The sequence below is a fragment of the Rhodococcus yunnanensis NBRC 103083 genome, from assembly GCF_001895005.1.
In the GTDB taxonomy this organism is placed as follows: domain Bacteria; phylum Actinomycetota; class Actinomycetes; order Mycobacteriales; family Mycobacteriaceae; genus Rhodococcoides; species Rhodococcoides yunnanense.
This window is the reverse complement of sequence record NZ_BCXH01000015.1, coordinates 57,672-172,665: the sequence shown is the minus strand read 5'-3', so window position 1 is coordinate 172,665 and position 114,994 is coordinate 57,672. Positions and strand designations below refer to the sequence as shown.

Genomic DNA, 114,994 nt, shown 5'->3' with positions numbered 1-114,994 from the left:
CGCTGCGCCTGAAGCTCCAACAAGAATACGAAGACACCCTCGTCAACCCCTACATCGCCGCCGAACGCGGATACCTCGACGCCGTCATCCCACCGAGCCACACCCGCGGACAGATCGTCGCCGCCCTACGCCTCCTCGAACGCAAACAGGTCACCCTCCCGCCCAAGAAGCACGGAAACATACCGCTATGAGCGGCGAAGCGAATCATGATGCTATGAGCGGCGAAGCGAATCAGGCTGCTGCCGTGCAGTTTCGGGGAAACCCGTCCGAATCCGAGGTCGCTGCCATTGTCGCGGTGCTCGCGGCTGCCAGTGCTGCGGTGCCCCATGCCTCCCATCCGCCGATGTCCACTCTCGGCGGATGGGGTTCACCTGCAGACCTTCATCGCTACGGACTCGGCAGCGCCCCTGCCGTGTTCGTCAATGCCCGCTACAGCCGATAGAGAAAGAATTTCCGCATGAGTGTCAATGGTGTTGCACAGAAGAAGATTTCGAAGGTCCTGGTCGCCAATCGCGGCGAGATCGCAGTCCGGGTGATACGAGCGGCAGCAGACGCCGGCCTGACCTCGGTCGCCGTCTACGCCGAACCCGACTTGGGCGCCCCCTTCGTACGCCTCGCCGACGAAGCCTTCGCCCTCGGCGGACAAACCTCCGCCGAATCGTATTTGGTCATCGACAAGATCATCGACGCCGCAAAAAAAACCGGCGCCGACGCCATCCACCCCGGCTACGGATTCCTCTCCGAAAACGCCGACTTCGCCCAAGCCGTGATCGACGCGAACCTGATCTGGATCGGACCTTCCCCGCAGTCCATCCGCGACCTCGGCGACAAAGTCACCGCCCGCCACATCGCCGCCCGCGCCAAAGCACCCTCGGTCCCCGGCACCGCAGAACCCGTCAAAGACGCCAACGAAATCCTGGCGTTCGCCGACGAACACGGCCTCCCCATCGCCATCAAAGCCGCCTTCGGCGGCGGCGGACGCGGCATGAAAGTCGCCCGCACCCGCGAAGAAATCCCCGAACTCTTCGACTCCGCCACCCGCGAAGCCGTCTCCGCATTCGGACGCGGCGAATGCTTCGTCGAACGCTACCTCGACAAACCCCGCCACGTCGAAGCCCAGGTCATCGCCGACCAACACGGCAACGTCATCGTCGCAGGCACCCGCGACTGCTCCCTGCAACGCCGCTTCCAGAAACTCGTCGAAGAAGCACCAGCCCCGTTCCTCACCGAAGCCCAACGCAAAGAAATCCACTCGAGCGCCAAAGCCATCTGCAAAGAAGCCGGCTACTACGGCGCAGGCACCGTCGAATACCTCGTCGGACAAGACGGCCTCGTCAGCTTCTTGGAGGTCAACACCCGACTGCAGGTCGAGCACCCCGTCACCGAAGAAACCTCCGGCATCGACCTCGTACTGCAGCAATTCCGCATCGCCAACGGCGAAGAACTCTCCATCACCGAAGACCCCGAACCCCGCGGACACTCCTTCGAATTCCGCATCAACGGCGAAGACGCAGGCCGCGGATTCCTCCCCGCCCCCGGACCGGTCACCACCTTCATCGCCCCCTCCGGCCCCGGAGTCCGCGTCGACTCCGGCGTCGAATCCGGCAGCGTGATCGGTGGCCAGTTCGACTCCATGCTCGCCAAACTCATCGTCACCGGCGCCACCCGCGACGAAGCATTGGCTCGTTCGCGTCGCGCACTCGCCGAATTCACGGTCGAAGGCCTCGCCACCGTCATCCCGTTCCACTCCGCCGTCGTCTCCGATCCCGCGTTCATCGGCGACGGAGAATCCTTCGACGTCCACACCCGCTGGATCGAAACCGAATGGGACAACCAGGTACCCCCCTTCACCGCAGGCGAGCCCCTGGACGAGGACGAAGCACTACCCCGCCAGTCCGTGGTCGTCGAGGTCGGTGGCCGCCGCGTCGAGGTCTCCCTCCCCGGCCAGTTCACCCTCGGCGGCGGCAACGGCGCTGCCTCTGATGGTGCTGTACGGCGTAAGCCCAAGCCACGTAAACGCGGCGGCGCCGCAAACGGAGCCGCATCCGGTGACGCCGTCACCGCACCCATGCAAGGCACCGTCGTCAAAGTCGCCGTCGAAGAAGGCCAAGACGTCGAAGAAGGCGACCTCATCGCCGTCCTCGAAGCCATGAAAATGGAAAACCCCGTCAACGCCCACAAAGCAGGCAAAGTCACCGGCCTCACCGTCACCCCCGGATCCGCCATCACACAGGGCACCGTCCTCGCCGAACTGAAGTGAGGTCGCGACCATGACAGCGGCGCGTGAGTGGCCGGAGGAAAGTTCCGCGGCCACCGAGTCGTCCGACTCGATGGAGGCTGTCGTGGCGCTGCTGCGGCTCGCCGATACCGTTCGAGCGGGATTGGAAGAATCACTCGATGGGCTCGGGTTGAGCTGGGCGCGTTACGAGGTTCTCGAAGTGCTGAGTGAACACAGCACGATGACCTACGGCCAGCTCGGACGTCACCTGGTTCGGCACAGGACAAGCATCGGGGTGACGGTGTGCGCCATGGAGAAGTCGGGTCTCGTTGTGCGCACACCGAATCCGCGGAAGCCGCAACAGTACGTGGTGACCTTGACCGCGCCCGGATCCACGATTCTCGAACGGGCACAACGAATGCTGTCGCGTGACGCTGCGCGTCGAATCGAAGCAGGCGCAATTCTCGACGCACTCGATGTTGTCCGACACCACATTCTCGCCACCCCAACCACGCCGCATCTTCGATCGGCAACACTTTCGACACCAAGGGAAATCCACCATGACTGACACCGTATTGGTCGCAGGGGCACGCACCCCGATCGGCAAACTGGCCGGAGCACTCGCATCGCTCAGCGCCACCGACCTCGGCGCGCACGCAGTCCGCGGTGCACTCGCCAAAGCAGGCGTCGACGCCTCCGCCGTCGATGCCGTCATTCTGGGCAACGTCGTCCAGGCAGGCGTCGGCCCCAACCCCGCACGCCAAGCCGCAGCCGCAGCGGGAATCCCGCTGACCACACCGGCTATCACCATCAACAACCTGTGCCTGTCCGGCCTGCAAGCCATCATCGACGCAGACCGTCTCATCAGATCCGGTGACGCCGACATCGTCGTCGCAGGCGGTATGGAATCGATGACCAACGCCCCGTATCTCGCACGCGGCGCCCGCACCGGATTCCGTTACGGCAGTGCAGCCCTCGATGATGCTCTCGACCGGGACGCCCTCATCTGCGCATTCGACGACGTCTCCATGGGCGAGGCCACCGACCGCTACGTCCAGGCCACCGACCTCGACCGCGCGGGCCAGGACGCGTTCGCCGCCCGTTCGCACGAACTTGCCTCCGCAGCAACCGAAGACCAGACCTTCGCCGACGAGATCGTGCCCGTCGAGATCAAGAGCCGCCGCGGCACCACCACCGTCACCGACGACGAAGGTATCCGCGCCGGTACCACCGCCGAGAGTCTCGGCAAGCTCCGTCCCGCATTCCTGGCCGACGGCACCATCACCGCAGGTTCGGCATCGCAGCTCTCCGACGGCGCCGCCGCGGTGGTCTTGATGAGCAAGACCAAGGCTCAGGAACTGGGCCTGGAGTGGCTCGCTGAACTCGGCGCCTCCGCGTTCGTCGCCGGACCCGACACCTCACTGCTGCATCAGCCCGCCAACGCCATCACCAAGGCACTCGAGAAGGACGGCGAGCTGAAAGTCGGCGACCTCGATCTCGTCGAGATCAACGAAGCCTTCGCCGGAGTCGCCCTCGCCTCGGTCGGCCAACTCGGCATCGACCCCGAGAAGGTCAACATCCACGGCGGAGCCATCGCGCTCGGCCACCCCGTCGGAATGTCCGGCGCGCGTCTCGCTCTGTCCCTGGCACTGTCGCTGAAGCGTCGCGGCGGCGGAGTTGGCGCAGCGGCACTGTGCGGCGGCGGCGGGCAGGGCAACGCCCTGATCATCCGCAACTGAGTGAACTGACGCCCGGATGCGTCGACGCCGACCTGAGTTCCGGATCGTCGTCGATGCACCGGGCGGACGGCGTGGGGGTCGCCGCCCGTCTCAGGCGCGGACCACTGATCGATGCAAGCCCCCACTTGCGCAGTGCGGCAATGGGAGTCGGATCGAGCGCTGTACGGTCAGGACATCCTCTCGATGATCATCGCCATTCCCTGACCTCCGCCCACACACATCGTCTCCAAGCCGATTTCCTTGTCGTATGTCTGCAGGTTGTTGATGAGAGACGCGGTTATTCGAGCACCAGTCATTCCGAATGGGTGCCCGAGGGCAATGGCCCCACCCGAGACGTTCAGCCTGTCTTCGTCGATACCGAGTTCTCGCGCCGACCCCACCACCTGCACGGCGAACGCTTCGTTGATCTCGAACAGGTCGACATCGGAGACGGTCTTTCCTGCCAGAGCCAGCGCTTTGCGGGATGCTTCCACCGGTCCGAGACCCATTATTTCTGGTGACAGACCTGACACACCGGTCGATACAATGCGCGCAAGGGGGGTCAGTCCGAGTTCTTTCGCCTTGATATCGGACACGATGATCAGAGCGGCGGCACCGTCGTTGAGTGGGCATGAATTGCCCGCTGTCACCGAACCTTCGGGCCTGAATACAGGCCGCAGTTCTCGTACCTTGTCGTATGTAGTGCCGAATCGCGGTCCATCGTCATCGGAAACAACTGATCCATCCGGCAGGGTGATCGATGAAATTTCTCGGGCGAAGTGACCCGCTTTCGTCGCATATTCTGCACGGTTCTGTGAGCGGACGGCCCATCGGTCCTGTTCTTCACGGCTTATTCCTGTGAGTTGCGCGACGTTCTCAGCCGTCTGCCCCATGCTGATGTAGGTATCGGGAATCAGTCCGTCCACGCGCGGATCGGTCCAATGCAGAGCTCCCTCGGCGATCTGACGAGTGCGGCGCTCTGCATCCGAATACAATGGATTGCGGGTGTCTGGGATCGAGTCCGAATTTCCCTTGAAGAAGCGCGATACAGTCTCGACACCCGCAGAGACGAATGCGTGCCCCTCTCCGGATCGTATGGCATGGAACGCCATACGAGTTGTCTGCAGCGATGACGAGCAATACCGCGTGACGGTGGTGCCGGGTAGTGCGTCGTAACCGAGCGCTATGGCAACGTTGCGGGCCATGTTGTATCCCTGCTCGCCTCCAGGAAGTCCGCAACCGAGAAGCAGATCGTCGAGATCGACGGGATCGAGTTCCGGTATTTTGTCCAGTGCTGCACGGATCATCTGAGCCGTTATGTCGTCCGGCCGCGCTGATGCGAGCGAACCTTTCACGGCCCTTCCGATTGGTGACCTGACGGCCGAGACGATGACGGCTTCCGGCATGTGACTTCCTTGAAAGTGAGTTGATCGAACAATGTACCGACTACGCAGGGCATCCGATCGAGATCGAGATCGCGTTCCGGCGAGCACGCACCCCTGCCGTCACGACGCGAATTGCATCCAAGCAGGTGTGCGCTTCTCGCGAAATGCGGCGATCCCTTCCTGACCCTCGCCGCTCGCGAAAAAGCTGGTGGACAGCGTTTGAAGTTCGTTGAGGAGCTCGATCCGAATCGGGCCACCGTAGCGTCGACGAAGCTTTTTGGTCTCGGTCGACGCGTTGGGGCCGGCTTCCTTGAGCAGACCGACAATCCGATCGACTTCGTTGTCCAGTTCCGAGGCGGCCACCACTGCATTCAACAGGCCTGTCTCCGCAGCCCGAATCGCGGAGAACGTCTCACCGGTCAAGAAATATTGATGTGCAACAACGGTTCCCATCCGCTCGAACACCGGCAACGAGATCACTGCCGGAACGACGCCGATCTTTACCTCGGTGAACGCAAAGGTCGCGTCGGTCAGGCCGATTGCGATGTCACAGGCGGCCAGCAGGCCTATACCTCCGGCTCGCGCCGGACCTGCAACACGGGCGACGACAGGGCATGTGTGCCGGTCGATCGCGACCATGATGTCGATCAGGCCAACCTGGTTCGGTACGTGTTCCTCGGTCTGCTCTTTGAGGTCGGCCCCGGCACAGAACACTGGATCGACCCCGGTCAGCACTACGACCGAGACGTCATCACGCCCCGAAGTAACCCTCAAGGCATCCGCTAGCTGCACGAGCAGTGCCCGCGACAGTGCATTTCGGTTGTGCGGCGAATTGAGGGTGATAGTGGCGACGCGATCACCGATGTCGACGTCCACTATTCTCTTGATTGGTTCCATCAGGAGATCACGGCCAGTTCCTGTCCAGTGACAACTGCGTCGCCCGCTGCGACTGCGATCGACTCGACGGTGCCATCGACGGGTGACTCGATCGGAATCTCCATCTTCATCGACTCGAGCACCATCAGAACGTCGCCCTCACGAACAATGTCGCCGACTGCGACACTGACCTGCCACACACCTGCGGCCATATCCGATTCGATTGATCTGGTCATTTCGTATTGCCTTTCAGCACTTGTCACCGCTTGATTCGGTCACAGATATTGGTGTCGTAGCCGCCTGCATCGAACTCATCGGAGTCGACCAGTGCAGCGAGAAAGGGAAGGTTGGTGATCAGGCCGGATACCTCGAAGTCGGCGAGAGCGGCCTGTGCACGAGCGACGGCCGAAGTGCGGTCGTCTGCATAGACGCACAGCTTCGCGATCAACGGGTCGAAGAATCTGGTGATCACATCACCCTGGTCGTAGCCGCGGTCGACACGGATTCCGTTGCCCGTCGGTTCCCGATAGTGCTCGAGTGGCCCTGGGCTCGGCAGAAATCGGACGGGATCCTCTGCGTACAAACGCATTTCGATCGCATGACCGCGAACTTCGACCGGATCGACCAGCACGATCTCCCCTACCGCTGACCGCAGCTGCATCTCGACCAGGTCGACTCCAGTCACCAGTTCGGTGACTGGATGCTCCACCTGAATCCTCGTGTTCATTTCGAGGAAGAAGAACTCGTCTCCGGAGACGAGGAATTCGACAGTCCCCGCGTTCTGGTATGCCACCGCACTTCCTGCGTTCCGTGCGGCGGTGCGCAACGCAGCTATCAGGTCCTCGGACAGTCCCACTGCGGGACTCTCCTCGACGATCTTCTGATGCCTGCGCTGCACTGAGCAGTCTCGAAGGCCCAGGTCGACGACGCGGCCATCGGCGGTGCCGAAGATCTGAACCTCGATATGCCGGGCCGACACGAGGAACCGTTCGAGGAAGGTCGTCGAATCGCCGAAGAATCGGCCTCCGGCCGATCGAACCTGCTCGAGAACCTGCAGGAGGCGCGATTCATCGTCTACACGTTGCATGCCGATCCCGCCGCCACCTGCAGCGGCCTTGACCAGGAGCGGATATCCCACTCGGCGTCCCGCGTCGAGTACGTCCTCGTCCGAGGCGTCCTCCAGACGAGCGCCCGGCACGACCGGTACACCTGCCTGTTCCATCAGATCGCGAGCGTTCACCTTACTGCTCATCATTCGAATGGTCTCGGCTGTCGGGCCTACCCACGTGAGACCTAGCTCGTGTACCCGGTCGGCAAGCGCAGAGCTTTCGGAGAGAAAACCGTATCCCGGGTGGACGGCCTCGCACCCTGTGGCAACAGCAGCTGACGTGATTGCCTCGACATCGAGGTAGGCACCGACCGGCCGATCACTCTCGATCAGCACAGCCTCATCGGCTTCCCGGACATGCCGCGATTCGGCGTCGGACTCGGAATGCACAACCACGGTTCGAATGCCCATCGATTTCGCCGTCTTGATCACGCGGCAGGCGATCTCGCCACGATTTGCGATCAGTAGGCTCTTCATTTTCGCAGTCCTTTCACATCTGTCATTGCTGGCTCAGCGCTGTCCTCGGTAAGACCCATGTACGCCTTGGTAAATGCATCGTCGTCACGAGCGTCGTCGGCAGTCCCGCGCCAGACAACTTTCCCTCCCTCGATCACGTTCACCCGCCCCGCAATCCCCAGAGCCGCCCGCACATTCTGTTCGACCAAGAGGACCCCGACATTCAGCTCCGCGTTGATGCGAGCTACCGCGCGCATGATCTCGGTGACGAGAACTGGCGCGATGCCCTGAGACAACTCGTCCGCGAGCAGAAGTTTCGGTGTATTCGACAACGCCATCGAGATAGCGAGCATCTGGCGCTGGCCACCGCTGAGGAGGCCACCAGGCACTTTCCATTTCTCCTCGAGTATCGGAAAGACGTCGAGCGCGAACTCGATCATCTTGCTTTGATCTTTCTTGCTCCCGGGCGCGACCTCGAGGTTCTCCTCTACGGTCAGGTTCCGAAATATCTTGTCGTCCTCCGGGATCAAGGCCACGCCTCGTCGAGCGATGGAAAAAGGTTGTTCCCCTGTGATGTCGCTTCCGAACAGCGTGATGTTCCCGGCCGACACCGTGCCTGCCTCAGATTTGAGGAATCCACCGATGGCACGCAGCGTCGTCGACTTTCCCGCACCGTTCGGCCCGACGAGCGCGACGATCTCGCCTTCGTCCACCTGAAATGTCACGTCGTCGACACCGACTGCGGTTCGGTTGTACACAACGGCCAGGCCTTGGCAATCCAACATCACTTCCTTCATGCTTCTCCTTCGATCGATACACGTTTCGCCGCGAGCCGTCGGATACCACCCGATACCCTTCCGACCAGCCCTCGAAGACCACTGGGCTCGAGGAGTAGGAACGCGATGATCGCCAACCCATACAGGCCCTTCTGCACGTCGAAGAGGTGTTCGTGCACGAGCCTCACGCCAGGCACTTCGGTCGACATCGATCCGATGATGTCTTGGACCAGATACGGGAGCGCGATCACGAAGATCGCGCCGAGCAGGCTGCCCAACGGACTGCCCATTCCACCGATGATGATCATCGCCACGTAACTGATGGCAAGCGCGAGAGTGAAGGTGTCCACCTCGACGCCGTACAGGTAGTAGCCGAATACCGCGCCTTGCAGTCCGATGAACATCGAGCTGACTCCGAACGCCACGAATTTGTAGCGACTCACATTGACGCCGAGGGCTTCCGCTGCCTGCTCGCGGTGATGGATACCGAGCCATGCGCGACCGAACTTGCTGCGGAGCAGATTTCGATATCCCAGCAGGGCAAGAATGGCGAGAACTCCGGTGAAATAGATCCAGTTGTTCCCGCTGTCGAGCTTGAATCCGAACAGGCTGGGACGGGGCATTTGGAACCCGGCTTCGCCGACAGTTGCGAGCTGAAATTTCCGCGCCGCGAACTGGACGATGAATTGAAGTGCAAGTGTCGCCATGACCAGGTACAGCCCGGACATACGCAGCGCGGGTACCGCTACCAGCAGGCCGACGATGCCTGTCACCGCTGCCGCGACGATGATCGTCACGATGAATGGAATCCCCGGGTTCGCATACGTCATGCCTGCCGCCGTGTATGCGCCGACAGCCATGAGCGCGGCATTACCGAGCGACATCTGACCGGCTGTTCCGGTGACCATGTTCAGCGCGACCGAACCTATCACTGCAATGAACACCAGCACTGCAACGTCGGTCCATCGAGCTCCGAGGATTCCAGGTAGGACCGCAAGCATCAGAATCCATGCAGCCACCCAGATCAGCGAGTGCGACGCAACGAACCTGCCGAGCTGCGTGAGCATCGACACGGGCGGGCTTTCCGTTCCCGGACTGTCAGTCTCCGGCCGCACTGCTGTTCTATCGATCACGATGTCTCCTGAGGTATCCGTGTCGCCTGTTCAGATGGGTGAAATCGCATGGACCCGAGGAGGGTTGATTTCGATTCGGCGCAGCGGCGCGTCGCGAAGCACGGCCAGCAAGTTCGCGCGGGTCTCGGATGGCTCGATCACATTGTCGATTCCGTACCCACCTGCGCCGTACACGCCACCGAGCTGGCTCTTGAAGCCCGCGATCAACTCGGCACGCCGAGCGTCGGGGTCGTCAGCAGAGTTGAAGTCCTTCTTGAACATCACGTCGACGGCACCCTCGACACTCATTGCTGAGATCTCCGCAGATGGCCATGCGACGGCAAGGTCGGCGTCGAAGCTGCGGCCACCACACATTGCGACGTATGCAAGACCGTAGCCTTTACGCAGGACGATGCTGCAGCGCGGAACTGTAGCTTGTCCGAGTTCGAACACAAGTCTGCCGCTCCTTCGAGCCAGACCGGTCGCCTCGGCTGGTGAACCCACCAGGAAGCCCGGGACGTCGATGAGATATACGAGAGCGATGCCGAATGCATCGCACAGGGAAACGAAGTGGGCGCCCTTTTCGCACGCAGCGCTATCGAGCGCACCGGCCATCACCTTCGGCTGATTCGCAATAATGCCCACCGGCCGCCCGCCGATTCGCGCCAGCGCCGTCACGAGATTGCGCGCATACCCCGGTTTGATCGCGAAATACTCTTGGTCGTCGACGATCGCAGCAATAACCTTGTGAACGTCATACGCTTTGCGTGTGCTGATGGGAACGATGTCCGTCATGTCGACCGGTTCGTCAGCTTCCGTCTCGTTGTGCGTACGGTTCTGAGGCTCCGCTTGGGCGTTCGTGGGAAGGAAAGCCAGATACTCCTTCATGGCATTGACCGCTTCTTCGTCCGAGTCCACCGCAAGGTCGGCGATGCCGTTCTTGTCGGCCTGCACCGCTGCGCCACCGAGCTTTTCGGCATCGGTGATCTCCCCGGTGGCCGCCGCGACGAGTGCCGGACCGGCGATGCCCATCTGCGATGTCCCGCGGCGCATGACGACGAAGTCAGCCATGGCGGAATAGTTCGACGCTCCCGCGAATCCAGGCCCCAGCACCGCCGCAGTGATCGGTACCCATCCGGACAGCTTGGTGAAGATCCTGAACAGCGGTGCACCGATGGCGAAATGTCGAGCGTCCAGCCCCTCTTGAATCCGGTGTCCGCCTCCCTCGAGGAGCATGACCAGTGGAATCCCGAGGGTCAGCGATCGCTCCACGAGCTTATCGATTTTCAGCGATCCCACGGTTCCGATGCTTCCGCCGAGCACTGTGAAATCCATGGACATGACGTGTACCGGTCGGCCGTCGACGAGGCAGCGTCCGGTGATGACTGCGTCTGCAGGCACAGGACGGTCTCCCGTGTGGTGCACGGTTTCCGGGCTCGGGGTGACGAGCGCGCCGCTCTCCATGAAGGAGCCCTCGTCGGCCAGGACGGCGATTCGCTCACGGGCGGTGAGCATGTCGCGGCCTCGCTGCTTCTGCACCGCCTCAGGTCGTGCCGAGTCGAGTACCGCCGCCTGGGCGGTACGCGCTCCCGCGATCACCTCGGTCCAGTCGTTTGCAGTCACTGCGTCTCCTCAATGTCGGCAGAGCCGATGTCGTTGTTCTTCGAGTCGTCGGCGCCCAGATACGCGTCCACAACGACTTTGAGGGCCAGGACTTCTCGGGGCGGCCCTTCTGCGATTACGGCTCCTGCGTCGAGCACCACGATTCGATCACACACCGCTCCGACCAGCTGCATATCGTGCTCGACGAGCACCTGAGTCAGCCCCTGTTCCTTCTTGAGCGACAGCAGCGTCGCAACCATCGCATGCTTGTCGCGGGAGCTCATGCCCGAAGCCGGCTCGTCGAGGAGCAGAAGAGTTGGTTCCAGCGCGAGTGCTCGCGCGATTTCCACCAATTTCTTCTCGGCGAACGACATGCTGCTTACCAGTTCATTGTCTCGTCCACCGAGTCCGACCATCTCCAACAACTCGGCTGCCATCCGGCGGCCTGCGCGTTCTTCTGTCACCGCCCGTCCCACGTGCAGGATCGACTCGATGAGGGTGGCTTTGCTGTGCCTGTGCCTGCCGAGGAGCACATTGTCCGCGAGTGTGGAATCGTCGACGAGCTCGACATTTTGAAAGGTCCGCGCCACGCCGCGATTGGCGACCTTCCATGGTGCTCTGCCAGTAAGGGGCTGTCCCTGAAACATCACGTGTCCGGACTGCGCCCTGTACAGACCGCTGATGACATTGAGGAGACTGCTCTTACCTGCGCCGTTCGGACCGACGAGTCCGATGATCTGTCCGTTCGGGACGCCGAAATTCACCTCTCGCAACACCTGCGTTCCACCGAACGAGAGGTTGATCCCCTGTACTTCGAGCATGGACCCAGTTTCAGCAGTCATGATTCTCCGTGATTCTTAGCGGTTCTTGTTCGGGCTCACTCTGCGTTCAGCCATGTGTCGTCGAGGGGCAACGGAAGGTTCTTCGACGGATCCCACCTGTAGACCTTCCCCTCGGCAACGAACCGGTGGTTGCCGTCTTGACCGAATGCGCCCGACAGGCCATCGGTGTCCAACGCCGTGGTGTCCTGCAGTGCATTTCGGAATCCATCGCGGTCGCACTCTTCGCCACACACCGTGAGTGCATTCTTGATCAGTAGTCCATCGACGTATCCCTGCGTCGTGTACTCGCTGGTCTCCAGTTCGTCTTTCCATTGACCGGCCGCTTCGATCGCGTCGCGCATGGCCTTCACGGCGGGAACGTCTGTTTCGTAGGGCATCGTGAACGAACGCATAGCGGAGAAATCCTGGCCCATCTTGGCAATCGCCTCGAAATTGGAAACGTCGCCGGACTGCTTCTGCGAGATCACTGGGACAGGTCGCGGGAGTCCCTGCGCTTGAAATGCAGTGATTGCCTGGACGATGTTGACGACATAGGTCACCACCGCGTCCGGCTTGGCGGAGGCAATGCTGCGTGCCTGCGTCGTGACGTCGGTGGCTGTCTGCTCCGCTGATTCGGATGCCACCACAGTCCAGCCGCGTTCGTTTGCTCCTTCGACGATCGCTGCACGGTACGGTTCGGCAGATGCAGTCTCGATCGTGTACACCGCAATCTTCGGGTTCGTTATCCCGCGATCCTTGAACAGCTTTGCAGCATAGTCGAGTTGAAGCGCAGCCCACGTCGGCGTCGGAACCTCGTCGGAGAACACATATGACGGCGGTTCGGGGGTCATCACGGCAGGGACGTCGGTCAGTGTGACGGTGGGAATCTTGGTCGACTCGGCCTGTGGTGCGACCGCTGCGATTATATTGCTCAAGTTGTTGCCGAAGTTGGCGATTACATCAGCGCTGTCGAGCTCACGAAAGTTCGTGATAGCACGCTGCAGATCGCTCGCGTTGTCCCGCTCGATCAACTCGATCTGGCGCCCATTGACTCCACCGGCCTTGTTGGTCTGATCGATGCTCGACCGGAGTCCTGCGATCCATGTCTGTGACTGCCGTGAATACGGTCCGGATAGATCGGTCATGACACCGATCTGGTAGCCATCGCCTGATCCATCCGAGCTGCACGCGACCAGCGATGAGACAGCCGCCAATGCTGCCAGTGAGGCAATGGTCTTACGAGTAGGAATTCTCATTTTCTTCCTTGCTTTGAGAGGGAATTATCCGAGAGTCTGGAAAAGCTGAATTTCGGTTGTCCGCTCAGCTAGACACGTACGGCACTCTTGCGGCCGAACAGTCCGGTCGGCTTGATCCACAGGACGCAGATCAGCAATACGTAGGCGGTGACTTCGGATGCCTGGCCGCCGAAGAAGTAGACGCCGAGCGTCTGGCTCAATGCGACGATGATCGAACCTGCGACCAGACCGCGAATGCTGTCCAGGCCGCCTACGAGTGCGGGAGCGAGGCCGCGCAGGCCGAGTTCTACGAGGCTCGTGGATGCAGCGGAGGTGTATGCGAATCCGATCCCGCCGACAGTGGCGCCGATCAGAGAGATGGCCCAGCCCAGTGCGATCAGCCGATTGATTCGCACACCGCGTTGGCTGGCAAGGAGCGGTGACTCGCTCGATGCCCTCATCTGCGTTCCGACTTTCGTGAACTTCAGGAGGATTACGATCGCGGCCAAGATGGTGGCTGCCAGCACGACCACCGCGATCTCGAGACGGCTGATCGACGCAACGTCACCGAATCGATAACGCACATCGGTGAACGGTGCCGTCAGGTTGCGACTCGCCGGGCCCCACACGACGCCGATGACTGCGTCCAAGAGGATCGACAGACCAAAAGTCAACATGATCGGCGCGTGAATGGGCAGGCCTACCACTCTCTTGACCAGACCCATGTACGTTGCGGCTCCGACCATCGACATCACCACAAGAGTGACGAGGAAGGCGACTACCAACGGCAATCCTGCTTGATCGAGCGCGTAGTAGACGAACACGCCGATGACGAGGAATTGACCGACCGCGAAGTTGAGAATTCCGCTCGCTTTGAAAACCATCACCCAGGCGAGTCCCAATAAGGCGTAAATTGCACTGATACGCGCGGTATCAATGATGAGTGACATCATATTCATGGCTTTACCTCTTACATATTTCGCTGGCTGCGACGCGGTTCTGAATTCGGGGCTTGAAGGCCGTTCTTGGTAACGCGGTAACCCGCGTGCTCGCGGTCCCACGTCTCACCCGTGACGCCGGCAGCTCGCAGCTCGGCTTTCCTGATCTTCTGGGTTGGCGTGGTCGGCAACGATTGTGCGATCTCGATGTACCGGGGAACCATGAAGTACGGGAGCCGCGGAACGAGGAACTCGAGGAGCTCCTCGGGCCCGAGCTCCTCCCCGTCGATCGGGACCACTACCGCCTTGACGTCGTCTTCGGTATGCGCGCTGGCGACGGCCACGACAGCACAGGCCATGACCGAAGGATGCGCCGCGATCTCGCGCTCTACCTCGAACGACGAGATGTTCTCTCCTCGCACTCGGAGCGCATCGCTCCGACGATCCACGAAGTGGTGGCAACCATTCTGGTCCTTGATCATCGCGTCGCCGGTGTGAAACCAGAGACCACGCCACGCCTCGATCGTGCTGTCCGGTAGCCCGTGGTATCCGGACATCATCGCCCACGGGTCGTGTGGGCGCAGAACGAGTTCTCCCACAGTTCCACTTGGGACTTCGAAGTCGTGTTCGTCGACCAGTCGCGCGGCGAAATCCGGTCGCACCCAGCCCGTCCCACCTGGAATTGCTGATCCGTATGGCATCGAGATCGTCGAAGAGAGCTCGGTCATCCCGTATGCGGTACCGATTCGCACTCCGTAACGCTGAGCGAACTTCTCGTGATTGTGAAGCACCGGAACCATGTTGACGTTTCGGAGAGCATGGCCGCGGTCGGTTTCCCGCGCAGGTTGCGCGAACAGGAAACTCGCCATGGCGCCGAGCAAGAGAGTTTGGGTGCAACCGAAACGATATACATCGTCCCAGAATCCGGACGCGGAGAACCGTGGCACGATAACGCTTGTGCCGCCGTTGATGAGAGCCATGTAGACGCCTGCCCACTGTCCGCCGACGTGGAACAGTGGGAGGTTGCACATGACGACCTCCCCTGGCTCGATCCAGTGCAGGGCGCAGTAGCTGTATGCCAGGCCGTGCGAGGCGAGCACCCCTTTCGACTTCCCGGTCGTTCCCGAGGTGTACATGATCGCCATCAGATCCCATGGCTTGGAGTCAGCCGCCTCCAGCACCGGATCAGCCAACCTGAGATCACCGAATTCTGTAGCTGTCCAATGCATTTCCACGAGCGTGCTGTCAGCGCCTCGAACGATGACGCGATGTAGATGGTCGATCTCACCCCGAATATCCGACAACTGCTCGAGGTAGGAATCTTCGATCACGATGACAGCGGCACCCGAGTCGTTCACTATGTGCGACAGCAACGACCCACGGTAGGCGGTGTTGACCGGTACCTCGACGGCACCGATTGTCGTGAGGCCCAACCACGTCGTGATGTAGTCGACATGATTGTCGAGCATCAGAAGGACGGTGTCGCCGGCTTTCACGCCCAGCGCAGCGAAACCGCCTCCCACTCGACGAATCCGCTCGTCCAGTTGACGGTAGGTCAGATCCTGTTCGTAATCACGAACTGCAAGCTGATCTGGGCGCTCGGCAAGTTGACGCCTCAGCACCGTCGAAATCGATCGATGTTCGACCGGATCCAATGTCGTAACCGTGTTGCTGTAGACCACCTGGCGCCTCTCCATCAGAACCCACAACCCTGTGTGTCGAGGGCCACACATAACATGACATACGAATCGACTTCTGGCAAGAGCGGCAAAAGGATTACGCCTCTACGACCATCAAAATCGGTCGGTAGCAGAGAGGACAAGCTCCTCACTGACGCCGTGAGCTGCATATTCTGCGCCGAACTCAGTCGGCTACCACTGCCGCGTTCCGATCGGGCGACCTGGTCGACAAGATGACATTGAAGTCAATTATGTCCACTGGGATGGGCAGATAGGGGCCGAATTTCGGCACCGCAAACCGGGCCTTGGCGCGCAACGACGGCGCCTCACATGCGCAAGTACCGACGGCCCAGCCTCTGCTGAGGCAAGGGGCGTCAGTCGAATCAGTCTCTGGTGTTGGAGCGCTCGGGCGGCTGATCGACGAACGACACCGAGTCGTCGGACGTTTCCGGGCTCAGTGGTACGGGGGTGTTCCGTTGCACCGCCATCTCGATACCGATGCCCCGGGCCCACAGGGTCGTCAATGTGTCCAGGGCCGTGGCTTTGTCGTACCGCTCGCCGAACAGGAACCATTGTCGAGCGAAGAACTCGATCATGCCGCCGAGCGCGCTCGCTGCGATTTTCGAATCGAGGTCAGCCGCAGCCACTCCCTCTTCTTTCCACCGGTCGATACCTGCTTCTATCCGCCGGAGGAACGGAGAGCGGACCTCCAGGCGAAGCTCGCGCAGATACTCGTTTCGCGGCGATATCTGCTCGATTTCGTGCATCAACCGGGCACTACGCTGGTATGCATCGAGGTAACGGGCAGTCGCATCACGAATGCGCTCCACTGGAGTCGCGTCCCGACTCAAACCGGACCGGGCGGCGTTGAAGACTTCGCTGGTGACCGTGCTGACGACTTCGCGAAAGATCTCTTCTTTCGAGTCGAAATAAGTGTAGAAGGTCCCGTACGACATCCCAGCTCGAGCGGGGATGTCGGCGATCCTCGCTTCGTGAAAGTTCTGCTCTTCGAATACCTCGCGGGCGGCACGGATCAGCGCGTTGCGGGAGCTCCTTCCCCGTGCAGTCTGCGGCTGCCTGTTTGCGCTCCGCGTCGGTTCTGTGAAGGAGTCCACCGTCCTACCAATCCATCCATGTCGGGCCACGAGAGCCATCACTCACCACAGGGTACGGGTGCCGCCGTTCTCAGCCTTTCGTGAACTGTTCCGGCACCCAGATCAAGCGCGCACGAATGAACTCGCCTAAACCTTTGGCCTGAGAGTCGAGCGCAAGATTCGACGCTACACCGTGACCCAGCCACCCCTTGACGACGAAGTTGAGCGAGCGCAGTTTCGGAAGTACGACTCGTTCGATGTCGTACTTCCGATCACCAGGCAACAATTCGGACATGAGTTCTGTGGAGATACGTGAATGCAACCACTCCCACTCCTGATCGGTGCGGGCCCACAATCCGACGTTCGCGTTCCCGCCTTTGTCCCCGGACCGGGCTCCATAGACAGAGCCCAGCGAGACTCGGCTGAGTTTCCCGTCGAGCTCGACCGGCGGGGCCCCGGTATCGGGTGCGACACCGACTCGGTGATCGAATCCGCGCGGTGTCGCTGGTATCACGACCGCTGTCCCGTCGACCGTTGCCTTGGACACGACCCGATCCGCTTGAACGAGCCCGGGCACGAACCGCGCGAACGACGATGCCGGACGAGGCGGGTTGATGGTGTAGAAACCGGGATAGCTCGCCAGGCCGGTACCGGTAACCGCCGATGAGAACGCGCGCCCGACGACCTTCTCGTCCTGACCGCTGACCGCGATGCGCAGTAATGTCGTGGCAGCCCCGACTGTCGCCGGATCGTCCACCGCGTGACCGATGAGTTCCACGGAGACGTCGTCGAAGACCTCCTGCCCACCGGGAATCGCATCCCAGATCGCGGCCTCGGCCATTGCTGCTTTGCCCTGTGCGTCCAACCCTGTCAGGACCAGAGTCATATCGTTGCGCCATCCGCCGGGCTCGCCCATGGAGACTTTCAGCGTATCCGGCGGCCTCACACCACGCACTCCGGCTACGTTCACACGGTCCGGACCGACCTGCTGCAGCTCCACGGTGTCGAGGAGTACCGAGACGTCGGGATTGTGATAGACGTCGGATTGAATCTCGTACAGGAGCTGAGCGGTGACCGTATCGGTCGACACCACACCGCCCGTTCCCTGCACCTTCGTGATGGTCGACGACCCGTCGGCCTCCAACTCGGCGACCGGAAATCCCAGTCGCGGATCTGGTCCGAGTTCGTCGTAGAAGGCGTAGTTTCCACCGGTCGCCTGGGCGCCGCACTCGATAATGTGCCCGGCGATCACTGCGCCGGCGAGTTCGTTCCACTGGTCGGTGGCCCAGCCGAAACCCCACGCGCCCGCACCGGTGACCAGCGCCGCGTCGGTCACTCGGCCTGTGACGACGATGTCGGCCCCAGCGTTCAACGAGGCGGTGATCCCCCACCCGCCGAGGTAGGCATTCGCAACGACGGGCTCGAAGGTCTCATCGAACGGCCGCCCGTCGAACCGAGTCAGCGATCCATCGGCGACAAGCTCGTCGACACGCCCGACGATGTTGTCGCCCGAGACAGAGCCGACACTGACCGAGAGTCCCAGCCTGTCCGCGATCCTCTGCACGGCCTCTGCGCAACCGTCGGGGTTGATTCCTCCTGCGTTGGATACGATTTTTATCCCGCGATCGATGCACGTCCCCAGAACCTCTTCGACCTGGATCAGGAAGGTCGAGGCGAATCCCTTCAATGGATCACGCGCATGTTGCTTCTGCAGGATGAGCATGGTGAGCTCGGCGAGCCAATCGCCGGTCAAGACATCCAGGTCCGGATACTCGACGACTTCGCGAGCAGCTGAGATGCGATCTCCGAAGAAGCCCGAGCAGTTGGCCACGATCAATTTGTCACGTGTCATTTCTCGTCATCCATTTCCACGAGTGTCTGATCATGTTCGACGACCTCGCCGACCTTGACGTGCAGCGCCGTGACGACTCCGCTTTCCACTGCCCGAACCGAGTGCTCCATTTTCATCGCCTCGATGACCACCAAGACCTCGCCTGCCTCGACCTGATCGCCAACCGCACGTTCGATCGAGATCACAGTGCCCGGGAGTGGCGACGCCAGCCTGCCCTGGATCGCTTCGGACTCTCCGACCAACGGGTCGAGCTCCGACACCACCGTCTGACCACCGATCGACGCGGCGACGATACTCGAGTCGGTGAATCGCACTGCGACGCGGTGACGGATACCGCCGATGACGAGGTCGACATGGTTTGTGTCCACAGTCAACGACTCGACCTCGAAGACTGCGTCGTCGAGCTCGACCGTCCACTGCCTGCCGGTTCGGTCGCTGCGGTACCCGACCGACATCGCCTCGTCGTCAGCCATGACTTCGACGTTCGTCAGAGCGCTGCGGACGTTTCGCCACCCGAACGGCGCGAAGCCCTGCAGCGGCTCGGCACGACGTCGCAGGACCACATCCGACAGGACTGCGGCAATGACGTTGACTGCGCGCACCTTCGCGCACGGACGGGTGATCGCGAGATCAGGATTGTCATCGAGGAACCGCGTCGGCACGCAGCCGTCTGCGAAAGATACGTTGCTCAGAACGGCCAGCAACATATCGCGGTTGGTTTTCACTCCGCCGATCACCATTCCGCGAAGGGCCCGAATCATCTGCAGACGCGCCTCGTCACGATTACGACCGGTCGTGACGATCTTGGCAATCATGGGGTCGTACTTCGGGCTCACTCGGCTCCCCGAGCTGACGCCTACCTCCCAGCGCGCGAGGCCTGCATCCCACTCGAATACATCGACCACGCCCGGCGATGGAAGGAATCCGGCGGCCGGGTCCTCAGCGTATAGACGAACCTCGAACGAGTGGCCCGTGATCGCGACGTCGTCCTGCACGATCGGCAGCCGCGCACCGTCGGCTACGGCGATCTGAAGATCCACCAGATCCACTCCCGTAACTTGCTCGGTGACGGGATGCTCGACCTGCAGGCGGGTATTCATCTCGAGGAAGGCATATTCATCGCCGAACACCATGAACTCGACAGTGCCCGCGCCGGTGTATTCGATGCTTCGAGCAAGCTCGACCGACGCGGTGCACATCTTCGCCGCAAGCTCCTCGGACAAACCGGGTGCCGGCGCTTCTTCGATGATCTTCTGGTGTCGACGTTGCACCGAACAGTCTCGCGTGCCGAGATGGATGACGTTCCCGTGAGTGTCTGCCATGACTTGCACTTCGACGTGTCGTGCTGTCTCCAGATATCGTTCGATGAACAGCGTCGGATCGCCGAACGATGCCTGTGCCTCCCGTTGCGCGGCTACCAGAACCTTCGCCAGGTCCTTGACATCGTCGACTCGGTGCATCCCCTTGCCGCCGCCCCCCGCGGAAGGCTTGACCAGCAGTGGCGGAGTCAATGTCCGGGTAGCTTGTAGAGCTGCCGCCTCTACGTCGTCCGTCAGTTCGATGCTCTCCAACACCGCGACACCCGCCTGAACCGCAATGCGCTTGGCCTGTACTTTCGGCCCCATCGCGTCGATCGCGGCAGGCGACGGACCGATCCAGATCAGTCCGGAGTCGATGACTGCTCGTGCGAATGTCGCGTTCTCGGCGACAAATCCGAACCCCGGATGCACTGCATCGCAGCGGGTCTCCTGTGCAGCCCGAATCAGGAGCGCGATGTCGAGGTAGGGGCGCGCCTTCTCGTCGTCACCGAGGTAATAGGCGACGTCTGCATCGCTCAGATAATGGGCATCGGCATCACTCGCGGCGTACACCGCTACGGTCTCGGCACCGCGTCTACGAGCAGATCTCGCGATTCGACTCACGATCTCACCACGGTTTGCTGCGAGGATTCTTGTAATTGTCACCTGATCACATCCTGAAGTTTGCGAAGCCTCGGGCACCGCTCGAAGGGCGTCCCATAGCGGCGGAGAGAGCGAGACCAAGGACTACTCGCGTGTCTCGCGGATCGATGATCCCGTCGTCCCATACCTGCCCAGTGGAATAGAGCGCTGTCGACTCACGGTCGATCTGATCTTCGATCGTCTGCCGTCGCGCAGCGTCGTCGTCAAGGTCGAACGTACGACCCGCGGCTTCCGCCGCATTCTTTCGAATGATCGACATAACGCCGGCAAGCTGCTTTCCACCCATCACCGCGATTCTGTGCGACGGCCACGTGAACACGAATCGCGGATCGTACGCGCGACCCGACATCGCGTAGTTTCCCGCGCCGTAGCTCGACCCGACCATCAATACCAGGTGCGGCACAACGGAGTTCGAGACCGCGTTGATCAGCTTTGCGCCGTCCTTGATGATTCCGCCTTGCTCATACCGAGTGCCGACCATGAAGCCGGTTATATTGTGGATGAAAAGTAACGGGGTACCGGTCTGGTTGCAGAGCTGAATGAATTGCGAGCCTTTCTGTGCCTCCTCGGAGAACAAGATGCCGTTGTTGCCGAGGACGCCAATACTCTGACCGTGAAGCGTCGCCCACCCGCATACCAAATTTGCGCCATAGATCGGTTTGAATTCCGCCAGATCGGACCCGTCGACGGTTCGCGCGATGATCTCGCGGATGTCATACGGCTGACGTGGGTCTGCCGATGGGATGCCGAGCAACTCGTCGACGGGGTACACCGGCTCGCTGCCTCCGGTCAGAGTCGACGGAGGTCGTACCCCGCGAAGATGCGCCATGATCTCTCGACCGATCCGGAGTGCATCTCGTTCATCAGCCGCGAGATAGTCCGCAAGACCGGATACCCGCGCATGCATCTCCGCGCCGCCAAGTTCTTCGACGTCCGCATCCTCGTTCGTCGCCATCTTCACCAACGGCGGCCCACCGAGAAAGACCTGAGCCTGTTCCTTGACCAGGACCGTGTAGTCCGACATTCCCGGCATGTATGCACCGCCGGCCGTGGACGAGCCGAAGACGAGCGAGATGGTAGGAATACCTGCCTTCGACAGCCGTGAGATGTCCTTGAAAGAGCTTCCACCAGTAACGAATATCTTCGACTGATTCGGCAGGTCGGCTCCGCCGGACTCCACGAGTGTGATCAAAGGCAGCCGATTGACCGTGGCCACCTCGAGTGCACGGTTGATCTTGCGGACTGTCGACGGCGACTGCGCGCCACCCCGGACAGTTGCATCGTTGGCGATGATCACGCACTCGACGCCGGAGACGACACCGACCGCGGTAACGACACCGCCGCCGATGGGATCGTCCGTTTCCGCCCCGGCGAGGGGGGACAGCTCGAGAAGCGCGCTGTCCCGGTCGATCAGGAGTTCGACCCTCTCCCGAACCAGCAGTTTTCCTCGCGCTCGATGTCGCTCGACATACCGTTCACCACCACCGGCCACCACCTTGGCGGTGTGACCCTCGATAGATTCAAGCGCCGTAAGCATTGCCTTGCGATTGCGCTCGAATTCATCCGAACGTACATCAAGCCGCGATACCAGTTGTGACATCCAACGACCCCTCCATTAACACCGAATACGGCGCATCGAATCATCATGAATTGACGGAAATATCGTGCTTGCTGATCCGTGGGCCGGTACCACTCGTCGGTAACCGGCGAGCGTGTCTGCTCGACCGGTGTCGACCGGACCGCCGATGACCGGAGGCGAAGGCCGCCTCGGTACAGTGCACAACCTACACTTGACACCATAGTCATTTCAATGGCTTCACAAATTCGCTCATGGTTTCGTCGGTCATCGCACAGAGCTCCTTCACGAGTACCCGAAGACCCGCCTCTAGATCTCTGGCCAGAATCTATCTATGACCTGCAGAAAGCCTGTTCGCTCGGACCATGCATCAGACGAGGGGCTGCGCAGTCAGCACCTCGAGCGAGGAGGTTGCAACCCACGGTGAGGCCTGCAGCCGCCTCCCAATTTTTGAAAATCATGTTGACATCCAAGTCAACTATGCGAGCATGGACCACGGATGCCGCGTCCTCGGTGCTTCACGACACGTGCATTCACGCTCGTGTCTGATGCCAGGTGCGCACGCGTAACGCACCGGGACCAGCCCGCCGTTTCAGTCCGCTCGAAAGGATCTTGGCCGACAGTGAACGATGACAATTTCGCGTGCTTCGAGACGGCGATAGAACTCCGCTTTCGTGACCTGGATCAGAATGGCCATATCAGCCATATCGCATACGTCGAGATTGCAGAATTCGCACGTGTCCGACACATGGAGTCGGCCGATATCAGCCCAGCTCGTCTGGTTGCACTGGACCGAGCAGTGATAATTCTCGATGTGCACATCAAGTACCTCAACGAGGTACTTTCCACCGCAAAGTCGGTGGTTGCGACGAGTTCGTTCGTCGCGACCACAGGCAAAACATTACGACACGAACAGTGGATCAGATCTGCCGAGGGAGTCGACAACTGCCATCTCGATTTCACCGTCGGACTGCTCGATCTCGAAACTCGCCGACTCCGTCCCAACCCGCTCGATGAACTCACATCCATTGCGGCAAAAGACAAGCCGACGACCAAAGCGCACTAGTCGACTTCAGGAGTGATCTCAGAAATGACGGAACAAAACACCACCAGTTTTACGCGAGTAGATGAAGACATCACTGGCGCAGTCGCAGTCGGACGAGTAATCGCGGGTTTGGACCAGGCGACTGTCTACGGAATGCCGGGCGGCTACACAGTTCACATTTTCGATGCTTTGCGTGATTTGAAAGCCGATGTGAATGTTCATCTCGTTCGACAAGAAAGTGTCGGTTCGGTCATGGCTGAAGCGAGCGGGCGTCTCACCGGCGTGCCGTCGGTAGTCATGGGCCAAGGTCAGTGGATTCTGGGGAATGCCGGAATCGGCATCATGGAGGCTCACCTCGGGGCGTCGCCGATGTTGGTGCTTCTCGATGCGACGGATGGTGGTCCGTCGTCGCATCTCGGGCCGTACCAGGCGAGTCTCGGTGGCTATGGCGCCGTCGATCTCCCTGCAGCGATGCGCGCAATTACCAAGGAGACGTTCGTCGCGAACGACGCCACCCAGGCGCTCCAGATGACGCAGTTGGCGATCAAGCACGCGACGTCCGGTGAGCCCGGCCCCGTCGCCGTCATCTTCCGCCGAGATTCACTGTTCGGACGAGTCCAGGTCGAGTCGCAGCCCCCGTCGTACCTCCATGGCTCGTACGGGACGCCTCGGTCCGATGTCGTGTCACCGTCGCAGATAGAGGCGGCAGTCAAGACACTCGGATCAGCACGGAAACCGATAGTCCTGGCAGGTAATGGTGTTCGTCTCGGCCATGCGGAGGCAGCGCTCCTGTCGTTCGCACGCACCCTCGACATTCCAGTCGTGACGACTCCGGCAGGCAAGGGGACATTCCCCGAGGATCACGCTCTCGCGCTCGGTGTCATCGGTTCGTTCGGACACAATCACGCCAATCGATCGCTCGGCGAGAGCGATGTGATCGTGGCAGTCGGAACGAAGCTCGGCGCAACTGATCTCGCTGACTTCCACCCCGACCTCATCTCGGCTACCCGTCAACGCTTGATCCACATCGATGTGGAGCCCAGGAACATCGGATGGACTGTGCCGGCAACCAATGCCATCGTCGGCGACGCAGAATTGAGCCTGGTGACGCTCGGTGCTCAGGCTGCGGGATTCAGCGGTGGCGGCCGCACACGCGTCGAGGAGGCACGCGCCCGCAATCGGAGTTCTCGAGCCGAATCGGCGACCGGTGACTTCAGCGCTCGCGACGCGGTTCTCATCATGAACGAGCTTCTGCCCGCCAAGACCGTCGTGACCTGCGACGCGGGTGAGAACAGGTTGTTCGTATTGAGCGACTACGTCGTGAAGGAAGGCGGGACCGTACTTCAACCTAACGGTGGTGGTGGCATGGGATACGCGATTCCATCCGCGACGGCCGCGGCGATGGTGCGGCCCGACTCGCTTGCAGTCGCCACGTGTGGAGACGGCGGGTTCGGCATGTCGTTCCATGCCCTCCTTACTGCAGTCGAACTCGGTGTCGACATGATCGTCGTGGTCTTCGACAACCGCATCCTCGGATGGGTTTACCACGGTCAGCGTGGCCGGGTGATCGCTTCCGAGTTCCCCTCGACCGACTATTCAGCGATAGCGGCCGCAGCAGGATGCACGACCTACTCGGCAAGAACCCCAGCCGAGTTTCATACCGCTCTCACCGAGGCGCTGGCTATCACAGGCGTACGTGTCATTGTTTCTTCGGTATCGAACGAGGACCGATACCAGGACGTGATGGCAGATCTTCACACCGTCGACGGTTACTCGGTGCCGCAGCAATGAACACCGAGGAAACGCTGAGCGGAAAGACCGCGTTGGTCACAGGTGCGGCTCGCGGCATCGGCCGGGCTTGCGCACTTCGATTGGCACAGGCGGGTGCAGACGTCGCGGTTCTCGATATCGATCTGACGTCGTACAACGAGTTCGAAGCCGAATCCGCGTCGATGACGTCGGACTCGACCGTCGGTGAGATTCGTGCGCTCGGTCGACGTTCCGTAGGTGTCCAAGTCGACCTCACATCTGCCGAAAGCACGAGGAAGGCCGTCGAGGCTGTTGCGGGCGAGCTGGGACCGATCGACATCGGTGTGTGCATCGCGGGTGGCGGAAAGGGCGGATTCGCCGAGACCGCGGCGAGCGTCGTCGAGATGTCTACATTTCACGAAGTCGTCGAGCGCAACCTCATGGCGACGGTACACACCTGCCAGGCGTTGGTTGCATCGATGAGTCCCGTGCCAGGCGGTCGCATCATCACGATGTCGAGCCTCTTCGGCAGGAAGGCCGAACCGGACGGCGGCTACGCGCACTACGGGGCGTCGAAGGCCGCGATCATCATGTACTCGCGGTATCTGGCTCGTGAACTGGGACCTCGCGGGATCACCGTGAACTGTCTCGCACCCGGATACATCCACACGGGCCGTCTTGCGAATGCGTTCGCCGCAGAGGGCTCGGACGAACTGTTGAGCACCGTCCCGCTGGGACGATTCGGAACTGCAGCAGACTGCGCTGGAGTCGTCGGCTTCCTCAGCAGTGAGGCTGCCGCGTACGTAACCGGCACTGTGATTCCGATCGATGGTGGCGTCAGTGCCTGAAACCAGCAATTCAGTCGGTGTCGTTCGACAAGGATACGAACCCGGAGGGTTGGCCCTCAGCGAGCTGCCATCGCCGTCCGCAGGTCTCGGAGAAGTCATCATCGCCGTCGACCTCTGCGGTCTCTGCGGATCCGACAGCCACATCTGGCATGGCGATCCGAGCTCGTCCTGGATCGAGGTCGGCACCGTTCTCGGCCACGAAGTCGTCGGACGGGTGGTCGAAATCGGCGCCGAGGTCACCACGGTGGCTCTCGGCGATCGAGTTACTCCCATGTCGATCTTCGGCTGCGGGGAGTGCGACCTGTGCGACCGCGGATTGGGTCAGCTATGCAAGAAACGCGAATGGCTCGGGTTGTCGAGAAATGGCGGGCTGGCAACAACCGTCGCGGTACCTGCTCGAACATTGCTGCATGTAGGTTCGTTGCCCGACGAGACCGCGGTGTTGACCGAACCGATGTCCGTCGCGTGTCGAGCGGTACTGACACGCGGACGCTTGTCCCCCGACGACCACGTGGTGATCAGTGGACCTGGCGCCATCGGCCTGCTCGCCGGAATCGCCGCTCGACACGCGGGTGCGCAAGTGACAGTGGTCGGTACACCTGACGATGTGGTGAACAGAGCAGGCATCTGCGAGCTGGTCGGGTTGCACCTGACAGCCGAACCGCCCCGCGGCGTCGATCTGTGGATCGAGGCGGCGGGCGCGGCCCCTGCTCTGAACAACGCCGTCCGCGCAATGAGTCGAGGTGGGCGAATAGTCCTCGTCGGAATCTACGGGGCACCGGTGACAGTTGATGTGGACGACGCGATCCGGAAGGAGGTCTCTGTTCTGGCAAGCTACTCCGGCGATGCCCAGGACTACCGAACTGCGTTGGACGTGCTTCACACTGTGCCGAATCTCGGCGCGGCCTTCGTTCACACGGTACCGATGACCTCAGCGCTGTCCGCGCTGGCTTCGATCGGATCCGGTGAGCGGCCGAAGCATGCAGTCCGTCCACGCCGCTAGAGGACTTTTCCTCTGCGCGCGAACGGATTCGAAGCCCTGACCTCACGGACAGCGGTCGACGCGCGAGCGCCGGACAGGATTACTGTCCGGCGCTCGTGCGGCGACAAACGTCAGGCAGCCGATCTGCTCATTGCTGCGCCTGTGCGGTTGGATGCGCCCAGTCAGCTCTTCGCCGCCGCGAGGTCCAACGCGATATCGGTGATCAGATCTTCCTGTCCACCGACCAGTCCGCGTTCTCCGACGGCGAGCAGGATCGCTCGGGTGTCGAGGCCGTACTGTTTGGCTGCCGTCTCGGCGTGGCGCAGGAAGCTCGAGTAGACCCCGGCGTACCCGAGGGTCAATGTCTCGCGGTCGACCTGAACCGGCCTGTCCTGCAACGGTCGGACGATGTCGTCGGCCGCATCCTGCAATCCGAACAGATCGCAATTGTGCTTCCAGCCGTGCAGGTCGGCGACGGCAACGAACGGCTCGATCGGGCAGTTTCCCGCTCCTGCACCGTGACCGGCGAGGGACGCGTCGACTCTGGTGACGCCTTCTTCGACCGCTACCACGGAATTCGCGACCGACAGCGACAGATTCTGGTGCGCGTGAATACCGATCTGGGTCTCGGCGTCGAGCACGTCCCGGTACGCACGCACCCGGTCGCGGACCCCGTTCATCGTCAACCGACCGCCCGAGTCGGTGACGTACACACAGTGCGCCCCATACGATTCCATCAACTTCGCCTGCTCGGCCAACTCAGCAGGCTCGGCGAGATGAGACATCATCAAGAACCCGGAGACATCCATGCCGAGCTCACGGGCCTTGCCGATGTGCTGGGCGGAGACATCTGCCTCGGTGCAGTGCGTCGCCACCCGCACCGACGTCACCCCGAGTTCGAAGGCGTGCTCGAGCTCTGCGACGGTGCCGACTCCGGGAAGCAGCAAGGTGGTGAGTTTGGCGCGGTGCACCACTGCGGCGGCCGCTTCGATCCATTCCCAGTCCGTGTTGCTGCCCGGTCCGTAGGTCAGGCTGTGGCCGGCGAGGCCGTCACCGTGAGTGACCTCGATGGCGTCGACCCCCGCGCTGTCGAGCGCACTGGCAACGCGTGCAACGTTCTCGGGACTGATGCGGTGACGCATGGCGTGCATTCCATCGCGGAGGGTGACGTCCTGGATGTACAGCGCAGCGCCGTCGACCGCAGTCGGTCGTGTCGTGGTCTCGCTCATCGTGCTGCCTCCAGAGTTGCGGTTTCGGCGATCTTCTCCGCGACCTGAAGGGCGGCAGAGGTCATGATGTCGAGGTTGCCTGCATATGCAGGCAGGTAATGTGCGGCGCCTTCGACTTCGAGGAACACCGAGACCTTCCACAGGCCGGGCCCCTTGTCGACGCCACCGGTCAGGGTGGCGACGGATTCGGCGTCGTCGAGTTGGGTGAACTGGACTTCCTGCTTGAGTCGGTAGCCCGGTACATAAGCCGAAACCTTGGCGACCATGTCCAGAATGGACTGGCGGATCGTGTCCTGATCCGGGTTCGACACCAGCGCGAGAACGGTGTCGCGCATGATCAGCGGTGGCTCGGCCGGATTGAGGACGATGATGGCCTTGCCGTGTGCCGCGCCGCCGACCTTTTCGATTGCCTCGGAGGTGGTTTCGGTGAACTCGTCGATGTTCGCCCGAGTCCCCGGCCCCGCGGACTTCGATGCAATCGAGGCGACGATCTCGGCGTAGTGCACCGGCGTCACCTGAGAGATCGCGGCGACGATCGGAATGGTCGCCTGCCCGCCGCAGGTCACCATGTTCACATCGGCCGCCCCGAGGTGCTCGTCCAAATTCACTGCCGGAACGACGTACGGTCCGATGGCCGCGGGAGTGAGATCGATCAACCGCTTGCCGAACGGCCGCAAGGCTTCTTCGTTGGCGACGTGCGCTTTCGCGGACGTCGAGTCGAAAATGATGTCGATATCACCGAACTCGGGATGCTCGATCAGGCCTTGGACGCCGGAATCGACCGTGCTGATGCCCATTCGGCGTGCGCGCGCGAGACCGTCCGAGGCCGGATCGATGCCGACGAGGACCGCGATTTCGACGTTCTTCGCTACCCGCTTCAATTTGATGACGAGATCGGTGCCGATGTTCCCGGACCCGATCACCGCTACTTTGGTCTTGCTCATGATGTCCTTCGATTCTGTTCGAGGTTCGTGCCGGAAAGGTCAGGCCGTGAATGTTGCAGAAACGTCGCCGATTCCGGAGATCGAGGCCGCGTACGTCGAGCCGGGAGTGACCGCGACCATGGGGCCGAGGGCGCCGGAGAGGATCACTTCACCGGCGCGCAGCGGCGACCCGTAGGACAAGCAGGTGTTGGCCAACCACACCAGTGCCTCCCAGGGGCTTCCGAGACAGTCCGACCCTTTGCCTGCGGAAACCTGCACGCCGTCCGCGGTCATGGTCATGACCACCTCGGCGAGATTGGGTGCATCTACGCGAGAGATGCTCTCGCCCAGCACATACAGGCCGGAGGAGGCATTGTCGGCGACGGTGTCGGCAAGGCTGATGTCCCATCCCGCGATGCGGCTGTCGACGATTTCGAACGAGGCAAAGACGTGGTCGACGAACGACGGCGCCTGTGCTGCGGTGATCGGCTCGTCGATATTCGAGGAGAGGACGAACGCGACTTCTGCTTCGATGCGAGGTTGCAGCAACCGCGTCGAGTCCACTGCGTCGTCGCCCGAGACGTCGAAGTCGTCGAGCAGGACACCGAAGTCCGGCTGATTCACCCCGAGCTGATTCTGCACGGCCGGGGAGGTCAGTCCGATCTTGCGGCCGACGACTGTGCGGCCGGATGCGAGCAGTGCATCGATGTTGCGTGACTGGATGCGGTAACCGGCATCGATGTCCTCACGTCCGATGAGATCGCGGACCGGAGCGCAGGGCGTGGCCGTTCTCGCGGCGTCGGCCAGACGGTCGGCCGCTTCGCTGATCGTGTGCTGTTCCACAGTGGTCATGATGTGCACGCTATTCCCGCTTCGGCGATACCGATAGGATCTGTCCCATGAAACGGGATACGCTGTCGGTGCTGCAGCGCTCGGCGCTTGTGTTGAACGTGTTTCCCGGAGGATCCGCGTTGACGCTGGCAGAAGTGTCCACTCGCACGGGATTGCCGCGGTCGACCACACACAGACTACTGGTCGATCTGGCCGATCTCGGGTGGCTTTCGCGCCGCGGAAACACCTTCGAGCTCGGCATGGCGTTGTTCGAACTGGGGGAACGAGTCGGGCTCAAACACCGATTGCGCACCGCCGCGGTGCCGTTCATGCAGGATCTGTTCGCGGTAACCGAACAGACCGTGCATCTCGCAGTTCGCGACGGACACGACGCGGTGTACGTGGAGAAGATTCATGGCCACTCCTCTCTGCCTCTGCCGTCGCAGATCGGCGGCAGGTTGCCACTGACCTGCACTGCGGTAGGGAAGGCGCTGCTGGCACCGGAATCCCCTGCGGTGCAGGAAGAAATCCTGTCCCGCCCCTTGCGCCGGTACACCCCGCGGTCCATCACCGACCCCAAAGCGTTGGCCCGCGAACTGGATTCGATTCGACGCACCGGCATCGCAATCGAACGCGAGGAAGCCACCGTCGGTGGGTGCTGCCTCGCGTCACCGGTGATGCTTGCCGGTGAACCCATTGCGGCACTGTCGGTGTCGGTACCCAAGGAGCAATTCGCGCCGGAACTACTCGCCCCTGCGGTCCGCACGGCAGCGCTGGCCTTGGGACGGGTGCTCGCCCGCACTTCTGCCGAGCAGCCTGGGGATCGACCCGCGTAGGCTGCCCGGCTCGACAGTGTCATACCGTGTCCATCTCTGCAGGCCCTGCGGCGGCGGATCGAGAGATCGATCGAATCCAGTCCCTGATCTGGTGTCGATCGCACCTGAACCGACTCATCGGTTTGAAACGCGTGGATCCGAGGTAGCCGGTTGTGGTCACATCCCTCGACAGGGGTGGAGCGGCCGCCGACCAGGCGGTTGCCCGACACCCATTCGGACGGATTCAGGCTTCATGGAAACTTCGCTTCTCGTCGGCTTCATAGGTGTCGCCTTGGTCGCATACCTTGTGCCCGGACCCGACTGGCTCATCGTGCTCAAAGGCGCCACCGCAGGCCCTCGGCGCGGCGCGGTGACCGGACTCGGCTCACAGACCGGCCTCCTCGTGCACGGGCTCTTGGCCACTATGGGAGTCTCGGCGTTGATTGCCGCAGCCCCTGGGGCACTGATCGTCATCCAGGTCCTCGGGGCCCTCTATCTGCTGTACCTCGCGATCACCGGCCTCATGGGAGGCACCGACGAGGGCTCTGCTGCCCCGGTCGGTTGGCGAGAAGGGTTCATCACCAATATCACCAATCCGAAAGTCATCGTCTTCTTCGTGGCCATCGCACCCCAGTTCGTCGGCTCGGGCCAACCGATCTGGCTGCAGATGTTTATCCTCACCCTGCTCGACGTCATCATCGGAATCCTCTGGTGGACCCTGCTCGCTTGCGCTCTCAGCCCCCTGGTCACCCGAATCGGAATCGGCCGAATCAACGTCGTTGCGTCGGTGCTTCTCACCGTCGTGGCTCTCGGTTTGCTCGCGGTCACCGCCGCCGAACACCTCTGACCTCGTCGGTCTCAGCGGCGCCGTCAGCGACCGGCGGGGATGCCGGACAGTTTCCTGGCATTGCCGCTGCCGATATCGATGTCCTCGTTGCCCCGATACCTCGTGGAAAACACTCTTGCACAGTAGTGCTCGGCCATGGACAGCCAGGATGGTCTTCCGCTCGGTCGCGGGCGGAACCGCACACCTCGTCTGCAACGTAAGGGGTCGATGTAGAGAATGGCACCATCGTCTACACCCCACTGTAGATTTACCCATTCATTCGGCCGCGCGAGCACTGGCATCGCAAGTAGCGCACTCCACGCTGCGCGCCAAAATGTCCTCACCCAGCCCCGTTCGACGCGTCCGCGAATACCGAATCCGCAACATCGACTATGCCTGGGCCGGAAGCCGCGGCCGACACTGTTCAGTGTCAGCCGCGGCCGCAGAGCGCATTTCTGTAGGGAAGACTTGCTCCAATTCTTCAGTGGGGCAGCCGGCCTCGAAACTTGCGAAGCACTCGGTGCGATCAGTTTCGCTGACGGTCGTATGTAAATTCAACCGACATCGCGGCGCCAAGCCTTTGCGACGCCGTTCGATCAGCCTTCGGCCAACCGCACGGGAATTGCACGGTCACAAGCGCGGTCAGGCACGTTCGGCCTCGATTTGCTCGAGCGGTTTACCGACCGTGTCAGGCATGAAAACGAACCCGATGAGTCCGCCGACGGCAACGAAGCCTGCCAACAGCCAAGCGACAGGCTCTATCCCAGCACTCGCTAGCGCGGGCACGAAGAAGCTCCAGATTCCGAGTGCCGTGCGAGCGATTCCGAAGGTGAAACCTTGTGCGGTACCACGGAGCATCGTGGGGAACAGCTCTTGACTGAATACTTTGTATGTCGCCTCGCCTGCGGTAGCGGTGCCGATTGCGAGTAGCGAAAGATGCAGGATCACCGTGGGAATGGTGAATGGGAGGACCAGGAAGCTGACATAGGCGAGAACTTGGAGAGTCGCACCGACTCCCCACATGGTCCGACGGGCCATGAAGCTGCGGTCACTGAAGCGCATGAACAGGAGCACTACGGCGAATATGCCGATCACGAATCCACCGCATGACAGGGCAACGCTCGTGGCTTGGGAGGTGGCGCCGATCGTGCGGACGATGTACGGGGTGAACGTTCCGTTGGTTCCGGCTGCAAGGCCCATGAAAAGGTAGATCGCCCCGGTATACGCGAGTGCCTTGAGATTGTTTCCCCTGAACAGTGCGGAGAAGTTGCGATCAACCTTGACGTTGGAGCTGGCTTCCTTCCAGCGGACGGATTCGGACATCCCTCGGCGAAGGGCCCACGTGATCAAAGCGACAACAGCCAAGTGCAGGAAGACGATTCGGATGCCGAGTAGCCCGAATGGACTCAAAGCAAGCGCGAGCAGCAGAACGATGATGGGTCCGAGTTTCCAGGCAACTTGGGTGAGCCCGAGGAGTTTGCCTCGTCCTCGAGCTGGCGCGTACTCGCCTACCAGCGCAAGTGAGGTCGGTACGTCGGCTCCGACTGCAAGGCCGACGACGAATGCTCCGGCAAAGAGCATCGCCGGGTGAACGGCCAGGGCGATTACGATGATGGCGGCAGCGTAAACCAACAGATCCCACTTGTAGATCCGTTTGCGGCCGAGCTTGTCGCCGAGGCGGCCACCAACGAAGGCACCGATCGCGCATCCGACCGCGTTGGGGCCGATCGCAGCGAGCAGGCCGACAACTGTATTCGACAACCCCATCTCGGATTTGAAGAGCGCAAGCCCTGATCCCAGGGCGACAATGGCGCCGGCGTCCAGGTATGAAGCCATCCCCGCGAGCGAAGTCCACTTCCATTGCTGGCGAGTGATGGCTTCGTGCTGGTCAGATATGGCGGGGGCAGTGCGTGAAGTCATGGAATTCTCCTTGGACACTACGAGCGAGGGGCCGGAGAGGAGTGGTTCAGAACACCACTGAGCGGCGAGTGAGAGTCATCTCACTTACATACAACCTCTTGTATCCAAGGTTTGTCAACAAGTAATTCAGGAACATAGTGGCGCCGGCCACCTCCTCACCGCCAAACCGCAACGACCTTGCGGGTAGGCCGTTGATCGCCGGAGGCGAAGAGTTCGGGCGAGCGCGCACGGATGCTCTCGATGTCGGTGAAGACGGTTCGGAGATGGGTACGTAAGGCTGCAGTGGCACGTTCGGCATCGCCGTCTGCTAGTGCATCGACGACCACTTCGTGCTCGCCTGCAAGCGATTGCAGCGAACGTTCGCTCATCATGCCGAGGCGTCGAGCGCGGTCCAGGTGAGCTTTCGCGGCCTCGACTGTGCGCCATGCTCTTTCGTGCCCGCCTGCAGTCAGGAGCGCGTGGTGGAATAGCTCGTCGAGCTCGAAGAACGCGTTGACGCTCTCGGCTTTCCTCTGCGCCGCAATCAAGTCCCGTAATGCGCCGAGCTGGTCGGCATCGACCAACCGGGCTGCATCCGGCAGCGAAGCGAGTTCGACGGCCTCCCGAATGAACTGCGCGTCCGCGACTCGCTGGGGATCGATCCTCGCAACGAACGAGCCCAACTTCGGAAAGATGTGTACCAGACCCTCCTCGGAGAGCAGGATTAGACCCTCGCGCACAGGCGTCCGACTGACCGACAGTTGCGCGGCCAACTCATTTTCCGACAACGAGGCTCCTGGCTCGGATTCAAGGGTCACGATCCGTCTGCGGAGCTCCTCGTAGACCCGGGAACGGCTCGAGATCGGAGGGTTGGGCTTCTCGCTCATGTCAACAGCGTAATCGATAGGACTCTTGTTGACAGATCATACATTCATGTTCTTGTATGTAAGCAATTGTCCGCCGTTCACAGCCCTCCCAGGAGGCTCAGGATGCCCTCTACCGTCGCGGTCACACCGCCCCCACCGACCGCACTGCGGTTCGAACACTACGAAGCCGGCTTCGGCATCGGAACCGCCAGGCCCAGGTTGAGTTGGCAACTACCTGCGTCCGCGCCGACGGCAGTTACGGCAGCCGAAATCGAGCTCGTCGACACCACGGCAGGTGTGACGTCCACAGCTCTGCTCGGGAACGACGAGCAAATACTTGTTCCCTGGCCGTTCCCGCCACTGACCTCTCGGTTCCGCGGAACGGTACGGGTGCGAGTAGAACTCGACGGGCTTTGGTCCGAATGGAGTACGGCGGCAGCACTCGAGACCTCCCTACTCGATCACAGCGATTGGACTGCTCGCTTCATCTCACCGAAGACGATCGGTCAGATCGGAGACGCTGCCCCGATCGTGCAAGGCCACGTCGAATTGCCGGGAAACATCATCTCAGCGCGTCTTCACGTCACTGCCCATGGTCTGGCTCTGACCAGTATCAACGGAGTCCCAATCGGTGACAGCCATCTCGACCCGGGATGGACGTCCTATGCCGCCCGGCTACGTTTCCGCACCCACGACGTCACCAACCTGGTCCGACCTGGGGACAACAAGATAGACATCCTGCTCGGCAACGGATGGTTCCGCGGCCGGCTCTGGCATACCCGAGCCCACTACGGCACCCGGCTTGCTGCTCTCGCCCAACTCGAAGTCACCCACGCCGACGGGACGAAGACGGTCTTCGGCACCGATCCGACATGGACGGCACGACCATCCGGAGTATTGACCGACGATCTCTACGACGGTCAAACTACCGACCTTCGGTTCGATGAGGCAGCAGCGACAGAGGAGTCGGTGGAGGTCGTCGAGGAGGATTTCGCTCGGCTTGTCACCGGCGACGGTCCACCCATCAGAGCGATCGCCACCGTGCCGGCCCGCGCCGTCAGCCGTTCGCCATCCGGTCAGCTGCTCGTCGACTTCGGAATCAACGTCGTCGGATGGGTGCGGCTCGTCGTTCGAAACGGCCGGGCCGGAAGCCGTGTCGTGATCCGGCATGCCGAAGTCCTCGAACACGGCGAATTGGGGGTTCGTCCGCTGCGGACGGCCCGCAATACCGATGAATACATACTCTCTGGCAAGGCGGCAGAGGTATGTGAGCCAGCCTTGACATTCCACGGGTTCCGGTATGCCCAGATCGGCGGAGTCGGTGACCTCGATCCAACCGACATCAAGGCCGTCGTGTTGAGTTCCGATCTGCGCGAGACCGGATGGTTTTCCTGCTCGGAGCCCGAGGTCACCGCTCTTCACGAGAACATTCGCAGGAGCATGCGCGGCAACTTCCTCGACGTCCCCACCGACTGTCCACAGCGCGACGAGCGACTCGGGTGGACCGGTGATATCCAGGTCTTCGCCCCCACTGCAGCATTCCTGGCTGACAGCGCCGGATTCCTGACCTCTTGGCTCGCCGACCTGGCAGCCGACCAACTGCCCGATGGCACCGTGCCCTGGGTCGTACCGAACGTGCGCTTCGAGTACGACGCTACTGCCGCATGGGGTGACGCCGCGGTCATAGTGCCTTGGACGCTGTACCAGCGCTACGGTGACACTGCGATCCTCGCCCGTCAGTTCGAGAGTATGTGTGCTTGGGTCGACCGCGTCGCCGACCTCGCCGGCCCAAATCACCTGTGGACCGGCGGGTTTCAGTTCGGTGACTGGCTGGATCCGACAGCTCCGTCCCACTCCCCCTGGATCGCCAAGACCGACGCCGAAATGATTGCCACCGCCCATCTCGCCCGTTCGGCGGCTCTCCTCGCCCGCTCCGCTGCTGTCATCGACCGGCCCGCCGACGCCGACCGGTACGCCGCGCTGGCCGAGGCCACTCGGGAAGCGTTCGCACGTGAGTACGTCACCGCGTCGGGGCGGATGGTCAGCGACGCTCCCACCGCGTACGCACTGGCACTGACGTGGGATCTACTGACCGACCCTGTGCAGCGCGAACACGCCGGACGCAGGCTCGCAGACCTCGTTCGCGCAGCATCGTTTCGGATCGAGACAGGGTTCGTCGGAACTCCACTGATCACCGAGGCTCTTGTGCTGGCAGGCCATCCGGAGGTCGCGTACCGAATGTTGCTCGAACGCGGATGCCCATCATGGCTGTACCCCCTGACCATGGGAGCGACCACCATCTGGGAACGCTGGGACAGCATGCTTCCCGACGGGACCATCAATCCCGGCCAGATGACATCGTTCAACCACTACGCCCTCGGCGCCGTCGCAGACTTCCTACACCGCTCGATCGCAGGACTCGCTCCCGCTGCCCCTGGCTACCGGACAATCGAGATCCGGCCGGTCCCCGGCCGCGGTCTGACCCAAGCTTCCGCTCGGCACGAGACCCCGTACGGAACTGCCGCCGTGTCCTGGATACGACAAGACGGGCTATTGACCATCATCAGCGAAATACCCTCCGGCACTGACGCTGTCGTCTACCTTCCCGGGCATGTGCACCCGATCCGGGTCGGCTCCGGACGGCACCGGTGGGAGGTCACCGACCCGGTCACACCACCTCGCAGCATTCGCACCGTCCGCGACGTCCTTGACGACGAGTCCCTGTGGAACGCTGTCACCGCCGCCGCCATCAGCGCGGGAATGGTCACCGACCCCGTGCAGGCGGCTACCCGCCTTGGTCCATTCTTCGACCTTCCACCGGCCACACTCCCCGCTGCCCTCACCCGCGGGTTCCGCGAGGAACACGAGCAGAGCTACCAGCACCTGACCGAGCTCCTCGACCATCACACTCGGACGGAGTCCCCGTGACAGTCCCCGCTTGTACTTCGACTACTCACTTGGACCTGTCCGCCGATCACGCTTCGGTGCTGTACGGTCCCCGCGACGTGCGGGCGGAGCAGATCGCCCGCGACACCGTCGGCAACGGGCAGGTTCGCATCAGCGTGAGCTCGGTGGGGCTCTGCGGGTCCGATGTCCACTACTTCACCGACGGCCGCAACGGCGGCAAAACCGTCTCGACTCCGACGGTACTCGGACACGAGGGCTTCGGAACGATCATCGAAGTCGGAACGGGTGTCCCCGAAAGCCGTCTAGGACAACGTGTCGCCGTCGAGCCGGCGACCCCATGCCTGAACTGCCAGACCTGTTTCGCAGGCCGGTACAACATCTGTCCACACGGAACCTGCCTCGGTTCACCGCCCACCCATGGGCTGCTGCGGAGCACTGCCGTGATTCCTTCTATGTTCGCCCACCCTCTCCCACCACAGATCCGAAACCGGGAAGCCACCCTCATCGAACCGCTTGCCGTCGCATGCTGGGCGGTCGAACGAGCTGGTTCGCTGACCGGCAAAACAGTCCTCGTCACCGGCGCAGGACCGATCGGGCTGCTTGTCGTCCAAGCAGCCCACGCTGCAGGTGCCGCCGAGGTCCTGGTCACGGACGTGTCACCGTCGCGCCTCGCCGCCGCCCGCGCACTCGGCGCCACAACCCTCTCCGCCGACAGCAGCGAGGTCAGCACTGTCGGCGCTGACGCCGCACTCGAATGTTCAGGCTCGGAATCGGCCATCCGCACCGCCACACGCGCACTCCGCCCCGGCGGAGTACTGGTCCTCGTCGGTGTCTGCGGTGCCGTCGATCCGGGCTTCCCCGTCGAGTACGTCCAAAGCTGCGAACTCGACGTTCGCGGATGCTTCCGCTACGGACCTGGTGCGTTCACCACTGCTATCGCCTGGGCCGCCGACAAGCGCGTCGATTTGTCGCCCCTCGTTACCTCGCGCTTTTCACTCGACCACGCAACCGATGCACTCGAGACAGCGTCGTCGGATCGGTCCCAACTCAAAGTCGTCATCGACGTTTCGCCGTTAGAGGAGTACGCATGAAGATAACCGACGCCACGGTCATCGTGACCGCGCCAGGCCGCAATTACGTCACGTTGAAGATCACCACCGACGAGGGGCTGATCGGATGGGGCGACGCCACGCTCAACGGACGTGAGCTCGCCGTCGCCTCCTACCTCAGCGACCACATCTGCCCGCAGCTCATCGGCCGCGATCCACACCGCATCGAAGACATTTGGCAGTACCTGTACAAGGGCGCGTACTGGCGCCGCGGACCGGTCACCATGACTGCGATCGCAGCCGTCGACGTCGCACTGTGGGACATCAAAGGCAAGGCAGCAGGCTTGCCCGTCTACCAGCTGCTCGGCGGTGCTGCCCGCGACGGTGTCATGATCTACGGCCATGCCTCAGGAAACAGCATCGACGCGATGCTCGACGACTTCGACAGCTACCTCGCCCGCGGATACCGTGCGGTCCGGGCCCAGTGCGCCGTTCCCGGCATGGGCACCGTTTACGGGGTCAACAAGGGCGGGGCGGGGCTCTACGAACCGGCCGCGGGTCACCTCCCGCCCCAGGAAAGCTGGGAGACCGGTCCGTATCTGCGCTTCGCCCCGAAAATGCTCGGTGCGGTGCGCGAGAAGTTCGGCTTCGACGTCCATTTGCTACACGACGTCCATCACCGACTCAGTCCTATCGAAGCAGGGTGCCTGGGCAAGGACCTCGAAGAACATCGTCTGTTTTGGATGGAAGACGCCACTCCCGCAGAAGATCAGGACGCCTTTCGGCTCATTCGCCAACACACCACCACCCCGTTGGCGGTCGGCGAAATCTTCAACTCGATCTGGGACTGCCAGCATCTCATCACCGGGCGGCTCATCGACTACATACGTACTTCGGTCTCCCACGCAGGCGGCATCACACATTTGCGCAAGATCTTCTCCCTCGCCGAACTGTACGGCGTGCGTTCCGGATCGCATGGCGCCGGTGATCTGTCACCGGTCTCCTTCGCTGCGGCATTGCATGTGGACATGGCGATCCCCAACTTCGGAATGCAGGAATTCATGGGACACCTCGAGCCTGCCAATGAGGTTTTCCGGACCAACTGGACCTTCAGCGACGGACTGATGCATCCCGGTGATGCACCCGGGCTCGGCATCGATGTCGACGAGGAGGCGGCCGCTCGATACCCGTACAACCCGAAGAGTCTGCCGGTCAACCGGCGGACCGATGGAACGGTCCACGACTGGTGACCGACACCGATGGGAAGTTCGACCTTCTCGGTGAGCCACGGATCGAGAAGCAGCAAATCTGTTCTGCCCGAACAGGTTCTGGCGTTTCACCCTTGACATCCAGGGAACGACCGACTTCATTGCTCGCGACCACAAGAGTGGTGGATGCATGCGGCATCACTCGGCTGTCAAGGCCAGCGCGTGCGAGGGCAGTCGACGACACCCGCTTCGCACCGAATCTCCGGACGCGGCAATGTTTCACACTTCTCGGAAGTGAATCCTCCCGTCTTGACCCCCGTGAAATATTGTGCGCCGCCGCTCAATCAAGTCCGGGCGCTTCTTTCCTTGCCGCCAGTAGGAACGGTGGCATCGCCGCGCTCCCCCGGGACGCACACGCCGCAAATACCGAGGTGTCGACATGAACAACCTGAACTCCCGCAATCACGGCACCACTTCGCCCCCCGCCCCGGACCCCCGACACCTACTCGTGGGACAAGTACATCTCGGACTCGGCGCATTCCACCGCGCACACCAGGCGGTGTACACCGAAGATGCCATGCGGCACACCGGAGCGCCGGAATGGGGGATCGCGGCCTTTACCCAACGCAGCGGAACAGCCGCCGCACGTTTGGCACAGCAGGACGGTCTCTACACAGTCATCGAACGCGGCATCGGCGCTGCACCACCTCGAACCGTCGGAGTGTTGAAAGAAGTACACGACGGTTCGGCCGACCCTGTCGCACTTGTGAACCGGATCTGTGATCCCGAGGTGCACGTGGTGACGATGACCGTCACCGAGAAGGGCTACCGGCACGACCCCGTCACCCGCACGCTCCGATACGACGACCCCGAGGTCCACGCCGATCTGATCGGCCGACCACCTCGTACCATCCCTGCCGTACTGGCTCACGCAATCGCGCGTCGCGCCATCGACGGTGCTCATCCACTGACAGTTCTGTCCTGCGACAATTTACCCCACAACGGCGCGCTGCTGAAGGGTCTCGTACGACAGTTCGCTGACGCGGCGAATCTGACCGCAGCCCTCGATGCACTCGATGCTCCAGGGATGGTGTCCTTTCCGTCGAGTGTTGTCGACCGCATCGTGCCAGCGACCACACATCACGATATCGACGAGCTGGCAGTAGTTCTCGGCAGGCGCGACAACGCACCCGTGATCTGCGAGCCATTCAGCCAATGGGTCATCGAAGACCGCTTCGCCGGACCAACGCCCGCATGGTCTGCGGTGGGAGCGCTGATCGTCGACGATGCCGCACCTTGGGAACAGCTGAAGCTTCGGATGCTCAACGCAGCGCACTCGACCCTGGCGTACCTGGGATTGCGTTTCGGATATCGATCGATCGCCGATGCAGTCCGCGATCCAGAACTCGCCGCGGTATGTAACCGATTGTTCACTGAAGACGTGGCTCCTGCGATATCCACACCAGCCGGAACCGACGTAGTCGCATATGGGCAAGCGGTACTGACACGATTCTCGAACAGGGCTCTGCCTCACACCACCACCCAGGTCGCTGCAGATGGCTCGCAGAAGATCGGGCCCAGACTGCTCAGCACCATATCTGCCTGCGCCGCTCGAGGAACAGTTGCTCGATGGGCGATTCTCGGTGTCGCCGGGTGGGCTCTCCACGTGATCAAACCCATCGACGAACACGGCAAACCAGTCGAGCTGGCGGACCACCGTGCAGACGAGTTGCGCAGCGTCGCCTCAGGCGCGAGCCTAGCTGAGGCCGTTGGTCGACTGATGTCCGATCCGACCATCGTCGGCACGGATCTCGCCCAAGACACAGCTTTCGTTGCTCTGGTCGTGGACTACTCCGTCGCACTGGACCGGTACGGACTCGAAGCAGTGCGCGCAGAACTGCGCAATTGACAACCGCGCCCGTCGTCTGGCAGGAGCTTGGGACACGCACGGTCGTCGAGCATGCCGGGTGGATTGTGAAACGGTCCGCCAGTACGTCGAGGCAGCGCGATCGGCTGGGTTGTAGAAAACCGACAGCGCTGTGACCGTCGACGATGACTTGATCGCGGCGGTGGTCGACACTGTTCGCCTTGGCCGGCCACACGGTCACGCGCGGCATGGGAGCAGCTCGTGCCCCATGAAGAGCAGATCAGCACGGCGGAGGTGATGGTGAACAGAAGCCGATCACCATCACCAAAATCGAGGTCCTGCTTGCCTGTAAGAATTGCAGGGTGCGGTTTCGGACACAAAACCAACCGCCCGTGTCGCCGACGGTGACCCGGAGTTCGAACGCCTCGTCGACTTCGGATACCTGGGGATGCTCGGCGACTCGCCTGGTTGCGCAACCACAGCAGGCCACTGATCGCGCCTATCGCACTGCACTGGCCATTCGACGGGATCGGTGCACTTGCCTACATCAGCCGAGCACCCACTCGTCGGGTGCGAAGAGTTCGCAGTGCACACGGGATGGATCGACTGCGCGCTCGGTCAGTTGTGCACGAACGGCTTGGACGAAACCGCTGCTGCCGCATACGTAGATCGCGGCGTCCGCGGGGATCGCGGCATCGGAAACGTCCATCCGCCCGCGATGCGCCGTCACGACCTCGCCCGGTTGGTCGTACCAGAGTTCGAGTACGGCGTTCGGCAACGCGTCGACGAGTTGCTGCTGTCGTTCGCGGAGTGGGTGAGTGGCCGGCGAGCTGTCCGCATGCAGGACCGTCACTGCGCAGTCCGACGCCCATCGATGGAGGTGCTCGAGGATCCCGTTCATCGGGGTGATGCCGATGCCGGCCGAGATCAATACCACCGGCCCGGTGCCGATGTCTGAGGTCGGCAGGTCACCGAACGGGAGGCTGACATCGAGGATGTCACCGGGGCGCACGTGGGCTGCGACCCACGTCGACACCTCGCCGGCCGGGCATCCACCCGACGCCGCGACCGGCTTGACCGCGAAAGTCAGTTCGTTGTCGTCGACGACTGTCACGAGGCTGTACTGGCGAATCTGCCGGGCGCCGTCGGGCATGATCGCTCCCACCGAGACATATCGAGCCGGCTGACGCGGATCGGTCAAGCGCCAGTCGGCGACAACACTCAAAACGACTGTGCCCGAGGGATCGTCGACGCGCCGCGTCACCGTAGCCCGGTGAAATACCTGCCCCGACGTGACTCCGGCGGCTGCGGACAGTCGACGCTCCAGATCGATGAGAACGTCGGCCATCATCCAATAGACGCGATCCCAGGCAGCAGCGACCTCCGCAGTGACGGTCTCGGCCCCGAGTACCTCGACGATGGCGGCGAACAGGTGCTCGTGCACGATGTCGTACTGCTCGGCCGTGATCCCGAGCGACGCATGCTTGTGCCCGATCCGCGAGAGCATGTCGGCCGGATGCGGTAAATCCGGGTCGACGAGATGAGAGGCGAACGTTGCGATCGACGCCGCGAGCGCGCGTTGCTGCGCACCCTGGGCTTGATTGCCACGATTGAACAGATTGCGCAGGAGCTCGGGGTGGGCTTCGAACAGACCGGAGTAGAAGGTGCGCGTGATGGTATCGATGTTGGCGCCGACCAATGGCAGAGTCGAGCGGATCACGTCGGCATGCTCGGTTTCCAGCTCGGCATGGACCGTGGTGGGACTGGCTATGGACATGGGTGTTCCCTTCGTTGGAGCTCGGGCGACTACTTGGGTGACGTGATGGTCAGTTGCAGAAGCGGCGATGTAGCCAGGTCGTCGATCGTGTGTCGATCGAGTTCGGAGTAGAACGCTTCTTTCGCGTCGTCGAGGGCGCGGCGCAGCCTGCATGCGGCGATGAGTGGACACGGTCGGTCACCGATGCAGTCGACGACTTCCCGATCGTTCTCGAGCTGCCGGATCAACGTGCCCACTCGCATCGATCGTCCGTGTTCGGTAAGGAAAAGACCACCGCTGCGTCCGCGCACCGCGCGCACGCACTGGAGTCCGACCAATCGCGTTACCGCTTTGGCCACATGATGTTCCGACGCGTTCACGTGGACTGCGATGGAACCGGTCGTGACCCTCCGGTCGGGACCGGCAGAGGCCAGCAACATCATCGCCCGCAGGGCCAGATCGCTGAAACGAGTCAGTTGCATGGACCCGACGGTAGTTTAATCCGTATGCGGTATGCGAATTAATGACGGTGCGTTCAAACACCACGTTTCGTGCGGCTTTTCGACCAGCACTTATGCGTCTGTAGACGCAAGTACGAGTCGCTGGCTGGCCGCATAGGTCCGTCGGGGCCTATCCGACCGCGGCACCGACTGAGCCAAGGCTTCGGTCGCTGTTCGACGCCGGCGGTCCTACAGAATTCGGTTTTCAACACTCACGTCGGGCAAAATCCCTGGGGTGGTGGACATTCGGTGAGGAACTCGCGCCGATTCGGCGCAAGCGCGGGCCCCAGTTCAGGCCAAGCGTCGCGCTGACCATTGAGCCAGATCCGCCTCCAGCAATGCCGGGTCGCGTCGGGGTGGGGTCTCGTCGAGGATCTCGAGTCGTCTGATTCGTTCGATACGAAACCCTCGTACCGCGTCACGGAGCCGGCACCACCCCGTCAGCAGCCACGTGTCGGCCGCACGCAGGAGCCCCTGTGGCTCGACGTCGCGGACGGTGATCGACGACCTATCCGGGCCTGCATCCGAGACATCACCCACGTAGCCAAGCCTCAGCACGCGTCGCGCTGCGATCGCTGTGGACAGGATGTCCAGAGACACCGCATCGCTTTCCGGAGGAACGGCGTCGATGACGTGCATCGCGCCGAGGAGTTCCTGAACGCGCGCGCGATGCGCATCCTGCATTACCGCAGCGACCTTGGCATGTGCTCGGACAGCTGCGCCTCGGTAGGGAGAAGATTCGAGGAGAGCAAGCCCCGCGAGCACTGCCAACGACTCGACTTCGGAAAGGTTCAACGGCGGTAGCGAGTACTCACCGAGTACCGAATATCCACCAGCAGCGCCATGATCCGCGTAGATGGGGACCCCGGAGACTTGCAGTGAGGCAATGTCGCGCTCGATAGTGCGGGAGGACACTCCGAACTCCCGTGCGAGCCGAGCAGCGGACCACGGGCGGTGCGCTCCGCGGAGCACGTCCACCAAGGCGTACTGCCGCTCGGCTCGCTTCATGGAATCATCTTCTCAGGCAGGACCGACATGTCAGGAGCGCATGCTTCGCTGCCCGCCGACCGACCAGACCCGACTCACCCGGCCGTCGTCGTCGAAATCGAACACGTCGACGCCGCCCGCCCGCTGCCCGCCCACCTCCACATCCCACAGCAGTCGGCCGTGAATGCCATCGATCGCGTCATCGATCTTGGTGAAAACGACGCCTGGATTCCGGTCGTGCCACCAGTCGAGGTACTTCGAGAAGTCTTCGGCAGTACGGATGCCGTCGGCAGGGGTCGATCCGTCGGGTTCGGTGACGGCAAAGTGGATGCGGAAGTCGTCAGCGCAGATTCGGCATGAAAGACTGCCGTCGGAATTCCACATTGCCAGCCACGTGTCCAGGGCTTGTCGCGCAGAGAATGTGTGGGCGATGGTGAGTTTTTCATCAGTCATGAGACAACCATCGCCCCACTCCGCGACAGCTGTATGTCGGAGTTCCCATCCCGATCTACTACTCCGCGTGGTCCGTGCTGTATGCCAAGTCACGGCCGGCCTCGAAATCGTTGCGCAGACTTTCCAGCTTTGCGGTTGCGTAGGCATACGAGTCGGAACCGAGGAGTTGATGCAACGGGCCATCGCCGGCCACTGCAATCTCGACGATTGCGTCTGCGCCTTTGGCGGGGTCACCGAGCTGACCACCATGTAGCGCGAGATGCGTTTCCAGTGTCTCCTTGATCGGCGCATAGGCGTCGTTCAGCGCACTCGGTGTAGCAAGCGAGTCGGTGTTCAGGAAGTCCGTCCGGAAATATCCTGGTTCGATCAGCGAGACCTTGATTCCCAAACTTGCCACCTCCTGCGCGAGGGCATCACTGAGGCCTTCGAGCGCGAACTTGGTGGCGTTGTACAGCCCCCATCCTGGCCCCGCGACAAGACCGAACACCGACGACACATTCATGATGTGTCCACTACCCTGCGAGCGAAGAATTGGCAGCGTTGCACGCAGCACGTTCCACACCCCGAAAACGTTGACATCGAACATTGCCCGGGACTCAGCCTCGCTCGTGTCTTCGACGGAGCCGATCAGGCCATACCCTGCGTTGTTGACAACAACATCGAGTCGCCCGAACCGATCCACCGTCCTGGCAACGCTGTCGGACACCGAGTCCTGGTCGTTCAGGTCGACATTCAGGGCAAGCAGGCGCTGAGTATCGACGTCGCCGAGGGCCTCGGCAAGTCGTCCCGGCGAGCGCGTGGTGGCGGTGACGTTCTCGCCGCGTGCGAGAAGTTTCTTGACGAGTTCCAGGCCAAGTCCACGGGATGTTCCCGTGACGTACCAGGTAGCGGGTGTGTTTGTCGGGTAGGACACGGCACTTCTCCTCGATCGATGTCGAGACGTTTTCTCGACAATTCGAGTCTGGATCCGAAACGACCAGAAAACTCGTCGATAACCCATCCGGTGCATCCTCGGTCCGACGTGACTAGGACTGGGAAGTCCAGGCACGTACCGATCCACGATGGAACAATCGATACGTGGTGCATCCAAACCGTGAACTAGCCGACTTCCTCCGTCGCGCCCGCGCTGCCAGCGACCCATCACGAGCCGGGCTTCCGAGCGACGACCGGATTCGACGCGTACCGGGCCTCAGACGCGAAGAAGTCGCACTGCTGGCCGGTGTATCGACCGATTACTACACCAGGCTGGAACAGGGTCGACGGATTGTGCCGTCGGCAGGGGTTCTCGACGCGATCGCACGGGCCCTCGACCTCGACGAGACGGGAAGAACACACATCGAACACCTGCTCGGAGCACCCTCCGCACCTCGTCGCCGCGCCAACCCGGTGCAACGAGTACGGGCGGGACTTCGGCAGTTCTTGGACAGTCTCGATGGCCAGCCGGCCATGATCCTCGGCCGGAAATCGGACATCCTTGCAAGCAACACAATGGCGCATGCACTGTTCGCCGACTTCGACTCGTTGCCGCCACACAGTCGAAACTACGCACGGTGGATGTTTCTTGCCGACGAGCCACGACATCTGTTCGTGGACTGGAACGTTCAAGCCCGGTCCGCGGTCGAGAGCTTACGATTCGATGCCGGCAACAACCCCGACGACAAGGGATGCGCCGACCTCATAGACGAGCTCCTCGCGGCAAGCTCAGAGTTTCGCACATGGTGGGTCGATCACCGCGTCTACCAACGCACATTCGGGTCGAAGAAACTACGGCACCCGATCGTCGGTGACCTCACCGTCGAGTACGAAACCCTCACGCTCCCTGGCGATCCGAACCAGACTCTCTTCGTCTACTCGACGGAAGCCGGCACCACATCACGCCAAGCGATGAACACTCTCGCGAGCTGGTCGCTCGACAGGCCTTCGACCGCGGCCCGTCACTCCGAGCGTAGATCGCCTGTTCCGACGACAGCCCAAGGCCAGACGAGCATGTCGAACGACCGCACACCACAGCGACCCGAACCACCCGAAGAAATATGACCGGTTGTAAACGGAAGCTTCAGCCGCCGCGGGACCAACTCGCGTCGACAATCGCCAAGTCATGGCTCCCGGCGAATTCGCGATCTCAAACGCACACACCCTCATCATCGAAGGACCGTCCTACTTTTAACGGACCCGACCCGGAACAGTCGACGCCGAAACCGACAACACGCATCCTCGACAACGCGCCACGGCGGTCCGTACCCTCTGGCAATCAGTTGGTCCCATCAACCTGGGAAGCGACACGAGATTACTCAGACCGTGGCGCCATACCGAGGCGGCCCGACTGTCGGGTACCTGCCACCGTTTCACGCACCGAGACTCGTCGGGTCGTCACACCGGTGTCTGTTGTTTCGTGATCAATCCGAGTACGTGTGTTCGGAGTCGAGCGAAAGTCGGCGTCGCTTTGGTTTCCATTTGGCTACGTGTGGTCCCAAGCTCAACCGCGATCACCTCTTTTACATGGGTCGGCGAACCGCTGAGCACCACGATACGGTCTGACAGGTAGACGGCCTCGTCGATGTCGTGCGTTACCAGTACAACGGTCACGCCATACTGTGCACGTACTCCCAAAATCAAGTCTTCGAGTTCCGAACGGGTCTGAGCATCCACCGAGGCGAACGGCTCGTCCATCAATAGGGCCTCGGGGTTGGACGCGAGAGCCCTGGCAATGGCCACACGCTGTTGCATCCCTCCGGAGAGCTGCCAGGGATATTGCTCGGCAGTGTGCCCAAGATTGACTGCTTCCAGTGCTTCCGAGACTCGCGCTGTCTGTTCCTTCTTGGGGATCCCTTTGCCACGCAAAGGCAGCCTGACGTTTCCTGCAATCGACATCCACGGTAGGAGGGAGCGACTGTAATCCTGGAATACGACGGCAAGACCCTCGGGTGGGCTCTCCACTAGAGCCTCGTCGAGTTGAACTGTTCCCGCACTGGGGCGCATCAATCCGGCCATACATCTGATCAGAGTTGTCTTGCCGGCGCCCGAGGGGCCAACAATGCAGACGAACTCCCCTCGTTCGACTTCTACGTTTACACCGTCGAGGACCAGTCGACCGTCGCGCCCCGAGCCGTAGGTCTTCGACACCCCGCGCACCGATAGCACAACATCGTTGGTAGGACCGGCATTCAATTTGATGGCCGCAGACTGCATATGAACTCCTGTTTCGTTGGTGACCATGCACGACTTCATCGTTGACCCGCAATCATTTGCCTGTGCCACCCCAGCAGAATCGACTCGACGACGCGCAACGCCATGTTCGCTCCGTAACCGACGATCCCGAGCAACAGGATTCCCGCCCATACGCCGGTGGGTTCGTAGTCGCGCTGCGCTTGTAGAATCGAATAGCCGATACCATTGGTCGAACCAAACAGCTCGCTCAGAACAATCAACGTAATTCCGAGCGAAAGAGCGGTTCGCAACCCTGCCATGATTTGAGGGGAAGCAGCGGGCAGGACAATCAGGATCAGCCTGCGCCATCGCGGCACGCGATAAGATTGAGCGACGTCGAGGACAACCGGATCCACTGACCTGACTCCGTCGATCGTATTGAGGAGAATGGGCCAGATAGAGCCGTATACGACCACCGAGATCCGCGCTTCCGGCGATAGGCCGAGCAGCAGCAATGCTATCGGGAGCACCGTCACAGCGGGTACAGCACGCATGAATTCGACTATGGGCGTCAGCGCATGACAGAGAACTGGCGTAAGTCCCAGAATGCAACCCACAGCGATCCCAAGAAAACCCGCAGCAGTGAGGCCGAGGATGAGATTCTGCATGCTGGGTAGAAAGTCAGAGCTGAAGCCGTCGAGCAACCATAGATCTCGAAATGTTCGAAGTATCTCAGACAAAGGCGGAAAATAGAGAGATTCACTGTTGCTACTGAGTATCCACCACAAAGCGAAACACGCGACCGGCACAGTGAACTCCAGAATCAAGGCACGCGACCTGGCGGACGCCTTCATGCCGAGACCACGATTCGATGCGAGGGATGCCAACGCAGGACCTTACGCTCCAAGTTCAACATGAATTGATTGAGGACAATGCCGAGAACTGCTGTTACCACAACTATTGCGAACACCCCGTCCACATCCCCCACCAGCTGAAACTGAACTATCGCAGAGCCCAGACCTGGCGCACCGCCGATAAGCTCCGCACCAATTGCCAACAATAGTGACATCGTCCCTGCGATTCGCAGACCTGTAGCTATGAATGGCGCTGCGCTGGGTAGGACTACGACGAAATTCTTCAAAGGCCGAGGCACACGATAGGACAGAGCCATCTCGCGCACTGTGGGATCGACTTGTCTTGCGCCATCGATGCTTTGCAGGAGGATGGGCCACACCGAGCCCAGAACGATAATGACGACTGCCATCTTCTCCGTAGCACCGTACAACAGGAGCACCAGAGGGATAATAGCCACGGGGGGAAGCGACCTGAGTATATCGATCATCACTCGAGTCATCCGATACCCGACGTGACTGGAGCCTATGACGAGTCCAGTAGGTATGGCCAGTCCCGCCGCGATCGCAAAACCGAGGATCCAACTTCGAAGTGTGCTTACGCTGTTCGACCAGAACTGCGTGGTCCGAACGATCTCGAAGACCGACTCCGAAAGCCCGATTGGCGAAGCTATCGCGCTACCGGGTACTAGTCCGATTTCGCACGCGAACTGCCAGCCGACGACCGCTACTGCGACGGCACCGATGCGATAGAGCTGCCTCGCCCCTTCATGGCGCACAGATGCTTTCACCCTTGTCACCGGCCATCGGCTAGCGCAGCCGGATCTACAATCGACCGGACGTCGAACGGTGCTCCCAGCATCTCGTACTGCTGCATCAACCCCGCAAGGTCTTCGAGTGGGCCTAGCTGGATCGAAGCCGGAACAAAGGTCGGCAACGTCATTGCGTCGAGTTGCTCCGCCGAAAGCTGGGTCGTCTCGAGTGCAATGCTCTTCACTGTCGACTTGTCTGCTTCCAACTCCTCGTTTGCAGCAGCGATCGAGGAAGCAAAGTCTGCGATCAACTGTGGATTCTTTTCTGCAAATGACTTTGTGGTGATGTAGGCGGCTTGAGGCACACCGGGAACTGACGCCGACGCAGCGGGAGAAACGATTTTCAGGCCTGCAGCTACAGCTTCGGACTTGAACGGTTCGATCAACAGCGCCGCATCGACCCTCCCTGCGGAAATGGACTCGGCGATCTGACCGAATGGCAGTTCGACAAACTTCACCGAACTTGAATCTCCCCCATCTTTGTCTACCAGGTTTCTGACGACGAGGGTATTCAGACTGTTGAGCGCCACCACCGCTACAGTCTTTCCATTCAGGTCGGAGGGGGAGGTAATTGCGGTGGTGTCACGCGCAACGATCGCCGACGTGTCCTTCGAGGCGTCAGGAGATACGACGACCGCCTGGCCGACAATGACCAAGGGAGTCTTCTTGGATGCTGCCAGGATTATGCTGGCGGGGTCGCCCACTGTGATTTGCAACTGCCCGTTCAAGAGAAGCGGCAGGGCCTGCGGTCCACCCTGAACCGTCTGCTGCTCTATCGAAATACCGTGGCCGGCAAGGGGCCCATCGGGCTCGGCGGCCAGGTTCAGCGAGGCGGCGGAGAGCGAAGGGGTGCTTCCGATCTTGATGCTGTGGACTCCGCTTTCGTCCACGGAGCCGTCGGACGATGCGCACGCTGCGAGTAGCATCAGAGCTGTCGCCGCGACGAGGGGTGCTGAGAGAAAGTTGTTCTGGGCCATGACGCCCTTTCCGGGAATCTTCTGTCAATGATCGTGCGGACGTTGCGAAACGCGGTGTCACACCGGTTCGAGCGTTTCCAGTGTGGTGATGAGATTCGCGGTTCCGCCGATGCCTGTGATGTCGGTTCGCACGGTGTCTCCCGGTTCGAGATATCCCAACGGCTCCCGGAACGCGCCGACGCCTGCAGGACTGCCCGTGCAGATCAGGTCCCCAGGTAACAGGGTCATGACCTTGGACAGATACGAGACTATGCGTTCGACCGGGAAGACCAAATCCAGCAGCGTATCGTCCTGTCGGAGTTCGTCATTCACCCATGTGCGAAGCCGCGTGTCACCGGGCTCACCCATTTCGTCCAACGTGACCAAGGCAGGTCCTGCCGGGCAGAAACCGTCGTAACTCTTACCCAGAAAGTGGGTGCGATAGAAGGAATTGGTCTCGTGCGACGAAGTCTGCATGTCTCGATCCGACATCTCGTTCACGCTGGTGTAGCCGGCGACCGCCTCCAGCGCCCGAGATTCCGGTATGTTGCGGACGGCTTGTCCGATGATGACTCCAAGTTCAACCTCGTAGTCCAACGTGCGCGCCCCGTCCGGTCGCACGACGTCATCGTTCGGTCCGACCACTGCAGTGCCGGCTTTGGCCAGAGCCATTACCTCGAGCGGCGGTTCGTTGTTACTGACCAGGGCGGCTTCCGCGACATGCGAGTATGTGTTGGCTCCGATCACAATAACTTTTCCGGGGCGCGGTACAGGCGCGCCAAGCCGCACGCCCGAGGCATCGACCCAATCGCGGGGAAGGCATTCGTCGATCAAAACCTTCAGAATCTCTTGCCAATGTGGAAGAGAGATGAGGTCAATCATTGTGTGAATTCCAAAATGACCACGACGAGCCAAGGCTGCGCAGACGTCGAGTATTTGCCCGCCTTGCAACACGCCGGGGCGTTCGATTCCTACCGAACCGAAACTCACCAATTTCATTCCGTCACTCCTCATCTCGACGCGGCCATGCTCTATGACCTAGCTCATAGAGCATGTCGGGGAAATGGAGGCGACACCAGCCACAGACATCGCAGTCCTGTACCCACTGATGTGGGTGCTGCGAGCAGTGGGCCTGGTACTCAGAGATATCCGCGGCGGCGGCCTTCGAACACAGCTTCGCCGCGAGAATGCACATCGAGTTTGGCGAACAGCCCGCGTGAGTAGCTCCGTGCGGTCATTGTGGCTATGCCCATGTTGACGGCAATCTTTTGAAACGAAGCCCCGGTGTCCAACTCGCTCAGAAGCTGCAACTCCCTACTGGTCAACGCGATCGCGTCCACGTCAGGTTCTCGAGATCTCCGCAGCCCGGACAGCGCCAAGGCAATCGCCGGAACCAGTTCGGTGTGCGCCGCTCTACGGGAGACGACTCGGTCGTACGAGACACTGTCCACATCCGTATTCGGCTCGGTCACCACAATCGTCGGGGTAGCACCAACTCGTGGCCGGAATGGATGCCCGCCTGCTTCGGACTGCGAGTCGACGAAGCCGCTGTCTGCGACGATCAAGTCCACCGACCTGGCGAGCGCAGGTAGACGAGGATCGGTGTGGCCGTCTGCCAGCACCACCTCCGCGCCCAAGCCCAGCTCGATCAACCGAGCGAGCCCGTGGCCGATGAGGGACTCTTGGTGTATTACAAGAAATCGCAACGGACGGCTGCCGACGCTGGTCAGGCTCAGACCTGCTTTCAACAGCAGATCAGCGTGGTTGATCGCTTCGACCAATCCGCTCCAGTCCACGTTCTCGCGGACCGACGAGGCACAGATGACGGCCACAGCTTTGTCATCCACCACCAGCGGCATGCTGAATCCTGATTTCAGGCCTGCCGCTCGGGCCATCTGATCGACGATCAATGTGTAGTCGGCTTCTCGGCTGAAGTCCGCCGAACTCCAGATACGCTTGGCCAACGCGTTACTCAATCGCGTCGAAGTGTCGGCTGATACCGAGGTACCGACCGTGATCAGACTTTGATCGGATGCGCCCAGAACAGCGCAGTTGCCGGAAGAACTATCGATCGACGCTATGGTCACGTGATCGGCAGGACCGCACGCCACCACAGCACGCGCATAGGCGCCGGCGGTGCTACGTGTGCCCTTGCCCACCAGGTCGCGGACTACTTCGATCAGACCTTGCTCCATGCGACGACCTCTGTACGAGCGGCCACTCCGACGGCAACCGCGGCTCCATCGGAGAGTATCCGGTCAGCTACACCTCGGGTACAGGTTTGGACACGGGGAGAGACTCAGCCATCTGCCGGCGGGACGTCGCTGTCGACGATGGAGGAATCCGGCGCCAGTCTCAACCAGTGCGAATCAGTGTCGGCGCCAGCGATATCGAGTTCATGTTGCTGGCGTGTGTAAATCCTGATGGCCATACCGTCGGGGTCACAAAACACGAGGAGCCAACCGATTCCGCCTCTGATTTCGCCCGAGTTCTCGATCCCGAGGTTATCGAGATGCTCGGCCCAGGCTGCTAGATCGCGCCGATCCTTCACGGCATAGGTGACAGGATCGAACCCCGACATGTTTCCAGCCGTGATCGGTGCTTCGCGCACCTCGAACAGGCCGACCCCGGGAACATCGAGAATATGTGCGTAAACTCTGCCCGATCTGCCGATGTGGTCGAACTCCGCCAACCTCGCAACGCCGAAAAGCTTTTCGTACCAGTCGAGACTGCGAGACAGGTTGGATGCGGGCACTTTGAGGTGGTGCACACCGTCGAGCAAAGGCTGCGTCATCGAAGATTACCTTTCGTCCGATTCTGTATACGCGAGATACGGGTTATCGGACCAGGCACACGCGCGCATCGCGCCACCCACCGATGTGGGTATTCCCTGGGCATCTACGCTCGAGTAGTTTTCGGTATGGATGTCCCAGCCATCATGGCAAAGCTCTCGAGGGCACCGACATGCTCATCTCGCTGACCTACGACCGGCGCTGGGCCGCCACCTCGACCACGCTGCACCGATAACCGCCTGTTCAGCGCGTTGCACTGCCCAGCGCCGCGCGGATGACCTCCTCGTCGGCCGATATGCCCATCGTGTTCGAGTAGGGTCCGTACGGGGTCCCCCACACCGGCGTTCCCGTTGCCTGACGCCAGCTGTCGGCCAGCGACCCAGCGGCCACGACGCTGTACCCGACGGACTCGATGAATTCGGTCGTAGCGGCGATCGCCGCCGTGGAATCCGCGGCGATCGGCAGGTACGTGTGGTCGGCAGCCCCCGGACGACGGGCAAGTGACAGCAAGTGCTTCCAGAAGATGTTGTTGAACGCTTTTACGACGGCGGCGCCCGGAAGGTGCCGCGCCAGCAACTGACTGGAGGTGAGCGTGTTGTCGTCGAGTTCGGTGATGTGTCCGTCTCGCTCAGGGCTGTAGTTGCATGTGTCGATGACCGTCTTCCCGGCAAGATGCGCGGCGGGCAGGTCCGGGAACGCTTGCAGCGGAACCGAAACGATGACGATGTCGCCGGCCACCGCAGCCTCCACGCTGGTCGACGCAGACGATCGCGGCCCTAGTTCCGCAACGAGGTCAGCGAGGGGGTCGGGACCGCGCGAGTTGCTGAGCACAACTCGATGCCCAGCATTGACCGCGAGCCGCGCGACGGTACCGCCGATGTTGCCGCTCCCGATGAATCCCACTGTTGTCATGTAATTCCCTTCCGTCGGTCGACGGCTGTGATATCAGCCGTGTTCTACGAGGTCGTTTACGGCCTGGGTGTCTTTGTAATAGGCATCGGCTCCGTAGATCCTGCCGTCGCGTACCCGGTAGTGCTCCACGACCTTCATCGGGAGCCGGCGCCCGCTCTTGCGTGAGGTGAACTCAGCGTCGAGTCGCAATTCCACTGCCGCGCCGGCCTGGACGATCTCGTGCTCCCGCACGGTCAGCTCGACCACCTTGTCGATTTCGCGAGTCAGACGCGTAAACCCTTCAGGCCCTGTCCATTCTCCACCCCAGGGTAACGACGCCGCCTCGTGCCACACCGCCCCCTCGTCGACCATTGCCATAGCTTCGGACTTGTTGCTGGCGTTCACAAATCGCGCCAGGGTCGCCACATCGTCGCGGTCGGCTGTGGTGACAACGGGAAAGTAATGACCGTTGTCCAGGTCGGCGAGCAGGCTCGGCTCAGTGGGCTGCCATCCGAGGGTACTTCGGGTGACGTTGTTGGACGTCGGGAAACTCTGGGTGACGACGTTCGAGAGAAACCCGAAATATCCCGGCAGCATCAGTTCGTCCAAGGGAATGCTCACAGCAGGCACGCCCAGGCGACTGCCGATCGATTCGGCGATCTCACGGAACGAGACGCCGCCGTCTTCGACTGCGTGCCAGTAGCTTCCGGCCGGGCCCTTTTCCAGCGCCAGTCGGAACACGGACGCCAAATCTCGTACGTGCACGGCGTTCCACACGTTCGTGCCGTCTCCGGGGTAGCCGGCGAAACCCCTCTCCTTCGCCAGCGCGATCAGCATAGGGAGGAAGCCGGCGCTATCGGTCGTATCGTGAGCGATATTGGCAATCCGCACGATCGATGACCGCACACCCTGCTCAGCGAGGCTGATGACGGTCGATTCCACGATGTTCCGCGCACGCAGGGTGCCACTGTCCTCGACGCCGACGGGAAGCGCGGGATCTGTTTCGGTGCCGGGTCGTCCCAAGTTCCCGGTCGAACCGATACTTCCTGCCGCGACCAGAGGTTTTCCCGATCCTGCGAGTGCTTCGCCGTAGGCGAGCATGATCGGAAGTTCCGCGGAAGCTACGGCGTCCATCCCGCCGGACGGGAGCAAGTCTTGACGGTGCGCGACGTGGATGACTCCGTCGGAGTCTGCGGCTGCTTCTTTCAGGCCGTCGAGGTCCTCGAGGCTTCCGCGGCGCACTCTGGCGCCGAGCGCAGCTAACGCGGACGCGGAGGTGTCCGAACGGGCCAGGCCGGTGACCTGATGTCCGGCCGCGATGAGCTCGGGGATGATGTGCGAACCGGAATGGCCGGTCCCGCCGGTGATGAAAACGCGCATGTGACTGTCCCTTCGAGGGTGTGACGAAAAGGTGACGCCCTTCTCGTGTGCCGTAAACCGCTGGCGGGATATGGCGCGAGAGTGGCAGTGCTGTATGTCCCGATGCCCTGACTGCAAGAGCGAAGTTTCGCTAGAGGACGTCGGCGGCGCCCAAGGCGAGGTCGAATCCGGCACCGTTCTGCGCGAGCCCCATCAGCAGGAGGCCTGCCGATTCGAGTACCGAGGCCATGCGTAGGCCACCCGTGTCTCGGGGGCGCAGGTTCATGCTGGTGAGAAATTCAGCGACCCGTTCCTTGGCATCTGCATTGTCGCCTGCAAGGAATGCGTCCAGGGATGTGCCGCGGGTCAGGACGTGCCCGAAGATCGTGTTCAGCGCCTTCACGACCTGTGTGCCCTCGGGGGCGACAGCGGCGATTTCCTTGGTCGCCGAGCTCCCCGGGGCGGTCGCCAGTGAACTGGCGTCGGCATTGAAAGTGTTGGAAATGTCGACCAGAATTCTGCCCGCCAAGGGCTCGCCGTAGTTCTTCACCGCTGCAACCACATTGGAGTAGGGAACAGCCACGATGACGATGTCACCGGCCGGCGCATGGCCATACGTGCCGACGGTGGCTCCGTCGCCGATCCGCTCGGCGAGTGCCTGAGCCTTGGCGCTGTCGCGGCTCAGGATTTCGACGGTGTGGCCGTGCCGTATTGCCCTGGTGCCGATGGCGGTGGCCATGTTGCCCGAACCAATAATGCTGATAGTCGTCATGGAAGTTCTCCTGGATTGCTGGGCGAAGGGGCCAACATGAGGCACCCCTCCGGATTCGGATACTCCCACAGTAACCGGAGGGGTGCCTCATTCTATTCCGAGGGCTTCGAGATTCCGATTGGTCGGCCTGTCCCGGCGAAGCGGATGCGATCGAAAAGGGTCACGGCAGATGCCGTCGGTCGAGGAAACCGAACGAGATACTCCTGCCATCGTTGATAGAGTCGTTCGGGTGGGCGTGAGCGACATCGAACAGGCGCGGCGGCCTATGCGCCGCGACGCCCGGGCGAGCCACGACAAGCTCATTGCGGCGGCGCAGCGCGAGTTCGCCGCGCACGGTGCGGATGCGTCCCTGGAGGGGATCGCGCGCGGAGCGGAGGTGTCCATCGGTACGCTGTATCGGCACTTCCCGACGCGCCTGGACCTGCTCATGGCCGCATTCACGCCACGGCTCCAGGAATTCCTCGAAGGTGCCGAGAAGGCCCTGAAGATAGCTGATCCGTGGGAAGGTTTTGTCTTCTACCTCGAAAACATGTTCGCGATGCAGGTAGGTGACCGAGGTTTCAACGACTTCCTCTCCCGTCGCTTCACAGACAACGCGCGGACCGAGCGCGTCCACGACCAGATGTGCCAACAGATCGAGGACGTTCTGGCCCGCACACAAGAATCGGGCGAGGTCCGGGCCGATATCGCCCTGGCCGATATCATCAACCTCATCTGGTCTCTCGGCCGGATCATCGAAGCCACCGGTGCTACGGCCCCTCAGGCCTGGCGACGTTATCTTCATCTGATGCTCGACGCTTATCGGGCCGAGCGGGCACATCCACTCCCCGAGCCGCCGATGACGTCCGACCAGCTGTACCACGCGATGGTCCATCTCAGTACAGCGAAATAGGGGGAATGTCTGCTGGAAGGCAAAGCCCGCCCAATCAATACGATTTGCCGAGACTTACCCCGCCGGTGGACTCCTGGGACGTTCCCAGAAACAACTGCAAGCCTTCCGTGCATCGGTCAGCGCTGGCCAACGAGCGCTCCGGCAGTGAGGTTCCGTTACCGCTCCGGATGACGTGTAAGGGTTCGGGACATGTTTGACCCAGCGTCACCGGGACATGGGTGACAGTCCACAATCGAAGTTGATCTTGATGCGGTGCCTTAACCTAAGGCTTAGCAGATCCATCGCTTCCAATGCTGCTCTGTGGGTGACGAACATTTCGTCACAAAACGAATTTCGCGCTGTTGACTTCTCCGCGCGGTTGCTTGCAGCTTCTTCGGAGAAGGCTGTCCAGAACTTTTCGAACTGAAGATCACCTACGGGTGGGGTCGTGCCGATCTGAAACTCGAACTCTGCATCCATACTCAGATCCTGACACGTTCCATCATTGGATCCTGGTAGCCCTTCTGGTCCGGCAAGGACGTACCCCCGGCAGGCGCCGGGCACTGATAATTTTCGTTACGCCAATTCACAGTCTGCATATGCGGTGCGGCAGCACCTTTCGGTCGCGCACTGCCGCTGGGCCGTCGATTAGCGGTCTAGTCGATCGGCTGACCCTATGTCTCGGTTGTCAGGCCGATGATGCGTCCCGCAGCACCCACACTGTCCCTCACCGACGAAGGCTGCGCGTGTGACACTGTGTGGGACCGGTCCAACCTGAACCGTTCAACCCCTCGGATCACCCCAGTCCCGGCGCCGAAGGACGCCAGCCGAGTAAGCTGCCCAAAGTACCCGCACCCAGCACCCAGTGGAGTGCGAGATCGACTAGTTGCTTTGCCGATCGGAGACCGAAGATGCGCGGCCCGTCAACGGCGGTACAGCACGATGTTCGACTTATCTTCGTTGTGAGTGTCAACCGGCTGGAATTGTCGAAAGCCCACCGCTCCCTTGAACTTACTTGCCACGCCAACGGCCTGGATGGTTGCCTACTCACCCGCGGTCAGGCGTGAATCGTCGACGAGTCCGCCGATCCGGATCACAGTGCCATCGGTCAGCGTGATCACCTCGGAGAAATACGCGACGAAGGCACCATGGTCACGCTTGTAGAGCATCCGGCCCACGCCCTTCATCTGTCCGACCTTCACGTCGCCGTCGAACAGCTCGTATTCGACGGTCGCCGCATCCTCGACGGTCGGATTCAATCCCTCGGGATCCTCGTTGTTCGAGTCGTACTTCAGCACTCGTTCCGAGAGATTCAGCCCCAGCAGGGAATTCGCTTGATCGGCAACGGCCGGGTCTTCGGCCGCGGGAGCGAAAGGCGGGACCGCAAGTCGCGAGATGGCCAACGACGAGACCGCACCGAGGAGACGCTTTGCAATGGACAAGATTGACATGTTCCTCACAACTCCTGTTTAGGCGGTTGATGTGCGGATGCCGGTCGCAGGTACCTTTCGTTTCGGACATCGAACGTCCACGAAAGGATCGATCAGCCCGCCAGTCGGGTTTCGTCGCCGACGAGTATTGCGTGATGTAGTTCGCGCAGTGCACGGCACGGTTCGAGCCCCAGTTCCCGCGTCAACGTCTCGCGGGCGGTTGTGTAGACACGGAGCGCATCGGCGCGCCGGTCACTCCGGTAGAGAGCCAGCATCAGCTGGTGGTAGAAGACCTCGCGGAGGGGCTGCTCGTAGACGAGGTCATAGAGAAAACCGATCAGCTCACGGTGACGCCCCAGGATGAAGTCGCATTCGACGAGCAGTTCGACACATTCCCGTCGCGCCTCCTCGGCCCACGCGACGAACCGGCCGACGATCTCCCCCTCGTCCAGATCGCTCAGTATCGGGCCGCGGATCAGCTCGAGCGCGGACCAGAAGGAGGCCGAGGCCTCTTCATGACGGCCAGCCCGCATCCAGGTGCGTCCCTCTCGGACGAGCCGGCGGAACACCAGCAGGTCGAGATCATCGTTACCGAGTTCGATCAGATAACCCGGCGACCTCGTAATCAGCGGAGACCGGCCCGGCTGCACCGTCGCCAGGTACTTGCGGAGCTGCGAGATGTAGACGTGCAGACCGGCGGTGGCACGACGCGGTGGAGAATCTCCCCACAGTTCAGGCAGCAACTGATCACTGGACACAACCTTATTCGATCGGATCAACAACGCGGCCAGAACCGTCTGCACCTTGCGCGCACCGAGCAACGACACGTCCTCGGTCATCTGCTCGCCCAACTGCTCGTCATTGCCGCGGGAGTCGTCCGACACTACGTTCAACCCACCAAGTATTTGATAACGCAACTCTGACCTCCCATTCAAAGCGCCGACTACGATAGACCGGGCACTTCGGACCGGTCATCATGAAGTCTGCCCAAAAGGGTCAGCACAGCACATCGGAGAAATTACGTATCTTCGGCCAACGGGTCACCGACCGGCCGGGTTTTGTCGAGAATGCGCCGCTTGTGCTGAGCTTTGGTTCGGCTTCAGCGCAGACCACGAGCATGGACAACATGCCCAGCCCTTCACACAGCAGTGCCGTCGAACCCACCGGCGCCAGCGCCGAGCCCGTGTTGGCCCTCCATCGACGTGGCGACCTCGTGGCCGAATATCCCCGGGTCCGCGGGTTGCTCGCCGATCTGCCACCCGGAGAACTGTCCAAAGCAGGCCGCGCGCTGTCCAAGATCAAAGCGCGCGACGTCCTGGCATCGCATCCGGGGACCCCGACCATCACCGTCGGGGTGACCGGTAACGCAGTCCTGAGCGGCCTTTCGGCTGCGGTGACCGCACAGTGCGCCCGCCACGGCCTTTTCGCGAGCGTCGATGAATGCGATTTCGACTCCTGGATCCGCGATCTCGGCGACGGCGAGACACCGTTCTCGGTCTCCCCACCCGACCTTGCCCTCGTCGTACTCGACCCCGCCGTCGTGTTCGGATCTGTTCCACCGGTCTGGAGCCCCGACAACGTGCAGTCGGTACTGGATCAGCGGATCGATCTCCTGGCCTCGCTGGTCACGGACTTCAGTCGGCGAAACCCCGCAACTACTCTGGTACTCAACACCATTCCGCTCCCCCGACTGGCCGCTGCACAGCTCACCGATCACCGATCGCGCGCACGGCTCGGAGCCATCTGGCGAAGCGCCAACGTGCGGATCCTGGAACTGGCCGAGCTCGCGGGCGTCGTCGTGGTGGACACGGAGACACTCTATTTCGACGGAATCGCCGTCACCGAACCACGATTGAGCGTCTACGCCAAAGCCCACCTGAGTCCGGAACTGCTGAATCGATACGCCAGAGAGGTCGGCCACATCGCCAGGCAACGGGTCGGTCGGAGTAAGAAGATCCTCGCGGTGGACCTCGACGGAACACTCTGGGGTGGCGTGCTCGGTGACGACGGGGTCGAGGGCATCGAGGTCGCCGACACCTACAGGGTCGAGTCCTTCCGCTCACTGCAGGGCGTCGTCAAACAACTTTCCGCGCAGGGGGTTCTCGTCGCGGCAGAGTCATGAGTGTTCTGCTACTCGGCGTCAGCGTCGCGATCGGGCGAGCTCTCTTCGTCCTAGTGGAGGATCCGATAGTGAAACGCTGGAGTCGGCCTCACACACGGACCCTGAACCTCGAATCGCCCGGGAGCGACGGGCTGGGATTGGAGCCGAACCGATGAGCAACCCCGACCACTGGCGTGCGCGGATCGATCCCGAGCTGGCACGGGTCGCCCAGGACTTGCACCACGCCCGGCCGCAAACGTTCGCTGCCATCCGTACCGCCGCCGAACGGCAGCTGGCCGACGCCGCTGCCCGACGAACATTGCCACCGGTCGTGGGTGTCGATCTGGTGACACCCGAGGGCGTGCCGATCCGTCTCTATCGGCGGCCACGCCCGAAAGGTCCGGTGCCGGTGTTCGTCTGGATTCACGGCGGCGGGTTCACTGCCGGAAGTGCCGGCGCCGCAAACAGGTTCTGCGCCGACGTCGCGGCCCGACTCGACATCGCGGTTGCCAACGTCGAGTATCGACTGGCCCCGGCACATCCCTTCCCCGAGCCCCTCGATGACTGTTACTCGGCGTTGACCCACCTCGCGGCGTCGGCCGACGCCTTCGGACTCGACTCAGATCGATTCGGCGTCGGGGGCGCGAGTTCGGGCGGCGCCCTGGCTGCATCGACGGTTCTGCTCGCGCGCGACAAAGGCGAAGTGGCCGTGGCGTTCCAGTTGCTCGATGTGCCGATGCTCGACGATCGACTGGCCACCCGTTCGGCGATCGACTTCACGGACACTCCGGGCTTCACCAGCGCGGGCGGCCTCGCCGCCTGGACGGCCTATCTCGGGCCACACCAACGCCCCGGAGACCCCGACGTGACATACTACGCTGCACCGGCCCGGGCGTCCGACCTTTCAGGCCTACCGAGGACGTACGTGGCGACGGCAGAACTCGATCCGCTTCGGGACGAAGCAATCGAGTACGCCGCCCGGCTTTCCGCCGCCGGAGTCGGCGTGGAGGTGCATTCGTTTCCCGGAACATTTCACGGATCGGAGATGTTCGCCCCGTTCGCCGCGATTTCCTTGAGAGCGGCAGAGGAACGGCTTCGCGCCGTGGCAGCCGGGCTGGCCGTGCCTGCAGACGACCGGGTACGTCTGCCCTGAGCGGCGGCACACGGCACCTTCCCTGGTACCGGCACCGTAGCTACGGCCACGCGCCGTCGCCACCCCCGACCCGCGCCGTCGCGGGGAACTCGATGCGTGGCACACTGTCCAGGAGCGCTGTGGTGTAGGCGTGCTGCGGGTTCTCGAAGACTTCGGAAGTCCAACCGGATTCGACCACCACCCCATCTTTCATCACGTGAACCCGATCGCAGATCTCGTGAACCACACCCAGATCGTGGGTGATGAACAGGATGCCCAGCGAGCGGATCCGCTGGATCTCTGCCAGCAGCTCAAGGATCTCGCCCCGGACAGAGGCATCGAGTGCGGACACCGCCTCGTCACATACCAGCACGTCCGGATCAGTTGCCAGTGCCCTAGCGATCGCGACTCGCTGGCGCTGACCACCCGAGATCTCATCTGGACGCCGCCGCTCGATCGCCTCTGGTAGCCCCACCAGTGAAAGCAGTTCCGCCACAGCATTGCCCGAACCCACTGCCTCAGCGATGATGCGTCGCACCGAATACCGGGGATCGCATGCAGCGAGCGGATTCTGGTGGATCAACTGGATCCGACGCCGCAACCGACGCCGTTGTCGCTCGCTGAGCCCCGACCAGGGCTCACCATCAACGTGAATCGAGCCGGCGCTGGGTCGATCCAGGCCCATGATCAGACGTCCAAGAGTGCTCTTCCCAGCCCCGGATTCGCCGACAACCCCGACCGTCTCTCCCGCCGCGGTGGTGATCGACACATCGTTGACTGCAACTCGACCCCCATAGGTCTTGCTCACTCCATCGACGGACAGCACGACGTCTCCGGTCTTCCTGGGACGGACGCGCCGAGTGTGTATCGAATTCCTCAGCAGGCGCTGAGTATATTCATGGCAGGGCCGCGTCAAGATCTCCTCTGCTGTGCCCTGTTCCACGAGGACACCGTCTTTCATCACCGCTATCCGGTCAGCGACCTTGGAGATCGCGGCCAAGTCATGGCTGATGAACAGGAGCGCCGTTCCGCTTTTCTTGATCTCGATAAATAGTTCCAGGATCGTCTGTTGGGTGATAACGTCCAGCGCCGTAGTGGGTTCGTCTGCGACGAGTAGGTCCGGACCCGCTGCCACAGCAGACGCGATCAACGTGCGCTGCCGCAATCCACCGGACAATTCGTGGGGATACTGCCCCATCCGAGTCAGTGCGTCGGTAATCCCTGCCCGACGCAGCGCATCCAACGCCAACCGCTTGCGCTCCGACGAGCCGCCAGGAGTGTGCCCGACTCCCTCCTCGACCTCTTTACCAATCTTGCGCAGCGGATCGAGTGATTGCATCGCGTCCTGCGCAACCAACCCGATTCGCCCGCCACGGATTTGCCGCCAGTCACTCTCTTCGAACCGGGTCACATCATGACCACCGATGAGAAACCTCTCTGCTCCAACCATCGCGCCGCGACCGCTCAGGCCCAACAACGCCCGCGCAGTCACAGATTTGCCCGACCCCGATTCACCGACGATCGCCAGACATTCTCCGGCGGCAATCTCGAATGACACGCCGTTGACGACCGGCTTCTCGCCGGCGCCGAAGCCGATCTCCAAGCCGCAGACCTCGACCAGATTTGCCTTCACCGTCTACCTTTCGTCAGCTTTCGCCCTGCGACAGTGAAGATGACCACCACCGCCACCAATGCCACCCCGGGGAATGTGGCGATCCACCACGCAGTCGACAGATACGGCTGACCGGCGGCGATCATCGCCCCCCACTCCGCGCTCGGCGGCGGCGGTCCTAATCCGAGGAGACTGAGGCCGGCGGCCGCCGCCACAGCAGTCCCAGTGCCGAGCGAGGCGAGCACCACTACCGGACCGGCGATGTTGGGTAACACATGCCGCACGCCGTATACGACCGGATGAACCCCGATGATCTTGGCCGCCTCGACATATTCTGAATGCCGCACCGCCAACGCCTGACTGCGTATGAGTCGGGCGTAATAGGGCGCTGCAGCGAATCCGACGGCCGCTGCGATGTTGGCTGACCCCGGACCCACCAACGCGATGATCATGAGGGCCAAGAGCACTTCGGGGAATGCCATCCAGATGTCCACTGCCCTCATGAAGGTCGAGTCGACGAACCGGCCTCCCAGTGCGGACAGCAAACCTACGACAGACCCGATCACCAGTGCGATCGAGGCAGCGACCAATCCAATCATCACCGATACCTGCGCTCCGTAGATGATCCGCGAGTAGACGTCGCGACCGAGCTGATCGGTGCCGAGAACATGCCCCCAGCCAGGCGCTGCGTATGAGTTCTGGGCGTCGGTGGCGGTGGGCGACTCTGTTGCGAATACCGCAGGGAACAGCAGGACCAGCACCAGGAGGGCGAATCCCGCGACGAAAACGACGATCGTGACCTTGCCTTTACGGGGGGTGTCGGGTCGGCTCGAATCGGAGAGATCAGATGTCGTCACACCACCGATCGTCATGCGTCTGCCCCCTTAAGATCCCGAACTCGCGGATCGATAAGCGGCAGGACTAGATCGGCGGTGGTGTTCGCGATCACGAAGACGATCGCCGAGATCGTCACGACCGCCATCACCACCGGTGTGTCGTGGCCCTTCACCGCATCCACTAGAACTCGACCCAGACCTGGGCGCGAAAACACCTGCTCGACGAGAACTGCCCCACCGATCAGGGTCCCGAGGGTCCATGCAGACAACGTTAGGGTCGGCAACATGGCATGCCGCAGCGTGTGATGCCAGAACACGGATCGCTCGGTGAGGCCACGGGCGCGCGCACTCAACGCGAACGCCGAACGATCCACCTCCGCCAACTGGTTGCGCATGATCTGGGCCAGCACACCGGCGATAGGAAGTGCGAGAGCCACGGTCGGCAACACCAGACTCACCGGCCCCGTCGCCCCGAAGGCCGGGAACCACTGGAGTCCGAACGAGAAAATCGTCAGCAGGACGATCCCCGTCCAGAATGGCGGTGTTGCCACCAACAGAATCTCGATGACCCCGGGAAGCTTCGACGATGCGCCGGTTCGGCCCACTGTTGCCGCAGTCGCACACAGCGCAAGCAGCAGACCCATCAGTGCAGCTGCACCGGCCAACACCAGTGTCGGGATCACCTGCCCCGCCAAGACGTGAGTCACGGGCTCGTCTCGCTGGTACGACCAACCCAGGTCACCGGTTGCCAACGCGGACATCCGATCCCAGTACTGCTCGACCAACGGATTATCCAGACCGTATTGCGCGGTCACCTGTTCCCGTAGTCCCGGCACGGTTGCCGACTCAGCGCCGATGATCGATTCGGCATTGTTCCCGCCGGCGAATGCGTTCACGAAGAACACGGCAGTGACAGCGCCCCACACGACGAACACTCCCGCCGCGACCTTGGTGATCACGAAGGTCGCGGGTCGGGAGAGCTTCTTTAACTGAGCCATATCCGACCCAGGGCAGGTTCGTTCTGGACTGTCAAAGCGAGGCCTCTGACCCGCTTCTGCGACGCGAAAGTGCGTTGCGACACAAACGTGGGGAGGATGTACGCCTGCTCGATGACCTTGTGCTGCACCCTGCCGTATAAGGTGTTTCGCTCTTCGTCATCCGCTGTGTTGAGAGCTCGATCCAGCAGCTGATCGAGCTCCGGATCGTTCACGCGCGCCACGTTCCCGCCGCCGACAGCAGGCAATTGTGCGGAATGAAAGAGTGATCGCAACACAGATCCGTCGACACCGGTGGCCGACGCGGCTCCGAGATCATAATCCCCGGAGGTGAAGGCGGCGACGATCCCGGTGGTGTCCAGCGGACGCAGTTGCAGGTCGAAACCGACCGCCTTTACAGCCTCTTTGACGGCTGTGTGGTAATCCAGCTGGGATTGCGTGGTGAACTCCGAGGCATACACCAACGTCACCGTCAGCGGACTTCCGCCTCGGCTCCGGAACTCTCCCGTGCGGGTGAATCCGGCCTGGTCGAGCAGCTCGTCGGCGTTGTCGCTCGAAAATCCCCACGTGCCTTCGACCGAGGGGTCATAGCCCGGCGTCGAGCTCGTGATCGCCGACCAACCGCTGCTGTAGACCCCTTGAAAGAGACCATCGGTGATGGCAGCGGTGTCCACCGCGGATTGGAAGGCTTTGCGGACCTTCTGGTCGGCGAAGGGGCCTCGAGTCGAGTTGAGATAGTAGGTGAACGGCGCACCCAGGCTGTCTTTGCCAGTGATCTCGAGATCGGGCTGCCCCTTGAGAGTCGCCACCTGCGTGGGCGGAACCTGATCGGCGAGGTCCAACTGGCGCGAGCTGAGTGCACCGACGCGCGCGGCGTCATCGGAGAGGAACTGGAGGTCGAACCCGTCCAGATATGCCTCGCCCTGATTCGATACCGATTCCGGCGCCCAACCGTAGCCGGCACGCCGGGCGAAGCTCGCCTTTTGCCCGGCAGTGAGCGAGGTCGATACGAATGGCCCTGTGCCAACAAGATTTTGGCCACCCTGCGCAATGCGCCCGGGATCGCGAAGAACCTGCGGCGAGTGGAACCCCAGGTATGTACTGCTGACCGCACCGAGAAAAGGCGAATATGGCGCACTCAGATGGACGACAACCGAGTGTGGTCCCGTCACCTCCGTGCGTTCGTATGGACCAAGGAGCGTCTTCGCGAACCGGGATTTGGTGGTTGGGGCCACGATGTGATCGAAGTTGAGCTTCACCGTCTCCGCATCGAACGGTGCTCCGTCACTGAAGGTCACGCCCTCACGCAAGTCGAACGCATACTGTCTTCCGTCAGGTGATACCGTCCAGGATTTGGCCAACCATGGCTCCACCGTTCCGTCTTGGCGCAAGTTGGTCAGCGAGTCGTAGACACTTCGGAGCACGAGTGCCGACAGGCTCGAAACGGAGACGTGGATGTCCCAGCTGTCCGGCTCGGCGGTCGTGGCGAACGTCAGTGTGCCGCCGCGGCGCGGAGGTCCGTCATCGGACCCACCGTCGAAGCCGGATGCGCATGCCTGCAGCGCAACCGATGTCAAAGCCAGGCCGGCCGCAGACAAGGCGGACCTTGCCAGGAAGTCTCTACGGGACAACATCGGTTTTCTCCTTCAAAGGATCGGTTCCAGCAGCAGCCTGTTGGGCGAAATATCGAGTTGTACAGGGATGGAAGATCAGGATCGGTCAGACGAGTGCAGAGCCCGCGACGAGATCTGCTGCAGCTTCTGCGAGTCGGCGAAGACAACCCCGGCGTTCGGCGGGGTCATGGATGTTGGAGATCGCGATGACCTCGTCCGCACCCGTGCGATCGAGAAGACTGGCCAACCGCTGCCGAACCGGTTCGACGCCGCCGACGAGATCAGAAGTCATGTCCAGACTTTGGCTGATTGCCCATTGCTCGGCGGTCAGTTTTCGACGCAGCGCGGCATCCATGGGCTCGAGTACCTTCGGAGTGCCTGCGAGATAGTCGAGTACGGCTAGTCGTTCCGACGCCGCCAAGGCCTCTGCATGCTCCTGATCATCACCAACCCATACGCGTAGAGCGAGGACCCCGCGTGGCCGCGCGCCGGGAATTGCGGGTACGAATGCGGCGCGGTAACTGCGGAGCGCGTCCACTGCGCGTTCGTCGCGTTGATTGACACAGAAGAAGGCGTAACCCAGACCTGCGGCCCCTGCGAACCTCGCACTGTTGACGCTCGAGCCGAGGACGAATACTTCGGGTAGCACAGCATCGCTCGGAGATGCGGTCCGTAGTCCGTACGAGTCCGGCGATCCGGTCCCGTGTCCGCGCCCGACCGCTAGCAGTTGCGTGAGGTGCTCGGCGAACCGCTCGATTGCGTCCGGATATCGGAGCAACGCGTCCTTCGTCGGATCATCGCCGGTACCCGTCGACCGTCCGATGCCCAGGTCTATCCGCCCCGGGTGCAATGTTTCGAGCGTGCGGAATTGCTCGGCCACATGCAGTGGCGTGTGGTTCGGGAGCATTATGCCGCCGGCGCCCACCCGTATCGTCGAGGTGCGGTTCGCGATGTGGCCGATCATGATCTCAGGGGCCGCGATGGCCATGTTCGCAACCCCGTGGTGTTCGGCAACCCAGTAACGTACATAGCCAAGCTCCTCTGCCAGCTGGGCCAGACGAACGGACTCGTGATGACTCTGCGACGGGCCGGTCGCCTCCGAAACGGGGCCCTGATCCAGAAATGAGACCACTGTCATCGCGAATGCCTCACCAGTTCAGTGCGGGTGGCAACCTCAGGCGCACCGAGTCTGTAATGATCCCGCAGCGTGGTCCCACGGTATTCCTTTCGGAAGATTCCCCGTTTCTGCAGTAGCGGCACAACGAAGTCCACAAACGCCGGAAGACCATCAAAGGTAACGTCCGGCATCACCGTGAATCCATCCACTGCCCCTGCCGTGTACCACTTCTCGATCAGATCCGCGATGTGCTCCGGCGTTCCTGCTGCCGTGATGTGGCCGCTGGCACCACCCCTGCGGATCACGTCCCGAACCGTGAAACCGTGTAGCACCAGGTCGATCGCGCGACGGCCGCGACCTTGGTGACCGGTCAATCTCTCACGTATCGATACCGGCACCGGCTTGTCCAATTCGAGATGGCCGGGGTCTACCCCGAGGACGCCTGCCAGTCCACGGACCAAGCCGTCGAGGTCACTCAATTCGTCGAGTTGCTCGCGGCGAACCAGAGCTTCTGCTTCGGTACTGCCCACACTGGTGATCAGACCGGGGCAATACCGAACCGCCCCCTCGGGTCGCCCCAGTTCGGCACTGAGCCGGCCGATTTGAGTCTTCTCCGCGTGCGCGGTTTCGATATCAGGAACAGCGCTGAACATCGCCTCGCCAGTGCGCGCGGTCAGCCTACGCGACGAATCGGACACACCCGCGTGGAATATCACCGGATGCCCCTGCTGGGACGGCGGCAATGTGATCGGTCCACGCACGTCGTAGAAGGTTCCGTGATGGTCAATCGGGACGATCTTGGTCATATCCGCGAACAGCCCGGTCCCGACGTCGGCGACCAACGCATCGGGCCGCCAACTGTCCCAGAGGGCCTTCACCACTGCCACGAACTCGTCGGCCCGCGCGTATCTCTCGTCCGAGGGCTGGAGTTCATTCGCGAAATTGAGGGACACCAAGGGATTCGATGTGGTGATCGCGTTCCATCCGGCCCGCCCATTGCTCGCGAGGTCGAGCGCCCTCAGTCGGCGCGCAACGTTGTAGGGCTCATTCGAGGACGTCGAGATAGACGCCACAAGACCGATACGGTCCGTCACGGCCGCGATGGCGGACAGGATGATGGTCGGTTCCAGCCCGTTGACAATCGGGTAGTCGGTGATCGGCGCGTGTAGTCCCGGCACGTCTGCCAGGAAGATCGCATCCAGCTTGCCTCGCTCGGCCACCTTGGCGGCTTCCAGATAGCCGTCCAACTTCGCGAAAGCACGCGGGTCAGCGCCCGGCCACCGCCAGGCTCCAGGGTGGTTTCCGGTTCCCACCGGATGAACATTGAGGATCAGTTCACGTGATCCGATGTCGACCGATCCAAAAGTCACAGCTTCGACTCCGTCATGCTCTTGCTCCCGTCCTCGCCCATCAGCGTCAGCCGTCTACGTTGCATCGTCGACCTAAAGGCCGCCTGAAATCACGAAGACGAAAACTCGGCCGGCGGCACTGAACTGCTGATCCCCGCTAACATGATCTCGAAGGTGCGCGACGACCTTCGCTCGACGTCCTGATCCGCCGCCTCGCGAAGCCAGGCAACCGCCGACAACACATCGAACAGTTCATCGACAGTCAGATCATCACGGACAGTCCCGACGCGGTGCGCTCCGTTCAACAATTTTGCGCCAGCTGCGTGCATCGCCAGACACGAGTGATGCGACGGTGTTCCTTCGTCGTACATGCTCTTGGTCAGAATTCCCACCAGACCTCGAAATGTGCTGAAGTGCAGTACAGTTCGCTTCATCCAGTCGACTAGCGCCGAGTAGGGATCGAGCTGCGCCGAGACCTCGTCGGCATGCCGTACCAGTCGATCGAGACCATCGCGGGTCGACGCTTCGACCAGACACTCCCTGGTGGGAAAGTGACCGTACAACGTTCCGACGGCTACCCCTGCCGCCGCGGCGATGTCGGCCAGAGACGCATCCGCACCCTCGACGGCAAAGGCTTTCGCTGCGGCCGACAGCACAGCATCGTAGTTTCGCTGCCCGTCGGCCCGCTTCGGCCTCTTGGCCACATACGCCTTATCTCGCTTCATCTGACTCTCCTGTTGACAAACTGAGGCTGTCTCGACTTACCATTCCAGAGTAACTCGAACCAGGCTCACCTTAAGCCCCCCTATCAACCGGAGGAACAAATTGAGTGAACAGGCCAGATCCGCCACCACGAACGTGGATGGCCCTGAACCCGATGTCGCCGAGCTCGACCCACCCGACCAGACGAAGCCCGCATCGTCGGACACCGGAGCACCGCTGGCAGGAGGATTGGCTCTCGCAGCCATCGTCAGCGCCGAGTTCATGCTTCAGCTCGATGGCACGATCGTCAACGTCGCTCTTCCGGAGCTCCGCGCGGATCTTGGGATCACCGAAGCGGGCGCATCCTGGGTCTTGAACGCTTTCCTCCTCGCCTTTGGAGGCTTCCTCCTTCTCGGCGGACGTCTCGGAGACGCGCTCGGGCACAAAACAGTGTTCCTCGCCGGAGCTTCGTCGATTGCTGCGGCTTCACTCGTCGCCGGGCTCGCACCGAACTTTGCAACCCTGATCATCGGCCGCATCGGACAGGGCGCGGGTGCAGCACTCGCAGGTCCGGCCGGTCTCGCTCTGCTGGCCGCGCTCTTCCAGGGCGCCAGGCAGCAGCGGGCATTCGGCCTCTACTCGACAGTCACCGGATTGGGCGCTGCCTCAGGCCTCATACTCGGAGCCCTGGTCACCGAAGCCGGTGGTTGGCGCTGGAGCTTGCTGATCAACACACCGCTTGCGGTGGTGATCGTGCTCATCGGCATCAAGACGATCCATCCGCCGAGCGCTGCGCCGACGAAACGTTCACTTGGCGTCATCAGCTCAGCACTCGTAACGGCTGCGCTCACTTCCGGCGTCTACGGCTTGGTTCGCGCATCACACGACGGGTGGAGTGACGCGTGGACGCTGTTCTCGTTGACCGCCGCCCTGGTTCTGCTGGGAGTCTTCGTCGCCGTGGACGGCCGCACACACGATCCACTGCTACCCGGCCGTATCTTCGCATCGCGCGTGCGCCTCGGAGGCTTCATCGACCTGCTGCTGCTTGCGGCGGTCCTGACCTCGTTCCTGTTCTTTATTCCGCAGTACCTCGCCTCGAGCCTCGGCTTGCGACCCCTCGCCACCGGGTTCGCGATCCTTCCCTTTGCCGTTGCAATTTTTGTCGTCGCCCAGTTCGCACCGCGCTACCTTGCGGCGGTCAGCCTCAAACTGCGAGGGCTGATCGGATTGGTGATCGTGACTGTGGCTGTGGCACTGCTGATCCGGCTCGACGGCGGTAGCGAATATTGGTCAGATGTGTTTCCTTGGCTGGTCGTGCTCGGCGCGGGAGTCGGATTGGCAATCGTGCCTTTCAATATGATCATCCTCGGCAGCACCGCCGCAGAAGATACCGGCATCACGGCAGGCATCCTGCAGACCGCCTTGACATTTGGCGGCTCCCTCGGCATCGCAATACTGCTCATCCCGTACACATCCGGTGACGGTCCTCAAATATCGTCCGTCTTCCAGTGGTCGGCGGGAATCGCAGCGCTTGCCATCATCGTCACTCTCGGCTTCTGGTTCACGCCGGAGAGAAGCAAACAAGACACCGTTGGGACCACCTAGACATCACCCCGAACACGCAGTCGAAAACGACACCTCGTGGCGGGCTCGAGGGGCGCCACCGAGACCTCAAGCCCGCCATTAGACCGTTGTTACAGGCTGAAAGACGACCACACCCACAACACCATATGGAGCATAGGAATGACCGAACTACCGTACGCACACTCGGAACTGGACGAGTCGCCGCTCTTGGCCTCGGCGGTCTGGGAATGAGCGAATTCTATGGGCCCACCGACGAGTCGGAGTCGCTCGCGACAATGCAGCGAGCGGTGGAGTTGGGCGTGACCCTGTTCGACACCAGTGATGTGTATGGTCACGGCGAGAATGAACGATTGCTCGGACGCGCCTTGGCTCCGCACCGCGAGGAGGTCCAGATCGCGACAAAGTTCGGAGTCAGACGCGCCGACAACGGAATCGGTCAGGAAGTTCGTGGCGACGCAGCTTAGTCAAGCAGGCCGTCCACGGTTCGTTACAGCGCCTCGGAACCGACCACATCGACATCTACTATCAAGCGCGTGTGGACGTGAACACACCCATCGAAGAAACCGTCGGAGCCCTGGCGGACTTGGTCAGAGCCGGTGACATCCTGCACGTCGGCCTCTCCGAGGCAGCACCTGCGACGATTCGACGCGCACACGCGGTACATCCCATCACCGCGTTGCAGACCGAGTGGTCGGTGTGGTCCCGGGAAATCGAAGCCGAAATCGCCCCGACCGCGCGGGAACTGGGGATAGCAATTGTTCCGAACGCACCACTTGGTCGAGGATTTCTCACCGGCCGTTATCGGTCGCGTCAAGCATTCGACGCCAATGACTTCCGTTACGCGGCCCAACCGCGACTGAGCGAGGAGAACTTCGACGCCAATCTCGCCCTACTGGCGCCTTTCGAACAACTCGCTCGCGAGCACGGCGCGACCCCGGGTGAGCTTGCGCTCGCATGGCTGTTGCATCAGGGGGAAGACGTGATCCCCATCCCCGGCACGCGACGCGTCGATCATCTCGAAGAGAACCTCCGTGCGACATCGATACTGCTGAGCGCCGACGAGGTCAAAGAGATCGAAAGGGCTCTACCTGCCTCCCTGGTACGAGGTAACAAGCTGACAGATTTTAGTCTCCAGTTCGTCGACCTCTGACGCGGGTGATCTCTACCGGCAGGGCCGGGTCTGACCCGTCGACTCGCTTCCGCAGATCCGGCCCGCCTGTCAATACGGCGACAAAGAAGACCTTTCTTTAAAATCAGTGCTTGCCTTTAATCTTGAGCTTCCACGACCGGCAGGGGAACCTAGTTGAGTGGACTTTGCGCGCCTCACCTCAGCCGATACCGTTCAGGTACGCACATCTGAAGCCGCCGAACTGACCGACGCGCTTCACCAACTGGCCAAGGGTACTGGCGGATTGATAGCGCTGGCAGGTGAACCCGGCTCCGGTAAGACCCGCCTCGTCGTCGGAATGTGCCAACAGGCAAAAGATCTTGGCATTGCTGTTCTCCACGGCCGTAGTGCGGCGCAAGATCGGCGCTCACCCCTGTCAGCGCTCTCGCCCCTACTGGAAGACGCAGCGCCGCGAGGCACCCAGCCGACCATGCAAGAGCTACACAGGGCATTGCACGAATTACGCTCGATCCCAACGCTCCTCGTGCTCGATGATTTCCATCACGCGGACGACGAAAGTATTCAGCTGGTCGAATACCTCACCCGCCACCCACTTGGCGGCCCGGTGCTACTCGTACTCTCGTATCGTCCCCGCCAAGCAACTTCGGCACTGCGCTCAGCTCTTGCCAAGGGATGTGAGACAGGTCATACAATCCGTATGCCGTTGCCGCCATTGACCGTTGAGCAATCGTCCGCACTGGCAGAAATGTCCGGACTCGATCTGATGAACGTACACAGCGCCAGTAATGGAGTGCCGCGGTATCTACTGTTCCTGGCAAAATCATCTACTTGGGAGTGGACAGTCGACGACAACCCTGCCGACACCCAGTTCGACGATCTCGTCGCTGGTGAGACCGAGGCTTTGACGCGCTCCGGTACAACTCTCCTGCAGGCGGCAGCGATACTCGGCAGCACTTTTTCGATCGTTTATGCCGCCCAGCTCCTCGAGCAGTCGATCGACGTTGCCGAAACGCAGGAAGAACTACTCGACCACGATCTGATCCGACCGACCCTGGAGCCGCAGGTATTCCGGTTCCGGCACGAGTTGGTTCGTCACGCAGTGTACCGCCAGATCCGGCCGGCCCACCGAAAGAAGCTTCACCTGAGTGCTTCAGTGGTGCTCGCCGAGACAGCCAAAGCACCCACGCTCGCGAGTCATCTCGAAATCGCGGCGAGCCGATGCGCTTCCGGTCTCGAGACGTTCAGCCTCGCGGCCCAGGAGGTCCTCGCAGACCGCCCCGATGACGCAATCAGATGGTTGCGTATAGCTGCGGACGTCGCAACCCCGGGCGATCAGGCCGTTCAGCAGAACCGTCTCCTCGCGAAGGCACTCGTCACTCAGGGAAAACTGGTCGACGCAGCGGCCATCCTGACGCAGCAGCGTGTCGGCGCCACAGATCGCCAACGTTCGTTGATCGTGACAGATCTGGCCCTGATCAAGTGCTTTCTCGAGGAGGACGTGTCCGCACGCACTGATCTCCAGGTCGAGATCAGCAGACCGAGTAACCATCGACTCACAGACAAGATTCGAATGGTCGCCCGCCTCACGATCGTTGGCATGTTCGACGGAGAACTTCCTGACATCGACCAACTCGGATCGGTGCCACCACGCCGTAACTCGCGACATGCCCATCAGATGACGAACGTGGACGAGCTCGCGATGGTCGGCATGGCGGCCCTGTCCGCCGCCTACCACGGCGACTTCGCGAGCGCAGCGCAGAAAATATCGCATGCCGCCGAGCTTGCGATACTCTCCACAGACGACGAACTGGACGACTATCCCGACTACCTCGCCATCCTCGGATGGTCCGAGATCATGACAGCGCAATTCGATTCCGCTATAGCTCATTTCGAGCGCCAGATGTCCATCGCACATAAACACGGGCTGTCCTGCATGACACCTGTCATTCTCATAGGACTGAGTACGGCCTACCACTGCAAAGCGCTTGTCGATACCGCCCAACGGATCGCCACCGATGCAAAGACCGCGGCGAGGGCACTCGGCGCCGGCCGGGTCGCAGAGGTCGCCGAAGTGCTCGAATACTCGTATCTTTCCTGGAGTGACCGGGTAGACGGTAGCTCGGTCTCCGTCCAGTCCGCAGAGAAGGCGCTCGTTACTCGGAAGTTGGGCGGCTGGTGGTTCGGCACGAATGCAGCACTACAACTGGCCTCCGCGCTGAAGATGCACGGGGACGCTGATCGCTGCGCCGCCGTCATCTTATCCACAGGGGCGGGAGCCGATCTGTCGTTCATTGCACCGTCGATGCGTCCCTGGTGCTACGAAACCCTGGCCGACATCGGCGCCGACCAGGACGACCCAATCACAGTCGATTGGGTCGACCGCGCCCAGCAGGCGGCGTCCGGTGCCGGTGCGGCCGGACACGCGAACGCTTATGCCACTCTGGCGGCGGGTCATCTGGCTCGGATGCGCGAGCAGCATCTGGTGGCGGCCGAGCTGTATCGCCGGTCCGCGCAGCTTTTTGCGGAGCTGAGTATGCGGGGACCGCAGATCCGTGCACTCAACGAAGCGGGGGCCCTAGCCTCAGCCGCCGGACAGGATGGTAACGGCGCCCCGGACCTGCGGGCGGCGCGAGAACTCGCACATCGGGCCGGCAAGTCCGTCGTCTACGAGAACACCGAGTCCACTCGCCGCAAGGTCATACCGATTTCGAGAGAGACCGCTACCACACCACCCCCCGCACTCGCGTCGCTGACCCGGCGAGAGGTGGAGATCGCGCAGATCACGGCAACTGGAATGCGGACCCGGGCAATAGCTGATCTGCTGCACCTGAGTCCCCGGACCGTCGATATCCATCTGACACACATTTATCGAAAGCTGGGAATAAACAATCGAACACAACTAGTGAGACTCATGGTCGAGGCTGCCTGATTCATCCCGGCCGCAAGTATCAGATTATCTCTGATCGAGTATCGGCGCTTGATCGGCTCGTGAGCCACTTTTGGTCGAGCCAGCAAGGCCTTTTCACGGTGTGTATGTGACGCGCGTGAAAGTGCCGCCTGCCAGCGGCTTCAACGTCACCGCCTCAGCGGGTGGCTAGGAAGAGGACCGATGACGCATTTGCCCAGTCGCTTCAGAAGTTCGACGAGTGAGCTATCAGCGGGAAGCCATCTCGACGTGGGATCCAACCTCCGCGTCCGCACAAATCAAGATGCTGGACGACATTGCGGAAAGACTCTCGAGTCAGAGCAAGCGTCTCAGCTCGCACGTGTCGGGCACGCCCTCAGATGGGGCGTGGAGCGGTAGCGCCCATGATGCCGCCAGTGAGCAGATCGACACACTCGCTAACGGCGCGAAGATCACGGCTGGCGGGATCAAGCAAATTCGGGCGGACGTCACATTCGGCTTGGCGAATATTGCCACTGCCCGGTTACGGTTGCTCCACCTCGCCAAGCTTGCGGAAGCGAACGGCATTCTTGTGTCCGACAATTGGGCGCTAGTCCCGTTGGACCCAGATGCACCGGATGCGGCTGCAAAGCTCGCTGAGTGGACAACAGCGATTACCGTAGCGCAGGCGGAACTCCTGGCCGCAGATGCGGCCGCGGCGTCAGCAGTGGAGTCTACGACTGCGGCGCTGGGCGACTCGAACGGCGGCATGCAGGGCTTCTTCCCGCTTGTGATCATCGGGTTCGCCTCCGCCATCGGTTCTAGCAACCGCAGCGCTGACCGCGACCGGCGTTGTCAGCGGCGCAGCAGTCATCGCCTACTTGCAGGACAAGTTCGGTGCAGTCGCATCCGTAGACGAGATCCTGTCAAAGATCCCGGATGTATTCCGCTCCGACGATGGCCCAGGCCAATGGGAAGCTCGAAACCACCACATGTCCGAGCGGGCCATGGAGTACCAGGAGCAGGTAACCGGTAGCCCACCCGGAACCGAGTATGTTGTCGACGGGGTTGCGTTCGACGGGTTCGCGGAGGGGCACTTCAGGACGCCAAAGGTCCCGGATACGAGCAGTTTCTGGATGCGAATGGTGAGTGGAAACCGTTCTTCAAAGGCGACGACGAGCTTCTTAAACAAGCCGAACGTCAGCTGGCTGCGGCGGGTGACACTCCGGTTGTGTGGTCTGCTGCCGACGAACGCGCCGCTGAGGCGATGCAGAATACTCTCGATGCTGCCGGTTTCGGTCAGATCGAGGTTGTCTTTGTTCCGCCGAAGTAACGAGATGGAGGGACGTAGGGTGAGTGAAAGCTTGACGGTTGGGCTCGCGTGGGGACCACGCTCGGAGTCGGCCTACCAGTGCGCAGAGCGGCTCAGCAAGTCGGTCGATGGCATTCCAGCGCAACGAGATCTGTTCTCGAATTGGCTCGTGATTCCCGAGGGCGGCGCATCCAGTGCCGCCGATCTAGATTCCTTGCCAACAGGTTTGGATGGCCTCTCGGAGTTGGTCGAGTCCAGCAGGCTCATGAACGATCGCGGTGAGGTAATGGACGGCAGCGGATTCAGCTTCACCCTGGCCCGCCTTCACAATGACCGTCCCGTGAAGTACCGCGTCCGGTGCAACGTCGAAAACGTGCGCACCGGCAACTTCGTGCAATTCGACTTCCCCAACCCTGACCATGCAATCCCCGCCACCGGAACAGCACCCGTGGTCAAAGAATCCTTCGATACCCTTATCGAAACATGGCAGCCCGATCATGCGTCGGCACTAACCGCATCATTTCGGAAAGCGCAGAAGATCAACCGACGTGCAAAGGAGATTCCGGTCGGATGGTTGACGTACGTCGCAAGTGCCGTCGACGTGGACCTCGCGCTCCTTCCTGGAACCGTCGATGTCAGCGAAGCCGTTCACGGGACTGTCTTTCGACTCTCAGGCGATCCACACTCGCCGGACCTTGACGAAGCAAGAGCGCTACGTCTCGCACTCGGCTACACGAACGATTGAGTCAGAGAATCAGCCTGGCTCCCGTTCATTTGTTCTCGTGATTATCTACCAGTGGGCTGCTTTGGTGAGTCGCAATTCAACGATGGCCTGCCTTTGGCAAGCAAACGGCGGGGGACAGACCAGTCCAGTTCGCGATCTGATAGGCCGCCGCGTATTGGTTGTCACCATTCTTCCGGTTCCACCGACTCTGTGAGGCCGTCGACCCAGGGGCGAGGAGCAGTTCGCTTGCCGTCCATTCATTCAAACAACCGGAAGTCTCGGTCGACGCGGACGCTGCGTGAACGACAGTTACCGCACTGTCAGGCGGTATTTACAGCGACCATCAAGGCTTTTTATTGTGCACCACATCATATTCGACGGAGTATCGCGCGATGTGCTGCTGGAAGAGCTCGGCGAGATCTACTCTGCCCGTGTGCGCGGTGAGGATCCTATGCTTCCCATCCTGGAAGCACGCTACGCCGACGCTGTAAAGGTAGAGCAGGATCTACTTCGTGGCCCCAATAGGCCTGCACTGGTTGACTTCTGGCGGAAGCAGCTTGCGGGAGTACCAGAGTTGGTGCTTCCGCCGTCCAGCCGTGGCAACACAGAGAGAGAAAGACTGGGCGGAGCGCGATCGTGGGAGACTCGGATCTGTAAGCGTTCCTTGCCTGCAAGTGTTGTCGCGAAAGTGCGTGAGTTTGCGCGTAGCCAACATACATCCCAATTTACCGTCTATCTCGCTGTCGTGAACGTTCTCTTGCACAGACTCACGGGGCTGTCCGACGTCGCCGTCGGCACTCCAGTGGCCGCTCGGAACCAGAGTGCGTTCGAGCGATTGATCGGCTATTTGGTAAACGTCGTGGTAATTCGAACAGTTTTCCGTGAAATGTCGTTTGGCGCGTTGGTGCGGAACATAAGAGAATCCGTTTTCGACGCGATGGACCACCAGCGGTTGCCGTTCGAGGCAGTGGTCGAGGAGGTTCACCCACCTCGTATTAGCGGATTCGGTCCGTTGTTTCAGGTGCTGTTTGCCCTTGTCGATCCCATCCGGGTACCTCGCAACGGCTTTGCCGGCTTGGACATCGGCCCGATCGAGCAACTTCACAGCGGCCGCTCGCCTTTCGCGCTCACTGTTAGCGTGCTCGATCGTGAGCAGGACTGTGCGGATCTCGAACTTATCTACGCGATCACGCTTTACGACGATACTGCGGCCGGCCAAATAGCCGACGAGTTCATAGAATTACTGTGCACCGCACTGTCTGACCCCGAAGCTGTCATGATTTCAGAACTATCCGAACTCGTAAGCGTACCTACGGCATCGGCCGCGCCCGAAATACCTACCGAACCCACAACTTTACCCTTGCCGGACTCGGATGACGTGATGATCAGCATAGTGCAGGCGGTGTGGGCCATTCACTTGCGGACTGAGGTTAACGACCCGGACGAGGACTTTTTGGCACTAGGGGGACATTCTCTCGCTGCTGCTCGTATCGCTGTTGAACTACGGGAATTGTTCGGGCTGGCGCATGACTCTGGAATTACAGAGGTCACGATGTTCCGAGCCCCGACACCGCGCTTGGTGGCAGCAAACCTAGCTGCTGCGCTCGGAGGTGGGCAGTTTGCAATGGCCGAGGCGAGGTTTGTCTTGGGGTTGCTGGAAATGACTGAGGAGCAAGCCGATATCGAATTCCTCGGGCTGAAGCCGGAGGATTCACCACCAGGAAAGGAACCCCTATGACCAGCGCTGCGAATAGAGATGCTGTGCAGTTCACCATCCGCGCGGCCACCAACAAGCTCGATGTCGAGACTCGGGTCGAACGCTGCCGGGACGCTACTTTCGGTCGAGCATTTACCGAACACATGGTCACGTTGCGGTGGAGTCCTGATGCGGGATGGCACAACGGTCAGGTCGAGCCTCTTGCCCCGCTGCTCTTGGATCCGGCCACGGCGGGCTTGCACTATGGGCAGATCGTCTTCGAAGGGCTCAAGGCATATCGACTGGACGATGGATGTGTTGGCGTATTCCGGCCCGACCGATATGCCGAGCGATTCCAACGCTCCGCTGAGCGTCTGATGATGCCGCAACTCCCAGTGTGTGACTTTGTCCACGCAGTTGAGCACTTAGTTCGGGAGGATGCAGCTTGGGTTCCGTTGGAACAAGACCGTAGCCTCTATCTGCGCCCACTTCTGCTAGCTGCCGACGCGGACCTCGGGCTTCATCCCTCTCGCAACTACCTGTTCGTGCTCACAGGGTTCGTCACAGAGACCTTCTTCGGTGCCAGGCGCGCCATCGACGTCTGGTTGAGTGAAGACTACGTACGTAGCGTCCCTGGTGGGGTAGGCGCGGCTAAGTACGCGGGAAACTATGCCGCCAGCTATCGCGCACAGGAGCAGGCCGCAGAACATGGTTGCGACCAAGTGGTCTGGCTCGACGCAATCGAACGCCAGTGGATCGAAGAGCTCGGCGGAATGAATCTTCTTTTCGTCGAGCCCGATGCCGCCCAGTTGGTCACACCGCCATTGACCGGGACAATATTGCCAGGCGTTACCAGGGAGTCGATCCTGGAGCTTGGCCCTCGTCTCGGACTTTCCGTGGTTGAACGTCCGGTAAGCGTCGATGAGTGGGAGTCCGGTTGTATATCCGGCCGGTTCACCGAAACCCTCGCCTGCGGCACCGCTGCTCAAATTACCTCGGTCGGGCATGTTCGCGGGCATGCCCGGTCGTGGCAAATTGGCGACGGTCGCCCCGGACCGGTCGCCGCAGAGTTACAAGCGCTGATAACGAGCATTCACCGCGGCATCGATAAAGCCTCCGATGGTTGGCTCCACCGGATCGACGACACACGTGAGGGTTGGAGCATGGCCGACATAACCAAGAACACCACTGATGTCAGCGCAACTATAACCTTGATCTGGGGTGAGGTCCTCACAGCCCAGGTGAGTGGCGAATCCGACTTTTTCGAGTCCGGCGGGTACAGCGTGACAGCAGCGCGAGTCATCAACAGAATTAGCGAAATCTACGGCTTTAACGCCTCGATTCGTGACCTCTATAACAACCCTAGGCTCACCGATTTTATCGACGCTATGAGCGCACAAATAGCTAAGAAGGTAGAAACTTGCTCCTGATGCTGATTGTCCAAAATTTCGTGAGATCGACCACATTGCTGCGTCCGCCAATCAGGGGCTGGTCGCGCACCTGTGCCGAATTGCGGAGTGGAATCACCGTTGCGGTCGGAGTTGCCCGATGAATTCGCCAGGTGAAGCGACCGAGTTGGAGACCAATAGTTCGGCTCGTCGCGGAATCATCGCCATGTACGGGCTGGAAGCCTTCGGTGCGGGCGCGTTCGTGTCATCCCGAATAGTGTTTTTTACCCAGGTACTTGAGCGTAGCCCAGGGCAGATCAGCGTCGCGTTGTCGACCGCCAGCTTCGTCGCCCTCGCCCTGATACTGCCATTCGGTAAACTTGCCGATCGCGTAGACCGCCGCGGACTGCTCGTCTTACTGAATAGCGCAGTCGCGCTCTTCCTGCTTGGTTACTTGCTGCCGACGTCGTTGATCGGATTCTTTGTCACAACATCACTAGTGGTGCTCGGCCAGCGGCTGCTAAACCCCATCCGCCCAGCAGTGATTGCCCAACTGTTCCCCACTATGCGGCTCAAGGTCCGGGCTGCGGCACACGTGTCGCTCAACGCCGGTTTCGCACTTGGCAGTCTGTTTGCAGCGGGAGCGTTACTCGTTGGAGGCTCAGGCGCCTTCAATGTGTTACTGCTAGTCAACGTCGCCATGTTTGTGGCATGCGTGCTGATTGCGTTGCGTTTGCCCCCTGTTCGGTCCAAACCCGTCGCAGCCGAGTCTCGGCGAGGCTATGTTGCGCTGCGAGATCGGCCCTTTGTCGTCGCCACCATCGCTAGCATGTTCGGATCCCTGCACAATTCCGCGCTTCTGATCGGTCTTCCTCTGTGGCTTCTACACCGTACAGACGCGCCTAGCTGGGTCGTACCGTCGATCCTCGCGGTCAACTGTCTAATGGTGGTCGGACTCCAGGTGCGGCTTAGCCGAGGCACCGACACCGTGCGCGGTGCGACGAGAGCTCACTGGCGCGGCACCATGATGTTGGCAGGCGCGTGTGTGCTGCTGGTGTTCATAGGTGACCAAATGACCGCGCTCTCGTGGACTTTGCTTGCTGCAGCAGTCATCTTGCTAACGATCAGCGAGATCGTTCAGACTGCGGGCGCATGGGGACTGTCCTTCGCCCTGGCTGATGAAAGACGGGTCGGTGAGTATCAGTCAGTGTTCGGACTAGGGCTGGATGTCCAGATGGTCGTTGGGCCCGTCTTGGTCACAGCGCTGATTTCCTTCCAGCAAGGATGGCTCGTGCTGGCGGCCATCGCGCTCCTGCCTGTGGGAGTCGCCACGCGATTGTTACTGCGCTGGTCATCCGTAAATGCCACGCAAGCGGAACAAGGATCGACATGACTCAAGATCAAATGATGTCCGAATTGGTCAGTTCGAACCTCTCCATCAAGCGGATTGTGTGTTGGCTATTTCGAGGTTGTTTACGTGAGATGTCATTGCAGGGACTGTCCAAAAAAGGCGCCCTGCTGTATCGTGGGCCTGTGCGTTGGACTCAGCGATTTAGAAACCCCCGGCCGGAGCATGGCCGCGGGGCTTTTAACGTGCATTCAGTGCACTAGGTCTCCGTAGGTGCGGTCGGGGGAGAGGTACAGACCCTGACCCGCAACCACTCTGGAGGCAACAATTATGGACCCCGAATATCTTACGTCTGAACAGCTTTATCGTGCGTTAAAAATTCGCGATCTCACAGACCCAAGCCAAGGCGAACATGCCGTCCAAGCGCTGCTCAGTGCAGTAGTGACCTCGGTTCAATCTGTTTGGGGTAGCTCAGTTCGCTATGTTCGCAACTCGCCAGTCGTCCCTGTTCGCGAGAATTACGACCGTCTCGGTTATGACCCTTGCGACGTGACTCGCGCCCGCCGCTACACCCGATATATAAGTCCGACAGTCATGCTTCGTAGCCATACGAGCGCCGAACTCCCGCATGCGCTCGAAACCTATGGCGGTCAAGAAGTTGTTGATGAGCTAATTGTGGCTCCGGGCCTGACGTACCGGCGAGATGTGATGGATCGAAGCCATGTTGGCGAACCGCACCAAGTGGATCTGTGGCGAATTTGTAGCACACCTACGATCAACGACAACGACATGCTCACGATGATCAGCTGTTTGGTGGAAGCGGTTCTGCCTGGCGCCGAATGGGCGGTGACTGATGTCGAGCATCCGTATACCGTCGGTGCGCGACAAATTGATGTGCTGCATAACGGTGAATGGCTTGAGCTTGCTGAATGCGGGCGCATCAGCCCTGATGTGATGCGGGGGTCTGGTATTGATCCCGACCAGTGGTCGGGATTGGCGCTAGGCATGGGGCTTGAGCGTGCCCTTATGTTGCGTAAGTCCATCCCCGACATTCGATACCTCAGGGCTGAAGATCCGCGCGTTGCGTCGCAAATGCTCAACTTGGAGCCGTGGCAGCATGTTTCGTCTCTTCCGGCGGCTCGACGTGACATTTCTGTGATCCTTCCAGAGGGAGAGGACGAAGAGACGCTGGGCGACAGAATTCGAGTCGCTCTAGACCACGACGCAGACGTGATCGAAGCAGTCGAAATTATTAGCAGGACCACCCATGATCAGCTACCAGAGGCCGCCCGATTGCGCCTCGGAACCTGCGAAGGTCAAGTCAATTTATTGTTGCGGATTGTGTTGCGCCCGATTGACCGCACGCTCACTTCAGAAGAGGCGAACATGATCCGCAACACTATTTACAAGGCTGTGCACGAAGGGCCGGTGATGGAGCTTATTTAGTGGTGTCAGTTCAGCTCGCCGCCCTGAACCTATGGACGCCAAGGCGGTGAGGTGCCGTCGGTACTTTCGGAGGACGCCCTGCTCGCTGACCGTCGAGTCAGCGAGCAGGCCGATATAGTGCGCCAGCTGAGCTGGCACCCTTCCCGGGTTCGGGAGGTGCTTGGAGCTGAGGCCCCTCGACCAGCGCTTCGTCTAGTGGGCGACGTCTCACCCCAAGGCGGTGTCGGCGCTTGCTCCAGAACCTCGGACTCTTAGGAGATAACGAGTGCAAAACAAGAACCCGCGTTTACGATGTCGGAAATTGAGCGCCATTTTGGCGTGTCCCCGGTGAACGGGGCCACCCTGTTTTAGAGTCTTGTTGCCCACGAACAGGGCAGATAGGACGATGGAGAACATGGCTGGACGGAAGCGGAACTCGGCAGAGGACATCGTGTGCAAGCTACGGCGCGCCGACGAGCTCACCGCTGCAGGCAAGACACAGGACGAGATCGCCGCCGAGCTCGAGGTTTCGGCAGCGACGCTGTACAACTGGCGCCGCCAATACAGCGGCATGGACACCGACGCCGCGAAGGAGCTCAAGGAACTCCGCGAGCAGAACAGCAAGCTCAAACGCCTGCTCGCCGACGCCGAATTGGAGAAAGACGCGCTGCGTGAGGTAGCGAATGACGCTCCTATAGATGTCAAGTGATGAGGGCTAGGTAATCCTGTCGGAGTGCGGTGAAGACTTCGCGGGCGAGGTAGCGTTTTTGGCAGCGGATTATCTCCGGCGTCGATTTGCCTTCTGACCTGCGGCGTCTGCGTAACTGCGAGCTTGGTCGCTGTATCTGAGTCGTACGATGACGGCGGTATGGAGTGCTTGATTGGCGCGTCGGTCGCCTCCGCGGTGTAGACGGTGGCGGTTGGTCTTGCCCGACGAGGCCGGGATCGGGGCGACACCGCATAGATGGGCGAAAGAGGATTCCGATTTGAGACGTTGGGGATTGTCTCCGACCGTGACCAGAAGCGCGGCAGCGGTGTCGGGGCCGAGTCCGAAAACCTTCGACGTTGTGGGCGCTATCGGTGTACACCCTCACGTGACGGTCCCCGTACAACCTCATATGTAGGTGCTCGGCGAGTCCTGTCGTAACTCGCTCACGACAAGGGCCACCCTTCGAATCGTCTACCGCCAAGTCGACGAACCCGAAGGGTGGCCCTTGCCATGATCCTTGATGGAGAGTCTTGGATGAACATCCGCCGTTTCAAAACCTTGCACGAGGCCGGCGCGACCTACGCCGACATCGCCCGCGAATGCGGCTGCGATTGGCGCACCGTCCGCCGATACCTCGCCGAGGATGCACCCGCCCATCCACCGCAGGAGACCTCGCGAGCAGGAACCCAGCAACGTGCCATCGCTGACGACATCGCAGCCATGATCGAGGAGATGCTGCGCGCCGACATCACCATCGCAGCGTCGGTCATTCACGAACGCCTCACCAACGAAAAATCAGTCAACGTCAACTACCAACGCGTCAAAATCTACTGCAGCACAGCACATCCGATCATTCGGGATGAACTCGGCGCCGAAGAATCCGTCCTCGGTAACCTGCACCGCCGCTTCGAAACGATCCCCGGCGCCCAAGCACAGGTCGACTGGGGAGACGAGGGCGACCTGTTCGGCACCGGCCGCAAGGTCTACTCCTTCCACATGGCCCTCTCGTTCTCACGTGATCCGTTCTGCTGCTACACCCATTCGATGGATGCCGCCGCGTTCTGGGGCAGCCACATCCGGGCCTTCGCGCACTTCGGCGGCGTGCCTGGTTCGATCGTCTACGACCGCACCAAAACCATTGTCCGCAAACATGTCCGGCCCGGACATGCCGTACCGCTGCACCCGGCAGCGGTCGCATTCTCCGGGCACTACGGCTTCGACATCGACGTCCTCGCCGCCTACCGGCCCACCGGCAAAGGCCGCGTGGAACGGCAAGTGAAAATAGTCCGCGATCATGTCCTCGCCGGCCGCACCTTCACCGACCTCGCCGACACCGATCGCACCTTCATGGACTGGGTCCCGATCCGCCGGACGCAGGTGCACCGCACGCACCGCGAGGTCATCGGCGTCCGAGCAGATGTCGATCACGCGGCGTTGCGTCCGATCCCGGCCGAGCCGTATCTGGTCGCCGAAGCCCATCTACGGCGCATCGGCAACGACTCGCTGATCTCCTTCGAGGCCTCGCTCTACTCCGTCCCCGCGGACCGTGTCCGGGCAGGTCAACGAGTCCAAGTCCGCGCCGGCAGCGACAACATCGCCATCGCCACCCTCGACAGCGCCGGCGGCGCCGTCCTGGCCGTGCACACACGCTCACACGTCCGCGGCGCCTGGATCGTCGACCCCGCGCACTGGGCATCACTGCCCGACGGCCACACCCGCGCCACCACCGACGGACGCAGCGACGCCGACACCACCGACGCACCGGCCGACGCCGGCGGCATCGACGGATCCGATCCGCTGACCGCGAAGGTCATCTCCCTCGTCGGTCACATCCACGTCGAACACCGGCCCCTCTCCGCCTACGCCGTCTAGGCCACAAACCAAACATCGCAACATCTTTCGCGAACGGGAAGTACACATCCATGAGTTCATTGACCACCCAACGGATCATCGACAACGCCCTCCGGCTGGGCCTGGGCCACACAGCCGAATCGGTCACCGAGTCCGCTGCCCGCGCCGACTCCGCCCAGATGGGCTACCTCGACTTCGTCGACCATCTCCTCTCCGAAGAAGTCGCCGTCCGTGAATCACGGCGGTTCCGCAACGCACTCAAACTCTCCGGGCTCCCGCACCACAAAACCCTCGACGACTTCGACTACACCTTCCAACCCGGACTCGAACCACGCCGGGTACGCGACCTCGCAACCCTCGAATTCCTCACCGGCGCAGGCAACATCGCCATTCTCGGACCACCCGGAGTAGGCAAGACCCACATCGCGATCGGGCTGGCAGTCGCAGCCTGCCAAGCCGGAAAATCGATCTACTTCACCACCCTCGACGACCTCGTCCGCAAACTCAAAGCAGCCGACGCCGCGAACCGGCTCCCTCGCCAACTCGCCAACCTCATGCGACCGTCACTGCTGGTCATCGACGAAGTCGGCTATCTCGCCCTCGACCGCGACGAAGCCAACATGTTCTTCCAGCTGATCAGCCGCAGATACGAGAAGGGATCCACGATCATCACCAGCAACAAACACTTCACCGAATGGGGAACCGTCCTCGGTGACGACGTCCTCGCCACCGCCATCCTCGACCGACTCCTGCATCACTGCGACGTCCTGGCCATCAACGGCCCCAGCTACCGACTCAAAGACCGGCAAGGACTTGTCACACCAGTCGAATCACCGGCATCATGAACCTGCCGGACACCGACACATCAGGTCGTACACACACCGACACGTGAGGTCGTCCACCGATATCCGGCGGCGCGGTACCGATTCTGCGGGTCCAGGATGAGGCGTTGGCGCGGGAGTTTTACATCGACTATTTGGGCTTCGTCGTGGACTGGGAACACCGATTCGATGGCAATCTTCCTCTCTATATGAGGATCTGGCGCGGAGCGACGGTGCTCGATCTGTCCGAACATCACGGCGACTGCGTTCCGGGCGGAGCAGTGTGGATTCCGGTATCGAACGCGTCGGAGTTTCATGCAGAAATCTCCAGCCGGGGGCACCGACGCATGCAACCGGGCATCGACGATGGTGCGCCGGGCGGTCCGACTGTCGAAGTCGTGGACCCGTTCGGGAACGTCCTGCGTTTCTGCCAAGCACGTTAGTTGTTGAAGCGGCTTCCTTCACTGCAATAGCGACGTGGAACCTCCAAACTTATTTGCCCGGCTGGGACGGTGGTCCAACAGGACTTTGATACGAAAGCCGACGCTCTCGCCGCCGCGATCTACGTCATGAGACCCGATATTCTCGCCGTGCAGGAAGTCGCACCCGCGAAGCACTCAAGCAGGTTGTGGGCCGCGTCGAAGGAAAGTGGCGTGTTGAACTCCGCACTGTCGCCACTTCCCTCGGTTCGCCGAAACATCAGAGTCGCAGCACAGCGGGCCAAGATGCGTGGCGCACACCGAGGTTTGCGTGCCGTTCACCCACCAGCCATCCCGAAGTCAGTGACTTGGTCGTGTTGCTTTCGGCTGCAGGCAAGCGCAGTTTGCGCACCGTCAACTGACGATGACAAAAGTGGGCCAATGCAGACTGGCTTACGGCCTGGAGATCAGTCGCCAGACGCAATCTCTATTTTGACATAGGTTGCAGCACAACGAATTTTGTCGCCGGTGACGGAACGTAACGCGAATCTCACTACGGCGAGACACGGGTTGGTTGCCGTTCGACCCGGATCCAGATCGCCGCGCAGAGGCGAGGCCGGCGCGCAGCGGGCCGTCGGTCAAACTGCGACCGGAGGGCCGCTGCGCACCTGGCCAGCCCAGACAGATGCCGGGCAGTATCGCCACTTAGACTCGTATCGTTTTGCCGCAGTTGCCGCAGGTCATCAGACCATGCTGGGTTACCTTCACTCCCACGAAGGTATGGCGGCAGTACGGACAGGTAAGGGTTGGGACAGAGGGCATGTATTTATCCTTCTCTAGGGGCCGACTCGGATGAGTCGACCTGGGGCCGAGATCGCGTATTGCTCTCTTACAGAACGGCTTCAGCGTGTCGATTTGAAGCCGGGGGCCCTGGCGGCCTAGTGTGAAGGAATTCCTTGCAGGGAATCACACTGGAACCTCAGGCAGTCCGACGCCTGAGGTTCCAGGCGTTTCTGCTCATCGAATTGTAGCCTTCATTCCCGAAATTTCGGTGGCGACACTCCGTCTGACCACAAGGTGTGGTGCTCTTCTTTTTCGAAAGCACTACAGGTCGTGGTTTGCGGTAGGTGGCACTTGACGCCGTCACTTGTCCGCTTCCTGGGTAGATGGCGTCAGTGTGGCTGGATCGCTTCCCCTAGATCCAACCCTCCACGACCTACTGGGGGTTATCCCCTCTCGGTGACTGTCGTGTTCGGGTGACGGTCGGCCGTCGCGGGGGTCACATAGCGTCCCGTGATGGCGCTGCGGTGATGGGTTCCGGCACTGTGATTGCCGCCTCGCTCGGTAACGGTTGTGCGTGGGTTCCGCGTTGCGGTACCCCGGGTGACGTAGCGACCTGTAATTGCGCTGCGCGCGTGTCCTTTTGCCATTGTCTTCTTCTTTCGGTTGACCGACTCGGTGTTGAGCCGGACAACTACTACTAAGTGTTGTAACCTCGGAAATCCCTGAAACTTCTATTTCCGAGGTTCATCGTGCGGCCAGACGTCAGCTTGTCGCCCCCGCTGTCTCCTACTGGTTGCCGGCTTCGCGGACGCTCGTGCCACCATTGACCGGCCGCGCTCGACCGGGACGCTGTGCCTGGCCGCGCGAGCCGATTGCGTGCCGAGAGAGGAACGTTCGATTAGTTGATGAATGTCATGCGGGGGCGTGTTCATGATGACTTCTTCCTCGCTAGCTTCTTCTGATAAGTGATCATGTTCTCGACAGCTTTTGCACCGCCGACGATCCCCAGTCGGTCTGCGACCTCTTGGTGTTTGTATCCCTGCGCATAGAGCATGAGGGCGATCTTGGCGTGGGTGGTGGTGACTGAGGCCAGTGCCTCGCGGACTTCGCTGTTGGTGACCACTGAGTCTTCGATACCGCGGATGGAGGCGGCGAAGATGGCCAGAGTCTCGTCATCGGTGATGTACTCCGTCGAGCGGCGAAGGACCTCGGCGTCGTAGTGCTTGCGATAGCAGTTGGCGAACTTGTAGAGACACTGACCGATGAAGTAGGTCCGGAGGCTGGCTCCTCGGGTCGGATCCCACTTTCCCGCCAAGAGAACGTATTTCTTAAAGTACCCCAGGGCTTCGACGACAGTGTCCTCGGCGATGTCGTTGACAACGTGGTCGTCGGTCGGCCAGTCATCGAGTGTCGGCAGACCGTAGCTGGTTCGCTGTTTGACCTTTCTGTAGATCGACCGTTTGCGCATCCAGCTCGTGATGACTGCAAGCCCGTACCGGGCGAGTTCTTGCGCAACCGGGTTCCAGTCACGATCAGCGAAAGAGCTGAGTTGGAGTTTAAGCAGCAGCTCCTCGTCCCCGCCGAGTCGCTGAATGCGCTCGTTCTCACGGTCGAACTCGGCCTCGACCAGCCATCCCTCGACATCAGTGCGGTCTTCGGGTTGTAGATGTGCGCCATCACCAGCAGAGTGCTGTGCGGGCCGGGCCGCTTGATCCATGGCTATGTCTCCGGGCTTGCGAGGGAATGACACCCTCAGCCCTTCGGGTGTCTTTTCCTCTTAAGTGGCCCAGTGGGCCAAATCCCTGAATCTTTCTGGAAATTTTTCCTCGTGAGACCACCACCCTTCACTTACATCCATTCTACCTGCATAGATGCCGGTCAACCTGGCGGCGAGACTCGATATCACTGACTGACTCCCAAACAATGGGGCGGAATGCGGGTCGTCCCGAGCACCGAGCTCACCGCACGCGCACTTACACAGTTTGATAAGCGACACACGTTGGCTTGCGGACCTGACGTCCAACACCTCCGCACAATTCGGCGTCACAGCAGAAAATATTCACCACCGGGAACTATCAGCTGACACAGCTATGGGCATCCGCCCCCACGGTGCAGGGTTTGCCGGGATCCGATATTGGGCGCGACACGATCCCGCGCACACCCATGCCTGTCTGGCCCTCTTCGGCACCGCCGGCGCCCACTCATCGCCGACTGAAGTTTCGGGGAGCTACGAGGTGACCGAGACCGACACTTTCGCCGACCAGCCGGGGGCGCACGCCTCTCGCTCGGGTAGTCTACCTTCGACCCTATGCTTGTAACCAGCGCCGAGACCTCCGATGACCGCGCCGAAGTGCAGGCGTTTTTCGAGACCGTCTTCAGCGGTATTGCGCCGGACGCGGTGCCTTCGGTGCACTACGACTCACTCTACGAGCCCGTGATCCTCATGATTCGTGACCACGCGGGTTCCGGTCGGATTGTGGCAGCCGTCCTCTCCTGCCGAACTACCGAAATTGCTGGGATAGTCGGTTTTTCAGCGAAGGGCAGTCACCTTCATGGGACGGCGCTAACATAGCAACCTCGACTTGATCGCAACTGATGCGGCGCACCGGAATGACGGACTTGCCTCAGCATTGCTCTCGGAAGTGGAGGCCCGGCTGACGCAGCGAGGTGTACGAGTCTGGTTCGGTCGTGTGACCGACGAGCTCGATGCAGAACGGCTTCGAAAGTTCTATTCACGACCAAAAGTCTCGGGAGGTCCATGCCCGGCCACTGAAGTCCGAAACACTCAACACTTTCCGCGTCCACAGACCCGTCTGTGTTGACCAAAGTGTTGAGTTGAAACCAAAACAAACAGCCCCTGAACGCATATAGCTGCAGTTCAGGGGCTGTCTCTGTGCGCCCGAAGGGATTCGAACCCCTAACCTCTTGATCCGTAGTCAAGTGCTCTATCCGTTGAGCTACGGGCGCGTGTTCAGTTGTGCTGGTTCTTGCGAACCAACCGTACTTCATGCTGATCCTTGCGGATCAGCGTGGCGGAGGCGAGAGGATTTGAACCTCCGGACCCGGTGAAGGGTCAAGTCATTAGCAGTGACTCCCATTCGGCCGCTCTGGCACGCCTCCTAGGCTGCCGGCCCTCTCGGACCGCCGAGGAAAGAGATTACACACGCTGAAGCCGTCAGCGCAAAACGCCTGGTCAACCCAGCTGGAGTGAAGGCTGCGATGACCGAGGTGCCCTCATCTGAGGAACGAGTCGAACCAGTCGAAGATTCTGGTTTGGGCTTCGATGAGCGCTGCTGTCGCCGGATCGCTCTCCTCGGCCCCGCCCCACGGTGCTTGCGTTTCGTCGGCGCGGTGTCGAAGTCCGCTGTAGCTGACGATGTTGGTGGCCACCGACGCCCGCATGGCTGCCTCGCGGAGCCCTTCGATGTGCTCCGGCGGGGTCCGGGGGTCGTTCTCGCCGTACAAACCGAGCCACGGCGCTTGTAGCCCCGGCGCGGCTTCGATGAGAGCGACGGCGTCCTCGTTGATGGGTTCGAGGATGCCTGCCGCGGCGACACTGACGGCCGCGCCGATCGGGCGGTTGGTGGCGACGATCAGTGCTGCGGTGCCCGCGTCGTCGAACCCGATGACCCCGACACAGTCCGGATACACCCCACGTGAGGTGAGCCAGTCGAATGTCGCGTCGAAGTCCGCGAACAAGTTTTCGCCGAAGACCTCGTCACCGTCACTGCCTCGATGGAACAGATCGGGGGCGACAGCCAGCCATCCTTCGAGGGCCAGGGACCGCAGCAGGTCGATCAGCGATTCCGGAATCACCCGGGACTCGTGCAGAACGACGATCCCGCCCCGAACATTGCCCTCCGGTGCAATCGCCTTCAGCGGTACCTTCTGCTGAACCGGGGGTAGCTGCTCGGCGTCGTCGTCGGCCTCCGGATCCACGTCGATCCGCAGCACAGCGACATCCGTGAAGATTCCCGACATAGAAACAAAATAGTGCCGACGCGCCCCCACCGGGCCAATACCGCCGGACGCGCACGAAACGTGACCGATTGCCAGGCGCATAATGTCTCCCGTGACCGCTCGCATTCGCACCGACCTCGACGCCATCCCCGCCTACGTACCGGGACGCAACTTCCCCGGCGCGATCAAGCTTGCGAGCAACGAGACCACTCAGGGACCGCTTCCGAGCGTGCGCGACGCGATCGCCGAGGCAGTGCAGAACGTCAATCGTTACCCGGACATCCTCGCCACCGCGCTCGTCGCCGAACTGGCTGCGATGTTGAACGTCGAACCGAAGAACGTTGCCGCCGGCAATGGCTCGGTGGCGCTGTGCCAAGAGGTCGTACAGATCACCTGCGGCCCCGGTGACGAGGTCGTCTTCGCATGGCGGTCGTTCGAGGCCTACCCGATCATCACTCGCGTCGCGGGTGCGACGCCGGTGCAGGTTCCTCTCGACGAGAACCACGTCCACGACCTCGACGCGATGCTCGCCGCGATCACCGATCGCACCCGCGTCGTTTTCGTCTGCAATCCGAACAACCCCAGTGGCACCGTCGTCACCAGATCCGCGCTGGAGAAGTTCCTCGATGCGGTGCCCGCATACGTGCTCGTCGTACTCGACGAGGCCTACTTCGAATATGCACGTGAGAACCCCGAAGGTGAATACACCGATGGAGTCGAACTCGCCCGAGGGCGTCGTAACGTCCTGGTACTGCGCACGTTCTCCAAGGCCTACGGGCTCGCCGGACTGCGCGTGGGATATGCCGTCGGCGATCCGGCGATCATCACTGCCCTCGGCAAGGTTCGCATCGCTTTCGCGGTCAACTCGGTTGCGCAACAAGCTGCTCTGGCGTCACTGGCTGCCAAGGACGAATTGCTCGCCCGCACCGACGCACTCGTCGAAGAGCGTGAACGGGTTCGCAACGCGTTGATCGAATGGGGCTACACCGTGCCACATTCGGACTCGAACTTCGTGTTCCTACCCCTCGGCGACGGCTCGGGCGCGTTCGCCGACAATGCAGCCGAAGCCGGAGTGATCTTGCGCGCCTACGGAAACGACGGCGTGCGGATCACCATCGGTGACCCGCACGAGAACGACGCCTTCCTGAAGTACGCCGCTACCGCCGCACGCTAGAGATCGAGCGCGCGCTCCAGCGTGGGCCAGGCCTCGCGCAGGTCGTCCTGCCAGTACGGCCACTGATGAATACCGTACGGGCGGTACGTGAACGTCGCGGGGATGCCGATGGACCTGAGCTTGGTATCGAACAGCGTCGTGCAGTACAGCGCAGCCGCTTCGAGCGGACCACCCTGCATTGCTTCCTGCACACCTTTCCCGCCAGGACCGAGTTCGTAGGGACCGGGCAGTCCGGTGCCGACCGACACGTAGACGTCCTTGCCGCGCAACGCTTCTGCATTTCGTGACGGGTCGTGTGCAACCCAACCCGGATCGGCGTTCTCGCCCCACATGTTGGTGGCGTTGCCGCCGTTCATCGCAACGGTGGCACGCACTGCGTCCTTCAGATTGTTCTGCGAATTGTCGTAGCACCCACTGAGTCCGGCGACGCCGGAGTACAGATCCGGATGACGGGTGATCAAATCCATGGCCGCCTGGGCGCCCATGGAGACACCTGCGATGGCGTTGGTTCCGTTACCAGAGAATCGAGCATCGATCAGCGGTGGAAGTTCGGAGGTCAGGAACGTCTCCCACTTGTTGATTCCGAGAATCGGATCGGGCACGTTCCAGTCGGTGTAGTAGCTGCTCGAACCTCCGACCGGCAGAACCACGTTGACGTCCTTGTCGGCGAAAAAGCTGACGATGTCGGTCTTCTGCGTCCACGTGCTCTCGAGGTAGTTCGATTCCTTGCCTGCACTCACGCCGTCGAGCACATAAAGACTGGGACGCGGTCCGCCGCCGGCCGGGAGCAATACCTGCACCTGAACGATCTTGTTCATCGACGGCGACTCGACGAACACAGCTGCCCGCCGATCGGTGATCATGTCGACATGGTCGATACGAGCTGCCTTGGCAAACGGCTGCGCACCCGGGTCCGAGCTCCCGGTTCCCGGTAGCGGCTGCGCGGTCACCACCGAGGTACCCAGCAACGACAACGCGATACCGGCCCCCACTGTTGCCAGAACACGACGGTACATCGACAAGTTCATCCTCCCCCGTCACACCGCAAACGGCGCAACCTGAAACAACATTCGCCACCCAACCTAACTCACCCCAAGGTCGGGTCGCCGCGAGTTGTGGCACCGCCCACAATAGCGGCCCCGAAGGCGGTACAAAAGTTCTAGCGGTTCTTTGGGACATGTCCAAAAGGGCGCATGAGCAGCGCCGCGACCAGAAAACACACAGCGCCCACGAAGGTTCCGAAGTTAGCTACGGCAACGTTCGCCAACTCTCCGGTCGACGGGTAGACGAATGTCTCCGGTCGACGGGTAGACGAATGCTGCGATCGCCGAGATTCCGAAGGCGATAGACCCGACCATGTTGAGCCAGGTACTACGCCAATTTCGCGCGTGCGGATCCCACAACTTGTCGGTCTCCGTCGTCGCCACGACGGCCAATCCACTGGCGATGAGAAACGCCGCCGAGCCGAAGACATCCGGTCGCCAGACCCACCGGTCCGATTGCACGGCCGTCAATCCGCTGACCATCGCGATTCCGGTGCTGAGGTTGAACAGCACGGTGCCGACGAACTGAATCGTCGCGGCCCACCAATCGAAACGCTCGACCTTCTCCGACTCGTCGCCGGGAACAGGTCGACCGCTCAGCCGCAGCGCGATGAACGCCGCCGCGGTGAAGAACAGCGAACCCACGAAATACGTGATGTTGTCGGCATCGACACCGACGAGCTGGGCATAGCCCGGAACAGCTGCTATGCCGAACAGCAGCGATCCGATGACAAAACCCCACGACTCACGACGAAGCATCACCCCCTCAGATTCCCTGCTGTGCGATCACCCGGCCACTGTCGACGGCCTCCATCAGCGCCTGGTGATCGGCGGTGTTCTGCACCGTGTACACCTCGGCGAAATCAGTGATCGCATCCTCGAACTTGGTACTCGTACCCACATAACCTGCGATCTCGAATCGATTGCCCGACCTGGCATGCGCGTACGCCAGTACTCTCCCGCACAGCACGCCGTACATCTCCATACCGCTCGGTTCCATGACCTCGATGACAGCGGATCCTTTACCGTCGCGCAATTGGCGCAAATAGAAATCGCGCTTCGAACCATCCGGATCGTGGCTTCGTTGCCAACCGAGAAAGATGTCGCTCGACGCCTGCATCAGCCGTTGACCCTCGACGACCCTGCGGCCCTCGTTGTCGTAACTCGGCCCGGACCAGTACGGCGCGATCACGGACTCCTGCGCTTCCTTCGCCTGCAGGAACAGAGGATCCGATTCATCGGCCCCCTGCATCAGAATCACCCACGCCCTCGTTCCGACGCTTCCCACACCGACGACCTTCCGCGCGAACTGCACCAGATGGAAGTCGTCGAACAGCACCTGCTTGTCGTGTTGGAACGTCTCGCGGTAGGTCCGCAATCGATCTTCCAAATCGCGGTAGGCGCCCGGAGCGTCGTCGATCATGTCCTCGACGGGCACGATCAGCGGCGGATCGGCGATGATGCGACGCCGTCCGTCGACCAGCTCGGTCAGCTTGCCGAGTGCCTGAATGCTGTCCCTGGACCGCGCTTTTCGGACAAGCTGCTGCATGCGTTTGCGTTGGACGGGATCGAGCTGGTTGTGGATCGCCTCGAACTCGTCGGTCACTTCGACGTTGGAGTACCAGACCGCGAGATTTCCGAGTTCGGCTTGGCGTCTGATGGTTTCGCGATACTCGGCCGCGCAGGCGCGAACGATCCGGCGTCGTTGCTTACCCGAGAACTCCCGCGACTTCGCGGCCACTGCAAGACTTGCCGCGAGCCGCTTCACATCCCATTCGAAAGGCCCGGGATGCGTCTCGTCGAAATCGTTGATGTCGAATGCAAGTCGACGCTCGGGAGTTGCGTAGACACCGAAATTGCTCAGATGCGCGTCGCCGCACAGCTGCGTTGCTATCCCGGAGTTCGGGGAACGGGACAGATCATCCGCCATCACCAATGCGGCGCCGCGATAGAACGGGAACTCCGCCGAGACCATTCGGCCGTACCGGATGGGCACCAACTCCGGCACACGCGTCGCCGCCTGTTGTTCCAGCAGAGCAATCGGATCACGCCGGACGACGCGGTGCTCGGCGAGGGACTCGAGCGGCGTCGCGCGACGCGCCGTTTTACCCCGCTTGCGTCTGGCCTCCCGGTCGAGCGTCGGTGTCATCTTTCGATCCTGACTCGCCCCGCACGCCCCGTCGTCATCCGCAGCGGGTGGGTTTGCGCTAACCCCGCCCGGTCTCGTCCTGCAGCTTGTCGATCAACTCCGACGCCTCGGCTTTGGTCAGATCTTCAGGAACTTCCTCGTCGGCTTCCTGCGCCAGGGTGTTCAGGTAGCTTTCTTGCGGACCGGTGATGGGCTCTCCGCCGGTGACCCACTTCTCGGGGTCCTTCTCGGGATTCTGGGTGACCTGCTCTTTTTCGCTCATACGTTCGTATTCACCGGTTGCCCGCATCCCAAACCCGTTCATTCACGGGAATGACTTCATTGACTGTTCAAGGACTGCGCCTCGAAAATCAAACCTGACACCCCTTTTTTCCGTCAGGAGCAATCGAATGACACGCAAGACCCTGTTGGCCCGCGTCGGCCTCGGCGGGATCGTTCTCGCCGCAGCCATGATGACCACACCCGCCGTCGCGGCAGCAGATCCGATCACGGATTTCCTGTGCAACACCGGATCGGCACAGTTCTGCCCGGCGCCGCTTCTGCCGCCGCCGCCTGCGCCTCCCGCACCCCCGGCACCTCCCGCACCGCCTGCACCCCCGGCACCTCAGGCCGCCCCAGCGCCGGCCCCCGCACCGAGCACGTTCCAGTACAAGAACTGCACCGAAGCCCGCAACGCGGGTGCAGCGCCCGTCCGTCGCGGTGACTACGGCTACGGCCCGCACCTCGATCGAGACTCCGACGGCATCGGCTGCGAGTAGGCCCCTCGAGTTCGCACTTGTGCAGGCCGGTGAGCCGATTTCGTCAGCACAAGTGCGAACTCGGTACCGTCATCCCGTGAGACGACGGCAGCAACCCCCGTTGCCGAAGAGACACGGTCTCGATCCGGCCCGGGTTCGCATGCCCGAGGACGGCGAATGGGCCACGATCGTCGACTTCGTCCTCGCCCGTGAGACAAGGATCCCAGCAGAACGCGTCGACGAGATGTTCGCCGGGGGCGAGATCGTCGACATGAACGGTCCCGTGGCTGCGAATGCGCCGTACGTTCCGGGCGAGGCGGTGTGGTTTCACCGCGACCTGCCGGACGAACCGCCTGTCCCGTTCGATATCACCGTTGTCCATCGCGACGAGACGCTTCTCGTCGTCGACAAGCCGCACTTTCTGTCGACCATTCCGCGCGGCGGCCATGTTCTGCAGAGCGCACTGGTCCGGTTGCGCCGTGATCTCGACCTCCCGGCTCTCGTTCCCGCGCACAGACTCGATCGCGTGACTGCCGGATTGGTGCTGTTCGTCGTCGACCCTGCCTCTCGCGGCGCGTACCAGTCGCTGTTTCAGGACCGAAAGGTCAACAAGGAATACGAGGCGATCGCGCCGTACTCGAACCTGGAGTTTCCACTCACTCTACGAAGCCGAATCGTCAAGGAGAGGGGCGACTTCGAGGCACGGGAGGTCGACGGCGAACCGAACGCCGAGACTGTCGTGGAGCTTCTGGAGGTTCGAGACGGCCTGGGCCGGTATCGACTTCACCCACGGACCGGTCGGACACATCAACTCCGGCTGCACATGAACTCCCTCGGCGTCCCGATACTCGGCGACGACCTCTATCCCGAGCCCACCGACAGGCCGCTCGACGACTTCACCGCACCTCTCCAGCTTCTCGCATCGGCAATGGAGTTCACGGACCCGATATCAGGTGACGTGCGCCGATTCGACACACGTCGAACCTTGGAGAGATGGGTTACGACGACTGCGCCCGCCGGTGCAGCGACGCCCAGTAGATCGCCAGAACCGCTGCACTGATTCCGAACGCGAGCCACGTCAGCCCGGCGGCGGCAGGGCCCGTGACGAAGAATCCGAGGACGAGCGCGACCGCTGCATTGACGATGAGCAGCACTGCAGCCCAGGCCAATCCGAGAAATACCCGGACCGGGGCAGCCTTGATCGTCCGAGTGACCGCATGCACTGGTCCGGCCGCCGCAGCCGCCAGCACCGGCAGCGAGATCACGGCAACAACAAGGGCCAGAACCGGATTCAGTATGCCCGCGAGAATTCCGCAGAACACCGCAACAATCGTGACCAGCAGCAAACGGAGAGTGAGCCGGTTGTCGTCGACGATCCCGAACGTCGACCAGACCAACAGAATCAGCACCGACGCCGACGCCACTACTCGTAACGAGAATGCCCATGACTGCGTCGGGATCGGATCGCCGACCACCAACAGAGCCTGAATCACCGCACCCACCAGAATGATCGACGCACAGACCAGAAAGCGTTTCACGATGCACCGACCGTCCCGTTGCGTTCGAGGACGGTCTGCACATCCCCCGAGTAGACGGTCTCGGTGCCGACGACCAACTCGAACGTACTCTCGTCCTCGGATGTCGATGTTGCCGTGATGGTCTCGTCGTTCACCGTCTGACCCGTGCATCGCAGCTCGAGTCCGTCTCCGGAACACACGGGGGCCACCAGGATGTCCACGCCCTTCTCGAGCAGTACGTCGTTGACGGCGTAGCGCATGTCGGCGATACCAGCTCCGCCCACGGGAGCAAGGGCGTCGACCTGGGAGCATCCACCGAGAGCCAGTATCAGAACAACACCTGCGACGAGGCGCCTCACCGCGTGGCCCGCTGTTGGTATGCGAGCAGTCGGGCGTGCTCGCCCAGATGCTGCTGTTCGAGTGATGCGTCGGTGACGGTCTCCATGTCGAAGGGCGCGGGCAGCAGGAGCTCGGTGTTGCGATCCAAAGCCGATCCTCGTCTCATCAAGGGGTTCTCGGCCCAATCATTGGCCGCCAGTTCGCGGCTCTGCGATGCAAGATCCAGGTAACCACCGGAACCGCCGGGCGTGATCGGTGACGCGTGGTCGAGCACCGTGGTGAACAGTGACAGCGTTCCGTCGCGGTTGTCGACGATCTCGACCGTCTGCTGTTGCTGCGGAAAATCGATGCACGACGCGGTCGTGATCTCCCAGAATCCATGATCGGCGCCTCGATGCGCGAGGATCTGGTTCTGATGGGTATGGCCGTTGAGCCACCCGATCACCACCGGATACGTCAAGAGGAGGTCCACGAATTCCTCTGCCCCGTAGAGTCTGGTGTTCACTCCTGGGCGTTGCGCTCGGTTCTCCAGGGTCAGACTGTTGTGATGCGTGAGGATCAGCACGAGCTTCTTCTCTGCCTGCGCTCTCTCCAATTGGCCTCGGAGCCAGTCGAACTGGTCCTCCGGCACCGCCCCATCGGCACCGGCGACCGCGTTGCACGTGTCGAGGCCGAAAGCACGAACGTGGGGCGTCATATCCGTCGACCACCAGGTTTGGCCCGTATCCAGATTGTGCTGGGTGAATCCGTGCCCGATCGGACCTGGCGTGTCGGTGGTGTCGAAGTGCTCGGCCATGAACTCGCGCTGCTCGAACAGATAGCGCTGCGGATCGGCTGTGACACTGCGCAATCCTGGCCGCGTTCCTGCTTGCACGCCTACGGCGTCGATCATTCTCTGCAGCGGACTGGCCGTCGATGCGTACCCGGCGAGTGCCGTCGACGCCGTCCCTTCGAAGGTGTATGCCTTCTCTCCTCCTACGGCAAGCGAACGCAGTTGCGACGAGACGTCGAACGTGCCGAGCAGAAGGGTGTCATGATTGCCGTACACCGCGTACCACGGCACTGGCAGACCCACCGACTCGACAGGTCGGGCGATCGCATCACCCAGCAACCGGGGAAGCGTCGGGAATCCGTAGTCGCCGAACGATCCTCCCGACGGGTCGCCCGGTCGATAGGCCCACTGCGCGTCGCGCCAGGCCTGGACGCCCTCGAACACCGTCGGCGATCCACTGTTCGGCGTGACCGGGGACCCGTCGAGAACATCGATGTACCAACGCAGTTCGAGATGCGAGTGCATGTCCGCACTGTCCCCGGTGACCGTCGCAGCACCGAGAGGCGCGCCGGTGACCGGGCTGATGGTGTTGTCGGCGAAGGACTTGACCATCGCAGCGGTCACGTGGACTGTCAGAGGATCCTGCGGGTGAAACGCCGAACCCCACGTCGCGTGGTCCTGAACGATCATCGGTTCGATGCGAGCCGGCGATTGAGCGTCGATGACATGCATGTCCGACAGGTGGCCGAGATACAGAATCGACCTCCGAGCCTGCACCCTGGCCTCGGCGGGCGCCCGTCGCAGAATGTCCAGGCGTGGCAGATGTTCCTCCCCCGGGCCCGCCCGCAACGTCCGATACGAGTGCGCATCACCCGCAGCGCGCAGAATCGTTCCCGTCAGTGTCGACGGCGCTGCAACGGTAGGAGTCTGCGCCATCGCCACGCGGCTCCCCAACAGGGCAGGCGTGACACCCCACAACGCGGCCAACGCGGCCGTCCGACTCATGAACTGACGACGAGACAATCCTGGCATCGAACTCCTCGATCTTGGCTAGCGGAAGAATATAACCAGCGATCGAAGTTCGGGGAACCCAGCCAGCTCGTGGCTCCCTCGCGGTGTGTCCTATGTAGGATCGCAACGAGCCTCGTCTCACCACCTCGGAATATTCAACGAGAACTCCCCAAGCGGCTTCGAACCAGCACAGGCTTGCCGAAGCGTCCCGCGATCGGCGGGCTGTACTGCCGGCCGCAAGGATCGGGCGAGGGTGAGCGCCTGGACAACAGCGTGTCTTTGTCCAGCATCACGGCGTCGTAGGGGTGCATCTCGGCTCTCACGATCGCACGGGCAACCGTGAGTGCTTCGCACAGGAACTCAACGGGAGATGAAATAGATGACCGAGACCGACCAAGGGGGGCGTGTGCCTTTACATTACGCAGCCCTCGACGGCGAGACCGAAGAAGTGAAAAGACTTCTGGGAGAAACGAACGATCCTGATCCGCGTGATCTGGAGGGCTGGACGCCCCTGCTGTTCGCATCTCGTGCGGCCTATACCGACATCGTTGCCCTTCTCCTCGACGCCGGCGCAAGGGTGGATGCATTCACCGACAAGGGCTACCCCGCGCTCTACTGGGCTATCGTCGGCTCGGGCAAGGATCCCATCGGCACCATTCGATTGCTGCGCAGCCGTGGCGCGGATCCCACGGCAAAAACGATGAAGGGCTACTTCGGGTTGAAGAGCCCTATCGATCACCTCCACCGAGTCGAGTATCCCGAGGACATCCGTGCCGAATTCGCAGACCTACTATGAGCGCCCATACGGACGTCACCGCAGATGGTGATCTTCAGTCGATTCTCGCAGCCGTCCACCGATTAGTGGGTGTGCACTGGGGCAGCGGACGTCGTAGAACTCACCGTCGAGGCCGCTCGCGTTCACCGACCCCTGACGGGACCGTCAGCATTCACCGCACCCGATTGAGACGTTGACCCACTTCAGGCAGCTCCGCCCCTCCGCCGACGGCGAACCAGAAAGTCGAGTATCGAAGCGGGCCCTTTGACCTCGATCTTTCTTCGGGCTGATGTGGTGGCCTGGTCTGCCGATCCGCCACACCGACCCGAGGACCGACAAACCGTGGAAAAGCTGGGAAGACCGAACCAACTCCTCACCGACCCGTCGAGGTCGGTCGGTAGATGCCCGGACAGGTACGCAATGCCCTCGTCGACGACAACGAAGTCGGCAGGGATGTCAGCGTCGGGAGGAAGGGACTAGCACGCCGGCAAAGGCAGACCCCCGGAACGACAGCCGGTGATCGAGAAGTTGCGATGAAAGCGTCACTGATCCCCTCAAAATTTGGCGTGATGGACTCACCAACCTTGAGCACAGACAGTTCGCTGCCCGACGAACCATCAGCAGGTCACAATGGACGGATGGACCGAACATTTCCGGAGGCGCTCCCCGACATCGCATCGGTCGCCGCGGTGCTGGGCGACCCATCGAGAGCGGCGATGTGCGCTGCTCTGATGAACGGCCTGGTGTGGACAGCCACGGAACTGACCACCTATGCCGCGCTCGGAGCACCGACGGTGTCCAAACATCTAGACAAACTCATCGCAGCAGGTGTCGTCGACGAGGTGCGGCAAGGCCGCCACCGCTATCTACGAGTCGCCGGCGACGAGGTTGCGCACGTCATCGAGAGCTTGGGCGTCATCGCCCCAGGGCCGGTCGCATCGACACCGTCGCTGCGCGTCTCCAAACGCAACGATCAAGTCCGGGCTGGGCGAACCTGCTACAAACACTTCGCCGGCCAGTTCGGAGTCGGCCTGACCGAACAACTCCATCGTCGCGGCCATCTCGGCCCCGATTGGCAACTCACCGACGACGGCAACACACTACTGAGTTCCTGGGGAATGTGCGATGCCTCCACGCACCCGGCGATGCCCTGCATGGACTCCACCGAACGACGTTTCCATCTCGCCGGCGAACTCGGGAAACGACTGTGCACCTTGCTGTTCGACAACGGATGGGTTCACCGCATCGGGACATCACGCGCCGTGAGACTCTCGCCGCGTGGTCAGCAACAGCTCGCCAGCGCTGGGTTGACTCCGCTGACGGTGCCGGAGCAGACCGCGAATGCCGGATGAGGCCATCGACTTTCGAGCAAGCGCGATCCCTTCCACCAGCTGACTGCAAATGTCGGCCGATCACCGGTCGTCTGCAGACAGGGCCGGGTCCGTACGACCTTGAACCCGTCCGATTGATGTACACGACTGCCAGGATGTGACCGTGATTGAAACCAGCTCAGCAGCCTCCAACCCTCATGATCGCCCGCTTCGCCGAGGGGCTCTCCGAGCAGATGGTCATCGAGGAGAACGGGCGGCCGGTGGCGGCACTGATTCCGGTGGAATATCTCCTTCGACTTTGTGAGTACGACCAACAGGCACTCGATTCGGAAGACACTTCTACTTCGAGCTCGACCAACGGCTACATCTAGCAGGCATCGAGCACACGGTGACAGAGCTTGACGCGTTCGCCAAATCCTTCGAGCCACGCGAAGATCGAAAGTCTTCATGACCGGCCGCGCCGTCGTTCAAAGCGGTGTGAATTCTACCTGACTTCGGCGTGTTAGCCTGCTGCCGGCATGGCGCTAGTCCGATCGTGCCGATGGAATCGCTGGGGGGCGAGAAGTGGGCGAACTGCTGGCAGTCGATCTCGAGGAGCTTCGCGCGCTCGGCAGAACACTCGCCGATACGGCAAGCACAATCAACGGAATCAGCGTCACGGCGACGGTCATGATGCCGGGCTCGCCCGTTGCCGCGGACTCCGAGCAGAGCACGAGGTCGACGGCGGAGGCTTATTCGCGCACCGCCACCAATCTCGACGAGATGTCGGCAACGTGTGAGTGGAGCGCGACGAGCTACGAGGACGTCGACGAGGCGTTCAGTTCTCAGTTGACGCGCTACGACGCCGGCGTCCCGGGGTGACCGCCATCGACGATGTGATGGTCTACGGGTCTCCCGGCCTTGGTACCGGCCATGACTTCGTCGACAGCAGTCTCGACAAGCTCACCATCGCAACGGGGCACGCGAACGAGATGACCGCGCACGACGATCCCGTCGCGCACATGAACCGCTTCGGCTGGAGTCCCGGATACATGTCCGAGTTCACCCACCTCGACACCGATGCGACGACCACCGCCGACGGAGTAGCGCGCCAAGGCGCGACCGGGCACAGCGAGTACCCGAGGTCGGGCGACAACGGCGAATTGCGTACCTCCGGTTACAACACAGCCGTCGTCATCGCCGGTCTGGCTGATGTGCCCGGCCTGCTCGTCCCGGGCAACTCGGCAGTCGAGACCGGCGGCATCGATCTTTTGAACCAACTCACAGAGCTGGGGCGATGATGCGAGAGAGAAAACCGACCGACACACGACCACGACGGTGGTCGGCGGCAATTGCCGTCGTCGCAGTCCTCACGTTGACAGGATGTGGATCAGGCGTGCTCGACGATCCGTACGAAAAGCCCAGCCCCACAGTAACGGCGGACTCAGCCGCGATCCTGAAGACGTTGCCGTCGCTCGAAGACACCGAGGTGCAGCTCGAGAGTGCCGTGGTGCAGATCGGAGCATTCGTGGACACCCTGATGCCCGGCATGGGGTGGACCTGGATACGCGAGCGAAGTGTCGGCGGCTGCGGCCGGCCGTTCGATGGGACCGACGGTGACGATGTCCAACTGAAGAACTATGTGTCGGAGGGGCCAATCCCGGATGCAGTATGGCCGCAGGTGTTCGAGTTCGCCACACGTGTCGCCACGGCTGCGGGCGCGACCAAGGTTCAGACATTCCACGACGATCCGGACAACCACGAAGTCCGCTTCTACAGCCCGGAACGAACGGCCATCTTCATCGGCAGCCGAGGAGCTGTCATCTCTGCGAACACGGGATGTCGTCTGCCCCAGGCGAAGATGTCGGGGGCACAGGCTCCGCAGCCTGCTGTTGCGCCGAACCCATGATCGTCTGCGCGTCGAGGGAGTCCAGGTGACAGTGTCGAGCAGTGAATTCGACGAGTTGGGCGCGAAAGTGCAACGCGCACAATCGATCGTGCGCGAAATTCGTGGTATCGGCAGGGTTGGTGGTATCGCCGTCGAGGTTGACGCCGAGAACCGACTCGTCGCACTACATCATCCGGATGCCGACATCATCGTGGCTGCCTATCGAGCTGCGCTACTCGACAAGCAACCGCAGTTGGACGAGGCGATGCGGGATGTTCTCAGCGACCCCGATGCCCAGGCAGTGACCTCGTTCGTCGATACCTACGCCGCCCGCACACAGGCTGAACCGGCGCACCCGGCGCAGACTCTCGAGGACGACGACATGTACTTCGAAAGCATCCGACAGGACCCGCTCGGACGGAATCGGTGAACAGCAACTAATTTGGTGGAGCCCACATCTCACAGTGTGCGTCGGCCACGTGTTGGGCTGCCTGCTCGGCCGCTCCGAAGCAGGGTCGAATCCTCCTGCGAGAAGAAGCCCTGGTTATGTGAGTCCATCGTCAGCTGTGGACGCCGAGATCGCAGGACTGCCTACGACGACTACGGACCGCATCGATTCGACGCAAGCTACTGCGTGGTTGGCGACGGGACGGATCGAGGCAATCTCGAAGTCCTGTGCGCAGACTGTGTCGAGTGGGGCTGGACAACCGACGACGAAGCCGAACTGAATGTGTCATACCGGCATGTGGCCAGACGCTTCGATATCAGGGGCGGTTTGTCGAAACCGCCCCTGATATGCAGCGGAAGCGGAGGGATTTGAACCCCCGGACGCTTTTACACGTCTCTCGCTTTCAAGGCGAGTGCATTGGGCCGCTCTGCCACGCTTCCGTTGGAAATAGTAAACGCCTCGCCGACGGAGGGGCCATTCACCCCTTCGTTTCGGACTTGGTCATCGCGGCATCGACCTTCTCGAAAATGTCACCGAGAACCGCGAGCTGCTGCGGTGTCAGCAGATCGACCAGATGCTTGCGCACGCTGACGACGTGCGTGGGAGCCGCATCGGCGAGGCGCCTCCGACCCTCTTCGGTGATGACGGCGAGGACGCCCCTGCCGTCGTCGACGCACGTGTCGCGGCCGACCATACCGTCGGCCTCCATCCTGCGGATCTGGTGTGTGAGCCTGCTTCGTGAGGACAGCACACCGTCGGCCAGATCGCTCATACGCAGCGACCCGTCCGCGGACTCGGAGAGCATCACCAGGATGCGATACTCCGCCATCGTCAAGTCGTGCCCGTCCTGCAAATCCTTGTTGAGTACCCCCATCAGTCGTTGGGCGCCGTCGACATAGGCGCGCCACGCTCTCATTTCCGCAGCATCGAGCCACTGCGGGTCCCCCCCTGGACCAAAGGATTGTTCGGCCGTCACCGGGCCATATTACTCAACCGTCCTACTGTTGAGTAGCTCGCCACCTGCGATGTCCGATTCGGGTGGACGCATAGTGTCTAGGAATGTCCGAACCTCATGTCGATCCCCCGTACGTGGCCGCCGCCGATCGCTACGAGTCGATGCAGTATCGGCGCATCGGTCGAAGCGGGCTGAAGCTTCCCGCGATCTCGCTGGGCCTGTGGCACAATTTCGGCGACGATACGCCGCTGGCGACGGGGCGCGCGGTGCTGCGTCGCGCGTTCGACCTCGGTATCACCCACTTCGACCTGGCCAACAACTACGGTCCGCCGTACGGCAGCGCCGAGAAGAACTTCGGCAGAATCCTGCGGGAGGACTTCGCCGGATACCGCGACGAGCTGATCATCTCCAGCAAGGCAGGGTGGGACATGTGGCCCGGCCCGTACGGGTTCGGTGGGTCGCGCAAGTACCTGCTGTCCTCGCTCGACCAATCGCTGCAGCGGATGGGTCTCGATTACGTCGACATCTTCTACAGCCACCGCCCCGACCACGACACACCGCTCGACGAGACGGCAGGCGCGCTGATCAGCGCAGTGCAGCAGGGCAAGGCACAGTACGTCGGGATCAGCTCGTACACCCCCGGCAACACCGCGAAGATGGCAGACATTCTGAGCGCAGCAGGCGTTCCACTGCTGATCCATCAGCCCAGCTATTCGCTGGTGAACCGATGGATCGAAGAGGGCCTGCTCGACACGCTGGAGAAGGTGGGCGCAGGCACGATCGCGTTCTCGCCTCTCGCGCAGGGAATGTTGACCGACAAGTACCTGTCCGGCATTCCCGAGGGTTCACGCGCCGCGCAGGGGAAGTCTCTGAATCCGGAGTGGTTCACCGAGGATCATGTCGCGGAACTGACCGCCCTGAACGAGATTGCGTCCTCGCGGGGCCAGTCACTCGCTCAGATGGCGTTGAGCTGGGCACTGCGTGACCCGCGCGTCACCTCGGTGCTCGTCGGCGCATCGAGCGTGACTCAGCTGGAGAACAACGTCGGCGCGCTGGACAACCTCGAGTTCAGCGCGGACGAGCTGACGAAGATCGATCGGCACGCCAAGGATTTCGGGATAAATCTCTGGGATGTCTAGCAGCGTCGCTGCCGGTGCGTGGAAGGTTAGGGCAGAGGGTTACCTCCGACAGTAACTCTCCGCGCACGGGCGGCGAAGCCGCCTAGGGTGGTGACATGCACGCAATCACCCTGACCGAGTTCGGGTCTCCCGACGTCATGCAGTGGACCGAAGTACCCGATCCGCGCCCAGCACACGGTGAGGTCATCGTCGACGTCGCTGCCACCGCCGTCAACCGCGCCGATCTGATGCAGCGCCAAGGGTTCTATCCCCCGCCGCCCGGCGCCAGCGACATTCTCGGTCTCGAATGCTCCGGCATCATCGCCGAACTCGGCGACGGGGTGCACGGCTGGAAGGTCGGCGATCGAGTGTGCGCCCTCCTCGCAGGCGGCGGTTACGCCGAACAGGTCGCAGTGCCGTCGACACAGCTCCTTCCGATTCCCGGAGCCCTCGATCTCCATGCGGCAGCAGCACTTCCGGAGGTCGCATCGACGGTGTGGTCGAACCTCGTCATGTACGGCGGCATGCGGTCCGGCCAGACCGTGCTGCTGCACGGCGGTGGCAGCGGAATCGGCACGCACGCAATACAGGTCGCGAAGGCTCTCGGCGCAACGGTCGCCGTGACGGCCGGATCGCAATCCAAACTCGACTTCTGCGGCTCGCTCGGCGCCGACATCCTGATCAACTACAAGGAGCAGGACTTCGTCGAAGCGCTACCGGGCGGCGCCGACCTCATTCTCGACAACATGGGCGCAAAGTACTTGGAGCGCAACGTGAATGCGCTGGCGATGGACGGCACCCTCATCACCATCGGCATGCAGGGCGGGGTCAAGGGCGAGCTCGACTTCGGCGCACTACTGGCCAAACGCGGAACCGTCCACGCCGCCGGGTTGCGCGGACGTCCCGTCACCGGACGGTCGAGCAAGGCCGACATCGTCGCCGACATGACCACACGCCTGTGGCCGATGATCGAAGAGGGCCGCGTCGGACCCGTCGTACATGCCGAGATCCCGATAACCGATGCCGCAGAAGGACATCGCCTGCTCGACGCGGATGCGATCGGCAAGGTCGTCCTGCGGGTCACCTGATCTGCCACACGCATCAGGCGAGGGTGGAGAGTGCCTTCACCAATTGGTCTATCTCGTGACGCGTCGTGTACGGGGCGAGACCGATGGTGACGGCGCCTCCCTCGTCGTTCACACCGAGGGCGTCGAGCAACCGAGAACCGCTGTGAATTCCGCTGACGGTTCCGATGCGGTTCTGCGCGAGGTGTTCGGCAACCTTCTCCGCCGCCGTGTCGGAGACGGTGAAGCTGAGGGTCGGGATCCGGCTCGGGGCATCGCCGAGCACCATGACGTGGTCGAGTTTGCCGAGCGCGCGCATCAGATAGTCGAACAACCGATCGTGGTAATCCTGCAGCGAGCCGATGGACTGCTCCAACCGCTCGCGACGTGTACCCGTGGCGGCCTCGTCGAGATTGGACAGGTAGTCGATCGAGGACACGACTCCCGCCAGCAGCGCGTACTGATGCCCGCTGACCTCGAGCCGCTCGGCACCTTTGGCGAACGGATTGAGCGACATCGACGGAATCCGGTCGAGTAGTCCTGGATCGCGGAACACGAGCGCCCCGACCTGCGGTCCACCCCACGCGGACGCGTTGACCGCGACGACGTCGGCGGCGAGTTCGTTGATGTCGACGTGCGCGTACGGCGCAGCACCTGCGGCATCGACGACGATGAGCCCACCGACGGCGTGCACACGATCGGACGCGACGCGAACATCGGGAGCCGAGCCCACGATCGGCGACGCAGCGGTCACGGCGACGAGGCGGGTGGTGGAGGTGATCAGTTCCTCGAACTGCCAGCTGGGAAGCTCACACGTGTCGATCTCGACCTCGGCCCAGCGGACCTGTGCGCCGTATCGGTTGGCTATGCGCAGCCACGGCGCGACATTCGCTTCCTCGTCGAGCCTGGAGAGCACCAGGCCCGTCCCCAGACCCAACCGAGACGACAGCGACTCGGCGAGCCACGCGAGCATCGTCGCGCGGTCGGGGCCGAGCACGACTCCGGCCGGATCTCCGCCGACGAGGTCGGCGATGGCCTGCCGTGCGGCGTCGAGAAGCCCCGCGCTGCGTCGCGACGACATATGGCCGGAAGTGTGAGTTGGCGCACTACCGCGAAACGCTGTGGACACTGCGGTCGACACACGATCGGGGATCTGCATCCCGTTCTGTGGATCGAGGTGGATCCAACCGTCGCCCAACGAGGGAATGGACCCTCTTACCCGTGCGACGTCGTACCCCATGCCGGACACTCTAAGCGCCGATTTCGTGAGCGTGTATTCCACATCCCGTATTCATCCGGACGGCACTGCTGTCTAGCACGCTGTACTTACCTCCTACGGACCCACGAACGGGATCTTCGCCCCGCGATTCTTCATCTCCGAACCCGACTCACGAACAGGATAATCGGCCCCGCTCGTCGCGCAATCCCGCACAACGCGCAAGGATGGCGGTATGACGCAATCGGACTCGTTCCACAATCTCGACGCCGGTGACCACGTCGTCGTGATCGGCCCGAACGGACAGCCTCTCGCACTGAGCCGCGAAGAGGCAACCGCCGCGGCAGCCCGCGCCGCGGACACCGAAGGCCAGGAGAACGCCGAACCACCGCTGTCGGAGATGGTCGAGCAGCCCGCGAAGGTCATGCGCATCGGCACCATGATCAAGCAACTTCTCGAAGAAGTGCGCGCCGCACCGCTCGACGACGCGAGCCGCACCCGGCTCAAAGACATCCACCAGTCGTCGATCCGCGAACTCGAACAGGGCCTCGCGCCCGAGCTGCGCGACGAGCTCGAACGCCTGGCACTTCCGTTCGGCGAGGACTCGATCCCCTCGGACGCAGAACTCCGCATCGCGCAAGCGCAGTTGGTCGGCTGGCTCGAAGGTCTGTTCCACGGAATTCAGACGGCACTGTTCGCGCAGCAGATGGCAGCTCGGGCTCAGCTCGAGCAGATGCGTCAGGGCGCCCTCCCGCCCGGAGTGAGCATCAACCCGGCCGGCGCAGGCCCCGGTAGTGGCAGCGGTACCGGTCAGTACCTGTAGTTGCGGAAGCGACCCCCGAGATGCGGGTAAGGTCGACCGTCGTGTCGGCCCCAGCGAAGAACCCCGCGAGCGAAGCAGGAGAGCGCGTGCCCGTTCCCGTTTCGGACTCGCAGACCCTCAAACGCGCCTTCGGTGATCTCAAGACGGGCTTCAGCCAGCGTGAGCTGTGGTTGCATCTCGGTTGGCAGGACATCAAGCAGCGCTACCGCAGGTCGGTGATCGGGCCGTTCTGGATCACGATCGCGACCGGAGTTCAGGCCATCGCGATGGGCTTGCTGTACTCGGTTCTGCTCGACGTCGATCTGCACACCTTCCTTCCGCACGTCACCGTCGGTCTCATCATCTGGGGCATGATCAGCGCCTCGATTCTCGAGGGTGCCGACGTCTTCGTGGCCAACGAAGGCCTGATCAAGCAGCTGCCGAGCGCCTTGAGTGTGCACATCTATCGGCTGGTGTGGCGTCAGCTTCTGCTGCTCGGTCACAACTTGCTGATCTACGTGATCATCATCGCTGTTTTCTGGCCACCGAACGGTTTCCACTGGTCCGATCTGTCGGCCATTCCGGCGCTCGCGTTGATCGCGCTCAACGCCGTGTGGGTGTCGATTCTGTTCGGCATCGTCGCCACGCGGTACCGCGACATCGCCCCGATTCTGGACAGCCTGGTCACTCTGCTGTTCTTCATGACGCCGATCGTGTGGACCACCGCAGGCCTCGAAGCGATGGGCGGCGGGGCTGCCGAGCGCGCGAAGCTCGTCGAGATCAATCCGCTGTTCCACTACCTCGACATCATTCGCGCACCGATGCTCGGCGAAGCGCAGCAGATGTACCACTGGTACATCGTCATCGCGTTCACCGTTGTCGGTTGGGCACTCGCCATCTTCGCGCTCAAGAAGTACCGGGCCCGCGTGCCCTACTGGGTTTAGGGGCTCATCTCATGTCAGTCAGCATCACCACACACGACGCGTGCGTCGATTTCCCGATCTTCGACGCCAAGACCCGCTCGCTGAAGAAGGCCTTCCTCGGCAAGGCGGGCGGAGCGATCGACCGCACCAGCTCCGACGTCGTCATCGTCGAAGCACTCCGGGACATCACGATGAACCTGAAGGACGGCGATCGCGTCGGACTCGTCGGACACAACGGTGCGGGCAAGTCGACGCTCCTGCGTCTGCTGTCGGGCATCTACGAGCCGACGCGTGGCAGTGCCCAGGTTCGCGGCCGCGTTGCGCCGGTGTTCGATCTGGGCGTCGGCATGGACCCGGAGATCTCGGGTTACGAGAACATCATCATCCGCGGGCTTTTTCTCGGGCAGACACGCAAGCAGATGCTCGCGAAGATGGACGAGATCGCCGATTTCACCGAGCTCGGCGATTACCTCGACATGCCGCTGCGCACGTACTCGACCGGCATGCGCGTGCGCGTCGCGATGGGTGTCGTCACCAGCATCGACCCGGAGATCCTTCTCCTCGACGAGGGCATCGGAGCCGTCGACGCGGAGTTCATGAAGAAGGCACGCATTCGGTTGCAGGAGCTGGTCAAGCGCTCGGGCATCCTCGTCTTCGCCAGCCACTCGAACGAGTTTCTCGCGCAGCTGTGCGATCGCGCGATGTGGATCGACCACGGCAGGATCCGTCAGGAAGGCGGGATCGAGGAGGTCGTGCGCGCCTACGAGGGCGACGACGCGGGCGATCACGTCGCGACGATTCTGAAGGAACTGGAACGCGACGCGGGAGTGGAGCCTGCGGAACGGCCAAGGGATGGCAGTGGTGAATGACACGATCGTCGGGGTGATCGTGACGCACAAGCGTCGTGAACTCCTGGCCCAGTCGCTCGACGTCATCACGCATCAGACCCGGCCGCTCGATCACCTCGTCGTCGTCGACAACGCGCACGAGGACGACGTGCGAGAGCTCGTCGAATCCGCCGATGTCCCGACGACATATCTTGGGTCTCGTCACAATCTCGGTGGCGCAGGCGGATTCGCTCTCGGCATTCTCTACGCCCTCTCGCTCGGCGCGGACTGGGTTTTCCTGGCCGACGACGACGGCCGGCCCGAGGGCCCCGACGTACTACGGACTCTGTACGACTGCGCGCTGAAGCACGGTCTCGACGAGGTCTCCCCCGTCGTGTGCGACATCGACGATCCCGATCGACTCGCGTTCCCGCTGCGGCGCGGCGTCGAATGGCGTCGACTGCGCTCGGAGCTGATCGATCCGCGCAATCCCGACGACGATCTGCTCGAGGGCATCGCGTCGTTGTTCAACGGTGCGCTGTTCAAGGCGTCGACGATCGATGCGGTCGGGGTTCCGGACCTGCGGCTGTTCGTGCGCGGCGACGAGGTCGAGGTGCATCGACGGTTGCAGCGTTCGGGCCTGAAATTCGGTACCTGCCTGACGACGGCGTACGTGCATCCCAACGGCGCCGAGGAGTTCAAGCCGATCCTCGGCGGCCGAATGCACACCCAGTATCCGGACGACGCGACCAAGAGATACTTCACCTACCGCAACCGCGGATACCTCATGTCGCAGCCGGGAATGCGAAAGCTTCTGCCGCAGGAGTGGATTCGGTTCACCTGGTTCTTCCTTGTGACCACTCACAATCCCAAGGGGCTAGCCGAGTGGGTTCGTCTCCGCAAGCTCGGCCGTCGGGAACATTTTCGCCGCTGAGGTCCCGAGCCTCCGGCTCCAAGGTCCCGAGCCTCCGGCTCCAAGGTCACCGAGCCTCCGGCTCCAAGGTCACCGAGCCTCCGGCTCCAAGGTCACCGAGACGTCCCGCATGCTCCTCGGCTACCGTGTGCGCATGACGGAACCTCGGAAGCTGACGGACCGGATTCGACAGTCCGCGCGAGACAAAATCCAACGCGCCATCGGTGAAGTTCTGGACAAGCAGACAGCGCAGTTGGCCGAGCAGACCGGGGATCAGCAAGCGAAACTTCTGGACATCCTCGAACGCCAGCGTCGCGAGATCGACGACCTGCACGCGTTCATCCGAGGCCTCGAGATGCGGATGCGTCGGGACATTCCGTATGCGTCCGATGTCGAGGCGGCAGCGCAGAGCGCCGAGTTCGCCGAGGAAGTCATGCCGAAGGCTCCGACCTTCCTGCGTCCGCATGCCACTCTGCGTTTCGCGTTGGGTGAGGTCTCGGTTCCCGGCATGGCACTGGAATTCGGCGTCGCCAGCGGCACGACCCTCGAGATCATCGCGCAGGAATCGGCGTCGAACAAGGGAATCTCCATCGTCGCCGGATTCGACGTCTTCTCCGGTCTGCCCGAGACCTGGCGGACCGGCTTCCCGAAGGGACTGTTCGAGCAGGAGGGCGAGCCCACCGTGCCCGGTGCCGAGATCGTGCCCGGCCTGTTCGAGGAGTCGCTACCCGGATTCCTGAAGTCGCACACCGAGGACCTGGCGTTCCTGCATCTCGACGCCGACCTCTACTCGTCGACCGTCACCGTGCTCGACCTCGTCGCAGATCGACTGACGGTCGGCACGGTCATCGTGTTCGACGAGTATTTCAACTTCCCGGGCTGGCGGAACCACGAGTACCGCGCGTGGACCGAGTTCGTCGGGCGCACGGGAACCGAGTTCGACTACCTCGGTTACACCGCCGACAACGAGCAGGTCGTCGTACGAATCCGCACGGCGCCGACGCTGTAGCCGCGTCAGCTGTACAGACGCGTCCAGTTCTCCCGGCTGGTCAGCTCGGGCATCGCGGCGCGATAGGTGCCGGACACGCATTCGGTCTCGCTGCGCAGCCGACGCAGAGCAGTCAGACCACGCTTGAGCAGGGTGATCGCTGCAGCCTTGTCCCGTTTGCGGACTCGTACGCCTTCCTGTGAGCGGTCGGTCACGACGGCATGCGCGAACAGCGAGACATGCCACCAGTGCGCGTCGTCGGCAGAAATCGCCACCGGACCGGGGTGCACCCGCCCACGCCACTGGTTGAGGACGCGCTTGGCCAGGACAGCCCACTCGAGGCTCTTGTTGGGGTTCGGGCCTGCCGGGGTGATGAACATGTCGGACGGTCGCACGCCGGGCACCGCGTTGGCGTCGTAGCGCTTGGTCTCGTCGTATGCGGCGCGGTCGCGTCGAATCGCGGCGGCGGCATCCATTCCGCCGTCGATGAGCTTGCTCGGCCCGACG

107 protein-coding genes, 3 tRNA genes and 3 pseudogenes (1 of these 113 running past the window's edge) are annotated in these 114,994 nt (G+C 61.8%); 52 read left to right on the top strand and 61 right to left on the bottom strand.

The annotated features are described in order from the left end of the window. From RY1_RS21840 to RY1_RS21820, 5 genes are all read left to right on the top strand, one after another. Positions 1 to 191, top strand: a 191-nt coding sequence (locus RY1_RS21840) for a carboxyl transferase domain-containing protein (protein WP_281249999.1), incomplete at its 5' end; no start/stop codon positions are given. A gap of 23 nt (positions 192 to 214) precedes the next feature. Next, entirely contained in the window at positions 215 to 442 is a 228-nt protein-coding gene (locus RY1_RS21835; RefSeq protein ID WP_072806132.1) for an acyl-CoA carboxylase epsilon subunit, read from the top strand. A gap of 15 nt (positions 443 to 457) precedes the next feature. Next, entirely contained in the window at positions 458 to 2,260 is a 1,803-nt protein-coding gene (locus RY1_RS21830) for an acetyl/propionyl/methylcrotonyl-CoA carboxylase subunit alpha (protein WP_072806131.1), read from the top strand. A 10-nt stretch (positions 2,261 to 2,270) separates the two neighbouring features. Then, positions 2,271 to 2,786, top strand: a complete 516-nt coding sequence (locus RY1_RS21825) for a MarR family winged helix-turn-helix transcriptional regulator (protein ID WP_072806130.1) — start codon at positions 2,271 to 2,273, stop codon at positions 2,784 to 2,786. Continuing rightward, on the top strand, positions 2,779 to 3,957 hold the full coding sequence (locus tag RY1_RS21820; protein WP_072806129.1) for an acetyl-CoA C-acyltransferase: 1,179 nt from the start codon (positions 2,779 to 2,781) through the stop codon (positions 3,955 to 3,957). Before RY1_RS21825 ends, RY1_RS21820 begins: the two co-directional genes overlap by 8 nt. A gap of 167 nt (positions 3,958 to 4,124) precedes the next feature. On the opposite strand, the gene RY1_RS21815 is transcribed toward RY1_RS21820, so the two are convergent. The 15 genes from RY1_RS21815 to RY1_RS21745 all read right to left on the bottom strand — a co-directional run bounded on the left by RY1_RS21815 (position 4,125) and on the right by RY1_RS21745 (position 22,431). Beyond that, positions 4,125 to 5,342: an acetyl-CoA C-acetyltransferase gene (locus RY1_RS21815; protein ID WP_072806128.1), complete on the bottom strand. Its 1,218-nt coding sequence runs from the start codon at positions 5,340 to 5,342 to the stop codon at positions 4,125 to 4,127. Positions 5,343 to 5,441: 99 nt separating this feature from the next. Further along, on the bottom strand, positions 5,442 to 6,218 hold the full coding sequence (locus RY1_RS21810; RefSeq protein ID WP_072806127.1) for an enoyl-CoA hydratase-related protein: 777 nt from the start codon (positions 6,216 to 6,218) through the stop codon (positions 5,442 to 5,444). Then, positions 6,218 to 6,433 (bottom strand): acyl-CoA carboxylase biotin carboxyl carrier protein subunit, encoded by a 216-nt coding sequence (locus RY1_RS21805; RefSeq protein ID WP_072806126.1) that lies wholly within the window; start codon positions 6,431 to 6,433, stop codon positions 6,218 to 6,220. The genes RY1_RS21810 and RY1_RS21805 overlap by 1 nt, the downstream gene beginning before the upstream one ends. A 23-nt stretch (positions 6,434 to 6,456) precedes the next feature. Further along, positions 6,457 to 7,782, bottom strand: a complete 1,326-nt coding sequence (locus RY1_RS21800; protein WP_072806125.1) for an acetyl-CoA carboxylase biotin carboxylase subunit — start codon at positions 7,780 to 7,782, stop codon at positions 6,457 to 6,459. Next, entirely contained in the window at positions 7,779 to 8,558 is a 780-nt protein-coding gene (locus tag RY1_RS21795; RefSeq protein ID WP_072806124.1) for an ABC transporter ATP-binding protein, read from the bottom strand. Before RY1_RS21795 ends, RY1_RS21800 begins: the two co-directional genes overlap by 4 nt. Next, positions 8,555 to 9,670, bottom strand: a complete 1,116-nt coding sequence (locus RY1_RS21790; protein ID WP_139279943.1) for a branched-chain amino acid ABC transporter permease — start codon at positions 9,668 to 9,670, stop codon at positions 8,555 to 8,557. The genes RY1_RS21795 and RY1_RS21790 overlap by 4 nt, the downstream gene beginning before the upstream one ends. Positions 9,671 to 9,700: 30 nt before the next feature. Beyond that, complete coding sequence (locus RY1_RS21785) at positions 9,701 to 11,272, bottom strand: acyl-CoA carboxylase subunit beta (RefSeq protein WP_072806122.1); 1,572 nt, start codon at positions 11,270 to 11,272, stop codon at positions 9,701 to 9,703. Next, complete coding sequence (locus RY1_RS21780; RefSeq protein ID WP_072806121.1) at positions 11,269 to 12,093, bottom strand: ABC transporter ATP-binding protein; 825 nt, start codon at positions 12,091 to 12,093, stop codon at positions 11,269 to 11,271. The genes RY1_RS21785 and RY1_RS21780 overlap by 4 nt, the downstream gene beginning before the upstream one ends. Before the next feature lie 35 nt (positions 12,094 to 12,128). Further along, positions 12,129 to 13,328, bottom strand: coding sequence for an ABC transporter substrate-binding protein (locus RY1_RS21775; protein WP_084727703.1), 1,200 nt, complete (start codon positions 13,326 to 13,328; stop codon positions 12,129 to 12,131). 68 nt (positions 13,329 to 13,396) lie between these two features. After that, positions 13,397 to 14,257 (bottom strand): branched-chain amino acid ABC transporter permease, encoded by an 861-nt coding sequence (locus tag RY1_RS21770; protein WP_281250003.1) that lies wholly within the window; start codon positions 14,255 to 14,257, stop codon positions 13,397 to 13,399. Positions 14,258 to 14,277: 20 nt separating this feature from the next. Further along, positions 14,278 to 15,927, bottom strand: coding sequence for an AMP-binding protein (locus RY1_RS21765; protein ID WP_169914788.1), 1,650 nt, complete (start codon positions 15,925 to 15,927; stop codon positions 14,278 to 14,280). Positions 15,928 to 16,307: 380 nt separating this feature from the next. After that, positions 16,308 to 17,039, bottom strand: coding sequence for a TetR/AcrR family transcriptional regulator (locus RY1_RS21760; RefSeq protein WP_072806118.1), 732 nt, complete (start codon positions 17,037 to 17,039; stop codon positions 16,308 to 16,310). A 70-nt stretch (positions 17,040 to 17,109) separates the two neighbouring features. After that, the gene (locus RY1_RS21755) at positions 17,110 to 18,870 is read right to left on the bottom strand and encodes an acyclic terpene utilization AtuA family protein (protein ID WP_072806117.1); all 1,761 of its coding nucleotides are present in this window, start codon (positions 18,868 to 18,870) and stop codon (positions 17,110 to 17,112) included. Further along, positions 18,867 to 20,834, bottom strand: coding sequence for an ATP-binding protein (locus tag RY1_RS21750; RefSeq protein ID WP_281249998.1), 1,968 nt, complete (start codon positions 20,832 to 20,834; stop codon positions 18,867 to 18,869). Before RY1_RS21750 ends, RY1_RS21755 begins: the two co-directional genes overlap by 4 nt. Before the next feature lie 4 nt (positions 20,835 to 20,838). Continuing rightward, the gene (locus RY1_RS21745) at positions 20,839 to 22,431 is read right to left on the bottom strand and encodes an acyl-CoA carboxylase subunit beta (protein ID WP_072806116.1); all 1,593 of its coding nucleotides are present in this window, start codon (positions 22,429 to 22,431) and stop codon (positions 20,839 to 20,841) included. A 598-nt stretch (positions 22,432 to 23,029) separates the two neighbouring features. Here RY1_RS21745 and RY1_RS21740 point away from each other — a divergent pair. From RY1_RS21740 to RY1_RS21725, 4 genes are read left to right on the top strand one after another with little or no spacing between them, the layout of a single operon-like run. After that, positions 23,030 to 23,473, top strand: a complete 444-nt coding sequence (locus RY1_RS21740) for an acyl-CoA thioesterase (RefSeq protein ID WP_072806115.1) — start codon at positions 23,030 to 23,032, stop codon at positions 23,471 to 23,473. Positions 23,474 to 23,497: 24 nt separating this feature from the next. Beyond that, complete coding sequence (locus RY1_RS21735) at positions 23,498 to 25,243, top strand: thiamine pyrophosphate-binding protein (RefSeq protein ID WP_072806114.1); 1,746 nt, start codon at positions 23,498 to 23,500, stop codon at positions 25,241 to 25,243. Next, positions 25,240 to 26,049, top strand: a complete 810-nt coding sequence (locus tag RY1_RS21730; RefSeq protein WP_072806113.1) for an SDR family NAD(P)-dependent oxidoreductase — start codon at positions 25,240 to 25,242, stop codon at positions 26,047 to 26,049. The genes RY1_RS21735 and RY1_RS21730 overlap by 4 nt, the downstream gene beginning before the upstream one ends. Next, positions 26,042 to 27,052, top strand: coding sequence for an alcohol dehydrogenase catalytic domain-containing protein (locus RY1_RS21725; protein ID WP_169914782.1), 1,011 nt, complete (start codon positions 26,042 to 26,044; stop codon positions 27,050 to 27,052). Before RY1_RS21730 ends, RY1_RS21725 begins: the two co-directional genes overlap by 8 nt. 161 nt (positions 27,053 to 27,213) lie before the next feature. Here the strand turns inward: RY1_RS21725 and dmpG are convergent, their stop codons facing one another. Genes dmpG through RY1_RS21710 form a run of 3 tightly spaced genes read right to left on the bottom strand, consistent with a single transcriptional unit; the run spans position 27,214 to position 30,035 of the window. Next, positions 27,214 to 28,260 (bottom strand): 4-hydroxy-2-oxovalerate aldolase, encoded by a 1,047-nt coding sequence (gene dmpG / locus RY1_RS21720; protein WP_072806111.1) that lies wholly within the window; start codon positions 28,258 to 28,260, stop codon positions 27,214 to 27,216. After that, entirely contained in the window at positions 28,257 to 29,204 is a 948-nt protein-coding gene (locus RY1_RS21715; RefSeq protein ID WP_072806110.1) for an acetaldehyde dehydrogenase (acetylating), read from the bottom strand. The genes dmpG and RY1_RS21715 overlap by 4 nt, the downstream gene beginning before the upstream one ends. A 39-nt stretch (positions 29,205 to 29,243) precedes the next feature. Further along, positions 29,244 to 30,035, bottom strand: coding sequence for a 2-keto-4-pentenoate hydratase (locus RY1_RS21710; RefSeq protein WP_072806154.1), 792 nt, complete (start codon positions 30,033 to 30,035; stop codon positions 29,244 to 29,246). A gap of 47 nt (positions 30,036 to 30,082) precedes the next feature. On the opposite strand from RY1_RS21710, the gene RY1_RS21705 reads away from it, so the two are divergent. Then, positions 30,083 to 30,850, top strand: coding sequence for an IclR family transcriptional regulator (locus RY1_RS21705; protein ID WP_084727690.1), 768 nt, complete (start codon positions 30,083 to 30,085; stop codon positions 30,848 to 30,850). A 232-nt stretch (positions 30,851 to 31,082) separates the two neighbouring features. Then, positions 31,083 to 31,676 (top strand): LysE family translocator, encoded by a 594-nt coding sequence (locus RY1_RS21700; protein ID WP_072806109.1) that lies wholly within the window; start codon positions 31,083 to 31,085, stop codon positions 31,674 to 31,676. Between the two features lie 621 nt (positions 31,677 to 32,297). On the opposite strand, the gene RY1_RS21695 is transcribed toward RY1_RS21700, so the two are convergent. Both RY1_RS21695 and RY1_RS21690 read right to left on the bottom strand, forming a co-directional pair. Next, positions 32,298 to 33,575 carry an MFS transporter gene (locus RY1_RS21695; protein ID WP_072806152.1) on the bottom strand — a complete coding sequence of 426 codons (1,278 nt, stop codon included), beginning with the start codon at positions 33,573 to 33,575 and terminating at the stop codon, positions 32,298 to 32,300. A 155-nt stretch (positions 33,576 to 33,730) separates the two neighbouring features. Next, positions 33,731 to 34,441, bottom strand: coding sequence for a GntR family transcriptional regulator (locus tag RY1_RS21690; protein ID WP_072806108.1), 711 nt, complete (start codon positions 34,439 to 34,441; stop codon positions 33,731 to 33,733). Between the two features lie 102 nt (positions 34,442 to 34,543). Between RY1_RS21690 and RY1_RS21685 the strand changes: the two genes are divergently transcribed. From RY1_RS21685 to RY1_RS21670, 4 genes are all read left to right on the top strand, one after another. Continuing rightward, positions 34,544 to 37,348: an alpha-L-rhamnosidase gene (locus tag RY1_RS21685; RefSeq protein WP_072806107.1), complete on the top strand. Its 2,805-nt coding sequence runs from the start codon at positions 34,544 to 34,546 to the stop codon at positions 37,346 to 37,348. Next, positions 37,345 to 38,418, top strand: coding sequence for a zinc-binding dehydrogenase (locus RY1_RS21680; RefSeq protein WP_245819847.1), 1,074 nt, complete (start codon positions 37,345 to 37,347; stop codon positions 38,416 to 38,418). Before RY1_RS21685 ends, RY1_RS21680 begins: the two co-directional genes overlap by 4 nt. Continuing rightward, positions 38,415 to 39,626 (top strand): D-mannonate dehydratase ManD, encoded by a 1,212-nt coding sequence (gene manD, locus RY1_RS21675; protein ID WP_072806106.1) that lies wholly within the window; start codon positions 38,415 to 38,417, stop codon positions 39,624 to 39,626. The genes RY1_RS21680 and manD overlap by 4 nt, the downstream gene beginning before the upstream one ends. A 397-nt stretch (positions 39,627 to 40,023) precedes the next feature. Continuing rightward, positions 40,024 to 41,493, top strand: coding sequence for a mannitol dehydrogenase family protein (locus RY1_RS21670; protein WP_072806105.1), 1,470 nt, complete (start codon positions 40,024 to 40,026; stop codon positions 41,491 to 41,493). A 505-nt stretch (positions 41,494 to 41,998) separates the two neighbouring features. Here the strand turns inward: RY1_RS21670 and RY1_RS21665 are convergent. The 5 genes from RY1_RS21665 to RY1_RS21645 all read right to left on the bottom strand — a co-directional run bounded on the left by RY1_RS21665 (position 41,999) and on the right by RY1_RS21645 (position 46,060). Further along, positions 41,999 to 43,228: a globin domain-containing protein gene (locus RY1_RS21665; protein WP_072806104.1), complete on the bottom strand. Its 1,230-nt coding sequence runs from the start codon at positions 43,226 to 43,228 to the stop codon at positions 41,999 to 42,001. Between the two features lie 29 nt (positions 43,229 to 43,257). After that, complete coding sequence (locus RY1_RS21660; protein ID WP_072806103.1) at positions 43,258 to 43,689, bottom strand: RrF2 family transcriptional regulator; 432 nt, start codon at positions 43,687 to 43,689, stop codon at positions 43,258 to 43,260. A 309-nt stretch (positions 43,690 to 43,998) separates the two neighbouring features. Next, entirely contained in the window at positions 43,999 to 44,715 is a 717-nt protein-coding gene (locus RY1_RS21655) for a helix-turn-helix transcriptional regulator (RefSeq protein ID WP_072806102.1), read from the bottom strand. A 30-nt stretch (positions 44,716 to 44,745) separates the two neighbouring features. Continuing rightward, positions 44,746 to 45,147 carry a hypothetical protein gene (locus tag RY1_RS21650; protein WP_072806101.1) on the bottom strand — a complete coding sequence of 134 codons (402 nt, stop codon included), beginning with the start codon at positions 45,145 to 45,147 and terminating at the stop codon, positions 44,746 to 44,748. A 58-nt stretch (positions 45,148 to 45,205) separates the two neighbouring features. Further along, positions 45,206 to 46,060 carry an SDR family NAD(P)-dependent oxidoreductase gene (locus RY1_RS21645; RefSeq protein WP_072806100.1) on the bottom strand — a complete coding sequence of 285 codons (855 nt, stop codon included), beginning with the start codon at positions 46,058 to 46,060 and terminating at the stop codon, positions 45,206 to 45,208. Positions 46,061 to 46,224: 164 nt separating this feature from the next. Between RY1_RS21645 and RY1_RS21640 the strand changes: the two genes are divergently transcribed. Then, entirely contained in the window at positions 46,225 to 47,184 is a 960-nt protein-coding gene (locus RY1_RS21640; protein WP_084727686.1) for a helix-turn-helix transcriptional regulator, read from the top strand. Positions 47,185 to 47,517: 333 nt separating this feature from the next. On the opposite strand, the gene RY1_RS21635 is transcribed toward RY1_RS21640, so the two are convergent. The 10 genes from RY1_RS21635 to RY1_RS21585 all read right to left on the bottom strand — a co-directional run bounded on the left by RY1_RS21635 (position 47,518) and on the right by RY1_RS21585 (position 56,727). Continuing rightward, a complete protein-coding gene (locus RY1_RS21635; RefSeq protein ID WP_245819846.1) occupies positions 47,518 to 48,363 on the bottom strand; it encodes an ABC transporter ATP-binding protein in 846 nt (281 codons plus the stop codon). Between the two features lie 8 nt (positions 48,364 to 48,371). Then, on the bottom strand, positions 48,372 to 48,962 hold the full coding sequence (locus RY1_RS21630; protein WP_218019843.1) for an ABC transporter permease: 591 nt from the start codon (positions 48,960 to 48,962) through the stop codon (positions 48,372 to 48,374). Positions 48,963 to 49,144: 182 nt separating this feature from the next. After that, the gene (locus RY1_RS30885) at positions 49,145 to 49,924 is read right to left on the bottom strand and encodes an ABC transporter permease (protein ID WP_281250002.1); all 780 of its coding nucleotides are present in this window, start codon (positions 49,922 to 49,924) and stop codon (positions 49,145 to 49,147) included. A 17-nt stretch (positions 49,925 to 49,941) separates the two neighbouring features. Then, entirely contained in the window at positions 49,942 to 50,934 is a 993-nt protein-coding gene (locus RY1_RS21620; RefSeq protein WP_072806096.1) for an ABC transporter substrate-binding protein, read from the bottom strand. Between the two features lie 57 nt (positions 50,935 to 50,991). After that, the gene (locus RY1_RS21615; protein ID WP_072806095.1) at positions 50,992 to 51,912 is read right to left on the bottom strand and encodes a fumarylacetoacetate hydrolase family protein; all 921 of its coding nucleotides are present in this window, start codon (positions 51,910 to 51,912) and stop codon (positions 50,992 to 50,994) included. Between the two features lie 140 nt (positions 51,913 to 52,052). Further along, positions 52,053 to 53,108 carry a helix-turn-helix transcriptional regulator gene (locus RY1_RS21610; RefSeq protein ID WP_072806094.1) on the bottom strand — a complete coding sequence of 352 codons (1,056 nt, stop codon included), beginning with the start codon at positions 53,106 to 53,108 and terminating at the stop codon, positions 52,053 to 52,055. A 104-nt stretch (positions 53,109 to 53,212) separates the two neighbouring features. Then, entirely contained in the window at positions 53,213 to 53,707 is a 495-nt protein-coding gene (locus RY1_RS21605) for a VOC family protein (protein ID WP_072806093.1), read from the bottom strand. A gap of 241 nt (positions 53,708 to 53,948) precedes the next feature. Further along, positions 53,949 to 54,617 (bottom strand): NADPH-dependent F420 reductase, encoded by a 669-nt coding sequence (locus tag RY1_RS21600; RefSeq protein WP_174565446.1) that lies wholly within the window; start codon positions 54,615 to 54,617, stop codon positions 53,949 to 53,951. A gap of 33 nt (positions 54,618 to 54,650) precedes the next feature. After that, positions 54,651 to 55,976, bottom strand: a complete 1,326-nt coding sequence (locus RY1_RS21590; protein WP_084727681.1) for an NAD-dependent epimerase/dehydratase family protein — start codon at positions 55,974 to 55,976, stop codon at positions 54,651 to 54,653. Between the two features lie 130 nt (positions 55,977 to 56,106). Then, a complete protein-coding gene (locus tag RY1_RS21585) occupies positions 56,107 to 56,727 on the bottom strand; it encodes an NADPH-dependent F420 reductase (protein ID WP_072806091.1) in 621 nt (206 codons plus the stop codon). Between the two features lie 235 nt (positions 56,728 to 56,962). Here RY1_RS21585 and RY1_RS21580 point away from each other — a divergent pair, with 235 nt between their 5' ends. After that, positions 56,963 to 57,619, top strand: a complete 657-nt coding sequence (locus RY1_RS21580) for a TetR/AcrR family transcriptional regulator (RefSeq protein ID WP_218019842.1) — start codon at positions 56,963 to 56,965, stop codon at positions 57,617 to 57,619. Positions 57,620 to 57,823: 204 nt separating this feature from the next. Here RY1_RS21580 and RY1_RS21575 read toward each other — a convergent pair whose 3' ends face one another. From RY1_RS21575 to RY1_RS21565, 3 genes and pseudogenes are all read right to left on the bottom strand, one after another. Further along, entirely contained in the window at positions 57,824 to 58,078 is a 255-nt protein-coding gene (locus tag RY1_RS21575) for a hypothetical protein (RefSeq protein ID WP_072806090.1), read from the bottom strand. A 443-nt stretch (positions 58,079 to 58,521) separates the two neighbouring features. Further along, positions 58,522 to 59,049: pseudogene (locus tag RY1_RS30375) on the bottom strand (allene oxide cyclase barrel-like domain-containing protein). A gap of 92 nt (positions 59,050 to 59,141) precedes the next feature. Continuing rightward, complete coding sequence (locus tag RY1_RS21565; protein WP_245819854.1) at positions 59,142 to 59,912, bottom strand: AfsR/SARP family transcriptional regulator; 771 nt, start codon at positions 59,910 to 59,912, stop codon at positions 59,142 to 59,144. A gap of 242 nt (positions 59,913 to 60,154) precedes the next feature. Between RY1_RS21565 and RY1_RS21560 the strand changes: the two genes are divergently transcribed. Together RY1_RS21560 and RY1_RS21555 are read left to right on the top strand one after the other, a co-directional pair. After that, positions 60,155 to 61,150, top strand: coding sequence for a hypothetical protein (locus RY1_RS21560; RefSeq protein ID WP_139279941.1), 996 nt, complete (start codon positions 60,155 to 60,157; stop codon positions 61,148 to 61,150). A gap of 151 nt (positions 61,151 to 61,301) precedes the next feature. After that, positions 61,302 to 62,282, top strand: a complete 981-nt coding sequence (locus tag RY1_RS21555; protein WP_072806087.1) for an alpha/beta hydrolase — start codon at positions 61,302 to 61,304, stop codon at positions 62,280 to 62,282. A 40-nt stretch (positions 62,283 to 62,322) separates the two neighbouring features. On the opposite strand, the gene RY1_RS21550 is transcribed toward RY1_RS21555, so the two are convergent. From RY1_RS21550 to RY1_RS21520, 7 genes are all read right to left on the bottom strand, one after another. Continuing rightward, complete coding sequence (locus RY1_RS21550) at positions 62,323 to 63,894, bottom strand: ATP-binding cassette domain-containing protein (RefSeq protein WP_139279940.1); 1,572 nt, start codon at positions 63,892 to 63,894, stop codon at positions 62,323 to 62,325. Further along, positions 63,891 to 64,730, bottom strand: a complete 840-nt coding sequence (locus RY1_RS21545) for an ABC transporter permease (protein WP_218019838.1) — start codon at positions 64,728 to 64,730, stop codon at positions 63,891 to 63,893. The genes RY1_RS21550 and RY1_RS21545 overlap by 4 nt, the downstream gene beginning before the upstream one ends. A gap of 11 nt (positions 64,731 to 64,741) precedes the next feature. After that, on the bottom strand, positions 64,742 to 65,707 hold the full coding sequence (locus RY1_RS21540) for an ABC transporter permease (RefSeq protein ID WP_072806086.1): 966 nt from the start codon (positions 65,705 to 65,707) through the stop codon (positions 64,742 to 64,744). Further along, positions 65,695 to 67,338: an ABC transporter substrate-binding protein gene (locus RY1_RS21535; protein WP_072806085.1), complete on the bottom strand. Its 1,644-nt coding sequence runs from the start codon at positions 67,336 to 67,338 to the stop codon at positions 65,695 to 65,697. The genes RY1_RS21540 and RY1_RS21535 overlap by 13 nt, the downstream gene beginning before the upstream one ends. Before the next feature lie 85 nt (positions 67,339 to 67,423). Continuing rightward, complete coding sequence (locus RY1_RS21530; RefSeq protein WP_072806084.1) at positions 67,424 to 68,455, bottom strand: LLM class flavin-dependent oxidoreductase; 1,032 nt, start codon at positions 68,453 to 68,455, stop codon at positions 67,424 to 67,426. Next, complete coding sequence (locus RY1_RS21525) at positions 68,452 to 69,804, bottom strand: NtaA/DmoA family FMN-dependent monooxygenase (RefSeq protein WP_218019837.1); 1,353 nt, start codon at positions 69,802 to 69,804, stop codon at positions 68,452 to 68,454. Before RY1_RS21525 ends, RY1_RS21530 begins: the two co-directional genes overlap by 4 nt. Positions 69,805 to 69,893: 89 nt before the next feature. Further along, entirely contained in the window at positions 69,894 to 70,508 is a 615-nt protein-coding gene (locus tag RY1_RS21520; protein ID WP_072806083.1) for an SbtR family transcriptional regulator, read from the bottom strand. A 100-nt stretch (positions 70,509 to 70,608) separates the two neighbouring features. Here RY1_RS21520 and RY1_RS21515 point away from each other — a divergent pair, with 100 nt between their 5' ends. The 11 genes and pseudogenes from RY1_RS21515 to RY1_RS21470 all read left to right on the top strand — a co-directional run bounded on the left by RY1_RS21515 (position 70,609) and on the right by RY1_RS21470 (position 84,684). Further along, complete coding sequence (locus RY1_RS21515) at positions 70,609 to 72,090, top strand: MFS transporter (protein ID WP_218019836.1); 1,482 nt, start codon at positions 70,609 to 70,611, stop codon at positions 72,088 to 72,090. Positions 72,091 to 72,296: 206 nt separating this feature from the next. Then, complete coding sequence (locus RY1_RS30745) at positions 72,297 to 72,533, top strand: aldo/keto reductase (RefSeq protein ID WP_245819844.1); 237 nt, start codon at positions 72,297 to 72,299, stop codon at positions 72,531 to 72,533. Continuing rightward, positions 72,419 to 73,219: an aldo/keto reductase gene (locus RY1_RS21510; RefSeq protein ID WP_245819853.1), complete on the top strand. Its 801-nt coding sequence runs from the start codon at positions 72,419 to 72,421 to the stop codon at positions 73,217 to 73,219. The genes RY1_RS30745 and RY1_RS21510 overlap by 115 nt, the downstream gene beginning before the upstream one ends. Before the next feature lie 157 nt (positions 73,220 to 73,376). Next, positions 73,377 to 73,754, top strand: a pseudogene (locus RY1_RS31065) (ATP-binding protein); the annotation flags it as partial. A gap of 189 nt (positions 73,755 to 73,943) precedes the next feature. After that, positions 73,944 to 76,127, top strand: coding sequence for a helix-turn-helix domain-containing protein (locus RY1_RS21505; protein ID WP_245819840.1), 2,184 nt, complete (start codon positions 73,944 to 73,946; stop codon positions 76,125 to 76,127). Between the two features lie 836 nt (positions 76,128 to 76,963). Continuing rightward, on the top strand, positions 76,964 to 78,139 hold the full coding sequence (locus RY1_RS30735; protein WP_245819839.1) for an Imm52 family immunity protein: 1,176 nt from the start codon (positions 76,964 to 76,966) through the stop codon (positions 78,137 to 78,139). 277 nt (positions 78,140 to 78,416) lie between these two features. After that, positions 78,417 to 79,856 (top strand): condensation domain-containing protein, encoded by a 1,440-nt coding sequence (locus RY1_RS21490; protein WP_072806080.1) that lies wholly within the window; start codon positions 78,417 to 78,419, stop codon positions 79,854 to 79,856. Further along, on the top strand, positions 79,853 to 81,244 hold the full coding sequence (locus RY1_RS21485; RefSeq protein WP_084727673.1) for a branched-chain amino acid aminotransferase: 1,392 nt from the start codon (positions 79,853 to 79,855) through the stop codon (positions 81,242 to 81,244). The genes RY1_RS21490 and RY1_RS21485 overlap by 4 nt, the downstream gene beginning before the upstream one ends. Positions 81,245 to 81,362: 118 nt before the next feature. Then, positions 81,363 to 82,595: an MFS transporter gene (locus tag RY1_RS21480; protein WP_084727671.1), complete on the top strand. Its 1,233-nt coding sequence runs from the start codon at positions 81,363 to 81,365 to the stop codon at positions 82,593 to 82,595. Positions 82,596 to 82,880: 285 nt separating this feature from the next. Beyond that, complete coding sequence (srmL, locus tag RY1_RS21475) at positions 82,881 to 83,996, top strand: PheS-related mystery ligase SrmL (RefSeq protein ID WP_072806077.1); 1,116 nt, start codon at positions 82,881 to 82,883, stop codon at positions 83,994 to 83,996. 394 nt (positions 83,997 to 84,390) lie between these two features. Then, positions 84,391 to 84,684, top strand: coding sequence for a transposase (locus RY1_RS21470; protein WP_169914778.1), 294 nt, complete (start codon positions 84,391 to 84,393; stop codon positions 84,682 to 84,684). Between the two features lie 69 nt (positions 84,685 to 84,753). Here the strand turns inward: RY1_RS21470 and RY1_RS21465 are convergent, their stop codons facing one another. Further along, on the bottom strand, positions 84,754 to 84,996 hold the full coding sequence (locus RY1_RS21465) for a transposase (RefSeq protein WP_371829498.1): 243 nt from the start codon (positions 84,994 to 84,996) through the stop codon (positions 84,754 to 84,756). Positions 84,997 to 85,218: 222 nt separating this feature from the next. On the opposite strand from RY1_RS21465, the gene istA reads away from it, so the two are divergent. From istA to RY1_RS30730, 3 genes are all read left to right on the top strand, one after another. Then, complete coding sequence (istA, locus tag RY1_RS21460; protein ID WP_072806075.1) at positions 85,219 to 86,556, top strand: IS21 family transposase; 1,338 nt, start codon at positions 85,219 to 85,221, stop codon at positions 86,554 to 86,556. Positions 86,557 to 86,606: 50 nt separating this feature from the next. After that, positions 86,607 to 87,380, top strand: coding sequence for an IS21-like element helper ATPase IstB (gene istB / locus RY1_RS21455; protein ID WP_072806074.1), 774 nt, complete (start codon positions 86,607 to 86,609; stop codon positions 87,378 to 87,380). A gap of 104 nt (positions 87,381 to 87,484) precedes the next feature. Continuing rightward, positions 87,485 to 87,799, top strand: a complete 315-nt coding sequence (locus RY1_RS30730) for a glyoxalase superfamily protein (RefSeq protein ID WP_371829497.1) — start codon at positions 87,485 to 87,487, stop codon at positions 87,797 to 87,799. Positions 87,800 to 89,486: 1,687 nt separating this feature from the next. Here the strand turns inward: RY1_RS30730 and RY1_RS21440 are convergent. Further along, complete coding sequence (locus tag RY1_RS21440; protein WP_072806071.1) at positions 89,487 to 90,275, bottom strand: RNA polymerase sigma factor; 789 nt, start codon at positions 90,273 to 90,275, stop codon at positions 89,487 to 89,489. 591 nt (positions 90,276 to 90,866) lie between these two features. On the opposite strand from RY1_RS21440, the gene RY1_RS21435 reads away from it, so the two are divergent. After that, on the top strand, positions 90,867 to 91,130 hold the full coding sequence (locus tag RY1_RS21435) for a hypothetical protein (protein WP_072806070.1): 264 nt from the start codon (positions 90,867 to 90,869) through the stop codon (positions 91,128 to 91,130). 10 nt (positions 91,131 to 91,140) lie between these two features. Then, positions 91,141 to 91,380, top strand: a complete 240-nt coding sequence (locus tag RY1_RS31055) for a GNAT family N-acetyltransferase (protein WP_371829496.1) — start codon at positions 91,141 to 91,143, stop codon at positions 91,378 to 91,380. 72 nt (positions 91,381 to 91,452) lie between these two features. Here the strand turns inward: RY1_RS31055 and RY1_RS21430 are convergent. The 3 genes from RY1_RS21430 to RY1_RS21420 form a co-directional block, all read right to left on the bottom strand. Further along, a tRNA-Arg gene (locus RY1_RS21430) sits at positions 91,453 to 91,525 on the bottom strand. A gap of 63 nt (positions 91,526 to 91,588) precedes the next feature. Then, a tRNA-Ser gene (locus RY1_RS21425) sits at positions 91,589 to 91,678 on the bottom strand. Between the two features lie 114 nt (positions 91,679 to 91,792). Then, a complete protein-coding gene (locus RY1_RS21420; protein ID WP_072806069.1) occupies positions 91,793 to 92,539 on the bottom strand; it encodes a dienelactone hydrolase family protein in 747 nt (248 codons plus the stop codon). A gap of 91 nt (positions 92,540 to 92,630) precedes the next feature. Between RY1_RS21420 and hisC the strand changes: the two genes are divergently transcribed. Next, positions 92,631 to 93,692, top strand: coding sequence for a histidinol-phosphate transaminase (gene hisC / locus RY1_RS21415; RefSeq protein WP_072806145.1), 1,062 nt, complete (start codon positions 92,631 to 92,633; stop codon positions 93,690 to 93,692). Here the strand turns inward: hisC and RY1_RS21410 are convergent. From RY1_RS21410 to RY1_RS21395, 4 genes and pseudogenes are all read right to left on the bottom strand, one after another. Next, a complete protein-coding gene (locus RY1_RS21410) occupies positions 93,689 to 94,708 on the bottom strand; it encodes an alpha/beta hydrolase (RefSeq protein ID WP_072806144.1) in 1,020 nt (339 codons plus the stop codon). The genes hisC and RY1_RS21410 overlap by 4 nt on opposite strands. Positions 94,709 to 94,851: 143 nt before the next feature. Beyond that, positions 94,852 to 95,494, bottom strand: a pseudogene (locus RY1_RS21405) (hypothetical protein). A 7-nt stretch (positions 95,495 to 95,501) separates the two neighbouring features. Continuing rightward, positions 95,502 to 96,884, bottom strand: coding sequence for a DUF2252 domain-containing protein (locus RY1_RS21400; RefSeq protein WP_072806068.1), 1,383 nt, complete (start codon positions 96,882 to 96,884; stop codon positions 95,502 to 95,504). 58 nt (positions 96,885 to 96,942) lie between these two features. Continuing rightward, complete coding sequence (locus RY1_RS21395; protein ID WP_072806067.1) at positions 96,943 to 97,146, bottom strand: DUF3072 domain-containing protein; 204 nt, start codon at positions 97,144 to 97,146, stop codon at positions 96,943 to 96,945. 127 nt (positions 97,147 to 97,273) lie between these two features. Here RY1_RS21395 and RY1_RS21390 point away from each other — a divergent pair, with 127 nt between their 5' ends. Together RY1_RS21390 and RY1_RS21385 are read left to right on the top strand one after the other, a co-directional pair. After that, positions 97,274 to 97,642, top strand: coding sequence for an excalibur calcium-binding domain-containing protein (locus RY1_RS21390; RefSeq protein ID WP_072806066.1), 369 nt, complete (start codon positions 97,274 to 97,276; stop codon positions 97,640 to 97,642). A 76-nt stretch (positions 97,643 to 97,718) separates the two neighbouring features. Further along, a complete protein-coding gene (locus tag RY1_RS21385; RefSeq protein ID WP_072806065.1) occupies positions 97,719 to 98,681 on the top strand; it encodes a pseudouridine synthase in 963 nt (320 codons plus the stop codon). Here the strand turns inward: RY1_RS21385 and RY1_RS21380 are convergent. The 3 genes from RY1_RS21380 to RY1_RS21370 are packed head-to-tail and all read right to left on the bottom strand — an operon-like array spanning position 98,620 to position 101,281. Beyond that, positions 98,620 to 99,159, bottom strand: a complete 540-nt coding sequence (locus RY1_RS21380) for a hypothetical protein (RefSeq protein WP_072806064.1) — start codon at positions 99,157 to 99,159, stop codon at positions 98,620 to 98,622. The genes RY1_RS21385 and RY1_RS21380 overlap by 62 nt on opposite strands. After that, positions 99,156 to 99,497, bottom strand: coding sequence for a hypothetical protein (locus RY1_RS21375; protein WP_072806063.1), 342 nt, complete (start codon positions 99,495 to 99,497; stop codon positions 99,156 to 99,158). Before RY1_RS21375 ends, RY1_RS21380 begins: the two co-directional genes overlap by 4 nt. Further along, entirely contained in the window at positions 99,494 to 101,281 is a 1,788-nt protein-coding gene (locus RY1_RS21370; RefSeq protein ID WP_072806062.1) for a TIGR03767 family metallophosphoesterase, read from the bottom strand. Before RY1_RS21370 ends, RY1_RS21375 begins: the two co-directional genes overlap by 4 nt. Positions 101,282 to 101,666: 385 nt before the next feature. Here RY1_RS21370 and RY1_RS21365 point away from each other — a divergent pair, with 385 nt between their 5' ends. The 7 genes from RY1_RS21365 (at position 101,667) to RY1_RS21340 (ending at position 105,663) form a co-directional block, all read left to right on the top strand. Next, the gene (locus tag RY1_RS21365) at positions 101,667 to 102,056 is read left to right on the top strand and encodes an ankyrin repeat domain-containing protein (protein ID WP_169914776.1); all 390 of its coding nucleotides are present in this window, start codon (positions 101,667 to 101,669) and stop codon (positions 102,054 to 102,056) included. A gap of 617 nt (positions 102,057 to 102,673) precedes the next feature. Then, the gene (locus RY1_RS21360) at positions 102,674 to 103,387 is read left to right on the top strand and encodes an ArsR/SmtB family transcription factor (protein ID WP_072806060.1); all 714 of its coding nucleotides are present in this window, start codon (positions 102,674 to 102,676) and stop codon (positions 103,385 to 103,387) included. Between the two features lie 176 nt (positions 103,388 to 103,563). After that, entirely contained in the window at positions 103,564 to 103,737 is a 174-nt protein-coding gene (locus tag RY1_RS30015; RefSeq protein ID WP_156376401.1) for a hypothetical protein, read from the top strand. Positions 103,738 to 103,930: 193 nt separating this feature from the next. After that, entirely contained in the window at positions 103,931 to 104,227 is a 297-nt protein-coding gene (locus RY1_RS21355) for a hypothetical protein (RefSeq protein WP_072806059.1), read from the top strand. Then, entirely contained in the window at positions 104,224 to 104,646 is a 423-nt protein-coding gene (locus RY1_RS21350) for a hypothetical protein (RefSeq protein WP_245819838.1), read from the top strand. Before RY1_RS21355 ends, RY1_RS21350 begins: the two co-directional genes overlap by 4 nt. After that, positions 104,643 to 105,254, top strand: coding sequence for an LppA family lipoprotein (locus tag RY1_RS21345; protein ID WP_245819836.1), 612 nt, complete (start codon positions 104,643 to 104,645; stop codon positions 105,252 to 105,254). The genes RY1_RS21350 and RY1_RS21345 overlap by 4 nt, the downstream gene beginning before the upstream one ends. A gap of 25 nt (positions 105,255 to 105,279) precedes the next feature. Then, positions 105,280 to 105,663 carry a hypothetical protein gene (locus RY1_RS21340; RefSeq protein WP_245819834.1) on the top strand — a complete coding sequence of 128 codons (384 nt, stop codon included), beginning with the start codon at positions 105,280 to 105,282 and terminating at the stop codon, positions 105,661 to 105,663. A 371-nt stretch (positions 105,664 to 106,034) separates the two neighbouring features. Here the strand turns inward: RY1_RS21340 and RY1_RS21335 are convergent. Next, positions 106,035 to 106,121 (bottom strand) — tRNA-Ser (locus tag RY1_RS21335). A 38-nt stretch (positions 106,122 to 106,159) separates the two neighbouring features. Continuing rightward, entirely contained in the window at positions 106,160 to 106,597 is a 438-nt protein-coding gene (locus tag RY1_RS21330) for a MarR family winged helix-turn-helix transcriptional regulator (RefSeq protein WP_072806057.1), read from the bottom strand. Positions 106,598 to 106,740: 143 nt separating this feature from the next. Between RY1_RS21330 and mgrA the strand changes: the two genes are divergently transcribed. Both mgrA and RY1_RS21320 read left to right on the top strand, forming a co-directional pair. Further along, positions 106,741 to 107,775 (top strand): L-glyceraldehyde 3-phosphate reductase, encoded by a 1,035-nt coding sequence (gene mgrA / locus RY1_RS21325; RefSeq protein ID WP_072806056.1) that lies wholly within the window; start codon positions 106,741 to 106,743, stop codon positions 107,773 to 107,775. A gap of 95 nt (positions 107,776 to 107,870) precedes the next feature. Then, positions 107,871 to 108,842: an NAD(P)H-quinone oxidoreductase gene (locus tag RY1_RS21320; RefSeq protein ID WP_072806055.1), complete on the top strand. Its 972-nt coding sequence runs from the start codon at positions 107,871 to 107,873 to the stop codon at positions 108,840 to 108,842. Positions 108,843 to 108,855: 13 nt separating this feature from the next. On the opposite strand, the gene RY1_RS21315 is transcribed toward RY1_RS21320, so the two are convergent. Beyond that, positions 108,856 to 110,058, bottom strand: coding sequence for a cysteine desulfurase-like protein (locus RY1_RS21315; protein ID WP_072806054.1), 1,203 nt, complete (start codon positions 110,056 to 110,058; stop codon positions 108,856 to 108,858). Positions 110,059 to 110,269: 211 nt separating this feature from the next. On the opposite strand from RY1_RS21315, the gene RY1_RS21310 reads away from it, so the two are divergent. The 5 genes from RY1_RS21310 (at position 110,270) to RY1_RS21290 (ending at position 114,508) form a co-directional block, all read left to right on the top strand. Then, positions 110,270 to 110,857, top strand: coding sequence for a bacterial proteasome activator family protein (locus tag RY1_RS21310; RefSeq protein ID WP_072806053.1), 588 nt, complete (start codon positions 110,270 to 110,272; stop codon positions 110,855 to 110,857). A gap of 41 nt (positions 110,858 to 110,898) precedes the next feature. Next, a complete protein-coding gene (gene wzm / locus RY1_RS21305; protein ID WP_072806052.1) occupies positions 110,899 to 111,780 on the top strand; it encodes a galactan export ABC transporter permease subunit Wzm/RfbD in 882 nt (293 codons plus the stop codon). Positions 111,781 to 111,791: 11 nt separating this feature from the next. Then, positions 111,792 to 112,628 carry a galactan export ABC transporter ATP-binding subunit Wzt/RfbE gene (gene wzt / locus RY1_RS21300; RefSeq protein ID WP_072806051.1) on the top strand — a complete coding sequence of 279 codons (837 nt, stop codon included), beginning with the start codon at positions 111,792 to 111,794 and terminating at the stop codon, positions 112,626 to 112,628. Next, positions 112,612 to 113,520 carry a galactofuranosyltransferase GlfT1 gene (gene glfT1, locus RY1_RS21295; RefSeq protein ID WP_072806050.1) on the top strand — a complete coding sequence of 303 codons (909 nt, stop codon included), beginning with the start codon at positions 112,612 to 112,614 and terminating at the stop codon, positions 113,518 to 113,520. Before wzt ends, glfT1 begins: the two co-directional genes overlap by 17 nt. A gap of 133 nt (positions 113,521 to 113,653) precedes the next feature. Continuing rightward, on the top strand, positions 113,654 to 114,508 hold the full coding sequence (locus tag RY1_RS21290) for a TylF/MycF/NovP-related O-methyltransferase (protein ID WP_072806142.1): 855 nt from the start codon (positions 113,654 to 113,656) through the stop codon (positions 114,506 to 114,508). Between the two features lie 5 nt (positions 114,509 to 114,513). Here RY1_RS21290 and RY1_RS21285 read toward each other — a convergent pair whose 3' ends face one another. Further along, positions 114,514 to 114,994: the 3' portion of a glycosyltransferase gene (locus RY1_RS21285; protein WP_072806049.1), read on the bottom strand. Its footprint extends 1,367 nt past the window's final position; the window shows 481 of its 1,848 coding nt (coding positions 1,368-1,848); its start codon lies off the right edge, out of view; the stop codon is at positions 114,514 to 114,516.

What these genes read in the sequence shown, in the direction of transcription:
- RY1_RS21835 (WP_072806132.1), top strand. Translation starts at nt 215, where the DNA reads ATGAGCGGCGAAGCGAATCAGGCTGCTGCCGTGCAGTTTCGGGGAAAC.
- RY1_RS21830 (WP_072806131.1), top strand. Translation starts at nt 458, where the DNA reads ATGAGTGTCAATGGTGTTGCACAGAAGAAGATTTCGAAGGTCCTGGTC.
- RY1_RS21825 (WP_072806130.1), top strand. Translation starts at nt 2,271, where the DNA reads ATGACAGCGGCGCGTGAGTGGCCGGAGGAAAGTTCCGCGGCCACCGAG.
- RY1_RS21820 (WP_072806129.1), top strand. Translation starts at nt 2,779, where the DNA reads ATGACTGACACCGTATTGGTCGCAGGGGCACGCACCCCGATCGGCAAA.
- RY1_RS21815 (WP_072806128.1), bottom strand. Translation starts at nt 5,342, where the DNA reads ATGCCGGAAGCCGTCATCGTCTCGGCCGTCAGGTCACCAATCGGAAGG.
- RY1_RS21810 (WP_072806127.1), bottom strand. Translation starts at nt 6,218, where the DNA reads ATGGAACCAATCAAGAGAATAGTGGACGTCGACATCGGTGATCGCGTC.
- RY1_RS21805 (WP_072806126.1), bottom strand. Translation starts at nt 6,433, where the DNA reads ATGACCAGATCAATCGAATCGGATATGGCCGCAGGTGTGTGGCAGGTC.
- RY1_RS21800 (WP_072806125.1), bottom strand. Translation starts at nt 7,782, where the DNA reads ATGAAGAGCCTACTGATCGCAAATCGTGGCGAGATCGCCTGCCGCGTG.
- RY1_RS21795 (WP_072806124.1), bottom strand. Translation starts at nt 8,558, where the DNA reads ATGAAGGAAGTGATGTTGGATTGCCAAGGCCTGGCCGTTGTGTACAAC.
- RY1_RS21780 (WP_072806121.1), bottom strand. Translation starts at nt 12,093, where the DNA reads ATGACTGCTGAAACTGGGTCCATGCTCGAAGTACAGGGGATCAACCTC.
- RY1_RS21775 (WP_084727703.1), bottom strand. Translation starts at nt 13,328, where the DNA reads ATGAGAATTCCTACTCGTAAGACCATTGCCTCACTGGCAGCATTGGCG.
- RY1_RS21770 (WP_281250003.1), bottom strand. Translation starts at nt 14,257, where the DNA reads ATGTCACTCATCATTGATACCGCGCGTATCAGTGCAATTTACGCCTTA.
- RY1_RS21755 (WP_072806117.1), bottom strand. Translation starts at nt 18,870, where the DNA reads ATGACACGTGACAAATTGATCGTGGCCAACTGCTCGGGCTTCTTCGGA.
- RY1_RS21745 (WP_072806116.1), bottom strand. Translation starts at nt 22,431, where the DNA reads ATGTCACAACTGGTATCGCGGCTTGATGTACGTTCGGATGAATTCGAG.
- RY1_RS21735 (WP_072806114.1), top strand. Translation starts at nt 23,498, where the DNA reads ATGACGGAACAAAACACCACCAGTTTTACGCGAGTAGATGAAGACATC.
- RY1_RS21730 (WP_072806113.1), top strand. Translation starts at nt 25,240, where the DNA reads ATGAACACCGAGGAAACGCTGAGCGGAAAGACCGCGTTGGTCACAGGT.
- dmpG (WP_072806111.1), bottom strand. Translation starts at nt 28,260, where the DNA reads ATGAGCGAGACCACGACACGACCGACTGCGGTCGACGGCGCTGCGCTG.
- RY1_RS21715 (WP_072806110.1), bottom strand. Translation starts at nt 29,204, where the DNA reads ATGAGCAAGACCAAAGTAGCGGTGATCGGGTCCGGGAACATCGGCACC.
- RY1_RS21710 (WP_072806154.1), bottom strand. Translation starts at nt 30,035, where the DNA reads ATGACCACTGTGGAACAGCACACGATCAGCGAAGCGGCCGACCGTCTG.
- RY1_RS21705 (WP_084727690.1), top strand. Translation starts at nt 30,083, where the DNA reads ATGAAACGGGATACGCTGTCGGTGCTGCAGCGCTCGGCGCTTGTGTTG.
- RY1_RS21700 (WP_072806109.1), top strand. Translation starts at nt 31,083, where the DNA reads ATGGAAACTTCGCTTCTCGTCGGCTTCATAGGTGTCGCCTTGGTCGCA.
- RY1_RS21695 (WP_072806152.1), bottom strand. Translation starts at nt 33,575, where the DNA reads ATGACTTCACGCACTGCCCCCGCCATATCTGACCAGCACGAAGCCATC.
- RY1_RS21690 (WP_072806108.1), bottom strand. Translation starts at nt 34,441, where the DNA reads ATGAGCGAGAAGCCCAACCCTCCGATCTCGAGCCGTTCCCGGGTCTAC.
- RY1_RS21685 (WP_072806107.1), top strand. Translation starts at nt 34,544, where the DNA reads ATGCCCTCTACCGTCGCGGTCACACCGCCCCCACCGACCGCACTGCGG.
- manD (WP_072806106.1), top strand. Translation starts at nt 38,415, where the DNA reads ATGAAGATAACCGACGCCACGGTCATCGTGACCGCGCCAGGCCGCAAT.
- RY1_RS21670 (WP_072806105.1), top strand. Translation starts at nt 40,024, where the DNA reads ATGAACAACCTGAACTCCCGCAATCACGGCACCACTTCGCCCCCCGCC.
- RY1_RS21665 (WP_072806104.1), bottom strand. Translation starts at nt 43,228, where the DNA reads ATGTCCATAGCCAGTCCCACCACGGTCCATGCCGAGCTGGAAACCGAG.
- RY1_RS21660 (WP_072806103.1), bottom strand. Translation starts at nt 43,689, where the DNA reads ATGCAACTGACTCGTTTCAGCGATCTGGCCCTGCGGGCGATGATGTTG.
- RY1_RS21655 (WP_072806102.1), bottom strand. Translation starts at nt 44,715, where the DNA reads ATGAAGCGAGCCGAGCGGCAGTACGCCTTGGTGGACGTGCTCCGCGGA.
- RY1_RS21650 (WP_072806101.1), bottom strand. Translation starts at nt 45,147, where the DNA reads ATGACTGATGAAAAACTCACCATCGCCCACACATTCTCTGCGCGACAA.
- RY1_RS21635 (WP_245819846.1), bottom strand. Translation starts at nt 48,363, where the DNA reads ATGGTCACCAACGAAACAGGAGTTCATATGCAGTCTGCGGCCATCAAA.
- RY1_RS21630 (WP_218019843.1), bottom strand. Translation starts at nt 48,962, where the DNA reads ATGCAGAATCTCATCCTCGGCCTCACTGCTGCGGGTTTTCTTGGGATC.
- RY1_RS21620 (WP_072806096.1), bottom strand. Translation starts at nt 50,934, where the DNA reads ATGGCCCAGAACAACTTTCTCTCAGCACCCCTCGTCGCGGCGACAGCT.
- RY1_RS21615 (WP_072806095.1), bottom strand. Translation starts at nt 51,912, where the DNA reads ATGAAATTGGTGAGTTTCGGTTCGGTAGGAATCGAACGCCCCGGCGTG.
- RY1_RS21610 (WP_072806094.1), bottom strand. Translation starts at nt 53,108, where the DNA reads ATGGAGCAAGGTCTGATCGAAGTAGTCCGCGACCTGGTGGGCAAGGGC.
- RY1_RS21605 (WP_072806093.1), bottom strand. Translation starts at nt 53,707, where the DNA reads ATGACGCAGCCTTTGCTCGACGGTGTGCACCACCTCAAAGTGCCCGCA.
- RY1_RS21600 (WP_174565446.1), bottom strand. Translation starts at nt 54,617, where the DNA reads ATGACAACAGTGGGATTCATCGGGAGCGGCAACATCGGCGGTACCGTC.
- RY1_RS21590 (WP_084727681.1), bottom strand. Translation starts at nt 55,976, where the DNA reads ATGCGCGTTTTCATCACCGGCGGGACCGGCCATTCCGGTTCGCACATC.
- RY1_RS21585 (WP_072806091.1), bottom strand. Translation starts at nt 56,727, where the DNA reads ATGACGACTATCAGCATTATTGGTTCGGGCAACATGGCCACCGCCATC.
- RY1_RS21575 (WP_072806090.1), bottom strand. Translation starts at nt 58,078, where the DNA reads ATGGATGCAGAGTTCGAGTTTCAGATCGGCACGACCCCACCCGTAGGT.
- RY1_RS21560 (WP_139279941.1), top strand. Translation starts at nt 60,155, where the DNA reads ATGCCCAGCCCTTCACACAGCAGTGCCGTCGAACCCACCGGCGCCAGC.
- RY1_RS21555 (WP_072806087.1), top strand. Translation starts at nt 61,302, where the DNA reads ATGAGCAACCCCGACCACTGGCGTGCGCGGATCGATCCCGAGCTGGCA.
- RY1_RS21540 (WP_072806086.1), bottom strand. Translation starts at nt 65,707, where the DNA reads ATGGCTCAGTTAAAGAAGCTCTCCCGACCCGCGACCTTCGTGATCACC.
- RY1_RS21535 (WP_072806085.1), bottom strand. Translation starts at nt 67,338, where the DNA reads ATGTTGTCCCGTAGAGACTTCCTGGCAAGGTCCGCCTTGTCTGCGGCC.
- RY1_RS21530 (WP_072806084.1), bottom strand. Translation starts at nt 68,455, where the DNA reads ATGACAGTGGTCTCATTTCTGGATCAGGGCCCCGTTTCGGAGGCGACC.
- RY1_RS21520 (WP_072806083.1), bottom strand. Translation starts at nt 70,508, where the DNA reads ATGAAGCGAGATAAGGCGTATGTGGCCAAGAGGCCGAAGCGGGCCGAC.
- RY1_RS30745 (WP_245819844.1), top strand. Translation starts at nt 72,297, where the DNA reads ATGAGCGAATTCTATGGGCCCACCGACGAGTCGGAGTCGCTCGCGACA.
- RY1_RS21505 (WP_245819840.1), top strand. Translation starts at nt 73,944, where the DNA reads ATGTCCGGACTCGATCTGATGAACGTACACAGCGCCAGTAATGGAGTG.
- RY1_RS21485 (WP_084727673.1), top strand. Translation starts at nt 79,853, where the DNA reads ATGACCAGCGCTGCGAATAGAGATGCTGTGCAGTTCACCATCCGCGCG.
- RY1_RS21480 (WP_084727671.1), top strand. Translation starts at nt 81,363, where the DNA reads ATGAATTCGCCAGGTGAAGCGACCGAGTTGGAGACCAATAGTTCGGCT.
- srmL (WP_072806077.1), top strand. Translation starts at nt 82,881, where the DNA reads ATGGACCCCGAATATCTTACGTCTGAACAGCTTTATCGTGCGTTAAAA.
- RY1_RS21470 (WP_169914778.1), top strand. Translation starts at nt 84,391, where the DNA reads ATGGCTGGACGGAAGCGGAACTCGGCAGAGGACATCGTGTGCAAGCTA.
- istA (WP_072806075.1), top strand. Translation starts at nt 85,219, where the DNA reads ATGAACATCCGCCGTTTCAAAACCTTGCACGAGGCCGGCGCGACCTAC.
- istB (WP_072806074.1), top strand. Translation starts at nt 86,607, where the DNA reads ATGAGTTCATTGACCACCCAACGGATCATCGACAACGCCCTCCGGCTG.
- RY1_RS21440 (WP_072806071.1), bottom strand. Translation starts at nt 90,275, where the DNA reads ATGGATCAAGCGGCCCGGCCCGCACAGCACTCTGCTGGTGATGGCGCA.
- RY1_RS21435 (WP_072806070.1), top strand. Translation starts at nt 90,867, where the DNA reads ATGCTTGTAACCAGCGCCGAGACCTCCGATGACCGCGCCGAAGTGCAG.
- RY1_RS21420 (WP_072806069.1), bottom strand. Translation starts at nt 92,539, where the DNA reads ATGTCGGGAATCTTCACGGATGTCGCTGTGCTGCGGATCGACGTGGAT.
- RY1_RS21410 (WP_072806144.1), bottom strand. Translation starts at nt 94,708, where the DNA reads ATGTACCGTCGTGTTCTGGCAACAGTGGGGGCCGGTATCGCGTTGTCG.
- RY1_RS21400 (WP_072806068.1), bottom strand. Translation starts at nt 96,884, where the DNA reads ATGACACCGACGCTCGACCGGGAGGCCAGACGCAAGCGGGGTAAAACG.
- RY1_RS21395 (WP_072806067.1), bottom strand. Translation starts at nt 97,146, where the DNA reads ATGAGCGAAAAAGAGCAGGTCACCCAGAATCCCGAGAAGGACCCCGAG.
- RY1_RS21390 (WP_072806066.1), top strand. Translation starts at nt 97,274, where the DNA reads ATGACACGCAAGACCCTGTTGGCCCGCGTCGGCCTCGGCGGGATCGTT.
- RY1_RS21370 (WP_072806062.1), bottom strand. Translation starts at nt 101,281, where the DNA reads ATGCCAGGATTGTCTCGTCGTCAGTTCATGAGTCGGACGGCCGCGTTG.
- RY1_RS21360 (WP_072806060.1), top strand. Translation starts at nt 102,674, where the DNA reads ATGGACCGAACATTTCCGGAGGCGCTCCCCGACATCGCATCGGTCGCC.
- RY1_RS30015 (WP_156376401.1), top strand. Translation starts at nt 103,564, where the DNA reads ATGATCGCCCGCTTCGCCGAGGGGCTCTCCGAGCAGATGGTCATCGAG.
- RY1_RS21345 (WP_245819836.1), top strand. Translation starts at nt 104,643, where the DNA reads ATGATGCGAGAGAGAAAACCGACCGACACACGACCACGACGGTGGTCG.
- RY1_RS21330 (WP_072806057.1), bottom strand. Translation starts at nt 106,597, where the DNA reads ATGAGAGCGTGGCGCGCCTATGTCGACGGCGCCCAACGACTGATGGGG.
- mgrA (WP_072806056.1), top strand. Translation starts at nt 106,741, where the DNA reads ATGTCCGAACCTCATGTCGATCCCCCGTACGTGGCCGCCGCCGATCGC.
- RY1_RS21320 (WP_072806055.1), top strand. Translation starts at nt 107,871, where the DNA reads ATGCACGCAATCACCCTGACCGAGTTCGGGTCTCCCGACGTCATGCAG.
- RY1_RS21315 (WP_072806054.1), bottom strand. Translation starts at nt 110,058, where the DNA reads ATGGGGTACGACGTCGCACGGGTAAGAGGGTCCATTCCCTCGTTGGGC.
- RY1_RS21310 (WP_072806053.1), top strand. Translation starts at nt 110,270, where the DNA reads ATGACGCAATCGGACTCGTTCCACAATCTCGACGCCGGTGACCACGTC.
- wzt (WP_072806051.1), top strand. Translation starts at nt 111,792, where the DNA reads ATGTCAGTCAGCATCACCACACACGACGCGTGCGTCGATTTCCCGATC.
- glfT1 (WP_072806050.1), top strand. Translation starts at nt 112,612, where the DNA reads ATGGCAGTGGTGAATGACACGATCGTCGGGGTGATCGTGACGCACAAG.
- RY1_RS21290 (WP_072806142.1), top strand. Translation starts at nt 113,654, where the DNA reads ATGACGGAACCTCGGAAGCTGACGGACCGGATTCGACAGTCCGCGCGA.